The sequence below is a fragment of the Avibacterium endocarditidis genome, assembly GCF_965138825.1.
Lineage (GTDB): Bacteria > Pseudomonadota > Gammaproteobacteria > Enterobacterales > Pasteurellaceae > Avibacterium > Avibacterium endocarditidis.
The window spans coordinates 57,237-170,973 of the sequence record NZ_CBCSDH010000003.1; the positions used below are offsets into that span (position 1 = coordinate 57,237).

The window sequence follows — 113,737 nt, forward strand, 5'->3', positions numbered from 1 at the left end:
AGATGAATATTTGGTGGCGGTGAATAAGCCAGCGGGAATGTTGGTGCATCGTAGCTGGCTTGATCGCCACGAAACCCAATTTGTGATGCAAACTTTGCGTGATCAAATTGGGCAGCACGTTTTTCCTATTCATCGTTTAGATCGCCCCACCTCTGGCGTGTTGCTGTTTGCTTTAAATGGGGAAATTGCCAAATTGTTGTGCGAGCAATTTGAACAAAAGCAGGTGGAAAAAAGCTATTTGGCGGTGGTGCGAGGTTATGTAACGGGGCAGGGCAGGATTGATTATCCGCTGAAAGTTCAATTAGATAAAATCGCCGATAAATTTGCTCAGCAAGATAAAGCACCGCAAGAGGCGATCACGGATTATGAAGGCTTAAAAACAGTGGAAATGCTTTATGGGGTAGGGCGTTATCAAACCAGCCGTTATTCTTTGGTGAAGCTCATTCCACAAACGGGGAGAAAGCATCAGTTACGTCGTCACTTAAAGCATATTTTTCACCCGATTTTAGGCGATACGCAATATGGCGATTTACATCAAAACCGTGCCTTAACCGAACATACCGGTGTGCAACGGCTAATGTTACACGCAGAAACGCTTGCGTTTATTCATCCCATAACAAAAAATCGGTTAAAAATCACCGCACCTTTAGATGAACAATGGCAATGCTTATTCGATGCGTTTTCTTGGAATGGGGTAGCGTAAACGTGCAAAAAGAAAAGATGAAACATCAAATGCGTAAAAATACAAGAAATTTTCTAGGAATTTCAAAGTGCGGTGTTTTTTCGTTTGTTTTTTGGTTAAAGCTCTTGTATAATCGCCCGACCCTGTGAATGTGTTGGCTTTCCCACCGCACATTATTTTATCGAGATCACACTCGAAGGGGTGAAGATTGAGATTCATGGTTGTGTTCAAATTTGAACACTGGGTATTAATATTATTTTATTGGTAATTAATTAATGAAAACTTTTGTAGCAAAACCAGAAACGGTTAAACGCGACTGGTATGTAGTAGATGCGACAGGTAAAACTTTAGGTCGTTTAGCGACTGAATTAGCACGTCGCCTTCGTGGTAAACATAAAGCTGAATATACTCCACACGTTGATACAGGTGATTACATCATCGTTATCAATGCGGATAAAGTTGCCGTAACAGGTAAAAAAGAAAGCGATAAAATTTACTACTGGCACACTGGCTATGTAGGTGGTATCAAACAAGCGACATTTAAAGAAATGATTGCTCGCCGTCCAGAAGCTGTGATTGAAATTGCGGTTAAAGGTATGTTGCCAAAAGGCCCATTAGGTCGCGCAATGTATCGTAAATTGAAAGTGTACGCTGGTCCTAACCACGAACACGCAGCACAACAACCACAAGTTTTAGATATTTAATCACGAGGTGAGAAAAATGGCAGAGAATCAAAACTACGGCACAGGTCGCCGCAAAAGCTCTTCAGCTCGTGTATTTATCAAACCGGGCAGTGGTAAAATCACTATTAACCAACGCGAATTAGACGTTTATTTCGGTCGCGAAACTTCTCGTATGATCGTACGTCAGCCATTAGAGTTGGTTGAATTAACTGATAAATTAGACCTATACATCACAGTCAAAGGTGGTGGTATTTCAGGTCAAGCGGGTGCAATCCGTCACGGTATCACTCGTGCATTAATTGAATATGATGAAACATTACGTCCAGCATTACGCGCAGCAGGCTTTGTTACTCGTGATGCTCGTCGCGTTGAACGTAAAAAAGTGGGTTTACACAAAGCACGTCGTCGCCCACAATACTCAAAACGTTAATCGTTTCTTATTCAAATACAGTTCAAATGGCAAGTTTTTACTTGCCATTTTTCTTTTCTAAATTTCTTAAATTAATCATTTTCAAGAAAAAATTCAATTTATAATCAATAAGATAGCTTGGTGTATGATAAATTTACTTAGCTATTTCCCTATAAATTATGGTAAAATATTCGCCTTTAATTTTAAATGATCGATAAGTAAAAGGTTAGCGGAGGAATAAAATGAGTAGTGCAGCAAATAAACGTTCAATAATGACCCTTTTTTCCAATAAAGACGATATTTATTGCCATCAAGTTCGCATTGTTTTAGCGGAAAAAGGAGTTGCTTATGAAATGGAAGAAATTGAGCCAGGTTCTGTTTCAGAAGATTTAATGGAGTTAAACCCTTATGGCACATTGCCAACTTTGGTAGATCGTGATTTAGTGCTATTTAATTCTCGTATTATTATGGAATATCTTGATGAGCGCTTTCCACACCCGCCATTAATGCCTGTTTATCCTGTATCGCGCGGTAAAAGCCGTTTATTAATGCTAAGAATTGAGCAGGATTGGTATTCTTTATTAAACCAAATTGAGCAAGGTGATGACGCTGAAAAAGAGCAGGCTGTCAAACAATTAAAAGAAGAATTATTAGCCATTGCACCAATTTTCAACCAAACTCCTTATTTTATGAGCGAAGAGTTTAGCTTGGTAGATTGCTATATTGCGCCGTTATTATGGCGTATGCAGAAATTAGGAATTCAATTTACAGGCGCAGGAAGTAAAGCGATTAAAAATTATATGGAACGCGTGTACCAAAGAGATTCTTTCAAGCAATCCGTAGGCGAAGCAGCACCTAAAAACCTAATGGATGATAAATAAAAGAGAGTAGTTATGGAACGTAAATTCTCACCGAAACGCCCTTATGTTTTAAGAGCTTATTATGATTGGTTGATAGACAATGATTGCACGCCGTACTTGGCTGTTGATGCCACTTATGCTGGCGTGAAAGTGCCGGTTGAATATGTTAAAGATGGGCAAATTGTGCTGAATATTTCAATGAATGCAACAGGAAACTTGCAATTAACCAATGATTTTGTTCAATTTAATGCACGTTTTCAAGGAATACCGCAAGAAATCTTTATTCCTATGGGGGCGTTAATTGCGCTTTATGCAAGAGAAAGCGGTGATGGCATTATGTTTGAACCAGAAGAGTTTGAAGATGATCTCGCTATTCAACAAGATGAAATTAAAGATGAACAGCCGTTAAGCTTTGTTGAAGCTGTAGATAAACCTGAAACAACCGAAAAACCATCGAGTAAGAAATCTTCTCCAAAATTACGTTTTGTTGATTAATTCTTTGCTGCATTTAATTCCTTTTAAGCGCCTGTGCTAAACAAATAGTGCAGGCGTTTTTTATATTCCTTTATTTAAACAAAATCCTTATTTTTCTCATTTTTACCAATTTTTGCGATTTATTTTTGTAACGTTGTAACAAATTGTCAGATAGGCTTTTCCTATATTTTTTAAGACTCAAATCTTAAAGATTTCTTAAATCTCACTAATATTCATTTTATATTCATTGCGAAAATCAAATCTAAATGATCTCATCATCATAAATCCACTGAAAAGATATTTCATATAAAGAATAACCGAAGAAAAGATTCCAAGTCGAAACATTAAAAACGCCATAAAGATATGCTGTAGGATATGACAAAAAAGAGCGGTACAAAAAGTTACTTTTATATGTATATTATTTAACATAATATACATTATGCGAAATCAGTTATCAGGTTAGCAAAAACTACGGATCAACAAAATCACAGACTTATACACAGATTACTTTCACTAGTTAAACAAGGTAAAATTAAGGTTTTTGACCACGCTGTAACGCTTAGGTTTTATGAGTTACACACTGTCAATGATGAAATGTAAAGGAAAATTAAAGAATGATGTAGATAAATATGGCAGTCAAAATAAACGCTAGATAAAAAATCTAGCCTTGCTTAATTGAATTAAAAATCAATGTAACAAAATCTATAATCTTTACGATGATTTTACTTACCTGCTATTTTTGAGATCTTAAGAACAATAACTGGAATAAGATTAGTTAATCTATTTAATGATTTTCCGCTTTTTAGCCTTACTTTATTAATTCTAAATGATTGCGCTACGCGAAAAATAAAAAAATCGAGCAGTTAGATTACTCGATTTTTTATTCTACGCAATTTAGCAAAATTCAATCAGATTGTTACAGTATCACAAATCTAACCCAATAATTTTACCCCATATTCATAAACCTGCTGCAATAAGGCTAATTTTTCAGGATTATTTTGATATTCTTCCGCCAAGGCTTGTAATTCTTGCTCAAATTGCACCGCACTTTGTTCCAGCTTTCTACGGCGGTATTTATCCCAGCGTAATTGCTCTGCTCGGCTTAAAGTCTTGTAGAAATGGCGCGCGCGATAATGGAATAACAACGCATCAACACGTTTATCTTGGAAGGTTAAATTATGCTCGGCCAACTTTTCAGGGGATAAATCGCGTAAAATGGCCATATTATTCTTGTCATTTGGACTGAAAAATCCACTATACAATTCAGTTTCTACATTATCGCTTGGCTCAAAGACGTGTTCATCAGTGAAAATCTGTAATACTTTTTCACGAATGTTGAGATCTGCACGCAATTTAGCAAGGTTTGCTAAGCAACGCTGGCGGTCAATGCCTAAGCGTTGTGCATTTTCTGGTAGTAAGGTTTTGGCTGGAGCTAAAATTGGACATTTGTTGATATGCACTAATTTTAATGGTACAGGTAAAATACCTTGTTCTTCCAATTCCGCTTTTTTGGTATATAAATTTTGGCGTAATTCTTCCGCACTTTTATTGAGTAGATCATCAATATTGCTATCTAAATCACATACGATGACGGCATTTTTATTGGTTGGGTGCCAGGCTAAAGGGGCAATCCAAGTGGTGTTACCGCGATAATTCCCCAACATTCCTGAAACGTGCACCAATGGCGTCATTTCTGCAGTGTTAATCATTGCTTCAAGGGATTTTTTATCGCGATGCTCAAAGAAAAACTGGAATAATCTTGGCTGTTTTTCCTTGATTAATTTCGCCATTTCAATGGTTGCATACACATCAGCCATTGCATCGTGGGCATTGCTATGCTCTATTCCATTGGCTTTGGTTAAATTTTCTAAGCGGAAAGATGGCATTCCGTCATCATCATAAACCCAGTTTATGCCATCAGGCCGCAAGGCATAGCAGGCACGCACTAAATCCAGTAAATCCCAGCGAGAATTGCCATTTTTCCAGCTATATTCGTAAGGATCGATAAAATTCCGATAAAAGGTATAACGGGTCATTTCATCATCATAACGAATATTATTAAAGCCCATTACACAAGTGTTTGGTTGAGAGAACTCTTGCAAAATTCGCGCAGCAAATTCAGGTTCAGGCAAGCCTTGCTCATTGCATTGCTGTGGTGTAATGCCCGTTACCATTACCGCGGTTGGCGAGGGCAAGTAATCATTGGTTTGCTTGCAATAGAACATCACAGGCTCGCCAATAATATTAAAATCCTTATCCGTGCGAATCCCGGCGAATTGTGCAGGGCGATCGGTGGCTGGATTTACCCCAAAACTTTCGTAATCGTAAACAAAAAAACTGAAATTATCTTGCATTATCTTACCTTGTCAAAAAAGGTTCTAAATAAAATAGGCTAAGAATAGCAGAAATACCAAGCATCACGCCTACCCCATTGATTTTGCTTATTTTTTCTTTGAATACTATTGCACCAACAAGCGTGCCAAGACAAATTACGCCAATATTCATTCCAGCAAAAACAAGGGTTGGATTTTGGCTGAAACTTTGATGAGCGCGAATATAAAATAGAATATTCATAAAATTTAGCCCGCCGAGTACAATGCCAGCTAACAGACTCGCCCCATTCCACTGGGTTCGTTTAATCAATAAATACATAAACATCACGCACATTGCTAAGGCAAAGGCAATAAACAAGGTAGTTGGAAAGGCGCTGCCCATTTTGGCGGTCTGCTTGAATAAAATATCAATCACGCCATAACCAAACCACACAGCGAGCAAACTCAATCCTCCTTTAACCGAAAGCCCTTGCTCGCGCGGTTTATTGATTAAACAAAATAACGCTGAAAACGCCAAGATTAAGCTGATAATACGCGATTGACTGAGCTGTTCGCCAAATAATACAAACGCCGCCAAAATAGGCAAAAATAAAGATAAACGCTGCGCTGCATCAGAACGCACAATGCCTGCAAATTCAACGGCTTTTGACATAATGATAAACACGCTAGGCAGCAATAAGCCTAAACTCAGGAAAATCGCGCTATTTTCATTTTGTACGATAAAATCGGTAAAGCCTTGCCCTTGAAAGTTCGGCTGTAATAAAAAATAGCTGAGTAAAAGTGCGATAAGATAATTGAAGGCGATTGCTTGCTCGATCACCACGTTGAATTTGCGTGCGACTTTTAGTAATACAGAAACAGCAACACTGCAAGCAATGGCGAGAAATAAATAATGCATTTTATTTCCTTGGAAAAATCTACGTTAATCATCGACAGCAAAGAAACAAAAGTGCGGTCAAAAAATCTGGATTTTTACACCGCACTTTTACATTGCTTATTCTGTTGCGCCAAATCCACGCAAAGCAGAAACTTGAACCATTTCTTGGTTACCAAAAATCTTACGCACCAGTTTATAGGTTGTCCCTTTCTCTGGGCTGATATTTTCAGGGGCTGCAATGAGTAATTGCATATCCAAGCGAGAGCAAAGCTCAAATAAGGTGGAAATAGATTTTCCATCTAGACGTGCCGCTTCATCAAGGAATAATAAGCGACAAGGCACAATGTCTTTACCACGAATACGGCGGCTTTCTTCTTCCCAGCTTTGTACCACCATTAACAAGATTGACATACCAGTACCAATGGCTTCACCTGTTGATAATGCGCCACTTTCCGCACGCAACCAGCCGTCTGCGCCACGATAGACTTCCACTTCCAAATCAAGGTAATTGCGGTAATCCAACAATTCTTCGCCAATGGTTTGTGCCGTACGCTGCCCCATATCAATATGCGGATTTAAGCGCTGATACAATTTCGCAATGGCTTCGGAGAAGGTAATGCGGTTATCAGAGAATAAATCTTGATAATCCTCTTGGCGATCGGAAAGTGCGTCCAGCAACATTGCGTGAGTATCACGAATATTCACCACTAAGCGCACCGATTTCACCTGACCAAAGGCAATATTTTGTAGTCCTTGGTTAAGCATACGAATACGATTTTGCTCACGCTGAATAGTTTTACGCATAATGTTCGCCACACTTTCAGAACTAATCGCCAATTTTTTCTCACGATTGGTTAATTCTGCGGTAAGGCGAGATAATTCGATTTCCATTTGTTCAATCGCATCAATTGGATCGTCCGTTTTGATAATGTCTTGACGGATACGCTCACGCAAATGCTGATAAACCGCAATAAAGAACCGCACTTTATTTTCAGGCTTGCGATTATCTTCCGATGAACGCAAGGCATCACGCAGATATTCATTATCCGCCACCGCGGTTCGCAACGCACCAAGGGCTTTATCTGACATTGAACGCAATTCATCGGCAGAAAGATAAGCCAGTTCACGACGATTTAAGCGTTTTTCCACATCACTATTGCGTGATAAACGCAACACCACACACCAGCTGGCTTTCATCGCGACCACCAATTCACGCTGGGTTTTGTAATCACGCTCCGCTTTGCGAATACGGCGGTTCAGATTTTCACTTTCACTTTCGATGAGCGTTAATTGTTTTTCTAAATAGCGGCGGCGGTTACGCACGGTTGAAAGCTGTTGCGAAAGCTCATCACGGCGAGCTTGGGCGCGTTGCTCTGCCCCGTCATCTGCGCGTACACCAAGCTGGCTGATTTCTTCAAGTAGCTCGTTGAGCACTTTATTTTTTTCTTCATAAGAACTGCGCAGTTCAATATAAACTTGATTATATTGGGCAAAACGCACTTGTTTTTGACGCACTTGCTCGCGTTGCTGTTCGCGCTGTTGTTGCACTTGCTCTAAACGGTTACGCAGTTGCTCATTTAATTCGGAGGTTTCCGATTGCACGCTTTCTTTGTAATCAAAATGCGCTTTACGCTGCGCTACGTCCGCCAAGGCAAACACACGCAACTGTACTTGTTTTTGCTGATTAACCGCTTGTTCGTATTCCGCTTTTAAGCGTTCGTAATTTTCAGGATCGCTTTGTAGAGTGTTGGCAATCGGTTCAAGCTGTGACAATGTCACGCCATATTGACGGATAAAATGCTCATCTTGCTCGGCTAAATCAAGCTGTTCGCGACATTCTTCAATGCGATCCAATAAACTTTCATCATCAACTACAGAAAGCTGCGGAATCAGTTTATTTAATAACTGTAATTTTTCCTTAGCACTGTCTAATTTAAGACGAATTTGTTGTTCTGTGGTGCTAAACTGTCCTAATTCACGCTCAATTTCTCCTTGTTCACGGCGAATTTCTGCCATTAACTCTTCAGGATTTGGCTGGAATGCAAGGGCCAAGTGTAAACCAACAAATTGGCTGAAATGTTCGTGTAAACGTTGGCATTTTTGCACATCAAAGGCGCATTCTGCATATTGTTCCGACACCTCATCACGTTCAATTTGCAAGGCTTCTAAATGTTTTTCCCGCGCGGCACGGCCAAATAATGGAGTTTCAGGGAATTTTGAATAACGTAATTCACGGTTCGACACCTGAACCACAACCCCTAGCTCAAGCTCTTGAGCTGACAATACGCTGTCATCAAAAGAACTTGGATCCCCTTCAATAAGGTATAAATCATCAGGGCAATCTTCAAGCTGAGCTAATTGTGCTTTCACCGCCTCTAAATCGCGCACCACAATTGCGTGGCGAGCTGGGCCATATAGCGCAGAGAAATAAGGGGCATCTTCAATCGGCACATCATCATAAAGCTCAGAAAGTAACACGCCCCCAAAGCGTTCTGCTAACACATTTAGACGCGGATCTTCAGAACCATCTGGCTGACTTAAACGGGAAATTTGCTCATCAAGTTGCTGACGTTTTTGCTCTAACTGATCGCGTTTAATGGTTAATTCACGTTCTTTCACCAACAGTGATTGCATAAAATTCATCACATCTTGGCTGTCGCTAAACTGGCTATGGCTTTGTTCTTGCAAGCGCTCAAGTGCAGATTGGGCAGTGAGCCAGGCTGGCGCTTTATTGGCATTTTCATTGTAACGCGCGTTCAACTGTTCACGTTTTTGACGCAAGGTTGAGCGCTGTTCCACCTGCTCCGCCAATTCTTCATTTAGCTCATCAACAAGGCTTTCTTGCTCGGCATAATATTCTTCAATTTCATCGGCGGTTTCGAGTTCTAATTCTGCACGCTGATTAAATTCTTTCAATAAACGCACCGCACTTTGTTGTTGCTGATAACGCTGTTCCAATTCGTGTAATTTAGCGCGAAGTTGTGGCGTTTGTTGCGCTTGCACTTTTTGGCTTGGATATTCTCGCAACAAGGCTTTTGCACTTTCCCACGCGGCCGAACGCGGCATTTCCCCTGCAATTTGGCAAACGAGTTGATAGGCTTTATCAAACTGCGATTTCGCCATTTCGGAAATCGACATTTTTTGCTCTAAATCCAGCACTTTATTGGTGAGATCTTCGGCTTGCGCAGCAAATTCGGCGTGGTAATCTTCCACGTTTTTAGTGGAAAGATCCGCTAAACCACAAAGGGTTTTGGCTTTTTCCAGCGCTTGAATAGCTTGTTGATATTGCAACGCACGAGTTTGTTGCGCATCAAGGGCTTGTTGATAATCCGCTAATTGACCACGCAGTTGATCCACTTCTTGCTCATACTGTTCTAACTGCGCTTGGCTTTCTTCGTGCTGTTCAGAGGCTTCTTCTACGGCAAATTTTTGTTCTTCTAACTTTTCCCGTAGACTTTCTACATCATCTTGATAACGTGAGATTTTTTCTTGATGACGTAAGGCATTCAACACTAAATTCAGATGATCAACGGCACTTTGATGATCCACTTCAAGGGTTTGTTCACTTTCGTTGAGTTCCGCCAATTCACGGCTAAAATCCACCAAGCGATGTTGCGATAAATCGCGCTCCGATTTAGCTAAATACCATTCTTTACGGTGCGCTAACGCATTTTCCACATTGCCGCGGCGTTCGTTGGCATTACGCATATAATCTGACGCTACATAATTGGTGGTTTCAGTAATTAAATGCTTGAATAAATCACGATCTGATTGCGTTACTTTAATCGCTTCAAGGGTCATTCGGTTTTCGCGCAAGGCACTTTCCATATCTTGGAAAGCCTTACGCACCCCTAAGTTTTCTGGCAATAAATAATCACGCAAAGATCGGGTAATAGCGCTGGAAATCCCACCGTAAAGTGAGGCTTCGATTAATTTATAAAACTTGCTGCGATCAGAAGACGAACGCAGACGCTTAGAAATAATGCCTAAATCAAACATCATTCCGTGATAATCGGTGATTGAGTGATATTGCTTAAATTGCGCGCCAAGTGTTTCGATTTTTTCTTTTAATTCGTTTAAGGTCAGCACACGGGCTTGACGCTCACTTACCACTTCAGTTAGGACACTAATTGGCGCTAAAGATAAAGGGAGACCTTGAATAGAAAAGGTTTTAATATCCACTTTTTTATCGCGCCCAGCCACTTGTTGCAGACGTGCGCCCACTAAAACACGTTGATGACGAGAATTCACTGCATCTAACACGGCATAACAAACCCCTGGTTTGAGTTTACCGTGCAAACCTTTATCCCGTGAACCTGTGGTTGCCCCTGCTTCTGTGGTGTTACGGAAATGCAATAGAGTTAAATCAGGAATCAGTGCGGTAACAAAGCCGGCCATTGTGGTGGATTTCCCTGCCCCATTTCCCCCTGATAAGGTGGTAACTAATTCATCTAAATCAAAAGTGCGGGCAAAAAAACCGTTCCAGTTAATCAGTGTGAGTGAACGAAATTTCCCACGTTCTACATTTTGCCCAACAGGTGCGGCCGTATCTTGCGATTGCACCGATACGGTTTCCATAATATCTAATTCTTCCGTTTGATGATTTTCCATTTCTTCGCTTTCAAGGGTTAAATTATCGCTTTCTAATTCAAATTCTTTGGTCATTATTCTTCCCCTTCTTCATCAAATTCTTCAATTTCTTCACCATTTTGCACCGCACTTTTCTCATCTTGTAAGGATTGTGGTGTTGCGGCTTCCCCATCGCGGATTAAGCGTAATTGCGCTTCCATTGGATCATCACCAGCGCGCACTTCTGCACCAAAACGGAATACTGCTTCTGAAATCACAAATTTTCCACTATGCTGATCACCGACGGTTGAAATCATTCCTAAACGGCGTAAGCGATTTAATGCGGCGCGGACTTTTTCTGCCAGTTTTTGTTTATCTAAATCTGAACCTGAAGAACGCTGATTCACCACTTTTAACAGCTTGCTTTCATCGGCTAAATTGAGCAATTCATCATACACTTCTTGCGTGCTAAAAATGCCTTGTTGAGCAAGGCGCTCTGGGCTTAAATACAAATAACACAGCACTTTACCAACCAACATTTCTAATTCAGAAAGCACCGAACGTGCAATCAGCGTAGTGGCTTTAGGGCGCAAATAGAAAAAGCCTTCTGGCGCTCGGATTAGTTCCACATTATAACGGCGGTAAAATTGATCTAGTTCGGGTTGAAAATCCATCAAAAACGCGTGATTATCCAATTGCTCTATACTAATGTGTCGCCCTGCACGTAACTGACTATCCACCACAGGGAAAAGAGGGTTAGCAATAGCTTGGGCTTGTTTTATTGAAAGTATCTCTTGTAGCTGTTCTGTCATTATTTGGTTCTCTAAAAATTAGTTATATTCATCAATGAGATTGGCTTGTACTTCAGCGCCCTGCTCGTTAATTTTTTGCCATTGCGGATAAGCGCCAGTTAAATCACCACTTGCCATACCTAAGCGCATTGCCTGATCGACAATAATTCGTGCCACATCAAAATGGCGTGAAACTGGGTAATTTTCCAACTGTTCTTTTAGCACTAAACTCAAATCAATCGGACGGTTATGTTCACGGTAGGCAATTAAGAGGCTTTGCATATGTTCTACAATTTGATCGTGTAAATCAGCCAAACTTTCGTATTGTAATTCTTCTGGCAGTTCCCCGAGCGCATCTTCTTCACGCAGCACCAGTTCTTCATCACGCAAATCCACTAAACGCTCAGCCTGCGCTGTCCATAAATACCAAGGATTTTCAAAATATTGTTGAATAGACTGACGTAAACGCTGAGAAAAGACGCGATTTTTGTCCATATCAATGGCGGTACGGATAAATTTATGCACGTGGCGGTCATAGCCAATCCATAAGTCAATAGACTGTTGCCCCCAGCTGATAATGCGGTCTAATTTTGCTTGCAAATCAATGATAAGCTGATCGATAAAATAAAGATTTTCCTGACCGATCACACAATCTTGAATGCGTAATAATTGTGCTTGCAGTTTATCTCCGGCAGAATTGAGCGTATCTTGCAATTCACGCAAATTGCTTGATGTTTCATCTAACAAGCGTTCACAGCTTGAAATAGCGGCTTGCCAATCTTTGGTTAATAGCTCTGCGATTTCATCTTTAATGCTTTGCTGATTTTCGTCCATCACACGTTGAGAAAAATCAATGCTATCAAAAATCTCCGCCACAGAATATTTTAATGGCGCAAACACATTACGCCGCCAATGATGCTCATCGCCCCCTTCTTCCGCTGCTTCAGAAGCGCGTTGAATTTCATCTGCCACAATTGAAAGCTGAACAGAAAGGCGTAAGGCAGAAAATTCACGTTGGCGAATATAATAATCCGACACCCCAACGCCCAACGGCGTTAAACGATAAATCGCCAAGCCTTCGGTAAATTCACTACTAAAACGATTGAGAAAGCGCTGTTTCACTAATTCATTAATCGCATTATTGGCGCGGGTGGCAATATTATCGGGAGATTGCTCAAAGGCTGAGGCGATATGACGAAAAATATCCACTAAATCCGTTTCCAGCATTTCACCGTCTAAGCGCTCATTGTTATAAATGGCAATCGCCAATAAAAACGCCAAACGATCGGTAGGCAAATTCAGCGAAAACTCTCGCTCTCTCGCCCAAGAAACCAATTCAGGGATTGTTTGTGATGTTTCAAGCATTGTGTATTCTCACAAGCAAATAAAAATTAGACAAAAATTGTAGTTGATTATACAGGAATTTTTACGGATCTTGTAGATCGTTTTTTCTACTTATTGCTACCTAAAAAGACCTAATCCTGCACATTCCTATTGGAAAAAATCCCATTACCCCTTACTATACGCAAGTTTTTTAAATTGATATAACCGAATAATAAACCCAATGAGCGAAAATTTAACTTCTCAAAACGAAAAAACGAAGAAACAAATCTATAATTTCAATAAGTTACAAAAACGCCTACGCCGTAATGTGGGCGCGGCCATTGCTGATTTTAATATGATTGAAGATGGCGATAAGGTGATGGTGTGTTTATCTGGTGGTAAAGACAGCTACACGTTGCTGGATATTTTGCTTAATTTACGCCTTAACGCACCAATTCATTTTGACATTGTGGCGGTAAATTTAGATCAAAAACAACCGGGGTTTCCTGAACACGTCTTGCCTGAATATTTAGAAAGCATTGGCGTGGATTACAAAATCGTGGAAGAAAATACCTACGGCATTGTGAAAGAAAAAATTCCTGAGGGCAAAACCACCTGTTCCCTTTGTTCTCGTTTAAGACGTGGGATTTTATACCGCACAGCCACAGAACTTGGCGCAACCAAAATCGCCCTTGGGCATCATCGTGATGATATGTTGGAAACCTTATTTCTCAATATGTTCTACGGCGGCAAGCTGAAATCAATGCCACCAAAACTGATCAGTGATGACGGCAAGCAAATAGTGATTCGTCCACTGGCTTATTGTAAAGAAAAGGACATTGAAAAATATTCCATCGCCAAACAATTCCCGATCATTCCTTGTAATCTATGCGGTTCGCAACCTAACTTGCAACGCCAAGTGGTAAAAGAAATGTTGCAAACTTGGGATCGCCAATATCCGGGGCGCATCGAAACAATGTTCAGCGCAATGCAGAATATTGTACCTTCGCACCTATGCGATAAAAATTTGTTTAATTTCAAAGATATTCAACGCGGACAAAACTTAGATGGTGTGGAAGGAGATATTGCTTTTGATAAACAAGATCTGCCTACTACCCCATTATTCCAAGATGAAGATGAGCAAACAGATTTCAGCCAAAATGAAATGATTGCGTTTAAGGAAGTGAGTTAAACAAAGGCTGAATAAAAGAAGAGCAAAAAATAAAGTGCGGTGAAAAAATCAAAAATTTTCCACCGCACTTTTTATTTCTGTATTTTCTATAACTCGGTTTTACATTCTACGCGCTTGCCAATAAGTGCGTGTCCAGTAAGGGCTGTTGAGTGAAGAATAAATCACGCCGCCTTTAGTTGAAGCATGTAGGAATTGGCCGTCTTTCACATAAATACCAACGTGGTAGCCATTTGGCCCGCGCCCTGTTTTAAAGAAAACTAAATCACCCGTTTGAATGTCTTCTTTGGCTACTTTCGTGCCATATTTGGCTTGATCTTTTGTGGTGCGTGGAAGTTGAATATTAAAACGATCAAGAAACGTTTTTTGGACAAACCCAGAGCAATCAATACCACGGCGACTTTGCCCGCCTAAACGATAAGGCGTGCCAGCCCATTCTCGTTGATGTTTACTCAATAAGGTGATCGTCATAATCTGATCACCAAGTTGTCCTTGATAAGAAATTTTTTGATCTGAACCTGAATTTTTTACTGAATGGGGAGAGCCTGAGCAAGCCGCTAATACAGTAAGACCAAGGGAAACCAAAATAAATTTAGCTAAACGCATTTTTTACCTACAAAAATAAATAAAAGGAAAGCTATCCTAAAACAGGATAGCTTTCTCATCACATAAACTTTAAGCCTTTGGCTTAGATTTTTCTACACGAGAGCGTAATTTTTGACCGGGCTTGAATACCACCACTCGGCGCGCGGAAACAGGTACGCTTTCCCCAGTTTTAGGGTTACGTCCTGGGCGTGAGGCTTTATCGCGTAATTCAAAATTACCAAATCCAGATAATTTCACATCTTGCCCACTTTCCAATGCCACACGAATTTCCTCAAAAAAACTTTCCACCAATAATTTGGCATCACGTTTATTTAGATTATGCTTTTCAATTAAGCTGTCGGCTAATTCAACTTTGGTCAATGTCATAATATTAATCTCTTAAATAAGCATCAAATCGTTGTTTTAATGCGTCTAATACCGCTGAAATTACCGCATTAATCTCTTTCTCTTCAAGGGTTTTATCAGTGTCTTGAATGGTTAAGCTAATGGCTAAACTTTTCTTACCTTCTGGTAAATTCGCCCCTTGGTAAACATCAAATAAACTTACGTTTACAAGCTGTTTTCCACCTGCTTGACGACAAACCTCTAACACATCACCCGCTGGTGTTGCACTATCCACGACGATAGCAAGATCCCGTTTGTTCGCTGGGAAACGAGAAATCTCTTTGGCATTAGGCACAGTGCGTTCTGCAATTGGCGCCCATTCAATTTCAAAGACAATCGGTTTACCCGATAACCCTAATTGTTGCACCACTTTCGGGTGAACCGTACCGATATAGCCGATTTCTTTATCATCAAGGATAATGGCTGCAGATTGCCTTGGATGTAACGCTGGATATGATTTTGCTACAAAACGCAAACGATTTCCAGACTTTGTTAAGGATAAAATGCGTTCTAAATCCCCTTTTAGATCAAAGAAATCGACATTTTCGCCTTTTTGTTCCCAATGAACAGGGCGTTTATCCCCCACAATCGCTGCACCGATAACATATTCTTGACGCACGCCACTTTCCGCTTCCGCATCAGGAATAAAGCGTAGTCCGCTTTCGAAGATACGCACGCGACTTTGCTGACGGTTTTGGTTATAAGCAATCGTAGTTAATAATCCTGGGAGCAAGGAAACACGCATTGCTGACATTTCACGCGAAATCGGATTTGGTAAAATTAACGCTTCTTGCTCTGGGTGTAAAAGTTGTTGTACTTCAGGATCAACAAAGCTATAAGACACCACTTCTTGATAATCACTATCCACAAAAGCGGTACGCACACGCACCATTTCAAGCAAGCTTTCAGGGATTGGCTTCATTTTTAAATGGGCTAATGGGGCATTATTTGGAATATTGTTATAGCCATAAATGCGTGCCACTTCTTCAATAAGATCTTCTTCAATTTCAATGTCAAAACGCCAGCTTGGCGAAACCGCAGTCCAAAGCCCGTTGTCATAACTCACGGTTAAGCCTAAGCGTTGCAAAATATCCGTTACGGTTTCCGTTGGGATATGATGGCCGAGTAAATGATCCAATTTCTCACGGCGTAATTGCACTTGTTTCACTTTTGGTAAATCAGCTTCGCTGACCACTTCGCAAATTTCACCGGCTTCCCCACCGCAAATTTCTAACAATAACGCGGTTGCGCGTTCCATTGCTTTATGCTGAAGATTAAAATCCACACCTCTCTCAAAACGGTGTGAAGCATCGGTATGCAAGCCGTATTGTCTGGCTCGGCCAGTAATAGCTAATGGGGCGAAAAATGCCGCTTCAAGAATGACATCTTTGGTTTCGGCATTTACGCCACTTGCTTCACCGCCGAAAATACCTGCCATTGCTAATGGCCCATTTTGATCCGCAATGACAAGGGTATTTGGTTGTAATTTAGCCGTTGTGCCGTCTAATAACACCAGCTCTTCGCCCTCTTTCGCCATACGCACTTGCACAGGTTGCGCCACTTTGGCGGCATCAAAAGCGTGCATTGGCTGACCGAGTTCAAGCAAAATATAATTGGTAATATCCACCACAGGATCGATAGAGCGAATACCGCAACGACGTAATTTTTCTTTTAGCCAAATCGGGGTTTCCGCTTTTACGTTCACATTTTTAACCACACGCAATAAATAACGAGGGCAAGCTTCAGGGGCTAATACCTCAATTTGTGCTTTGTCCGCGATGGCCGCTGGCACGGCTTCAATCACAGGGGCATTCACTGCCGCTTGATTTACCACGCCCACTTCACGTGCAATCCCCGCAATGCTTAAACAGTCCGCACGATTTGGCGTTAAACTGATTTCAATGCTGTTGTCATTTAATTGCAAATATTCACGCAAATCTGTTCCCACTGGTGCGTCAGCAGGCAATTCAATAATGCCGTTATGATCGTCAGAAATACCGAGTTCGCTAAATGAACACAGCATTCCTTCAGAGGGTTGTCCACGCAATTTGGTTTTCTTAATTTTAAAGTTACCAGGTAACACTGCACCATCAACCGCACAAGCCACTTTTAATCCTTGACGGCAATTTGGTGCACCGCAAACGATGTCTAACAAACGATCACCGCCAACATTCACTTTGGTTACGCGTAATTTATCTGCGTCGGGGTGTTGGGCACATTCCACCACTTCCCCCACCACAACGCCTGAAAATGCTCCAGCCACTGGCTCAACGCCATCAACTTCCAAGCCGAGCATAGTAATTTGATCACATAATTGTTCAGTGCTAATGGCAGGATTTACCCATTCACGCACCCATAATTCACTAAATTTCATATTCTTTCTCTATCGTAAATTTTATTCGGTCAATCGGATTAATTATTTAAATTGTTTTAAGAAACGCAGATCGTTTTCAAAGAATGAACGCAAATCTGTTACATTGTAACGTAACATTGTTAAACGCTCTACGCCCATACCCACCGCAAAGCCAGAATATTCTTCTGGATCAATCCCCACATTGCGTAACACATTTGGGTGAACCATTCCACAACCTAACACTTCAAGCCATTTGCCATTTTTCCCCATTACATCAACCTCAGCAGAAGGCTCAGTGAATGGGAAATAAGACGGGCGGAAACGCACTTTTAAATCTTCTTCAAAGAATGCACGCAAGAAATCGTGTAACAAGCCTTTTAATTCGGTGAAATTGGCGTGCTTATCCACATAAAGCAATTCAATTTGGTGGAACATTGGGGTGTGGGTTTGGTCGTAATCATTACGATAAACACGCCCAGGGGCGATAATACGGATAGGTGGTTTGGCTTTTTCCATTGTACGAATTTGCACCCCAGAGGTTTGGGTACGCAATAAACGCTGTGCATCAAACCAGAAGGTATCGTGATCGGCACGGGCTGGGTGATGAGCGGGGATATTTAACGCATCAAAATTGTAATAATCCGTTTCAATTTCAGGCCCCACTTCCACCGTAAAACCTAAATTAGAGAAAAAGCTCACCACACGCCCAATAGTTACAGAAACAGGGTGCAAGCCACCAAGTTCCGTTTTACGCCCTGGCAAGCTCACGTCAATACTTTCTTTGGCAAGCTGAGCATCTAAGGCTTCTTGCTCCCATTCCGCTTTTTTGCTGTTTAATAAGTCTAAAACTTTCTGTTTTGCCTCATTAATTTTCGCCCCCATTGCAGGACGCTCTTCGGCGGCAATATCACGCAACCCTTGCATTAATTGGGTAAAATGCCCTTTTTTACCAAAATATTCTACGCGAATCGCATCTAGGGTTTCGAGGCTTTTATCGTGCAATTTCTCAATCGCGTCTTTTGCCTGTTCTGTAATGTCTTTAAGGTGTTGCATACCTATCCTCTATGAGTAAATAAATCTGATAAGAATTGAAAAAATGCCTTAATAATAATACTAACGCCTTAAAAAATCACGTTTTTATTGTGGCTTTTCACAATTATTCTCCCTTTCCCATTGCTGAATTTTTTCTTGCACGGAAAGTGCGGTGAAAAATTTGCCTGTTTTTGGCAGAGTTTTCACATTGATCCACTGGTCTTTGTAAGTAAATTTCAGCTGATAACAATGCAAATAAGTGCGGTCGGATTTTTGCTTATTTCCACCATAAAGTTCATCACCTAAAATCGGGCTGCCTAGGCTTTTCATTGCCACGCGTAATTGGTGCGTCTTGCCTGTTTGCGGAAACAAAATAAAAAGGCGTAAATTTGGCTCGCAGCTTACGGAAGAAAAACGCGTGATGGCAGGATTTTCCTTGCTTTGGCATAATTTCCAAGTGCCATTGCGAGATTTTTGCATATCCCCCACAATTCGCCCTTGCTTTTTCTTCGGCTTTTCGGTGGATAACGCCAGATAGGTTTTCTCAATGCAATGATCGGCAAATAGCCCTGACAAGGTTGCCGCCGCCTGCTTATTCAACGCTAAGATTAACAACCCAGAAGTTACCTTATCTAACCTATGTACCAGCCACACTTGGGGCAAATTTAATTGCTGCGCCACTAAGGTGGTTAGACCAAGCGCCTGATCATCTTTATGCACGGAAATGCCACAAGGCTTGTGAATAATGATAAAATCGGCGTGCTGAAAAACAATGTCGAACATTGGCGTTGTGATCTCTGGCATAATTAGATGTTTATAAAAGTGCGGTTAAAAATAAATGAATTTTACTTTTCAACAGATTATAGCATATCTCGTCCCTGTCCTGATTTGGATTTTGACCATTTCTATCACAATGCGATTAGTGATAAAAAAACAATCGGTTTCAGCCACCCTTTCTTGGTTGATGATTATTTATCTCGTGCCAGTGGTGGGCATTATCGCCTATTTAGTGTTTGGCGAAGTGAAATTAGGCACAAAACGAGCAAAAGCATTTCGTTTGCTTGCACCCAAATTTAACCAGTGGTTTGGCGATTTTTCGCAATGTCCGCAATTAATTAATCATCACAACACCCTACTTTATCGCCCCATTTTTGACTTAGCCAAAAGCCGCTTAAATATCCCTTGCGTGCTGGGTAACGAGCTGCATATTTTAGACACGCCAGAAAGCATCATTAAAAGCATTATTCAAGATATTCACCAAGCCCAACACAGCATTAATATGGTGTTTTATATTTGGTGGAATGGCGGCTTAGTGGAAGAGGTGCAGAACGCGCTAATTAGCGCACAACAGCGTGGTGTTACGGTGCGGATATTGGTGGATAGCGTGGGCAGCCGTCAATTTCTAAAAAGTAAAAATTACCGCCAAATGAAAGAAAGTGGCATTGAGATCACCGAAGCGCTACACGTTAATTTACTGCGTATGTTTTTTAGTCGTATTGATTTACGCCAGCACCGCAAAATTATTGTGATCGATAATCAAATTGCTTACACCGGCAGTATGAATATGGTTGATCCAAAATATTTCAAACAAAACAGCCACGTTGGCGAATGGGTGGATATTATGGTGCGTATTAATGGGCCTGTTTCTGCCGTGCTAAATGGGTTGTATGCGTGGGATTGGCAAATTGAAAGCGATAAAGAAATCCCCTTGCAGTTGCCAGATTGCCCTTTGCTACCTATTGATCAAAATAATTCGCACGCCGTGCAAATTCTTGCCACAGGGCCGGGCTTTCCTGATGATTTAATGGCGCAATCCCTTTCTATTGCGATTTTTTCCGCGCGCCAAAGCATTACCATTACTTCGCCTTATTTTGTGCCAAGCCATAGCATTGCTGAAGCCTTACGCATTGCCGCGTTGCGTGGTGTTGAGGTAACCCTCATTCTGCCGAAAAAAAATGATTCCTTAATGGTGAGCTGGGCTAGCCGCACTTTCTTTGAAGACTTGCTCGCTGCGGGGGTAAAAATTTATCAATTTGAGCAAGGCTTGTTGCATACTAAAAGCGTGTTGATTGATAACCGCCTCGCCTTAGTTGGCACGGTAAATATGGATATGCGCAGTTTTATGTTGAATTTTGAAGTAACAATGGTGGTGGAAGATCAAAGTTTTGCCAATGAAGTAACCCAATTGCAGCAACACTACCGCCAAAGTTCTTCTTTATTAACCTATGAAAACTGGGTAAAACGCCCTGTTTATCAACAGGTTATCGAACGTTTATTTTTCTTATTTAGCCCGCTTTTATAAACGATAAGTGCGGTATAAATTTTCCAACTTTTTAAGTATTTTAAGGATAGCAATGAAAAAACAGCTTACTTTTTATTTAGTTCGCCATGGACGCACTGTTTGGAACGAACAAGGTTTATTACAAGGACAAGGCGATTCTCCGCTGATCGCCGAAGGCATTGAGGGGACAATGAAAACAGGCGAACACTTAGCCAACGTGCCTTTTGTTGCTGCCTATTCAAGCGTGTTAAAAAGGGCAATGGATACCACGCAATACATTATTGGCGAGCGCAATATTCCTTTCTTTCAGCATAAAGGCTTAAACGAACATTTTTTGGGTAGCTGGGAGGGCGTGTTGGTAGATAGCATTCGCCAAAGCGAAGAATTTCAGCAAATGACCAAAGATCCTGCGAATTATCAAGCCAAAAGCAACGGCGGCGAAACCTTTGCTGAACTAGCTGAGCGAGCAATGCAGGCGGTTTATGACATTATCAATGTGCATAACGAAGGCAATATTCTACTGGTTTCCCACGGACATACGTTGCGTTTATTGCTTACCCTATTTAACGGCTCAACCTGGCAAAATCACCGTGAAAATCCACGAGTAATTCGTTTGGATAACACGTCCATTAGCATTGTTCACTATGGGCAAGCGGAAAACGAAAATGTGGGGCGTTTTGTGTTAGAAACGGTGAATAGCACGGCACATTTATAGTGTTTTTTTGTAAGGCGTTAGGTGAAAGTCGTATTTAATGGCGAAAAAAGTGCGGTAGAAAAATTTTGATTTTTTGCACCGCACTTTAATAATCATTTAGATTGAAACGAATGAATTTCGCTTACTTCATCTACTCTACTTCACCCATTCCGTTTGCAGATAAGTCAAGCGTTCAATATTGGTAATATAATGCCCTAGCTCTTGTTCCTCAGGGCGATGCACATAGGGAATTTGCCCGAGCAACGGTGCGTCAATTTTTTCACTCAGCATTTCAATAATTTCCGCATAATGGGCTAAGCCTGGGTTAATGCGATTGGCGATCCAACCCACTAAGGGCAAGCCCGATTGTTGAATGGATTGTGCGGTCAGCAATGCGTGATTAATGCAACCCTCTTTAATGCCAACCACCAGCACTACAGGCATTTTGTGCGAAATAGCCCAGCTGGCAAAGCTGTATTCCTTATTCATCGGCGTTAGCCAACCAAATGCTCCCTCCACTAACACAGATTGATAACGCTGCGTCAGCGCGCTGAGATCGGCATTAATTTTTTTTATATCAATACGTTGCCCGTCTTCACTTAACATAGGCAAACTGTGCGAAAAGCTATAACTATTCACATTTTGGTAGGTTACATTTTCTTTTGTGGCATCGATTAAGGTTAGCACATCAGAATTATTTTCTAGCCCATAATCACTATCTACTGTGCTTTCGCAATAAGACCAATCTTCTTGACAACAGGCTATGGGCTTATAGCCGACAATCTGAATACCTTGATTTTGCAACGCTTGGATAATGGCACGGCTGGATACGGTTTTCCCTACATTCGTATCTGTGCCGGTAACAAAAAAGCAGCTCATCATTTTTTTCCTTATGATCCAATTTGTGTTGAATTCTAAAGGAATTTCATCAGGAGAACATTGAGCTAACACAATTTTTCTTTATTTTTCAGTAGATCACCTAACAAACTGCCGTCATAAATCCCTTGTTTAATGGCGGCGGTTAATACTTCTGGGCTATTCCATTTATAACGGCTCGTTACCACTTCCACATCGCAATGATAAAGGGATAAGCGTTGATTTAAGCGGGCTAAGAAAATCTCTTTTGCTGCCAATAAACAGGTGTTTAACATCACTTTTTTAGAAGAAAACATATTCACTAAACACATTAAATGGTAAGCCGTTAAATCAGCAATATGATGAATAATATCAACGGCTTTCTCATCATTTTTTTGTGCCTGTTCACATAAAAAGTGGATTTTTTCAATATTATCAATTTGTTGATTGTTGGGATACGCCAAATCAATCAATTTATAAATGGCTTTATGTGTTAGCTGATTGATGATTTGATTGCGTTCAATTTCAGGTAACTGATTATTAAGTTTATCCTGAATTGGGTTTAATCTTGGGGTGATGAGTTTATCAATATTCATTTTCGGCTGTTTGTTACATCGTAACACATCACCTTGCGATAGCACGCTTAAATTTATCCGCTCATCAAGTTGTAAAAATAAAACGTGATCACAACCAATCACGCTGCCCACAGAGCTTTCAGCAAACAGCCAAGTTTGGAAATAATCCGTAACCATTACTGGCATTTTGAAATAAGGGTGAAATAAGGCTTTCAAATCTAAGGTGAGCTGACGATTGCCAAGCTGATAAACATAGCGTTCTTCACTGTCTAACTCCCCTGTTACCGCAATGGAAAAAGTGATCACCTTATAAGGTTCAAGTTTTGTTTTTTCTAAAAACGCTTGCACATAGCTAACTAAAACCCGATCTAATTGGGCAAATTCTTCACGGCGTAAAGGAAAGGAATGTTCTGCCAGCGGTGTGCCATCTAATTCACAAAGAAAAATATCAAAGCGATCTTCGCTCAACACCGCACATAAAGACTGCCAGAAAAAAGGCGATACACATAAACCAATAGCTGGACGACCACGGTTTTCTGTATTTCGCACGGCTTTTTCAATAATTAGCCGTTCGTTAATAAGCTGACGGGTTAAAGAAGTAATTGTCGCAGGGGCTAAGCGTGAGAGTTTTGAAAGGTCAATCCGCGAAATTTCTTCAAATTGCTCAATGAGTCGATACACTTTCCCTAGTTGCTGTAATTTTAAGACATACTTGTCTTGTTTTCTTTCCTTGATCATAACGCCTCATCGTTGATTAATTAGTCGATTAAATTTTTGAAATGAAATAATTGTTTTTTATATCAGGTTGCGATCTAAAAACAAGTTATTTACTTCAATTTTGTGGGCGACTTCACAAAAACAATCGCACAATTCATTTTGGCAAATTTTCTGACTTGCGGTAAACTAGGCACGTTTTTACGCTAATTTTTTTGATTGAGGTTTATATGACACAAATTGCCCCTATCGTAGATGTATTACAAGGCAAAATTCAAATCGGTGATCAAGTTACCGTGCGTGGCTGGGTGCGTACTCGCCGCGATTCTAAAGCAGGGCTTTCTTTCCTTGCGGTGTATGACGGCTCTTGCTTCGATCCTATCCAAGTGATCGTCAATAGCGACATTGCCAATTATCAAAATGAAATCCTACGCCTCACCACAGGCTGTTCGGTGATTGTAACAGGAACAGTGGTGGAATCCCCAGCACAAGGGCAAGCGGTGGAATTACAGGCGGAAAACGTGGAAGTAACAGGCTGGGTGGAAGATCCTGATACCTACCCTATGGCCGCCAAACGCCACAGTATCGAATACTTGCGTGAAGTAGCGCATTTACGTCCACGCACAAATATTATTGGTGCCGTGGCGCGTGTTCGTCATTGTTTAGCGCAAGCTATTCACCGTTTCTTCCACGAACAGGGTTTTTACTGGGTGGCAACGCCACTTATCACTGCATCTGATACCGAAGGCGCAGGCGAAATGTTCCGTGTTTCAACCCTTGATTTAGAAAATCTGCCACGCACAGAACAAGGTGCGGTGGATTTTTCGCAAGATTTTTTCGGTAAAGAAGCGTTCTTAACTGTATCTGGTCAATTAAACGGCGAAACTTACGCTTGTGCGTTAAGTAAAATCTACACCTTTGGCCCAACATTCCGTGCGGAAAATTCTAACACCACTCGCCACTTGGCAGAATTCTGGATGGTTGAGCCTGAAATGGCGTTTGCTGATTTAAACGATAACGCAAAACTTGCGGAAGATATGCTTAAATATGTGTTCCGTGCGGTATTAGATGAACGTAAAGATGACTTAAAATTCTTTGAAAAACACGTTGATAAAGACGTTATCAGCCGTTTAGAAAACTTCATTAATTCTGATTTTGCACAAATTGATTACACAGATGCCATTGAAATTTTACTGAAATCAGGCAAAAAATTTGAATTCCCAGTGTCTTGGGGCATTGATTTGTCCTCAGAACACGAACGCTATTTAGCGGAAGAATATTTCAAATCGCCAGTGGTGGTGAAAAATTATCCGAAAGACATCAAAGCCTTCTATATGCGTTTAAATGACGATGGCAAAACCGTTGCAGCAATGGACGTTCTCGCTCCTGGAATTGGCGAAATCATTGGTGGCTCACAACGTGAAGAACGCCTAGATGTGCTAGATAAACGTATGCTTGAAATGGGCTTAAACCCAGAAGATTACTGGTGGTATCGCGATCTCCGCCGTTACGGCACAGTGCCACATTCAGGCTTCGGTTTAGGTTTTGAACGTCTAATTGTTTATGTAACCGGCGTGCAAAATATCCGCGATGTGATCCCATTCCCACGCGCACCAAGAAATGCGAATTTCTAAATTTTATTAAATTGAAATAAAAACAAAGAGCGGTGAAAAATTTCTGATTTTTTCACCGCTCTTTTTGTCCTTGTTAGATAACCTTATTCTTAATTCATTCAACAATTTCTTGCAACAACAACGCCAATCCACTTTGTCGTTTGGTTGGTTTTCTTACCGAGCTTTTCCAGCTTTGCTCCGTGCTAAACACGGTGGCTTGGTTTTTGGCGCGAGTAATGCCGGTGTAAACCAACTCGCGGGATAAAATCGGGTTGGGTTCAGTGGGCAACACCATAAAAGCGTGATCAAATTCAGAACCTTGCGATTTATGTACGGTCATCACAAAAGCGGGTTCGTGGCTTGGAATGCGGCTAGCTAATTCGCGTTTGCCATTTTCAAAATAAAAATGCCCGCGTGCGTTGCCTTGCTCATCAACAGTCAATAAATACAGCCCTACATCACCATTATATAAGCCTACGTTGCTGTCATTTTGCGTAATCATAATAGGTTTGCCGAGATAATGCTCACGCGCTTGATTAAATTGCACTAAGCCCTTTGCGCGTAAGCCTTCCGCAATCAGTTGATTGAGTTTCTCACTGCCCAACTCCCCTACGCGTAATGCGGTGAGATAACGCACTTTGTTAAATGCGGTAAAAATTTGTTGAATTTTTTCTGAATCTAACGGCTGATTTTGCGCCGTAATTTGCTGAATTAAGGTTAAAAAATCAGCGTAATTTTGCACCGCACTTTTCACAACCATATTGGCACAATATTGCTGATACGCCAGTGTATTCACGTCCATCGCTTGTGCAAATTGCATAAAATTCACTAAGGTTAAGGGGGCATTTGTTACAACATCACTTTTTGCCAAATCCCCTGCTTGCAACAGCTGCCAGCTTTCTTCGGCTTTGCCTTGATTAATCAACTTCGCGAGCTGACCAATGGCGGAATGTTCATCAAAACGATGGCTTTGGGTTAAATGGCAAAGGTGATCGCGAATTGGATTTCCTTTCTCCATCGCAGGCAAATGTTGCCCTGTAGTTTGTTGTAAATAAGCCACAAAATCAGGGCTATATCCCTGCGCAAGAAATTTGCCTAACTCTGCCAAAATCGCCCCTGCCTCCACGGAAGCAAGCTGATCTTTATCACCTAACAAAATCAATTTAGTTTGCGGTTTTAGGGCTTGTAATAATTTCGCCATTAGGGATAAATCAATCATTGAAGATTCGTCCACCACCAGCACATCAATGAGCAAAGGGTTTTGTTTATTATGGCGTAGTGTTTCTTCATAAAAACGTACGCCAAGCAAACGGTGCAAGGTTTCAGGCTGGGTAGGAATGGCTGCAATTAAGGTTTCAGGCAAAGCTAGCTCTGCTTGCAGACGAGCTAAGGAATTGTCCATACTCTCTTTTAACCGCGCTGTGGCTTTGCCAGTCGGCGCAACCAGTTTGATGCGTAAACCTTGCTGATACAACTCCTGCAAAGCAAGTAACAAGCGTGTTACAGTGGTGGTTTTGCCTGTTCCCGGCCCACCACTGATTAAGGTGAAAGGCTGTTTCAGCGCCATTGCCACCGCAATTTCTTGCCAGTTAATTTGTGTTGGCTGTGGTGAAGCTGGAAAATATTTCTGCAAAATGGTAGCGATGGCTTGCGGATCAAAAGTGCGGTCAAAAATTGCGGAATTTTGCACCGCACTTTGTTTTTTACGTTGATTTTCTGAATGGTGTTCAGTGCGTTTAATGGCATTAGCAAAATATTCCGCCACACGATATTCATCTTGCCAAATGCGATAAAAATACAAGGCGTTAAACTGAAATACCAAAGGTGAAACCTTGCTTTTCGGCTCAGTGGTAAACGCAATATGATCCTGCAATTCTGCAATCCATTGGCTGGCTGGCAGAAAAGCGATTTGTTCATTAATACGGTTCGCGTATTCCCGTTCGCTGTAAGGCAACAAATTCTGTAGCAGATTTTCTTCAAGCAACAAACAGCTATGCCCTTGCAAATAAGAATAATTGCACAACGCAGCCAATAAAATCGCTAAATTTTGCTGATGTAAGGAATAGGGTTTGCCTTGTTGTTTTTCGGCGATCAGCCGTGCAAAATGGTAATCAGCCTCGCTAAACACGCCTTTTTCTTTCAGTTCTTTCATTAGCCCAAGCATTAAAACAATTCCTCCAAGGCTTGAATTAGCCGCCAATCTGGCTTATCAAAATAAATACCGTTTTGATCTTGCCCATTCATTCCACGCAAGAACGTGTAAATCACGCCACCAAAATCTCGCTCATATTGATAATGTGGATCGCGGCTTTGTAAATAACGGTGCAACGCCAAGGTATAAAGCAAATATTGCCAGTCATAAAAACCATGTTTCATCACTTCAGGCAACTGCGCAGGCTGATAATTTTCCAGCTGATGACCAAGCAAATTTGACTTGTAATCCAAGACATAATATTTGCCTTGATGACGAAACACGAGATCGATAAAGCCTCGCAACATTCCTTGCAAGCGCTCAAAAATCAGATTTTGCGAAGAATATGGGTGATAATCTTGCAAAGCTCGGTTAAACGCTGTGGCGTCAAAGGCTTTATTGAGTTTCAAATAAAACTGCATTTCTTTTAAGCAATCTTGTTGTTGAATTTGAGCAAGGGTTAGGTTTTCCCCTGCCAATAATGGGCTGTGATAAATGGCATTAAACCATTGTTGCAAGGTGGAAATCCATTGCTCATCAAGCTGTAACAGCTGGCATAATTTGGCAAGATTTTGCTCATCAAGGGCGGATTGTACGGTATTTTTTTCTAAATAACGGTGCAAAATCGTCCCCACGCGCACGCCACTTGGCAAATCAAAAGGGCTATAACCTTGCGGATAAGCATTTTCATTTTCTTGTGGTGGCGTATTTTCTTCGCTTAAATTTGCTGTTGGCAGCACGTTGAAATCGTAATCCTTACCTTGATCAAAAACTGACGAAATTTGCCCCGCACTTTCATTTTCTGCCTGTAATTTCAATTTATTACGCTGATGCTTATGCACCATATCAGTGAAGCTGGTTACTCCCCAATGATATTCAATGTTGCCGTTAAATATGGCAGGACTAAAGATTTGATTGTGAGAAGCGGAAACTAAAGGTGCGCTTGCTTCAAGATCTTCAACACGATGAATGGCAACATTTGGCTCGCCCACTTTTTGCTGTAGGGCTTGCAATAATGAGCGGGTGTCATAGGCTTCGGATAATGTTATCTTTTCGCCAATCGTCCCTTCACTTAGGGCATAAAGCAAGCCATTCCATTTTTTCTCAAAGGATTTCGGCAGACAACACGCTACTTGGTATTTGGCGCGGGTGAGCGCCACATAAAGCAAACGCATTTCTTCTGCCAAATTTTCTTTCAAAACCAGCGCCGACTGCTGATTTTCCATATCCCACAACACTTGATCTTTTGCGTAATAGGTGGTGATGGTATCTTTGACACCTTTCGCAGGGGAGGCAATAAAGGGCAGCCACACCAAATCGTAAGCCAATCCTTTTGATTTATGAATCGTCACGATTTTCACTAAATCTCGTTCGCTTTCTAAACGAATGCTTTCTTCTAGCCGATCTGTTCCTTGGATTTGCTTTTCAAACCAACGCAATAAAGCGGCTTCGCTTTCGTTTAAGCGACTGGCTTGCTGCAACAGCTCTGCCAAGTGCAAGAAGTCGGTTAAAATACGCTCCCCTTGGCTACGCACAAGCAAGCGTTGGGTGAGTGAATTTTCTTCATTTAACAATAATTGGTGTAACATCACCAAAATGCCTTTTTGTTGCCACGTTTTTTGATAGGCAAAAAAGGCTTCCACCCAATGTTCCCACAGATTTTCATCTTGCTTAATTTGATAAATTTCCGCACTGGTTAAGCCAAATAATCGGGTGGCAATGGCGTTGAGAATGTGGCGTTCATTCAATGGGTTTAAACAAGCCTGCAAAATTAACGCCAATTCCTGTGCGGTTTCGCTGTCAAACACATTGCTTTTATCCGACAAATACACCGAAGCAATGCCTAAATTTTGCAAGGCAGTTTTAACGCTCAGCGCTTCTTTCCAACTGCGCACTAACACCGCGATATTTTTGGCTTGCAATGGCTCATCACCAAATTTTGCGTGATTTTGCACCGCACTTTTTAACCATTGTTGAATGGAAATGGCACAGGTTTCGGCAAATTGCTCTTGATTATACGCATCGCCTAAATAGCAACTTAAGGCTGGCTCATCTTGTCCGTTAAGGTTAAAGTGCGGTAGATTTTTCCCGGCTTTTACGGGCTCAAACTGAATTTCATTAAATAAAAATGGCGCGGGCTGTTCAAAATCAAAAATCCCATTGACACATTGGATTAATGCGGTGGTGGAACGCCAGTTTTCTTTCAGTGTAAAACGCTGATTGGCTTGTTGTGAAGCCTTAAAATAAGTAAAAATATCTGCGCCACGGAATTTATAAATGGATTGCTTTGGATCACCAATCATTATAAAGCCTGATTGTGGTGTTTGATTTTCAATATAAATTTTAGAGAATATTTGGTATTGTTGGGCATCCGTATCCTGAAACTCATCAATCATTGCAAAGGGATATTGATTGCGAATCAGCGCGGCTAATTCTTGCCCATTCTCGCCACATAAGCCTTCTCGCACTAAACGCAACAAATCATCAAAGCTTTTTTGCGTGTGATGATTTTTGTAATCAAATAATTTTTGTCGAATAGTTTGAATGGAATGGTAAAGCACAATGGGCAACGTGAGGGAAATGCCTTCCGACTGTTCAATCAGTTTTTCCGCTTGGCTTAATAAAGAATGTTGCAACGGCTCAAAATCCGTTTTCATTTTTGCCGCAATATCTTTTTCCGTAAAATAAATGAGAATATCCGGTAAGCTATAATTATCGGGATCTTCCGCCCACGCACGCATTTTCTCAAAGCGTCCTAGCATATGATCTGCACGGTAATTTTTAATTTGTGCTTTATTCTTTTCTAGAAATTCTGCGAGTTTTTGCTCATTCGCCAACCATTCTTGCTTAAATTCCTCAATCGCCTGATAGCGAGCCAATAAATGTTGTTGGAGAAATTCATCAAGAGAAAGGTCAAGCAGGCTTGGATCAGAAAGTGCCACATCAAAGGCTTCTTTGCCTAAATAAGGCCTAATTGTTTTCAGTAATTCCTGTGGTGATTTTAAGGCTTTGTAAACCCATTTCGCCACGATGACGGGCTGATGATAAAATGCTTCGCGCCAAAATTCATTGGTGAGACGTTCAAGTAATTCACTCTCATCTCTCACCAATTCCAAATTAAAATGCACGCCTGAATTAAAGGCATATTGCATTAACATACGGCGACAAAAACTGTGGATCGTGTAAATGGCGGCGGTATCCATACTTTGCTCCGCCCAGTTAAGGCGTTGAATACTTTGCGACAAATCGGGCAAGGTTTTGACAAGCTCGCCTAATAGGGGATCACCACCCGCGATGAAAACCTGCGGATCACTACTGGCTTGATATTGAAGCAATAATTGCTTGCTTTGATAAATCCTTGCTCGAATACGCTCCCGCAATTCTTGAGTTGCCATATCGGTAAAGGTAACCACCAAAATTTTATCCACGGGCAACGGCTGGTCAAAGCAATTTTCGCCCGCTTGTAGCAATAAACGAATATACAATGAAGCCATTGTGTAAGTTTTACCCGTTCCCGCGGACGCTTCGATCAGGCTAACGCCCTGCAACGGCATTGTGGCTGGATTGAGTGTTTGCGTTTTTGTCGTCATCATAAATTAAAAATTCAGTACCTTATCTGCTTCCATTGTCCAATCTGCAAGCTCAATTAATGTGCCAATTTCTACCCCATCAGCAAGTGGTGCATTGTGAATGCCACGCGCATTGGCACAAGTTTTGCATAGTTTTACCATTACCCCTTGTGCAGTGAGAATTTCGATCATTTGTTGTAAATGATAGCCCTCCGCTGGCTGTTGTTGAGCTAAACCGCCCACCACGGCGTCAGACATAAAAAATAAGCGTAATTGCACCGCACTTTTATGTTGTTCTTGTAACTGCAAGGCAAGGCGTAAAGCGCTGAAAAAATGTTCATCGCCATAAGGGGGAGAATGCACAATAAATAAGATGTTTTGCATAAGAATGTCCTTTTGAGATCAGTTTGAGAGCGGATAATCGCTTGATTAAGCTGCATTAATCATACTGCCTATAATGCGTTATGCTCGCTTATTTTACACTGATAAGGATAATAAAAAAGTGGGCATTTGCGATTTGCCCACTTTTGTTAAGGTGTTTGCTCAAAAACTTAGTTTAATTTGAGCGGTTGGATTTTCCAGATTTTTTTCGCATATTCTTCAATGGTTCTGTCTGATGAGAAGAAGCTCATATTGACTATATTTTGTAACGCACTGTTTGTCCAAGCCTTTTGATCACGGTATTTTTCATCAACCCGTTTTTGTGCTTCCACATAGCTTTGGAAGTCGGCAAAGGATTGATAATAATCGTGATAACACAAGCCATTGAGGAAATCTTGATAACGGTGCGGGTCATTCGGGGAGAAGAAGCCTGACGTGATTTGGTCAATCACACGGCGTAACTGTTCATTGCTTTGGTAAATGTCGTAAGGGCGGTACCCGTTACGACGTAACGCTTCCACTTCCTCAACGGTATGACCAAAAATGAAAATGTTATTTTCGCCCACGTTTTCCAAGATTTCTACGTTTGCCCCGTCTAATGTGCCAAGGGTTAATGCACCATTAAGAGCGAACTTCATATTACTTGTGCCTGAGGCTTCCGTTCCTGCAAGGGAAATTTGCTCAGAAATATCGGCAGCTGGAATGATAATTTGCGCAAGGCTTACGCTGTAATTCGGGATAAACACCACTTTTAAGCGACCCTGCAAGCGTTCATCGTTATTGATGATTTTCGCCACATCATTGATTAAATTAATGGTTTGTTTCGCCGCATAATAGGCTGATGCCGCTTTCCCTGCAAGAATGAATACGCGTGGTGTCCAGTCTTTTTCTGGATTCTCTAGCATTTCATTATAACGTGCAACGATATGCAAGACGTTGAGAATTTGGCGTTTGTATTCGTGGATACGCTTCACTTGCACATCAAATAAGGCATCAGGGTTTAATTCAATCCCCAATTCTTTTTTCACATAGTCGGCTAAACGCTGTTTGTTCGCACGTTTAATCGCGGGAATGGCTTGTTGCACTTCTGCGTCATTGATATGGGCTTTGAGTTCCGTCAATAAGCTCAAATCACGTCGCCATTCTGTGCCGATATAACGGTCAAATAAGGCGGAAAGATCTGGGTTTGCCACCGCAATCCAACGGCGTGGCGTAATCCCATTGGTTACATTGGTAAAGCGTTCTGGGTAAATGTGGGCAAAGTCGGCAAAGGTAGAGGTTTTCATTAAATCCGAATGAATGGCAGCAACCCCATTAACTTTGTGTGATCCCACCACAGAAAGCCAGCCCATACGCACTTTACGCGTATCGCCCTCTTCGATCAGAGAAACACGGCGAATGAAATCATCGTCTGTAGTAACATAAGTGCGGACATATTCTAAGAAATAATCATTGATTTCAAAGATAATTTGCAAATGGCGAGGGAGGTTTTTCGCCATCATTTCCACTGGCCAAGTTTCCAAGGCCTCAGACATCAAGGTGTGGCAAGTGTAGGAGAAAATACGGCGGCACATATCCCACGCGGTTTTCCAATCATAGCCTTCTTTATCCACCAAAATATACATTAATTCAGGAATGGCAAGGGCTGGGTGAGTGTCATTGAGGTGAATAGCAACTTTATCGGCTAAATTTTTCACTGTGCCGTGGGTGCGTTTGTGGCGTTTGATAATGTCTTGCAATGAGGCTGACACTAAGAAATATTCTTGGCGTAATCGCAATTCACGCCCAGCCCAAGTGGAATCATCAGGGTATAACACACGAGAAACATTTTCGCTTGCGGCACGGGTTTCAATGGCACGGAAATAATCCCCACGGTTAAATTCTGCCAAATTGAAAGAATCCCCCGCGTGGGCACTCCATAAACGTAAGGTCGCTGCACTGTCGTTGTCATAGCCAGGGATCATTTGATCATAAGCAAGTGCGGTGATTTCTTCGCTTGAATCCCAAACGCATTTTTTACCTTCAAAATAAATGTGTCCACCAAATTGAATATTAAAGCGTTTGGACGGTCGCATAAATTCCCAAGGTGCGCCTTTTTCCAACCACGCATCAGGTTTTTCTACTTGTTTGCCCTCTTCAATGGCTTGTTGGAACATTCCATATTCGTAGCGGATACCATAGCCCATCGCGGGAATCGCAAGGGTGGCGATAGAATCCATAAAGCAGGCAGCTAAACGCCCCAAGCCCCCATTTCCTAAACCGGGATCGACCTCTTTTTCGATGATTTCTTCTAAATCCACATCAAGCTCTGCCAACGCGTCTTTAGCAAGGCTGTAAACGCCCTCTGCGATTAATGCGTTGGACAAGGTTCGTCCTATTAAATATTCCATTGATAAATAATAAACGCGACGAGTATCTTCACTGCGGGCTTCTTTCGCGGTGGAAATCCAGCCTTCGGTAACCAGATCACGCACGGCATAAAGGGTGGCATTTAGCCAATCACGCTGGCTTGCCTCTTGCGGGGAACGTCCAATTAAGAAAATCAATTTATACACAATCGCCTTTTTCAGCGATTCTGTGGTTTGCTCAGGTTGGTTATAAGAAAATGGAAAATCGGTATTATCCATTGTCATAGATGGCTCTCCTAATCTATTTCAATTTAAAATCGGCGTATTTTTACGCCTTTTGCATAAAAATACAACAAAAATTCACTAAAAAATGTGCGTTTTTATGACCGCACTTTGGTTTCGATAACCTTACGCCCGTTGAGGTCAAAATAATACGGCATTATCCATTTCTAAGTTGAACCTTGCCGTATTATTTGCCTCGCCTATGTTGAGCGTTTTAATCACACACCCAACAAGCGTTGATACAAGGTTTGGTAATGCTTCGCGGCAATTTGCCAGCTAAAATCTTGCTCCATTGCCACCGCTCTTACGCCTTGCCATAAACGCTGTTTTTGCCATAAGGCGAATGCGTTATTGATCGCCCAACAAAGCCCCTCTACATTGGCATCATTAAAAACGAACCCCGTGGCTCGGCGGGCTTTGATGTTTTCTGAATGGCTGTCCACCACCGTATCTGCCAATCCGCCTGTAGCACGCACGAGCGGTAATGTGCCGTATTTCAAGCCATAAAGCTGGGTTAAACCACAAGGTTCAAAGCGACTTGGCACGAAAATCACATCGCCCCCTGCGATAATGAGATGGGATAAGGCTTCATCATAGCCAATTTTCACCGCGATATTTTCAGGATAATAGGCGGCAAGTTGGCGTAACCCCTCTTCTAAATGGGCTGCTCCCGAGCCTAACACCACAAGCTGACCGCCTTGTTGTACCAAAGTTTCGGCACTTTGTAGCAATAAATCCACGCCTTTTTGTTCCGTGAGGCGGGTAACCATCACAAATAATAATGCCTCCGGATTTTGTGGTAAGTTGAAATAAGCCTGCAATTTTTCTTTGTTCTTCCGCTTGCCTGTCATTGCTTTTAATTTGTAATGATCTTCAATATAAGGATCACTATTTGGATTCCAAATGTATTCATCAACGCCGTTGAGAATGCCGACTAAACGCCCCTCGTGGCGTAAAGCACTTAATAAGCCTTGCAAGCCGTAACCAAATTCTGGCGTGGTAATTTCTTGGGCGTAGGTTGGGCTAACGGCGGTTACCACATCTGAATAATAAAGTCCTGATTTTAAATAGGAAATTTGTCCGTGTAGCTCTAAGCCATTAATATTGAACATTTCCCAAGGTAGCCCTAACTCAAATAAATGATGATAAGAAAATACCCCTTGATAAGCGAGATTGTGAATGGTAAACACCGATTTTGCGGGGCGGCCTTTCGCCGCCAAGTAGGCACTGGCTAAGCCTGCGTGCCAATCGTGGGCGTGTACCACTTCCGCTTGCCACCACGCATCTAAGCCCACCGCTAACTCAGCTCCCACCCAGCCGAGCAAGGCGAAGCGTTTATAGTTATCGGCATAATCGTTGTACCATTGATCGTGATAAGGGTTGCCCTCTCTGGCATACAAGTGCGGTGCGTCAATCAAATAAACGCCCAGCCCGTTGTATTCTCCATAACGCAGCACAATATGCCCTGCGAAATTATCAAATTCCGCCACCACAACGGTGTGAGGAATACCTGCTACAATAGCAGGATAGGCTGGTAATACAACACGGCTGTCAATGCCAATTTGCTGTTGTGCGAAAGGTAATGCCCCCATTACATCTGCTAATCCGCCTGTTTTCAGTAAGGGATAAAGTTCTGAACAAACGTGTAAAACTCTCATTATTTTTTTATCCTTAAAACAGAGAAATACGGTGAAAATTTCGCAAAATTTCACCGCACTTCTCTTTACGTCGTATTAATCTAAATGCGCTTCAAACGCAACTGTTTCACCATTTAACTTCTTTAACATTGATGCAGTAACTAACACTACCCCACCGCTACTTACTCTAAAGCGTTTGCTATCAAGTTCTAAATCAACACCAATTTGCATTCCGTCAGGAATCACCGAATGACGATCCACAATGCAACGTTTGAGTATGCAATTTTTGCCAATAGTAACTTGTGGCAACACCACACTATGATCGACGAGCGATCCCTCTTGCACCGTAACGCGATCAAACAGCACCGAATAGCTAATTGACGCATCGGTGATCACACAACCGCCCGAAATCAAGCAGTTATCGACGGGCTTAATGTCCGATTTACTATAAAAGAATTTTGATGGATAAGTTTGCGTTGGGTTACCGCGAATCGGCCAGCGTTGATCGTAAATATCCAACTGCGGATTTTCGGAGACTAAATCGATGTTGGATTGCCAAAAACTATCCAATGTTCCCACATCACGCCAGTAAATTTCGCCATCGGTGTTACGTCCCATACAAGAACGGCTAAATGGGTGGGCGTACAATGTGCCTTCTTCAAGGCATTTCGGTAAGATGTCTTTACCAAAATCGTGGGAGGTGTAAGGGGTGTTCACTTCACGCTCTAAAATATCGTAAAGATAATCGGCGTTAAATACATAAATTCCCATCGAAGCTAAGGATACGTTAGGTTTGCCTGCCATTGCTGGGGGATCTTTCGGTTTTTCCACAAAGGCTTTTACTTTAAGATTTTCGTCCACTGCCATTACACCAAATTCGCAGGCTTTTTCTCGCTCTACTTCAATACAGCCCACCGTACATTTTGCATTGCTAGAAACGTGATCGAGCAACATTTGGCTGTAATCTTGTTTGTAGATGTGATCGCCTGCCAAAATCAGAATGTATTTCGGGCAGTAATGATCGCGAATAATCGCCATATTTTGATACACTGCGTCCGCCGTGCCACGATACCAAGTGGAATCATCAATTTGCTGACGCGCTGGGAGCATATCAATGAACTCACCACGCTCTTGTGGCAAGAACGACCAGCCTTTTTGTAAATGGCGTAATAATGAATGTGCTGCATATTGGGTAACCACACCAATATGGTTTAGCCCTGAGTTAATACAGTTGGATAACGCAAAATCAATAATTCGTCTGTTGCCGCCAAAATAAAGTGCCGGTTTTGCGCGTTTATCTGTTAGCTCATAAAGTCTTGAACCACGTCCACCCGCAAGAATTAACACCAAGGTATCTTTCACAAGATCATATTTATTGGGTGATTTTGAAATACTGTTGCTCATTGCATTTTCCTCGCATTAATTTATTGATTGCTCAATAGTCATTTCCTTTTTTTCGTGCAACATACGAATGCGAGATCATTTACAGCCCATCGATTTCCTTGCATTTGTACTGACGCACCACAATATACAACTTCCCATTTCCCTTCAGGCAACAAGAATGTTTGTAATTCTGCTTTTGCATTGATTAAAAGTAACCAGTCTTCATCTAACTGGATTTGCATTGCTTTGCTGTGCGGATTATGCCAATCCGCCACTGTCATTATTTCCCCTTGCACATTTCGCCATTGCACATTTTTTTCACTCCACCATTCATCGCGTTGTAAACTCGGTATCGCTTTTCTCAAGGCAATGAACTGTTTTGTAGCTTCAAATAAGTGCGGTTGAAATTTTTGCCAATTTAGCCAAGTGATTTCATTATCTTGGCAATAGGCGTTATTGTTGCCTTGTTGGCTATGTCCAAATTCATCGCCCGCTAACAGCATTGGCGTACCGTTGGCAAGCAACAAACTGCCAAGCAAACCGCAACAAGTTAAAAAGCGTTGATATTTCACGTCATCGGGAATATTTTCCACGCCCTCTATACCGTGGTTATAACTGTAATTTTCATTGCGACCATCACGATTATCTTCCCCATTCGCGAGATTATGCTTTTGGTTATAGCTGGTGAGATCGCACAGGGTAAAGCCATCGTGAGCGGTGATAAAATTAATCGAATGATGGGGTTTTCGCCCGCTGTGTTGATAAATTTCACTTGAACCTGCAAAGCGTTGAGCAAAACCACCCAGCTCCCCACTTTTCCATAACCAAAAACGACACAGATCATCACGAAAGCGATCGTTCCATTCGGCAAAATAAGGCGGGAAATTGCCCACTTGATAGCCCCCCTCGCCAATGTCCCAAGGTTCTGCAATAAATTTACAGTGCTGTAAACGTGGCTCTTGTGCAATTTCTGCAAACAGCTGTGCTTGTGGGTTAAAAGCTGGGGTTTCTCTGCCTAGCACTGTGGCGAGATCAAAACGGAAACCGTCAATATGACATTCTTCCACCCAATAAATTAAGCAATCCAACACCCAGCGGCGAGTAATATCATTGGCTAAATTTAAGGTATTGCCGCAGCCTGTGGCGTTTAGATATTCACCCTGCTCGTTTTGCCAATAGTAAGTCCGATCATCAATTCCACGCTGGCTAAAGGTTGGAAAATGTTTTTCTGATTCCATACTGTGGTTGAATACCACATCTAAAATCACTTCAATGCCCGCTTGGTGAAGTGCGCGAACCATTGTTTTAAATTCGCTTAATGGCGTTGTACCAGCTTGCCCCGACCAATATTCCGACTCCACCGCAAACATCGCTAAAGGGCTATATCCCCAATAATTAGCTAAGCCTTTTTCCTGTAAATGGGGTTCATCAAGGTGATAATTTATTGGCAAAATTTCCACCGCACTTATGCCGAGTTCTTTTAAATAGGCAATCATTGTGGGGTGCGCTAAACCCGCATAAGTGCCACGAATGGCTTCGGGTAAATCTTGGCGAAGCTGGGTGAAACCTTTGATGTGCAATTCATAAATCAAGGTTTCCGCCCAAGGGGTAGCAAGTGGTTTATCCCCTTGCCAATCAAAGTGTTCATCAACTAACACCGCTTTCGGGGCGAGGCTGGCGTTATCTCGACGATCGCTTAACAAAAACCATTCACACTTTTCCGTACTGCTTAAATCTGGCTTACCGATCACCGCTTTGGCATAAGGATCGAGCATTAATTTTTGCGGGTTGCACAACGTCCCCGCTTTGCCCTCAAGCCGAAAGCCGTATTCTGTGCCATAAGGCAAATCCCCTACCCACAAATGCCAAATATCCCCCGTTTGATACATTTCTAAAGGCAACTCTTGCCCATCAAAAAATAAGCATAATCTGACATTTTCCGCACAGGCAGAAAAAATCGCGAAGTTCCACCCCGCCTCGCCTTGATGACTTCCCGTCTGCGGGCGACTAAAGGTACTTCCTAAGGGGTAAGGTTTGCCGATTGCCGTGTTGATCATTGCTTATCTTGCCTATTTTCTTTTATTTGTTCTTTGCCCTTTGGCAACTTTAACCCCTTTGTCTTTTGTGCTTTGAGGCTTGTGCGTTTTTTCCGCTTTTGCAGGTTTCTTCCATTTCAAATACAAGGTTGCCAGTGGCGGGATGGTGATGGAAATGGATTGGGCTTTATCGTGGCTCGCGATGGATTCACTCACCACCACGCCTTGATTACCTAAATTTGAGCCTTGATAAAATGCCGAATCAGAATTAAGAATTTCTTCATACTCCCCTGCTTCATTCACGCCAAAGCGATAATCATAACGTGGCACTGGCGTAAAGTTACTGATTACAATAATGCGCTCATCATCGCGGCTGCAACGCTCAAACACGAACACGGAATTTTGATAGTCGTCCACCACAAGCCAATTAAAGCCTGCAGGGTCATAATCCAACTCATATAAAGCGGGGTGCGTTTGATAAGTGCGGTTCAAATCTTGCACAAATTTTTGCACGCCTTTATGCCAGCCTCCGCCGATATTTTCATCGAGCAAGAACCAATCAAGGCTTTCTTGATAGTTCCATTCTCGCCCCTGAGCAAATTCATTACCCATAAAGAGCAATTTTTTCCCTGGATAGCCCCACATATAGCCATAATATGCCCGTAGGTTGGCAAATTTTTGCCACGCATCACCGGGCATTTTGCCGATAAGCGAGCCTTTGCCGTGTACCACTTCATCGTGCGAAAGAGGAAGCACGAAATTTTCGCTGTATTGATACATCATTCCAAAGGTCATTTGGCTGTGGTGATGTTGGCGATAAATGGGATCTTTTTGCATATAGGATAGCGTGTCGTTCATCCACCCCATATTCCATTTGAAGTGGAAACCTAGCCCGCCATCTTGCGGTGGGTGCGTAACGCCCGCAAAAGAAGTGGATTCTTCCGCAATGGTGATCGCCCCCGCATTTTCTGTTCCCAATACATAATTGGTGTGTTTTAAAAATTCGATCGCCTCTAAATTTTCCCGACCGCCATATTGATTTGGAATCCATTGTCCATCAGCACGGCTGTAATCACGGTAAATCATTGATGCCACCGCGTCCACACGCAAGCCGTCTAAACCAAAGCGTTCTAGCCAATATAACGCATTGCCAGATAAGAAGTTTTTAACTTCATAACGACCGTAGTTATAAATCAACGTGTTCCAATCTTGATGATAGCCCTCTTTCGGATCGGCATATTCATATAACGCCGTGCCGTCAAAGGCTGCCAAACCGTGGGTATCACTTGGGAAATGCCCTGGAACCCAATCTAAAATCACATTAATTCCCGCCTCGTGAGCTTTCTCGATTAAACGTTTAAAGCCCTCCGCCGTGCCGAAACGGCTAGTTGGGGAATAAAGCCCGATAGGTTGATAACCCCAAGAGCCGTCAAAAGGAAATTCTGACAACGGCAAAAATTCAATATGGGTGAAACCCATTTCTTTCACATAAGGGATCAGCTCATCAGCGATTTCATCGTAATCTAACCAAAAATTGTTCGCGAGATTTCGCCGCCAAGAGCCTAAATGCACTTCATAAATGGAAATCGGCTGATCAAACTGGTTGGCTTTGCGACGTTTTTCCGTCATTTCCACCACATTCGGCAATGGGCTAATTTGCGAAGCAGTATCAGGACGAAGCTGTGAGCTAAAGGCATAAGGGTCGGCTTTCAAACGGAGCTGATCGTTACAATCCAATAATTCAAATTTATACAATTGACCCAGTGCCACTTTAGGGATAAACAGCTCCCAAATACCACTTGAGGAATGAAAACGCATCGGGTGGCGGCGACCGTCCCAATAGTTGAAATCACCCACCACCGAAACCCGCTTCGCATTCGGTGCCCATAAGCGGAAATTCACACCTGATACGCCCTCGCATTGCATAAAGTGCGCACCTAAAATTTCATAAGGGCGTAAATGTGAGCCTTCCGCCAATAGCCAATTATCCAGCTCTTGAATCATTGGGTGAAAACGGTACGGATCTTCTACAATCTGTGGTTCATTACCCCAATAGACTTCTAATTGATAAGCAAAAAAACTGTGTGTGTTTGGAATGATACCCGCAAAAAAGCCACGTTCATCAAGGCAATCTAAGGGATAAACCTTGCTTGGATTGTCTTTATCCAGCACCTTAACCTGATTGGCATCAGGCAATAATACGCGAACTTCAATGCCCTTTTCTGTTTCGTGCATACCCAGCACAGAAAAGGGATCGGAATGCGTGCCGTTGAAAAAGGCATTAATGGCTTGTTGTGGAAGCAATGTATTCATATAAACCTCTTATCGCTGACGTGCTTGGTTAATTTCAGTTAAAAGTGCGGTGATATTTTTATCAGAAAAAATGTCCTCAATGGTTCGGGCTAATTTCATACGCCAATTTGGATATTCCATTGACGTGCCGGGCAGATTGAAGGAAATTTCCTGTTCAATTAAATTTTCCAGTTGAACGCCGATAAGCTTGGTTTGGCTTTCGGCTAAATAAAGGTGGATCACACGCATTAAATTTTGGTGCATTGCCATTGTGAGGGCATCGCCCCAGTAATCGTCAGGTAAATATTGATCGCGGTGCAAGCTGTTTAATAAGGCTTGTTTATCTAATAACCGCTGATCGTATTTTTGTTTTAGCCCCTCGCCTGCCAATATGCCGAGCTGAGCAAAATGGGCTAAATCACGGCAATGCCAAAAACTCGCGAGTGAGGGAACATCGTGCGTGCCGATAGTGGCAAAAGCATTTTGTGGAAAGGTCTTTTTATCAGGATAATGCAAACCCTGTTTTTCAAAATACAGCACAAAATAAGAAAAAATCTGAAATTCGTTCAATTTCCACCGCACTTCATCAGGCACAGTACCTAAATCCTCACCCACGATAAAGCATTGATTTCGTTGGCTTTCAATGGCTAAAATCGCCATTAATTCAGCAAAAGGATAATGCACATAAAGCCCATCGGCTGCGGTTTTTTCTGGCGGAATAAGCCATAAACGGAACAGCCCCATAATATGATCGATACGCAACACGCCAAAATGTTGCATATTGGCACGCAATAATTCAATAAACGGTTGGAAACCTCGAGCTTTCAACTCAGTCGGATTATAAGGCGGAATATTCCAATTTTGCCCCACGGGCCCTAAAGGATCGGGCGGTGCGCCGACAGAAGCCTGAATGCAATATAAATCAGGATCTGCCCACACATCGGCACTGCCCCTTGAGCTACTTACGGCTAAATCGCCATAAATACCTAAGCGCATTCCTTTCGCTTGGCATAAGGTTTGCAGATCATTAAGTTGTTCTTGCGCCAGCCATTGTAACCAGCAATAAAACATCACTTGGTCTTTATGCTGACGGATTAATTTATCCCGTTGTTTATCATTAAGCTGTTGATATTGTTGCCAACCCAGCCAACCAATTTGATCTTCTTGCTCAATGGCTTGATGGGAACTTTGGCAATCTAAGCATTCAAATAAGCCTTGATATAACAAGCCGTTGCCCTGTTGTTTAACAAAATCCGAAAAGGCTTTTTGTCGTTGTTGCATTTTTGCCGCACGGCTACGTTGGAAATAGGCATAAAGTTTCTCAAGTGCGGTGAATTTTAGCTGAGTTATTTCTGTATAATTCACTTGCTCCGCTTGACGTAACGCTGTGAGTTGCTGTTGAACATTATCTTGATTCAGCCAATTTTGCACAGATTTACACAATTTAAATTCAGGTAGCTGGTCAATGGCGAGGTAAAGCCAATTCAAATAGCGTCTTGATGCTGAACTATAAGGGCTTGCCCATTCAGGCACGGCAGAATACATTGCGTGTAACGGGTTAATGCCGATAAATTCCGCCCCATACAGCACGCCCTGTTCCACCAAATAAGCCAGATCAGCAAAATCCCCAATCCCCCAATTTCGTGCTGAACGTAAGCTATAAAGCTGAACATTCAAGCCCCACGCTTTTTGCTGTTGAAAAATTGCAGGTTGATAGGCGGTTTTCGGGCTAACCAAAAGGCGAACGTGGTAGTTTCTTTCGTGGCTGGAAAGCTGTAAAAGATAATAGCCAAAAGGCTTCGCAGGAAAAGAAAGTTGATGATTAGAAAAGGAAAGTGGTGTTACAGGCTGATGTTGTTCATTAAATAAGGTAACTTGAAGAATATGGCTGTCGAGATTTAACCGTGCAATATCATAAACAATGGTTTCTCCCTCCCGCGCCACAAAAACATCATCAAATTGCACCGCACTTTTATTTTCTATATCCTCTGGATTTTCTCTCTGTAAGGAAAGCAACTCAATAAAATACGCCAAACTCTCTGGATTGGCATAAATCAAATTGCCGTCAATATCATAATGAGAAATGGCAATGCCTAATTTCTCAGCCTTTGCTTGAAGTGTTGCGCTAATATCCATATGCTTTTCCAACAACCATAAATACTGGAGAATTAACTTCATTCTACAAATCAATGAGTTAAAAGCAAACGGTTTCCTTTAAATTCGTGATCTCCGTCAAATAAAGATTTTTTCTTTTAAAGACAAAAAATTGCTAATTGACAGAGATATTGCCAATTTCTAGAATAATTAAATTTTTCAAGGAAAATTAAAGGATAAAAATGAACTGGTATTTGTATGTACTAAAAAACTATGCGCAATTTAATGGGCGCGCAAGACGTAAAGAATTTTGGTGGTTTGTGGCGGTTGATTTTTTATTGTATGTAATTTTAGGTATGCTCGATTTTGTTTTACTTAATAACGATTTCGGATTTACTGGCGTTTATGGCCTTGCGACCTTAATCCCCTCTTTAGCGGTGAGAGTAAGACGATTACACGATACCGATCGCTCAGGCTGGTGGTTATTAATTGGCTTTATCCCTGTAATCGGTTTTATTGTGCTATTCATCTTTGCTTGTTTAGACGGAACACGGGGGAGAAATCGTTTTGGCGAAGATCCTAAAAATCCCGTAAATGAGCAACTCACTCACGCTAAATTCACTATCTAAAAATATATAGAAATATATAGAAAAAGTGCGGTAAAAATTACCGCTCTTTTTTATTCATCTTTATTCATCATCAATCACAAACTCAAACCAATCAATCACATCTTTTTCGTGAATGCCGTTTTCAATAGGAATATGCGCGAGCTTTACGCTATTGGGATCGCCAGAAATTAACGGATGCCAATCAAACAGCGGTTTATTTTCATATAATAACCGATAGGCACAGGTAGCTGGCAGCCAATGGAAATCAGGCAAATTCTTTTTGGTGAGCTTGGTACAATCTGGCTCAAGTTGAAACCGTTGCGCATAATTACCGCACTTCGCGCTGTCTAAATCAAGCAAATTGCAGGCAATGCGAGTGAAATACAGCTTTTTGCGCCGCCCACGGCCCTCAATAAATTTACGATAACAGCATTTGCCACAACCATCGCACAGGGCTTCCCATTCTGCTTCATTCATTTCTAACAGCGATTTATGCTGCCAAAAGTTTTTTTCTAATAGCATTGTTATTTGTTTTGTTGCTGATTTCTTAAAATTGTGTTGAATTATAACAATCCTCACGTTTTTTTCCTATGCAAGCCAATGTTAAACTGATAAAAATCCATCGACATTCATTGACTTTTCCCCCACTAGCCTATACTTTATAACCTTGATTTTTATATTAATAACAGGAGCGTTTATGCAATCTCGTTTAATCGTTGAAGACAGCCGTCAAGAATCGGTGTTGGCCACCAACAAGGTGTTACGCAACACTTATTTCTTATTGGCGTTAACCTTAACTTTTTCTGCGGTTGTTGCTTATGTGGCAATGACATTAAATGTTGCCCCATTACATTTTGGTGTGTTATTGGTGGGCTTTTATGGCTTATTATTTTTAAATAGCGCCTTAGAAAACAGTGCGTGGGGGATTCTTTCCACTTTCGCTTTAACTGGTTTTATTGGTTATTCTTTAGGGCCAGTATTAAATATGTATATTGGCGCAGGCTTAGGTGATTTAATCGCTCTTGCCCTTGGCGGCACCGCTGCGGTGTTCTTTGCCTGTTCTTTCTATGTCCTCAGCACGAAAAAAGATATGTCATTCCTTTCTGGTATGATGTTTACCTTGTTTATCGTGCTTGTGGTAGGAATGATCGCCAGCTTCTTCTTTAAAATGCCTGCATTCTATGTGGCGTTAAGCTCATTATTTATCGTGTTCTCTAGTATGGGCATTTTATATCAAACCAGCAGCATCATTCACGGCGGCGAAACTAACTATATTCGCGCAACAGTAAGCCTTTATGTGTCTATTTATAATATCTTTGTGAGTTTATTAAACTTGCTTGGTATTTTACGCAATGATTAATTATTGCTTTAATTGGTAAATTCAGCGCCCCTTTTTAGGGGCGTTTTTGTATAATTAAACAGATGAATAAGGAAACAACAATGCTCAATATTAACGATACGACTATTGAAACCGATAACGAAGGCTATTTGTTGGATTTAACACAATGGACGCCCGAAGTGGCACTAGCCATTGCAGAAAAAGAGGGGCTGAGCTTAACCGAAGCCCATTGGGAAGTGATTTATTTTGTGCGTGATTTTTATCAGGAATACAACACTTCACCAGCGATCAGAATGTTGGTGAAAGCAATGGCACAAAAACTAGGCGAAGATAAGGGTAACAGCCGTTATTTACAACGTTTATTCCCTGAAGGGCCAGCCAAGCAAGCCACAAAACTGGCAGGGTTACCAAAACCAGCAAAATGCCTATAATTTGAGAATCATTCGTATTTACTTGATGAGCTTTGTGTTTTATAATAGCGGAAAACGATTCATTAAAAGGAGAATTTATGTTGAAACAGTTCGCTACCATCGCGCTTTCTGCCGCAATGTTGTTTAGCCCCGCAAGCTATGCTAAATTCAAAGTGGTTACCACCTTTACCATTATTCAAGATATGGCGCAAAATATTGCTGGTGATGCCGCCAGCGTGGAATCCATCACCAAAGCAGGCGCAGAAATTCACGGCTATGAGCCAACGCCAAAAGATATCGTTAAAGCGCAGTCGGCAGATCTTGTGCTATGGAACGGGTTAAACTTAGAACGTTGGTTTGAGCGTTTTTTCCAAAATGTGCAAGATAAACCGGCGGTTGTGGTTACCTCAGGCATTCAGCCTATTTTTATTGCAGAAAATGGTGAGAAAAAAATCCCTAATCCCCACGCGTGGATGTCGCCAAGCAACGCATTAATTTATGTAGAAAATATCAAAAATGCTCTGATCAAATACGATCCACAAAATGCCGAAACTTACCGCCAAAATGCAGAAAATTACGCCAAAAAGATCCGCACTTTAGATAGCACACTTCGCCCTAAATTGGACAAAATTCCCCAAGCACAACGCTGGCTTGCCACTTCTGAAGGGGCATTTAGTTATTTAGCGCAAGATTATGGTTTTAATGAAGTTTATCTTTGGGCGGTGAATGCAGAACAACAAGGCACGCCACAGCAAGTGCGTAAAATGATTGATTTAATTCGCCAACATCAGATTCCGGTGATTTTCAGCGAAAGCACCATTTCGCCAAAGCCTGCGCAACAAGTGGCGAAAGAAAGCCAAATTCATTATGGCGGTGTACTTTATGTGGACTCCCTTTCCAACGCCAAAGGGCCAGTTCCCACCTATTTAGATTTGCTCAATACCACCATTTCCACCATTATTGAAGGATTTGAAAATGCCCAATAATCAGCCCACCATTGAAGTACAGGACGTAACTGTTCGTTATAACAACGGACATACCGCCATTCATAATGTGTCTTTTCAGCTACAAGGTGGCACAACCTGTGCTTTAGTGGGGGTGAATGGCAGTGGGAAATCCACTTTATTTAAAAGTTTAATGGGCTTGGTAAAACCGCAACAAGGGCAGGTGTTGCTGTGCGGTCAGCCGATTAAGAAGGCATTAAAGCAAAATTTAATCGCTTATGTGCCACAAAGTGAAGAAGTGGATTGGCAATTTCCCGTATCCGTTTACGATGTGGTAATGATGGGGCGTTATGGTTATATGAATTTTCTCAGAATTCCCACCGCACTTGATAAACAAGAAGTTCAGCTGGCAATGGAGCGCTTAAATATCGCGCATCTCGCACAGCGTCAAATTGGCGAGCTTTCTGGTGGGCAGAAAAAACGCGTTTTTCTGGCTCGTGCGCTGGCACAAAAAAGTAAAATTATTCTGCTTGATGAACCTTTCACCGGCGTTGATGTGCAAACGGAAGCAGCGATTATGGACTTGCTTGCCAACTTGCGTGAAGAAGGTTATTTAATTTTAGTTTCTACCCATAATTTAGGCGCAGTGCCAGATTATTGTGATCAAGTGATTATGATTAACCGCACCGTGCTTGCTCAGGGTAGCACCGCCACCACCTTTACTCAGCAAAATTTAGAGCAAGTATTCGGTGGCGTGCTGCGTAACGTGAAACTGAGTGGGCGTGATTTGCACGATGATGAAGACGAGCGCACCGTAACGGTGCTTACCGATGATGAACTGCCTGCTGTATTTTACGGACAAACGAAAAACGATCCGCCTGCGCCAATCGTGCGTGATTGTAATCTGGAAGATTGCCCCTGTCGCACTGACAAAGAGAACAGCCAATGATCGCCTTATTATTAGAACCTTTCCAGTATGATTATATGATTAACGCCTTTGTGTTAAGCGCAATGGTGGGCGGCATTTGTGCTTTTTTATCCGCTTATTTAATGCTGAAAGGCTGGTCATTGATTGGCGATGCGCTTTCTCATTCGGTTGTTCCTGGTGTTGCCATCGCCTATGCCTTTTCTTTTCCTTATGTGATTGGCGCATTTTTTTCAGGAATTTTAGCCGCACTTTCTATTCTCTGGGTGAAATCCTTGTCCAATTTACGTCAAGATGCGGTGATCGGTTTTATTTTTACCACCTTTTTTGCCCTCGGGTTATTTATCATTTCCCTTAATCCCACCGCTATTAATGTGCAAGATATTGTATTAGGCAACTTGTTAGGCATTTCAACGGAAGATATTTGGCAAGTGGCCATTATTATCAGCATTTGTTTTGTGCTATTGCTGATTTTTTGGAAAGATCTGCTGTTAGTCTTTTTTGATGAAATGCAAGCTTCCGCCGTGGGATTGTCGCCACTTCATTATAAAATATTATTTTTCACCTTATTAAGCGCTTGTGTGGTGGCGGCGTTGCAAACCGTTGGCGCAATTTTAGTGATCGCAATGGTTATCACACCAGGGGCAACGGCATATTTGCTTACGGATCGTTTTAAAACCTTAGTGATGATTGCGGTGAGCCTCGGCATAAGCAGTAGCGTACTCGGTGTGTACATCAGCTATTATTTAGACGGTGCAACAGGCGGATTAATTGTCTGTTTTCAGACCGCACTTTTCTTGAGCGCCTTTTTCCTTTCTCCAAAATACGGCATTTTACGCCATAAGCGCGCCGCCAATAAGGAGCAACATAATGAGCTGGGTTGATTTCGCGAATTGGTGGTTTGAGCCGCTCAGTTATCCCTTTATGCAAAATGCCTTGTTTATGGCGTTAATCATTGCGGTGATTTGTGCCGTGCTTTCTTGTTTCTTGATTTTAAAAGGCTGGTCGCTAATGGGTGATGCCATTTCCCATTCGGTTTTACCGGGCATCGTGTTAGCTTATGTGGCCAGCATTCCTTTAGCCATCGGTGCGCTAGTTTCAGGCTTGCTGTGCGCCTTTGGGATTGGCTATTTAAAATCCCACAGCCGAATTAAGGAAGACACCGTAATGGGGATTATGTTTTCCGGAATGTTCGCGCTAGGGCTTGTATTATTCAGCAAAGTAGAAACAGAACAGCACTTAACGCATATTTTATTCGGTAATTTATTAGGCATCACACCGCAAGAATTAATCCAAACACTGATTATCGCCGTCCTTGTTTTGCTGATTATCTTACTGAAAAGACAAGATTTTCTGCTTTTCTGTTTTGACCCAAATCACGCGCGCGTTATCGGGCTTGCGGTAACAACATTGCATTACGGCTTACTGTTTTTGCTCGCTCTAACCATTATCAGCACAATGCAAGTGGTGGGCATTATCTTAGTCACGGCAATGCTGATTTCTCCAGGGATTACCGCTTATGTGCTGAGTAAGAATTTCAACAAAATGCTCTTAATCGCCATAGCAACTGCTACAACCAGCAGTTTTTTGGGTATCATTCTGAGTTATCATCTTGATGCCGCCACTGGCCCAACGATTATTTTGTTGCAAGCGCTGTGTTTTGTGCTGGCTTTGGGCTATCGCAAATTTCGTCCCATCAAATAAGGTAGGCCACCGATGAAAATAACGCTAAGCACCAATGCACTATATATTTTGCTGATGGGGCTTGGCTTCCCGATTTTACGCGTGATGAGCCTGCATTTTGACACTTTCAATAACAATGCTGTGCGTTTTTTATCGGGCGGTATTCTGTTTATCCTGATCTGCGCATTCAAATTTAGACGCACCTTATTTGAGATTTTCAAACAGCCACGCTTGCTGTTCACCTTGCTGTTACTGGGCGTTTTTATGGCAGGGAATATGTATTTCTTTATTAACGGATTAAGGCTTACTTCCGCCCTTTCTGGCAGTATTTTTGGCATTCTGGCAATGCCTTTAGGGATTGCCATCGCAGCGATTTTTTTCGCTGATGAACGGCAAAAAGTGAAACAGCGTGGTTTTTATTTGGGATCGTTGCTTGCCATTATTGGCTCATTTATTTTTGTCTTGAATGGTAATCCGCAAGGTGATAATCACCAGTTTGTCCTTGGTACCGTGTTTTTATTTTTGGGCATTTTTATTCAATCCCTACAAAATTTACTGGTGAAAAGTGCGGTGCAAAAATTGCCCGTTTTTGTCATTAGTGCGTCCACCGCCACAATTGCGGGACTGATTTTCTTAGCGCTTGCCTTGTATTCTGGCAAAATTGCTGAACTTCAACACACACCAAAGCTAATGCTCAGCGCCCTTGCTTTGGCAGGTATTTATGGAATGGCAACGGGAATGTTGTTCGCTTTTTATATCGTACAAAAACAAGGCATTGTCACCTTTAATTTTCTCCAATTGCTCGTGCCGATTTCTACCGCCATCATTGGTTATTACACCTTAGGAGAACGGATCAACCTTGCCCAAGCCTTAGGGGCAAGTGTTGTGTTAATCGGCTGTCTGATTGCGTTAAATCGAAGCAAAGCCTAATCTTAAACAATAGATTAAGTACGGCGCACAGAAAAATCGTGGAAAATCTCATTATCAGGATAGTCTTCCATAATCACTTGTTTTACCACCGCACTGGGTGAGCCACGCTGCAACCATTGATAAAGCTGGGTTAATTGTTCTTCCGAGCCTTTGGCGATCACTAAAACGCTTCCGTCCGAAAGATTTTTTACCCAACCCGTTAGCCCAATTTTGCTGGCTTCTTTCCAAGTGAAATAGCGAAAACCCACGCCTTGCACACGCCCATAAACGGCAAATTTTTTGACTTTCATATTCCCTCCCAATGATCCAAATCATTCCAATGCCATTTAACCTTACAAATTTTAAGCAAAAATAAAATTTTTTATTTTCATTTTTGCCAAATTAGAATAGCATAGCCAAGTACACTTTAGATGATTAAAGTGAATCAAAATAAAACATTATCCCTTATATGAAAGGAGCGAATATGAAATTTCGTTTTGCTGCATTAGCTACCGCAGCTTTATTAACCAGCACTGCAAGTTTTGCCGGTATGGTAACCAGTTCATCTAATGTTGATTTTTTAGCCATTGACGGACAAAAAGCAAGTAAATCTCTTTTAAAATCAACCAATTCTTTTAAAGCCAATGACGCGCAAACTCACCAAGTTGTGGTGCGTGTAAGTGAAGTGGTGAGATCAGGCGGTTCTGACCGTACATTATTTGAATCAAATCCAATCATCGTTACTTTTCAAGGTACAGCAGAAGATGTGGTTATTTCTGCACCACACCTTGAAGATGAGCGTGAAACCGCAGCTTATAATAAAAACCCTGTTGTTAGTGTAAAAACTGTTTCAGGAAAAAATGTGCCATTTAAGCAAGATCTTTTAAAACAAGAAGGTTTCTTACCTGGCTTAAATCTCATTGACAATCTTTCTGAGTACAATGCATCAGGGGCGGTTGCTTCAGTATCATCTTTTGCTACTACAGCGATGCCAGCAGCACTTCCTTCTGCGGCAAAAGCACAAAAAGGCAAAATTACCGTACAAGGTGAAAATGTGGTGGAACAACAATTACAATATTGGTTCCAACAAGCCGACAAAGAAACGCAAGCACGTTTCTTGAACTGGGCGAAAAAACAAAAATAATCGCTAATGATTGATTAAGAAAAAGTGGGCTTTAGGCTCACTTTTTGCTATCTGGAGGAAAAATGCAAAATACCACTCGCCAGCTTGCAGAAAGCAAACATATTGCCTTGGTTGCTCACGATCACTGTAAACAAGATTTAATAAATTGGTGTAAAAAGCACCGCACTTTACTTTCTGCCCATATCCTTTATGGCACTGGCACAACAGGCAATTTAATCCAAGCGGAAACTGATTTACCCATCACCCCGTTGTTAAGTGGTCCAATGGGCGGCGATCAACAACTTGGTGCATTAATTGCGGAGCAAAAAATTGATGTGCTGATTTTCTTTTGGGATCCAATGAATGCCGTGCCACACGATCCTGATGTCAAAGCCTTAATGCGCATTGCTACGGTGTGGAATATTCCTGTGGCGATGAATATGGCCAGTGCGGATTTTCTGGTGCAAAGTCAATTATTTAATCAAAAGGTGGAAATTCGCGTACCAGATTATGCCAATTATTTAAAAGAGCGGTTAAAATAATGAAAATTTTTGCCTTTTAAGGATTACACAAAGAATGAATAACTGGCTGAACGCAAAGGTTATCGCCACCATTCCTGTTTTTATTGCTGTCAATATTGCGGCTTTTTCCGTGTGGTTATTGGATATTTCACAGCAAAGTATGCCATTGGTACTCGGCATTATCGCAGGTGGTTTGGCAGATTTAGATAACCGCTTAACTGGGCGGTTAAAAAATATTTTTTATACCCTACTGGCCTTTTCGGTGTCCACCCTTAGCGTTCAACTCACGCTCGGCAATGGCATTGCTTTCACTCTGTTAATGACGGTCATCACCTTTATTTTTACGATGATTGGCGCGGTGGGACAACGTTACAACACCATTTCTTTTGGCACGTTGGTGGTTGCCCTTTACACCACTCTAACCTATCAGCCCGAAACCCTGTGGTATCTCAATTCCCTATTAATTTTATTAGGCACATTGCTATATAGCATTACCGCCATTGTGGTTTATCTGTTTTTCCCAAACCGCCCCGTGCAAGATGCGGTGGCGAAATCTTTTGTGGCGTTGGCGGAATATTTAGAAGCAAAATCCTTGTTTTTTGATCCTGATGATATTGATCAACTAGAAAGCAAGCAAATTACCCTTGCAATGAAAAATAGCCAGCTTATTAATGCCTTTAATGCGTGCCGCACTGCCCTGTTTTATCGTATCCGTGGGCAATATCGCCACACTCGCACCACGCAAATGATTAACTATTATTTTGCCGCGCAAGATATTCACGAGCGTGCCAATTCGAGTTATTTTGATTATCAAGTTTTAACTCAACAACTTAAGAATACGGATTTAATTTTCCGTATCCAACGCCTTTTAGAATTACAGGCACAGGCTTGTCGCGATTTTGCGCAAAGTCTGCAACAAAACACCCATTACAGTTACAATGCTCGCTTAGAACGTGCCATCACAGGGGTAAATCAATCCTTTGAACACTATGCGCAAACTCATCAAGATGATACGCAAAACACGGCGATCAAAACCTTAATTAATAATTTACAAGGGGTGGATTGGCAATTACGCCATTTAGGGCAAACACCTGAAGCGTCTGAAACACACCACCGTTGGGTCAAAATTCACGATGATAGCGATGTGAAAGGTTTTAAAAACATTTGGCTCACTATTCGCAGCCATTTAAGTTTTGATTCGCAGCTTTTCCGCCACGCCGTAAGACTTTCTATTGTGGTTTTTGTCTGCTGTACCATCGTAGAATTTTTACAGCTTTCGCGTGGTTATTGGATTTTGCTCACCGCGGTTTTTGTTTGCCAGCCGAACTATGCCGCCACTAAATTACGTTTAAAACAGCGTATTGTCGGCACCATTTTAGGGGTGATTATTGGTTCATTATTGCCTTATGCACAGCCTACTCTGGAATTACAAATGGGCTTGGTGGTTGCCACTAGTACCTTGTTCTTCTTTTTCCGCAGTAATAATTACAGCTTTTCCACTTTTTTCATCACCTTACAGGTGCTAATTAGCTTTAATATTATCGGGATTGATATTCACTCGGCCCTTTATTCACGCTTAATTGATACCTTAGCTGGCTCATTTATTGCGTGGGTTGCCGTGTCTTATTTGTGGCCAGATTGGAAATATCTACAGCTCAACAAAGTCATTCATCAAGCCATTCAAAGTGACGGCAAATATTTGTTGTATATCATCAGCCAGTTACAATTTGGCAAATGCGATAGCTTGCAATATCGCATCGCACGGCGAAAAGCGCACGAATATGCCACCGCACTTAGCGCCACGATGTCAAATATGAATAGTGATCCAGAAAAATATAAAGATCACTTGCAAGAAGGCTTTGAAATGCTAAAACTGAATTATTCCTTGTTAAGCTACATTTCCGCCCTTGGTGCGTATCGCAAACACATTAAGCAAATTCAGCAAAATATTGATTTTATGGCAGAATATTACCCCATTGCGAAGAAATTGATTTACGCCTTAGAGCATATTGAATCCTTATCTCAGCCTGTATTTGACAAGCTACAAGAAAATATTCATCAATCCTTACAACAGCTCAATGAGCAACAAGGGGAAAGGCTAAGCCAATCTGAAGTGGGCATTCCTATTCAACAATTGAATATGATCAGCCAAATTCTCCCGCATATTTATGTGATTTTTCATAATAGAAAAATTGCACAAGAGAACTAAATTAGAAAGAAGCAAAGGAAAAGAGAAAAGGCAAAGCATTTCGCTTTGCCTTATTCTTAAAGGATATGAAATAATTTTGTCTATTCTACTACTGGGACAATTTTGGTTGCGTGAGAGCCTTTATCACCGTGTACAGCTTCAAAATTGACTTTTTGCCCCGCTTTTAACGAACGATAGCCTTCCATTTCAATCACAGAATAATGCGCAAAAATATCTGCGTCATTGCCTTCCGCTGAAATAAATCCAAACCCTTTTGCGTTATTGAACCATTTAACAACACCAACTTCCATAATAAACATTTAACCTCTAAATGGATTTTCTATCTCAGATAGAACTTTTCAAACCAATAAAGCACTCGCCTTATTCCCTAATTTTTCGAGTAAATATTCAAATAAATTTCACTTTTTCGCAATAACAAATCTTCTAAAATCAAACAGAGATCACAAAATTTCTTTATATATGCGTTGCTTACACAGTTCAGCAAATAAAAAATTACTCCAAAATTTTTTATTTAGCTATGAAATTATTACTTAACGTGAATGATTTTCTGCATTTTGTTGATGTTGTTCACGCAATGCTTTTGCTACCATAGCAATGGCTTCACCGCTGCTTACGCCTTGCTCCATTAATGCCTGAATTTTTTCCACTGCTTCTTGCTGTTGTTCGTGGGTTAAACTTAATAATGCTTGATCTAACATATTTTTACCTTTATTCACTGAAAAGAAATCAGTAATATACCAACAAAATTTGCAAACACAACATAAGAGGAAACTATTATGCCTTTCAATTTAAAAAATCGCCATTTACTTAGTCTTATGCACCACACGCCAGAAGAAATTAAGTTTTTGCTGCAACTTGCCAAAGACTTGAAACGCGCCAAATATGCAGGAACAGAACAACCTAAATTAAAGGGCAAAAACATCGCTTTAATTTTTGAAAAAACCTCCACCCGCACGCGTTGCGCCTTTGAAGTGGCGGCCTATGATCAAGGGGCAAATGTTACTTATATTGATCCTAATTCTTCCCAAATTGGACATAAAGAAAGCATGAAAGACACCGCACGCGTACTTGGAAGAATGTATGATGCCATTGAATATCGCGGCTTTAAACAAGCGGTGGTCAATGAACTCGCCGAATATGCCGGTGTTCCCGTTTTTAACGGCTTAACTGATGAATTCCACCCAACTCAAATGCTGGCAGATGTGCTTACAATGATGGAACATTGCGACAAACCGTTGTCAGAAATTAGCTATGTGTATATTGGTGATGCACGCAATAATATGGGCAATTCATTATTATTAATCGGGGCAAAATTAGGAATGGACGTTCGCATTTGCGCGCCAAAAGCCTTGCAGCCAGAAGCGGAATTAGTGGCAATGTGTCAAGAATTTGCGCAACAAACAGGGGCGAAAATCACCATTACAGAAGATGTGGATCTTGCCGTGAAAGGCGTTGATTTCGTGCATACAGACGTTTGGGTATCAATGGGCGAACCGCTTGAAAGCTGGGGCGAACGCATTGATTTACTGTTGCCTTATCAAGTAACCCCTGCTCTAATGCAACGCAGCGGCAATCCTAAAGTGAAGTTTATGCACTGCCTGCCTGCTTTCCATAATTGCGAAACCGAAATCGGCAAAAAAATTGCTGAAAAATACCCGCACTTAGCAAACGGTATTGAAGTCACGGAAGACGTATTTGAATCACCAATGAACATCGCCTTTGACCAAGCAGAAAACCGTATGCACACCATTAAAGCGGTAATGGTGGCGTCTTTGGCATAACAACTTCATTGATATTATAATTGCCACAAAAAATGCCCTTAGTCGGGCATTTTTTATGCTAATAATTCCAACAACTGCCCTACGGTATAAAACGAACCAAAAACGAGCAGGACATCATTTTCTCGCGAATTTTGCACTGCACTTTGTAGTGCTTGCTCCATTGAGGAAAATGAACTTGCTTTAAGCATTTTATTTCGTAATAACGCCAGCGCTTGCAGTTCGGCTAACAATTCTTCACCACGTTGTCCACGATAGCCAGACAAGCTAATACAATGCCATTCATCAATCACATCAAGCAGTGGAGAAAGCACACCTTGGGTATCTTTATCTTTCAAAATACCACAAACCGCCAGAATACGTTGTGTCGGTTGTTTAAGTGCGGTGAGTTTTTCTGCCAAATATTTTGCGGCGTGTGGATTATGCCCTACGTCAATAATCACTTGTGGTAAGGCTTTTTCGTTACAATGTAACAGTTCACTTAAACGCTGTCGTTGCAGGCTATCTAACGGCTGGAAACGTCCTGTAAGTTGGACGTTTTGCAGTGCGTCACGAATAGGCTGTTCTGCAATGTTAAACGGAAAATAAGGCAACACCGCTAAAGCCGTAGCCGCATTGGCTAGGGGAATATGTGGAAAAGGCAGATTTTCTAACCGCACTTTTTTGCTTTCATTTTCGCCATTCTGACTGTGTTCGCTTTGCCATTGCCAGCTTTGAGCGGTTTGGCTGAATGTCCACTCTACTCCACGGCGACTGAGCTGACAATGCAGCTTTTGCGCGTGTTCTAGCATTGTATTCGGCACATCAGGCTCGCCAATAATGGCCGGTTTATTCGCTCGGAAAATCCCTGCTTTCTCAAAGGCAATTTGCTCACGGGTATCACCAAGAAAATCCGTGTGATCAATATCAATGCTGGTAATCACCGCAATATCGCTATCCACAATATTGGTGGCATCTAAGCGTCCACCTAGCCCCACTTCCAAAATCACCACATCAAGCTTAGCCTGTTTAAACAAATACAACGCCGATAAGGTGCTGTATTCAAAATAGGTCAAAGATTGGGTTTTGTTCTGCTCAATAAAAGCAAAAGAGGCACTATGTTGCGCATCGGGCAATTCTTGATTTTGAATGCGAACACGTTCGTTATAGCGAATTAAATGAGGGGAACAATACACGCCCACGCGATAACCGGCATTGAGCAAGATCTGCTCCAACAAGCGACAGGTTGTGCCTTTGCCATTTGTCCCACCAACGGTGATCACAAAAGGCGCGGGCTTGAGCAAGTCAAGCTGTTCTGCCACTGATTTAATGCGCTCAAGACCTAAATCGATGGCTTTAAAATGGCTTTGTTCCAAATAAGAAAGCCACTGCGACAAAGGCGAAGTGGCTGTTAAAGAAGATTTAAGATTATTCATTCTCAGGGAGATTTTCTACTAACTCAGCTTGCACAAAAGGAGAAGGCTTATTAGAAAGTTTGCTTAACAAGCTCGCAAGGGTTTCACGCATATCACCGCGTTTTACGATCATATCAATCGCCCCTTTTTCTAATAAGAACTCACTGCGCTGGAAACCTTCTGGCAGTTTTTCACGCACGGTTTGCTCAATCACGCGTGGGCCAGCAAAGCCAATTAAGGCTTTTGGCTCGGCAATATTAATATCACCAAGCATTGCGAAACTGGCTGAAACGCCACCTAATGTTGGATCGGTCAACACCGAAATAAACGGCACGCCTCTTTCACGCATTCTTGCCAAAACTGCACTGGTTTTTGCCATTTGCATTAACGAAATCAATGCTTCTTGCATACGTGCGCCACCACTGGCTGAAAAACAGACAAAAGGACAATTGTCTTCAATGGCTTTTTCCGCTGCTTTAACAAATTTTGCCCCGACTACAGCGCCCATTGAACCGCCCATAAAACTAAAGTTAGACGCCGCAGCAACCACAGGCATTCCATATAATGTACCTGCCATTGCGATTAACGCATCTTTTTCGCCCGTTTCTTTTTGAGCTGCGGTTAAACGATCTTTATATTTTTTTAAGTCTTTGAATTTTAAGATGTCTTTTGGCTCAAGATCTGCAGCAATTTCCACCGCACTTTCTTTATCTAATAAAGCCAATAACCGTGTACGCGCATCAATACGCATATGATGTCCGCATTTTGGACAAACTTCTAAATTACGCGTTAATTCATCACGATATAATACTTGTCCGCAAGAAGTACATTTTGTCCAAACGCCTTCTGGCACGTTGGCCTTGCGTGTGTTTGATGCCGTATTCTTACTAAAAATTCGATCAATCCAGCTCATTTTAACCCTTTCTTATTCATAAAAAATTCTGCTTATTACACCATAATTTGCACCAAGATTCTAGCTTTTAAACGCTATAACTGATCGGACAAATAAAGTGGCCCAAGTGCATTTTGCGGAATGGCAAATTGTTCAGGATAATGCACTTGCACTAAATAAAGCCCTTCTGGTTTGGCGGTGGGTGCTGCCAACTTACGATCTTTTTGTGCAAGCAGCCAGCTTATCCATTCCACAGGCTGGCGCCCAGCCCCCACTTCCATTAAGCTGCCTACAATATTTCGCACCATATGATGAACAAAGGCATTGGCTTGAATATCCACAATAATGTATTTTCCTTGTCTAATCACGTTCAAATGATGCACATTTCGCCACGGTGTATTGGATTGACATTGTGCCGCACGAAAAGAAGAAAAATCATTTTCCCCCAATAACGCCTGCCCTGCTTGGTGCATTAATGCGTGATCTAACGGCTGATGATAATGAGTAACCCCTTCTGGCAAAATCGCCGAGCGCAATTTATTGTTATAAATTACATAGCGGTAACGGCGCGCAGTAGCGCTAAAACGTGCGTGAAAATCCTCATCAACCTGCTTTGCCCAAGATACTGCAATATCATCGGGCAAATTGGCATTCACCCCAAAGCTCCACGCCGTTTCTGCACGCACCGCATTGGTTTCAAAATGCACCACCTGCCCTGTCGCGTGTACGCCAGAATCCGTCCGCCCCGCACAGAAAATTTGACAATCTTCATTCGCCACAAAAGAAATGGCTTTTTCCAACCGCTCTTGCACGCTGGCAACACTCTCCTGCCGTTGCCAGCCAAAATAATGCTTGCCGTTATATTCAATGCCAAGCGCAATTTTCATTTTTCTACCCTAATTTCATCTAATGGGCTGGCATTATAAAGTAAATTTATTGCTTGATGAACCCTAACCAAGGGTTATCATCTAGCCTTTGAATTTCAAAGGGTGTGATGATGAAAGTTGGATTAGTGTTAGAAGGTGGTGCAATGCGCGGAATGTTCAGCGCTGGCGTGCTTGATGTATTTCTTAAAGAAAATGTGCATATTGACGGCATTGTGAGCGTATCGGCTGGTGCGCTATTTGGTGTGAATTATCCTTCTAAACAAGCAGGGCGTGTCATTCGTTATAACCTAAAATACTTGAATGATAAACGCTATCTCGGCTTTACTAGTCTATTTACCACGGGCAATATTGTGAATAAGGATTTCGCTTTTTATCAAGTGCCGTTCACCCTTGATCCCTTTGATAACGAAACTTTCAAACAAGCCAATACAGATTTCTACACCACGCTCACCAATATTGAAACGGGGGAAGCAGAATATGTAAAAATCACCGATCCTTTTGCCCAGATGGAAACCTTACGCGCCACTTCTGCAATGCCTTTTGTTTCGCAATATGTTGAAATTAATGGTAAAAAATATTTAGATGGAGGGATTGCCGACAGTATTCCATTGAATTTTTGTCAACACTTAGGTTACGAAAAAATTATCGTTATTTTGACCCGCACTTTAGATTATCGCAAAAAACCTTCAGCAAAATGGCTGATTAATTGGTTCTATCGCAAATATCCCCGCCTTGCCGAAAAGCTTATTCAACGTGCGGAAGACTATAATCAACAAATCGAGAAAATTATTAAGCTAGAACAGGAAGGAAAAATTTTCGTCATTCGTCCACCGCAAGATCTGCATATCAAACGTATTGAAAAAGATCCGCGAAAAATTCAGGCGATGTATGAATTAGGGCTAAATGAAGCAGAAAAACAAATGGATAGTCTTAAAAGCTATCTTAAAAAATAAAAAACATCGTTCTTGCTAGAAGAACGCTACACATCAAGCAAAATTAAAATTGCTGCTTCCCCGCCCCATTCTTTTGGTGCTTGATGTAAGGCTCGAACACGGGGGTGCTGCACAAGCCAACGAGGGATTTGGCGTTTCAACGTATAAGTTCCATAGCCTGTCATAATGCTTGCACAATAGATATGCTCTTTTTCACAAGCTTGAATTAGCGCCGCCAGCTCTAATTTCGCTTTCTCTCGGGTTAAACCGTGCAAATCCAAAAACAGCTCTGGAGAAAAATCACCACGGCGTAATTGCTTAAGCAGATAGGAATCCTCCCCCTCGCGCAAATATTTCACCGCCCCCTCTTCATTCAACAAAGGCTCATATTCGTCAGAAAAAAAGAACAAGGTATCTTCCCTTTCACGTTGCTCACGCTGCTCTTGTTTTTGCTTATTTTTTCTATAACCTGGCACAAATTCATTTTGCTTTAAAGGCGTAGCCCCTCGCACCGCATCACGAAACAATGCCATATCTTCATCGTTTAGCATATTTATTACTATAAACTTAGTTCCACAATACCTACAATTCTATCATAGAACTAGTTTCATTATTTCATTACGATAGAATCGCTTTACATTTGATTGAATTTCTACTCCCCCCAGCGTTGGAATAAATCCTGCTCTAGCTCAATGCCAAATTGATCGCATAGGCGGTTAATGCTTTGGTTAATAATATCATCAATGCTTTCAGGGCGATGGTAAAAGGCGGGCATTAGAGGCATTATGGTTGCGCCAATTTCAGCCGCTTGCGTCATTAAACGTAAATGGCCTAAATGTAGCGGGGTTTCGCGTACGCAAAGAAAAAGCGGTTTGCGCTCTTTTAAACACACGTCAGCGGCACGGGTGATGAGATCATCAGTGTAACTGTGCGCAATGCCTGATAAAGTTTTGATTGAACAAGGCAGAATCACCATTCCCAAAGTGCGGTAAGATCCTGAAGAAATTGCTGCGCCAATATCGCGTACATCGTAGGTCTGATCCGCCAAGGCGCGCACTTGTTGAACGCTGTAATCCGTTTCTGCGCCCAAGGTTTGTTTGGCGGCGTTGCTGATAATTAAGTGGGTTTCAAGATCAGGGACGTTTTTCAATACGTCCAATAAACGTATCGCATAAATCGCCCCTGAAGCGCCTGTGATGGCAATAATTAAACGTTGTTTGCTCATTAGCTCTCGTTGTGCATTTCAAGATTGGTCGCGTCTTTCTCACGCTTTTTCTTGGCACTATCATTGCGTAAATCAGCGATATGATCAAGATATTCTGGCGTAATGTCCCCTGTAACATATTTTCCAGTGAACACTGAGCAATCAAAATCTTTAATCGCAGGATTTTCTTGCTGAACAGATTGAGTAAGCGCATCAAGATCTTGGAAAATCAATTTATCCACGCCAATGAGTTTGGCAATTTCGTCCACTTCTCGTCCATAAGCAATGAGTTCGTGTTTTGTTGGCATATCAATGCCGTACACATTTGGATAACGAATTTCTGGTGCTGCTGAGGCAAAATAGATTTTTTTCGCCCCTGCAGCGCGCGCCATATCTACAATTTGCTCTGAGGTGGTACCGCGTACAATGGAATCGTCCACTAATAGCACATTTTTGCCTTTAAACTCAGAAGAAATGGTATTCAGTTTGCGGCGTACTGCACTTACGCGCTGCGTTTGCCCCGGCATAATGAAAGTGCGACCCACATAGCGATTTTTCACAAAACCTTGACGATAAGGTTTGTTTAAAATATGGGCTATGCGTAAGGCAATATCATTAGAAGTTTCAGGCACGGGGATCACCACATCAATGTCTAGATCTTGCCATTCACGGGCGATTTTTTCCCCTAGACGTTCCCCCATATGTACTCTTGCTCCATAAACGGATACGCCGTCAATGTAAGAATCTGGGCGGGCAAAATAAACATATTCAAAAATACAAGGGTTGAGCTTTGGATTGTCTGCACATTGCTGGGCATAAAGTTTGCCGTCAAAGGTGATATACACCGCTTCGCCCGGCTGAACATCACGCACAAATTCAAATCCCACCACATCTAATGCCACGCTTTCAGAGGCAAACATATATTCTGTTTTGCCTTTTTCCTCACGTTTGCCTAGCACCAATGGGCGAATACCATTCGGGTCGCGAAAAGCCACCATTCCGTGTCCGATAATCATTGCGATGCAAGCATAAGCCCCACGAATGTCATTATTCGTAGCTTTAATGGCGTGGAAAATGTCTTCGGCGGAAAGGTGTTGGGTGTAAATGTGGTCGAGGTGGTAAGCGAGAATATTAAGTAGCACTTCAGAATCTGAATTGGTATTAACGTGCCTTCTCGCCCGTTCAAATAAGGTTTTCTTCAGCTGTTCCGAATTGGTTAAATTGCCATTATGCACTAAGGTTAAGCCATAAGGCGAATTGACATAAAAGGGCTGAGCCTCTGAAACGCTTGAACTTCCCGCTGTCGGATAACGAACGTGTCCAATCCCTGCATTGCCTTGCAAACGCAACATATGCACTTGTTGGAAAACATCGCTCACCAGCCCATTGGCTTTGCGTAAGCGAAAACGATTTTCATCGTCAATGGTTACAATTCCTGCGGCATCTTGCCCGCGATGTTGCAACACGGTTAAGCCATCATAAATAGCTTGGTTTACTGGACTTTGACCGATAATACCGACAATACCACACATTTCGTGTTATCCCCTATTGAGTTAATGTTGAGTTTAATAAACTGGAATTTTCCTGAATTTTTTGGAAGAACCATTCCACAATAAAACCAAAGTGCGGGATTAATTTTGATTCTTTCCACACTTCACTTTGGCTAAAGTTGGTAAAGGTATCTACGAAAAATAATAAGGCAGCGACAATTAGCACGCCACGCAATAAACCGAAACAGCCACCTAAAACGCGATCAGTGCCTGATAAACCTGTTTTATCTACCAGTTGGCTAACTAAATAATTCACAATTGCGCCAATAATTAAGGTGGCAATAAATAAGATGGCAATGGCGGCGCCGTTACGAATATATCCTGATTCAATTTGAGTTAAAAAGTTGGCGACATAGGGATAAAAATGATTTGCCACCAGAAAGGCAACGACCCAGCTTGCAAGGGACATCACCTCACGCACGAAACCACGCAAAAGGCTGATAATAATAGAAAACGCAATAATTCCGATAATGATAAAATCTAAATAATTGTTCACGAAAATAATCTCTACAAAATATAGGATATTTATGACCGCCGTATTCTAGCAAAAAACGAAAACGTTTGCGTAGCATTATTTGCAGTTTTTTATCCTAAGGGTTAAAAAGTGGCGTACTATATCACCCGCCCTCAAGGGGATCAACACACACCATCACAGAGATTGCCAAAAATCGGCAGGTAAATGCTTCTGGGCTTTGTTTAATAATTGGGCTAAATCTTGATAAGTTGGCTGATCGACTTTAGCAAGCACACAACCCGCTTTTTCTAATTGTGAAAAAAGGGCTGAAAATTGCACCGCACTTTTCGCTGGCAATGGAGAGCTAGCCCGCTTGCCTAGCCAATATAATCCTTGCAAGGGTAAGCACAAGGCAAAAAGTGCGGTTAAAATCGCGGCGGCAAATGCCATTATCTCCCCTTTGGCATAAATCTGTTGCCAAACTAAAGCGAACACAGCGAGAAACGGCATTAGCTTCTGTGCAAATTTTGTCGCTTTAATCACACGGTTTTCAGGGAAAATCATTCCAAGTTTAGGGATTAACGGCCAAGTGTTTAAATAAATCTGTCCTTGTTTAAGTGCGGTGAAAAAATTCATTGTTTTTCCTTTGTTTATGGTTGTCATATTCCCATTATAGCCGATCTCGGTTTCGGACTTCTCGCTTAATTCTTTATAAAAATATTTTAATTTTTAATCATTTTTTTGATAAAAATCGTATTTTTTCTCGCTTGAGAATTTATTTTATCTGTTGAAAGGTGTATCCTATATAAGTTTAACGGCTTTATAAATGTCGCTCCGTTTAGGCTATTTAGACGGAATCCTTTTAACTTAATTAAAAATAGGTTACTTATGTCTCAAAAATTAGTTCTCGTACTGAACTGCGGTAGTTCATCACTTAAATTTTCTATTTTAGACCCTGTAACAGGTGAAGAAAAATTATCTGGTCTTGCAGAAGCTTTCCACCTGCCAGATGCGCGTATCAAATGGAAATTGCACGGTGAAAAAGGCAATGCGGAATTAGGTGCTGGTGCGGCACATAGCGAAGCGCTTGCATTTATTGTGAACAATATTTTCCCATTAGATCCATCATTAAAAGATAAGATTGTGGCAATTGGTCACCGTATTGTTCACGGTGGTGAGAAATTCACTTCTTCTGTAATCATCAATGATGAAGTTATTCAAGGGATTAAAGACGCGATCCAATTTGCGCCATTACACAACCCTGCGCACTTAATCGGTATTGAAGAAGCGTTCAAAATGTTCCCGCACTTAAAAGATAAAAACGTGGCGGTGTTTGATACAGCATTCCATACCACAATGCCTGAAGAAGCGTTCTTATACGCTATTCCTTATTCTTTATATAAAGATCACGGTGTTCGCCGCTACGGTGCGCACGGTACAAGCCATTTCTATGTAAGCCAACAAGCGGCTGAGCGTTTAAATGTGCCTGCGGATCAAGTAAATGTGATCACTTGTCACTTAGGTAACGGTGCATCAGTAGCTGCCGTTCGTCACGGTAAATGTATTGATACATCAATGGGCTTAACCCCATTAGAAGGCTTAGTGATGGGTACACGTTCTGGTGATTTAGACCCAGCAATCATTTTCTACCTACACGATAACCTAGGTATGAGCGTTGAAGAAATCAACACCCTATTAACCAAAAAATCAGGTTTATTAGGTTTAACAGAAGTAACCAGCGACTGTCGTTATGCAGAAGATAACTATGATGCAGAAGCCGCAGCAAAACGTGCATTAGATGTATTCTGCTACCGTTTAGCGAAATATATCGGTTCATATATGGCGGTTATCGGTGAGCGTTTAGACGCTATCGTGTTTACGGGTGGTATTGGTGAAAACTCAGGACTTGTTCGTGAAAAAACCTTAGAGCATTTAAAACTCTTCGGCTATAAACTAGATAACGACAAAAACCTTGCAGCACGCTTTGGTAACGAAGGCGTGATCACCGCAGATAACACCCCTGTGGCAATGGTTATCCCAACTAACGAAGAATTGGTGATTGCCCAAGATACTGCAAAACTTTGCATCTAATTTTGCAATAAACAGACTGCCGAGCACTTCGGCAGTTTCTTTTTAATCACTTAACCTAAAGGTTTATTATGTCTCGCACAATTATTCTTATTCCTGTAAGTGCTGGCGTTGGTTTAACCAGTGTTAGCCTTGGTTTAATTCGTGCCCTTGAAGAAAAAGGGGCAAAAATCGGCTTTATGAAGCCAATTTCACAGCCCAATACTGGTGAAGATAAACTTGACCGCAGCACTTCTATCGTTCGCACCAGCACTTCTATTGAAACCGCTGAGCCATTTATGCTTAGTGTCGCAGAAAGTTTAATCGGGCAAAATCAATCTGATGTTCTATTAGAAAAAATTGTTGAAAATCACCAACAGCTCACCAAAAATAATGAGATTATCATTGTTGAGGGCTTAATCCCAACACGTAAACATAGCTATGCTAACAGCATTAACTATGAAATTGCTCAAGCTTTAGATGCAGAAATCATTCTTGTTGCTGCGCCTTCAACAGAAACCCCAGCTCAACTTAAAGAGCGTGTAGAAGCAGCGGCTTCACAATTTGGTGGTAAAAATAACAAAAACTTACTCGGTGTGGTAATTAACAAATTCAACGCACCAATTGATGAATCTGGCCGCACTCGTCCTGATTTAAGTGAGATTTTTGACGCTTATCAACATAGCCATAGCAACGTGGCTGAAGTGTATAAATTATTTGAAAAAAGCCCAATCAAAGTGCTTGCTTGTATTCCTTGGAATGCAGAACTTATCGCAACTCGTGTGATTGATTTGGTTAAACACTTAGGCGCAGCGATTATCAATGAAGGCGATATTCAAACACGCCGTATTCGTAGCATTACGTTCTGTGCAAGAAGCTTGCCAAATATGGTGGAACACTTCCGCAACGGTAGCTTACTTGTTACTTCGGCAGATCGCCCTGATGTATTGGTTGCATCCGCACTAGCGGCAAGTAATGGCGTTGAATTAGGTGGCCTTCTACTTACAGGTGGCTACAAAATCGATAATCAAATCAAGAAACTTTGCCAACCAACATTTGAAAGCTCAGGGTTACCAATTTTCCGTATTGAAGGCAACACTTGGCAAACTGCCCTTGCATTACAAAGCTTCAACCTTGAAGTGCCAGTCGATGATAAAGAGCGTATTGAAAGCATTAAACAATATACTAGCCAGCAATTTGATACAAACTTTGTTAATTCAATCGTGGAAGAATCTTCTCGCCAACGTCGTTTATCACCACCAGCGTTCCGTTTCCAATTAACCGAATTAGCACGCCAAGCGAAAAAACGCATTGTGTTGCCTGAAGGAGACGAGCCGCGTACGATCAAAGCTGCCGCTCTTTGTGCAGAACGTGGTATTGCAGAATGTGTGCTTTTAGCTAACCCTGCTGATGTTCAACGTGTGGCAGAAGCGCAGGGCGTACAATTAGGCAAAGGCATCACTATTATTGATCCAGCAAGCGTGCGTGAAAACTATGTGGCACGTTTAGTCGAACTGCGTAAAAACAAAGGTATGACCGAAGCGCTTGCCCGTGAGCAACTAGAAGACGCCGTGGTACTTGGCACAATGATGTTAGAAGCCAACGAAGTTGATGGCTTGGTTTCAGGTGCGGTTCACACCACGGCGAACACCATTCGTCCGCCAATGCAAATTATCAAAACAGCACCGGGTAACTCCATTGTTTCTTCTATCTTCTTTATGTTATTGCCAGATCAAGTGCTTGTTTATGGTGACTGCGCGGTAAACCCAGATCCAACAGCAGAACAGCTTGCAGAAATCGCAATTCAATCGGCAGATTCTGCGAAAGCCTTTGGTATTGATCCGAAAGTGGCAATGATTTCCTACTCTACGGGTACATCAGGTAGCGGTGCGGACGTTGAAAAAGTGAAAGAAGCAACGCGCCTTGCGCAAGAAAAACGCCCAGATCTTATCATTGACGGCCCATTACAATATGATGCGGCAATTATGGAAGATGTGGCACGTTCTAAAGCGCCAAATTCACCAGTTGCAGGTAAAGCCACCGTATTCGTGTTCCCAGATCTGAATACAGGTAACACCACTTATAAAGCGGTACAACGCTCTGCGGATCTCGTTTCTATTGGCCCTATGCTACAAGGTATGCGTAAGCCAGTGAACGACCTTTCTCGCGGTGCATTAGTCGATGATATTGTGTACACCATTGCATTAACAGCAATCCAAGCAACACAATAACAAAAATTCAGAAAAAACCGACCGCACTTTAAATCTGCGCTTTTCCCTTAAAAATAGCGGTTAAGCGCAGATTTTTTTACATCAAAATTTTCTATGAAAAAATGCATAATGATGACAAAATCACCGCATTAAGCTATAAAATTCACCACTTACAAAAGTTTCACTCTTTACATAAAATGACAATTCATTACTCAAAAAACATCTTTTCATTTAATTTCAATGAGTTAAATCTATCCACTTAAATTTTTTCAAAATTAATACGTAAAAAAATGTAAATAGTAGTTTATTTTTCCACATTTTTGTTACAGACTATGCACCGCAAACGTGGGGTTTGTATCTCATTATTGAATTATTTATTTAGGAGTAAAAATGAAAAAATCATTATTAGCCGCATTAGTATTAGGCGCAACCTTAACTGTAACTGGCTGTTTCGATAAAGAAAGCAAAGTTTCAGCACAAGTTGAAAATGCAAAATCAAGCGTTTCTGAAGCGAAAGACGCTGTAACTCAAGCAGCATCAGATGTTAAAGATGCAGCAGTTGAAGCAGCAAAAGATGTGAAAGACACTGCAGTATCAAAAATTACTGAAGCTAAAGATGCAATCACTGAAAAAGCAAGCTCAATGGCTGATGCAGCTACTCAAAAAGCAGCTGAAATGAAAGACGCAGCAGTAGAAAAAGTAACTGACGCTAAAGATGCAGTAGCAGAAAAAGCAGCAGATGTAAAAGACGCGGCAATGGATAAAGTTGCTGATGTTAAAGATGCTGCCATAGAAGCAAAAGATGCCGCAGTTGAAAAAGCGAGCTCAGCGGTTGATTCAGCAGCACAAAAAGCGGCTGAAGTGAAAGACGCGGCAATGGACAAAGCCGCAGCTGTTAAAGATGCAGCTGTAGAAGCAAAAGATGCTGCAGTTGAAAAAGTCACTGAAGCAAAAGACGCAGCAGTTGAAAAAGTTGAAAGTTTAACTAAATAATTTAGTCATCGAGTTATGATTAAAAAAGGCTAGAAATATTCTAGCCTTTTTACTGTATTTCTCTTTAAATTCAATCAATTCCTTGATAGAATTACCGAGTTTTTGGGGCTGATTCTGGATTCGACGGGATTAGCGAAGCCCAAGGTGCACGTCGAGGTGCGGTTGGCCTCGTAAATAAACCGCAAAAAAATAGTCGCAAACGACGAACAATACGCTTTAGCAGCTTAATAACCTGCTCATAGCCTTCTCTCCCCAGCTTCCGCTCGTAAGACGGGGATAAAGAGGAGTCAAACCCAAACGAGATCGCGTGGACGCCTCCGCTTGAGGATCGAAACGTTAAATTGAATCAAGCTAGCTTAACTATCGCGTGTCTGTCCGCAGTGGTTAAGTGAAATTAAAGACTAGACTAAACGTGTAGTGCTGAAGGTAGAGTAATTTCGGACGGGGGTTCAACTCCCCCCAGCTCCACCAAATTTGATATAGTCCAAGCGCAGTATTAATTTATATTTGTAGAACTTTATAGCTTGGCTCTCCCCTTAAAGTTATCCAATTAATCTAACTCTCCGCTACTATTAAACCTTTTTATTTCTCCTCTTTTTCTTAGATTAAGAATGGTATTAATTTCATCAAAAGCACAACATCATAACTACTTCTAACCAAGGAAAATTCTCAATAAAAAACGGTAGAAATTCTTATCAAATTCCTACCGCACTTATGTTTTCAATGAAAATGAAAAATTAGAACCCTTCTTTCAAACTCACTGTTAAGTTAAAAATCAGGTGTTCTGGGTGGCTGTCTTTGCTATCAGCACAGAAATAACCTTCGCGTTCAAACTGATACGCTTGTTCTTCTTTGGCATTGGCAAGACTTTTTTCTGCGAAGCCGTGTTTTACCACCAAAGAATTTGGATTTAACACTTCATAAAGCTCTTCTGCCGCACTAGGGTTTGGCACGGTGAATAATTTATCGTATAAACGAAACTCCGCAGGCACGTTGTCCGTTGCCGATACCCAGTGGATTACGCCTTTCACTTTGCGTCCGTCCGCAGGATTTTTGCCTAAGGTTTCAGGATCATAAGTACAATAAACGGTGGTGATGTTGCCCTCAGCATCTTTTTCCACACGCTCCGCCTTGATCACATAAGCATTACGCAAACGCACTTCTTTGCCTAATACTAAGCGTTTATATTGTTTATTCGCCTCTTCACGGAAATCCGCTTGATCAATATAAATTTCTTTGGTGAATGGCAATTGGCGATGACCTAATTCTTCGCGATTTGGGTGATTTGGCGCAGAAAGCATTTCTTGTCCGTCAAAGTTTTCAATCACGATTTTTAATGGATTAATCACCGCCATTGCGCGTGGTGCATTTTGGTTAAGATCATCACGAATACAAGATTCTAACGCACTAAATTCCACCACGTTATCTTGCTTGGTTACTCCAATACGGCGGCAAAATTCACGGATTGACGCTGGCGTGTAACCACGGCGGCGTAAACCTGAAATGGTCGGCATACGCGGATCGTTCCAACCATCAACCACTTCATCTTCCACTAATTTCAACAACTTACGTTTAGACGTGAGCGTATATTCCAAGTTCAAACGTGAAAATTCATACTGATGTGGCAATGGGCGTTTAATGGAAATATGCTCAAGCACCCAATCGTATAAACGGCGGTTATCTTGGAATTCCAAGGTACATAATGAATGCGTAATGCCCTCAATAGCATCGGAAATACAATGGGTGAAATCGTACATTGGATAAATGCACCATTTATCCCCTGTATTGTGATGTTCGGCAAATTTAATGCGGTATAACACCGGATCACGCATTACCATAAACGGCGATGCCATATCAATTTTGGCGCGCAAACTGGCTTTCCCTTCGGCAAACTCGCCATTTTTCATTTTTTCAAATAAGGCTAAGTTTTCTTCCACGCTACGATCGCGGTAAGGGCTGTTTTTTCCTGGTTCGGTCAATGTGCCTCGATATTCACGCATTTGTTCAGGTGAAAGTTCATCAACGTAAGCCAAACCTTTCTCAATTAATTCAATGGCATAGCCATAAAGCGCATCGAAATAATCAGATGCATAACGTGCCTTTCCTTCCCAATGGAAACCAAGCCATTCCACATCTTGTTTAATGGAATCGACATATTCCACATCTTCTTTAACAGGGTTGGTGTCGTCAAAACGCAAGTTACACAAGCCTTTGTAATCTTCTGCAATACCAAAGTTTAAGCAGATCGATTTTGCGTGGCCAATATGTAAATAGCCATTTGGCTCAGGTGGAAAACGGGTGTAAACGAGGTTTACTTTCCCTGTTTCCAAATCTTCATCAATAATATGACGAATAAAGTTGGTAGGTTGATGTTCGTTCTCTATAATATGGCTCATTTTGACCTCAAAATATTCTCGATTTTTGTAAAAAAATTGTTGTTCATTCTACTATGTTTAACAGCAGAATTCAAAAGTGCGGTTGATTTTCCTTAGATAAATGATACAATTCACGCCCTAAAATGAACGAACGTTCATTCAGTGTAAATTTATTTTTCTTAAGGTCTTCTTAAGAAAGGTTTTCTACTATAATCATCGAATAAAACAATTGTTATTTTTCTCGGAGTTTTTATGCGTAAAAAAACGATTTTTTCCCTACTTGCCGTCGGGTTAGTGGCATTTGGTGCTTATAGTTATTTCACCCATTCTAATCAACAAGAAACCACCTATTTAACAGAAAATGTACGCCGTGGCGAAATCAAAAAATCCGTCATCACCGCAGGCACCGTTCGTGCTTATAACCGTGTGGAAGTGGGCGCGCAAGCCTCGGGTAAAATTGAAAAAATTCACGTTGTATTGGGGCAACATATCAAACAAGGGGATTTAATCGCAGAAATTGACTCTAAAAATCAAGTGAATGCGTTAAATTCAGCACAAGCGGAATTAAAAGCCTACCAAGCTCAGCTCAATGCAAAACAAGTAGCTTATAATGTGGCGAAATCTGCCTATGATCGCCTTGCGAAATTATATGCGAGCAAATCCACTTCTCTAGATGAACTGAATGCGGCGAAAAATAATTTATCTGCTGCCAAAGCGGCGATTTCTGAAGTGGAAGCTGCCATTCAGCGTGCGGAAATTCAAGTAGATACAGCGAAAACCAATTTACAATATACCCAAATTCTTTCGCCTTTAGACGGAACAGTGCTGTCCATTCCCGTATCCGAAGGGCAAACGGTGAACGCCAACCAAACTACCCCAACCATTGTACAAGTGGCGGATTTAACGAAGATTTTAATTAAGCCAGAAATTTCTGAAGGCGACATTACCAAAGTGAAAGCAGGAATGGCTGTCGAATTTACCACCCTTTCTGAACCAGACAAAGTCTATTATTCAACCATTCATTCTGTTGATCCCGCCATCACCACGCTCACGGATAACGAATATAAAGAAAGTGCCTCAAATACCAGTGCGGTTTATTACTATGCCAATGTTTTAATAGATAATCCTGATAACCAATTGCGTATTGGAATGACTACGCAAAATACCATTATCATTGCCGATGTACAAAATACCCTACTGGTTCCTACCATCACGTTACACAAGGAAGGAAAAGAAACCTTTGTTAATATATTGAAAGACAATAATAAAGTAGAAAAACGCACCGTTGTTACAGGGTTAAGCGATGATATGAATACGCAAATTTTAAATGGCTTGGAAGAAGGGGAAAAAGTGATTTCCTCGCAAGTAACCAGCGATGAAAAAGTGGGAAATACTTTCCGCGGCCCTCGAATTTTATAAAGTGCGGTGGTTTTTTTATGAATATTATTGAATTAAGCCACATCAACAAATTTTTCGGTGAAGGCGAAAATCGCACTCAGGTGTTAAAAGACATCAATTTAAACATCAAAAAAGGCGATTTTATTGCCATTATTGGCCAATCAGGCTCAGGCAAATCTACCTTAATGAATATTATTGGCTGCTTGGATACAGCGACATCAGGCTCTTATAAAGTAGATGGTTTAGAAGTCAGCCAGCTCAATCGTGATCAGCTTTCTGATTTACGGCAGAAAAAATTTGGCTTTATTTTTCAACGCTATAACCTGCTTTCAACCCTAAGTGCGGTGGAAAATGTGGCACTTCCTGCCATTTATGCAGGCATCGATCAACCTACTCGCCTACAACGAGCCAAACAATTATTAGAAAAATTAGGCTTAGGTGATCGCTTAGAAAACAAGCCAAATCAGCTTTCTGGTGGCCAACAACAACGTGTGAGTATTGCGCGTGCCTTGATGAACGGGGGCGAAATTATTCTAGCCGATGAACCTACTGGCGCATTAGATAGCAAAAGTGGCGAAACGGTGATGGATATTCTCACTCAGCTACACACCGAGGGCCACACCATTATTTTGGTCACGCACGATAAAAACGTAGCAAATTTTGCTAATCGTATTATTGAGATCAAAGACGGCAAAATTATTGAAGATCGCCGCAAATCGGAACAAATTACACAAAAACAAGACATCGCACCACAAAGCAATAAAAGCCGATTACAATTTTATAAAGATCAATTTGTTGAATCTTTCAAAATGTCTATTAAAGCCATTGTGGCGCATAAACTGCGTTCCTTGCTGACAATGTTAGGGATTATTATTGGTATTACTTCAGTAGTTTGCGTGGTTGCCTTGGGTAACGGCTCGCAAAAAAAAATTCTTAGCAACATCAATGCAATAGGAACAAATACAATGGATATTTATAACGGTACAGGCTTTGGTGATCGGCGCGCAGCGAAAAATCAAAATCTTACCGTAGCAGATGCCGATATCCTTGCCAAACAAAGCTATATTGCCAGCGTTACACCAAATAGTTCGGTAAACGGCACACTCACTTACGGTAACCAAAGTTTCACCGCCCAAGTGCGTGGTGTGGGCGAGCAATATTTTAATGTCCGCGGTTTAAGCAAAGCTGAAGGCATATTTTTCAGCGCAGAAGCCGTAAAACACAGCGAACAAGTAGCCGTGATTGATGAAAACACGTTACGCGAAGTATTCAACAATCAAAATCCCCTTGGCAAAATTTTGATGATCAATAAAAAACCATTGCGCATCATAGGGGTAGCAGCCAGCAATAATATGGTAACGAATAATTCTAGCCTGAATATTTATATACCTTACACAACAGCAATGAACAAAATTTCGGGCAATCAAAAAATTAGCTCAATTACGGTAAAAATTCGTGATGAAATTAGTTCTAAAGTAGCAGAAAAAGATCTCACTCGCCTGCTCACCGTGCGCCACGGCAAAAAAGATTTTTTCGTGTTTAACACCGATACAATCAAGCAAACCATTGAAAGCACCACAAATACAATGAAGTTGCTGATTTCTTCCATTGCCATTATTTCTCTTGTGGTAGGCGGCATTGGGGTGATGAATATTATGCTGGTTTCGGTAACCGAGCGAACCAAAGAAATTGGCGTGCGAATGGCCATTGGCGCAAGACAATTTAATATCTTGCAACAATTTTTAATTGAAGCGGTGCTGATTTGCTTAATTGGTGGTATCACTGGCGTGGTGCTATCAATGGTGCTAGGCACAGTGTTTAATTGGCTGGTGAAAGATTTTACGATGATCTTTTCCACCTTCTCGATTATCGCCGCGCTGCTCTGCTCAAGCTTAATTGGGGTGATTTTTGGCTATATGCCAGCAAAAAATGCTTCGCAATTAAATCCAATTACCGCTTTAGCTCAGGAATAGTTTTTTGATAAAATTTCAACCATCAGGCAATAAAAAATCGGCAAAATTACACCGCACTTTATTTGCTTACGATTTTATTTAATAAGGAAAAAATGATGTTAAAACAATCCAAACTCTCACTTGCTATTGGCTTGTCTGTGTTGTTAGCTGGCTGTGCGAATCTTGATGATTCCTACAAAGCGTCACAACAAGATTTCCAACAATATGAAGAATTAACCAAACAATACAACATTCAAGAAAATTGGTGGACGCTGTATAAAGATCCACAGCTTAATCAATTAGTTGAGCAAGCCTTGGAAAATAACAAAGATTTAGCCAAAGCTGCCATTGCTGTAAATACGGCACTTTATAACGCGAATTTAATCGGCGCAAATTTAGTACCGAATTTCAGTGGTTCGGTTTCTTCTTCAGCTAATAAAAATATCCACGATGGTGGCTCTTCAGTGATTAGCCACGGTGGTGCATTAAACGTGAGTTACACCCTAGATTTATGGCGTCGTTTAGCTGATTCTGCTTCTGCAGCAGAATGGCGACACGCTGCTAGCGAACAAGATCTTGAAGCAGCGCGCATTTCATTAATCAACTCCGTAATCTTAACCTACTATCAACTTGGTTACTTAAATGATGCGATTAACACCGTGAATAAAACTATTAATTACTATTCCGAAATTAACCGCATTATGCAAAATAAATTCCGCCAAGGCGTGGCAGATCGCGCAAGTTCCGATCAAGCACAACAAGCGGTTTTAACAGCGCGCAACAGCTTAATCAATTACCAAACGCAAAAGAAAACAGCAGAAGCCACCTTGCGTAACTTATTGAATTTAAAACCAAGTGATCCATTAAAAGTGAACTACCCGCATATTCTTAAAGTGAAAAATGTGGGGGTAAACCTTAATGTGCCTCTTTCTGCCATTGCTAATCGTCCAGACGTAAAAGGTTATCAATATCGCTTAAACAGCGCTTTCAAAGATGCCAAAGCAATGCAAAAAAGCTGGTTCCCAACCATTACCTTGGGCGGAAGTTTAGGCTCTAGTGGCAATAAAATTGATAACGCATTCAACACCCCTATCGCAGGAGGAACAGTAGGAATTAGCTTGCCATTCTTGAGCTGGAACACCGTGAAATGGAACGTAAAAATTTCAGAATCGGCTTATGATCTTGCACTTGTCAACTTTGAACAAAGCATCACCAAAGCCTTAAATGATATTGACACCAACTATTTTGCTTACAACCAAGCGCGTCAAAACTTCGCCAACTTGCAGCAAACCTACAACTACAACAAACGCATCACGCAATATTACAAAAACCGCTATGATGCAGGCATTGCAGAACTAAGAGAATGGTTAAACGCCGCAAGCACCGAACGCAACTCCGAGCTTTCCATTTTGAATGCAAAATACAACCTCATTCAAAGCGAAAACGCCGTATATAGCGCAATGGGCGGTTATTACTCTGCAAAATAATTGTTATTGAGTAAACGTTAAAACAAAAGTGCGGTGAAAAAATCAGAAATTTTTTACCGCACTTTTTCTTTTGGTTCTTATTTAGAAGAATTAGATCTCATTAATAATACGATATGCCCAGTTTTCTAATGGATCCTTATACTTCAGCATTTCTGCCCGCATTTCTTCTAACATTTCTTTTTTCACTTGCTGATATTCTGGGTCATAAAACAAATTATGTAACTCCTCAGGATCATTACGAATATCGTACAACTCCCCTACATCACTTGCATTGAAGACCAATTTATAATCTTTCCTACGCCACATTCTCTGTTCAAAATAAACAAAATGCCCTGCAAGTTGAGCTAATACTCCCTTACGATCATTGGATTTATGTTCTCGCAAAATAGGCAATAGGCTTTCGCCTTGGAAAGTTTCTGGAACGGCTTGCCCAATAACATCAAACACAGTTGAAGTCAAATCGTGCAGATAAACTAAATTATCGTCCACTTCATTGATACGCGGAGATTCAGGATCTTTAATAATCAATGGAATATTGTAGGTAGTATCAAACATAAACTCACCTTTTTCAATCATTCTATGTGCGCCCATTGCATCGCCGTGATCTGCGGTGGCGACAATAAAACAATCCTGATAAAGATTGTGTTTTTCAAGGAAATTAAATAGTTCACCAATCGCATCATCAATTAAAGTGATATATCCCCAGAATTTGGTGATCACTTCCTTCCAGCGTTCTTCACTTGCTTCCCACATTCCCCACATTTTAGAAATGGTACGATAATGGCCAGGTTTACCTTCTAAAGGTTTAAAGAAACTTTCATCGAGGACAACATCTTTTGGATCATACATTGAATAATAAGGCTCAGGAACAATGCAAGGCGTATGCGGCCCCCAGAAATTAATCCAAGTAAAGAAAGGCTTATGCTCAGCAAGAGATTCCAAAATAAAGCTTTTCGCTTCATCAATAATAAAATAGGGAATCGTTTGTTCTTTTGTTCCTGAAAGTAAACCGCACAATTCTTGTACTCTTAAATGTGGGTTATCACCAAAATAAGCTAGGCTGACTTCTGGCGTAGGGAAGCCTTTTTCTACAAGCCATTCAGGGTAACGATTTGACTGGGTAGGCGCTTGATCAAACACTAAATTTTTATAAACGTGACTGCCTGGGTAGCCATATCCATCAAAATTATGCCCTTTAATACCGTAATCTCTTGGAACAGATCTCGTGCCAACGTGCCATTTTCCTGCAACATAGCAATTATAGCCGTCCAGTTTTCCGATATGTGGTTGCTCTGCCGGAATTTCTCCTGTTCCACCTTTTTCACCATTTCGAATAATGCCATGGGTAGAAGGCATTTGCCCTGTAAAAAGTGATGTTCTAGCAGGGCCACAAACTGAAGCTGGCGTGAAGGCATTATCAAAACGAACACCTTCTCTCGCTAAACGATCTAAATTCGGCGTTTTTACAATCTTATGTCCATAAGTACCAAGCATATCTTTTCTAACTTGATCTAAAAGAATATAAATTACATTTTTCATTGGTTACACCTTTTTCTTATTTCGACCAATTACCACAAATAAAATCACTTGAAGAATTGCATAAGCAGCAAGTACCCAAAGTGGTTTACCATTTTCTGAAGCAAGCCCAATTGAAGAAAGCAACGCATAAAGAGAAACTAAACCTAATGCAAGAGATGCCACAGTGATATTAACATATTCCCAGTTGCTTAAATCTACATTACTTTGGTTTGACACGTTATCAACATAAGGTGTTTTTCTGCGTAAGAACGAACCTAATACTAGCATTAATACGACATCAAAAACGAATAGTGCAGCCATTACATACACAAAATTCACTTTTACATTAAATACCCAAACAATAAGGAAATATAAAATAACATGTACCAATAAGGCAATACGCGCAGCTAGTCCCGATACAGTTTTATTGAATAATCCCACTGCAAATAGAGCAACAATAGGAATATTCACAAAACCTGCAAAACGTTTAGTCAGTAAGAAAATGCCATCTGTACCAAACATAAGCAATGGTCCAATAATGATGGTGATAACTGCCATGACTGCCGAGACTTTTTTCGCATAAACAATTAATTCAGTTTCACTAAAGGTTCTTTTGGTTAGTGAAGGCAATAAGTCTTTACAATAAATTGTTGCTGCTGAATTTAAGAATGAATTGAATGTACTTAAAATTGCCCCAAATAAAGCCGCAATAAAGAAACCTTGTAGGACTGTTGGCAAAACGCGATTAACTAATTCAGGATAAGATAAATCAATTGGATTTAGTCCTTCACCTAAAATATGGAAACTCAGCAAACCTGGTAAATTAAGAATAATCGGCAATAAGAGCAAGAAAAGCGCAGCAATTAAAATCCCTTTTTGCCCTGCTTTTAAATCTTTCGCACCTAATGCACGTTGCACAATCGCTTGATTAGTTGTCCAATAGAAAAAGTTTACGATCAAAATCCCCGTAAACATTGCTGGCCAAGGTACAGCATCTGTCGCACTACCAATAGCATTAAATTTTTCAACGTGCGTTGTACCAATAATATGCAAGCCTTTCATAAAACTGCCATTGCCTAAATAAATTAAGGCAAAAATTGGTACTAGAATAGCCCCAATTATAAGGATAATTGCATTCGCTGTATCTGATACTGCCACCGCTTTTAAGCCACCAAAAATAGCGTAAATCGCACCAATAAAACCTATCGCCATTACGGTATAAACAATAGATTCACCATAGCTAATTCCAAATACGGTTTCTAAATTGAAGATTTTATTAAAGGCAATTGCCCCTGTATAAAGTGCGGTGGGAATAACGATAAATAAATAGAATACTAAAAATAACCCAGACATTATTAAGCGTGTTTGACGATCAAAACGGCTTTCAAAGAATTCTGGAATTGTCGTGTAGCCATTGCGAATATATTTCGGTAATAAATACAAAGCCAAAAAACAAAGCGGAATGACTGATTGAACCGTCCAAGCAATAATAGAAAAATTGCCTTTATAGGAATTGGCATTGACACCAATTAATTGTTCAGTAGAAAGTGAAGTTAATACCATTGAACAACCAATGACAACTGCACTCAACCCTCGTCCAGCAAGAAAATATCCTTTAGCTGTTGATAAATCATCATTTCTGGTTTTCCGCCAAGAAATCCAAGCCACAAAGCCAGTGACAATAATAAAACTGAAAACTGTCAGAAACATCACTTCCTCCCTATTAGCAGATTAAACTCATAATGAGATTAGTCTATTTACAATAAAGTGCCTATGACAGTAGTCATACTTTGGCTGTGATATTGATCACAAATCTTTCAGTTTAATTAGAATTAAATAAACATTCCTTTTCGCATAAAAAAGCCTTTCATCAGAAAGGCTTTTGAGAAGAAGTTAGAAAACTATTTTTTCTTTTTCGCTTTTGGATTTGGTAAGTCGGTGATTGAACCTTCAAACACTTCTGCCGCTAAGCCTACAGATTCGTGTAAGGTTGGGTGAGCGTGGATAGTTAATGCAAGATCTTCTGCATCACAACCCATTTCAATCGCAAGACCGATTTCACCTAGCAATTCACCACCGTTTGTTCCAACAATTGCACCACCGATAATGCGGTGAGTGTCTTTATCGAAGATCAATTTGGTTAAACCATCTGCACAGTCAGAGGCAATCGCACGACCTGAGGCTGCCCAAGGGAATTTCGCCACTTCGTAGTTAATGCCTTCGGCTTTACATTCTTTCTCGGTTTTACCTACCCAAGCCACTTCTGGCTCAGTGTATGCGATAGATGGGATCACTTTCGGGTCGAAGTAGTGTTTTTGTCCTGCGATGACTTCTGCTGCAACGTGGCCTTCGTGTACGCCTTTGTGAGCAAGCATTGGTTGTCCCACAATATCACCAATCGCGAAGATGTGTGGTACGTTGGTACGCATTTGTTTATCTGTATGGATAAAGCCACGCTCATCCACTTCTACGCCTGCGACATTAGCATCGATCAATTTACCATTTGGTGTACGACCGATCGCCACTAATACGGCATCATAACGGCGTGTTTCGTTCGCAGCTTTGCCTTCCATTGAGACATAAATACCGTCTTCTTTCGCTTCAACTGCGGTTACTTTGGTTTCAAGTAATAAGTTGAATTTCTTCTCGATACGTTTTGTGTAGATTTGAACAATATCTTTATCCGCTGCTGGGATCACTTGATCAAACATTTCTACTACGTCAATGTTAGAACCGAGTGCGTGATATACCGTACCCATTTCAAGACCGATAATACCACCGCCCATAATTAATAGGTTTTTCGGCACTTCTTTTAATTTAAGTGCGTCTGTTGAATCCCAAATGCGTGGATCTTCGTGTGGGATAAATGGCAATTGAATTGGGCGTGAACCTGCTGCGATAATAGCATTATCAAAATGAATGGTGGTTTCGCCTTCATCGCCTGCAACGATAATGGTGTTAGGGCCTGAGAATTTACCGTAACCGTTTACCACTTGCACTTTACGCATTTTAGCCATTCCAGCTAAGCCACCTGTTAATTGGTTGATTACTTTTTCTTTCCAACCACGGATTTTGTCAATGTCAGTTTGTGGCTCGCCAAATACGATACCGTGTTCTGCTAAAGATTTTGCTTCTTCAATCACTTTAGCAACGTGTAATAAGGCTTTAGATGGGATACAACCCACGTTTAAGCACACCCCTCCAAGGGTTGAATAACGTTCAACGATCACCGTATCTAAACCTAAATCCGCACAACGGAATGCCGCCGAATAACCTGCGGGGCCTGCACCAAGTACAACAACTTGTGTTTTAATCTCTTTATTCATTTTCTACCTCGTTAAATTCTTGCGGTTTTTACACCGCACTTTAACTAAACAGCGTTTCCCATTTTAATGAGAAACGCTAAGGAATTACATTACTAAACGGCGAAGGTCGCTTAATACGCCATTGATGAAGGTGATAAATCTTGCACCGTCTGCCCCATCAATCACGCGGTGATCGTAAGAGAGCGATAATGGTAACATCAAGCGTGGAGTAAATTCTTTGCCGTTCCATACTGGTGTCATTTCAGATTTAGATACACCTAAAATCGCCACTTCTGGCGCATTCACGATTGGGGTAAATTGTGTACCACCAATACCGCCTAGGCTTGAAATGGTAAAACAACCACCTTGCATATCAGATGCGGTTAATTTACCTGCACGCGCCTTTTTCGAGATTTCTGCTAATTCACGTGAAAGCTCGATAATGCCTTTTTTGTTTACATCTTTAAATACAGGCACAACTAAGCCATTTGGTGTATCTACCGCTACGCCAATGTTGATGTATTTTTTCAAGATCAAGCTTTGTGCATCTTCAGATAAGGAGCTATTAAAGCGTGGGTAAGCTTCTAAGGCTTTCGCTACCGCTTTCATAATGAACACAAGTGGGGTGATTTTTACATCAAGTTTTTGTTTTTCCGCAAGCACATTTTGCTCTTTACGGAATTGCTCTAAATCTGTGATGTCTGCTTTATCCCATTGTGTTACGTGTGGAATCATTACCCAGTTACGGTGTAAGTTCGCACCAGAGATTTTTTGGATACGGCCTAATTCAACTTGTTCTACTTCACCGAATTTGCTGAAGTCCACTTTCGGCCAAGGGAGTAAGCCTAAACCTGCACCATTCGCGGCACCTGTTGATGCTGCGGATACAGAACCGCTTTCTACCGCTTTCACCGCGGCTTTCACATAGGCTTGAACGTCTTCTTTCAGGATACGACCTTTACGGCCTGTTCCTTTCACTTTATCTAGGTTTACCCCAAACTCACGAGCTAAACGGCGAACCACAGGGGTTGCGTGAGCAAAACTTGCACTTGCTGTAACTTCTGCTTGGTTAGCAGGCTGCGCTGATTGTGCTGGCGCTGCAGGGGCAGCCGCTTGAGTTTGTGCTGGTGCCGCTGCTGGTTGAGCTGCTGGGGCTGCTGCAGGCGCTGAACCCGCTACTTCAAAACGCATAATTAATGAACCAGTTGAAACTTTATCCCCTGATTTCACTAAGATTTCTTTCACTACACCGGCAAATGGTGCAGGGACTTCCATTGAAGCTTTGTCGCCCTCAACAGTGATTAATGATTGCTCTTCAGAAACGCTATCACCCACAGCAACCATAATTTCAGTCACGTTTACTTCATCACCGCCAATATCTGGAACGTGAACATCTTGTACACCACCAGATACTGCAGCAGGTGCTGCTGGTGCTTCAGCCGCTGGTTGAGCAGCTGGCGCTGCGGCAGTGGTTTCAAATTTCATTACTAATGAACCGGTTGAAACTTTATCACCTACTTTGATAAGAATTTCTTTTACCACACCAGCCACAGGTGCTGGCACTTCCATAGAAGCTTTATCACCTTCTACGTTTAAGATAGATTGCTCTTCTGCAACGCTATCGCCTACGTTTACTAAAATTTCAGTTACGTTTACTTCATCACCACCAATATCTGGAACGTGAATTTCAATCACAGAACCACCCGCACTTTGCGGTGCTGCTGGTGCTGCTTTTTCTTCAGCGGCAGGCGCTGGTGCAGCTGCTGCTCCTTCTAAAATAAACATTGGTGTACCAGTTGAAACTTTATCGCCAACTTTTACTAATACTTCTTTAATTACACCAGCTTCAGGTGAAGGCACTTCCATTGATGCTTTATCGCCTTCAACATTAATTACGGATTGATCAACTTCAACCGTATCGCCAGCTTTTACCATCACTTCGGTAACGGTTACTTCATCGCCACCAATATCTGGAATTTGAATTTCTTTAGCCATTTTCTTTTTTCCTCAAAACTCCCCCTGCTAAAGCAAGGGGAGCGATGTTAATTATGCGTAAAGTGGGTTAATTTTATCTGCATCAATGCCATATTTTGTAATCGCATCTGCAACCACTTTCTTGTCAAAGATACCTTGTTTAACAAGCTCAGTTAATGCTGCGATTACCACATAATGTGCATTCACTTCAAAATGCTCGCGTAAGTTTTCACGGCTATCTGAACGACCAAAACCGTCTGTACCTAATACACGATAGCTTTGCGCTGGAACAAATGCACGCACTTGCTCTGCATAAAGTTTGATGTAGTCTGTTGCAGCCACCGCTGGTGCATCATTCATCACTTGAGCAATGTATGCTGTTCTTGGCTCTGCTTCAGGGTGTAATAAGTTCCAACGCTCTACATCTGCACCATCACGTGCTACTTCAGTAAATGAAGTTACACTATATACATCAGAAGTTACGCCGAAATCATCTGCAAGTAATTTCGCTGCTTCACGAACGTGGCGTAAAATCGCACCAGAACCTAATAATTGAACTTTGCCTTTACCTTGGCCAGTTACCGTTTCGAATTTATAGATACCTTTACGGATACCTTCTTCTGCGCCTTTTGGCATTGCTGGTTGGTCGTAAGTTTCATTTAAGGTTGTGATGTAGTAGTACACATCTTCTTGTTCTGGCCCGTACATACGGCGAACACCGTCTTGGATAATTACAGGTACTTCAAAGGCGAAAGCAGGATCATAAGAGATACAGTTTGGAATTACCGCTGATTGAATATGGCTTTGACCATCTTCGTGTTGTAAACCTTCACCGTTCAATGTTGTACGGCCTGATGTACCACCGATCATAAAGCCACGCGCACGTTGGTCGCCTGCTAACCACATTAAATCACCTACACGTTGGAAACCAAACATTGAGTAATACACAAAGAATGGAATCATTGGTACGTTGTTTGTGCTGTAAGAAGTTGCTGCGGCAATCCAAGACGCAGTTGCACCTTGTTCGTTAATCCCTTCTTGTAACACTTGACCATCAATGGCTTCACGATAATAAGAAACTTGCTCGCGATCTTGTGGAGTGTAGTTCTGTCCGTGTGGGTTATAAATACCGATTTGACGGAATAAACCTTCCATACCGAAAGTACGCGCTTCATCTGCGATAATTGGTACAATGTGTTTACCCACAGATTTGTTTTTCAACAATACGTTTAATGAACGAACAAATGCCATTGTGGTTGAAATTGGACGAGATTGTGCTTCAAATAATTGTGCAAACTCTTCTAACGCTGGCACTTCAAGTTCGTGAGTAAAGCGTGGCGCACGGGTTGGTAAATAACCGTTCAATGCTTGACGGCGCTCGTGAAGATATTTGTACTCTTCTGAACCTTCTTCAAACTTGATGTATGGTAATTTCTCAATATCTTCATCAGATACTGCAATATTGAAACGATCACGAACGTGTTTAACGCCCGACATATCCATTTTCTTAACTTGGTGTGCGATATTTTTACCTTCAGCGGCATCACCCATACCATAACCTTTGATGGTTTTCACAAGCAATACAACTGGTTTGTCTTTAACTTGTTTTGCTTTATTGAATGCAGCGAAAACTTTTAATGGATCGTGACCACCACGGTTTAATGCCCAGATTTCATCATCTGTCATTTCTGCCACTAAGGCTTCAGTTTCAGGGTAACGACCAAAGAAGTGTTTGCGTACATAAGCACCATCTTTTGCTTTGAAGGTTTGATAGTCGCCATCAACCACTTCCATCATTAATTGTAATAATTTGCCTGACGTATCACGTTGTAATAAACGATCCCAACGACGCCCCCAAACAACTTTAATCACTTCCCAGCCACAACCGTTAAATTGTGCTTCTAATTCTTGAATAATTTTACCATTACCTGTTACTGGGCCATCTAAACGTTGTAAGTTACAGTTGATCACGAAAACAAGGTTATCTAATTTTTCACGTGCTGCGAAAGCAAGACCACCGCGAGATTCTACTTCGTCCATTTCGCCATCACCTAAGAATGCGTAAACGGTTTGATCTGCTGTGTCTTTCAAGCCACGGTTATGTAAGTATTTTAAGAAACGTGCTTGATAAATGGCATTCAACGGCCCAAGACCCATTGATACTGTAGGGAATTGCCAGAATTCAGGCATTAATTTAGGGTGCGGGTAAGAAGAAAGGCCTTTTCCGTGAACTTCTTGACGGAAATTATCTAATTGCTCTTCAGTTAAACGGCCTTCAACAAAAGCACGCGCATAAATTCCTGGAGAAATATGACCTTGGAAGAAAACTAAGTCGCCACCATTTTTTTCGGTACGCGCTTTAAAGAAATGGTTGAAACAAACTTCATAGATTGTCGCAGAAGATTGGAAAGATGACATATGGCCGCCAAGCTCTAAATCTTTTTTAGACGCTCTTAATACCATCATAATTGCATTCCAACGAATCGCACTACGAATACGGCGCTCAAGATCTAAATTACCTGGATAGTTCGGCTCTTCTTCAACAGGGATAGTATTAATATAGTCTGTGGTAACACCTGTTGGTAAAGATACTGAATTTGCACGAGCGTGCTGCATTAATTGCTCAATAATAAACTGTGCTCTTTCAACACCTTCTTCACGAATTACTGAATCGATCGCCAATAACCAATCATTGGTTTCGACTGGATCTACGTCATTTCTTAACATTTCTGACATAGTCTTTTCCTTATTTGTTAAGTTGAAGTTAAGTTCAATTTCTAGACGAAACTGAACAACGAATGGATAACTAATACCTATATCTAGGCTATTTTACAACTATTAAAACCCGTTTACAAATCTTTAACAAAGATTATAAAAAATATAAGATTTGTTGAAATTAGAAAATTTTTTGATAAGTCTTAGGAAAGGCAAAAAATTTATTAAAAAATTCCACCGCACTTTAAATAATCGGTAAAAATAGCAGATGACTGATAATTTTTACTTAAAGCGCTTTAATCTTTATCAATCCTACTCCTCAGCTGATTGACGGATAAATCTTATCAGCGATGAAGATTTCCCTTATAAGAAAAAGCCCATTCTCTCAATGGAATGGGCTTTGTTATATTGCATTTTTTATTTTTTCACTACAAGAACCACAGACTCACCAGCAACAACTTCGCCTGTTTTTTTCTCAATATGGCTAACTTCATCCATATTAGAAATCACTACAGGGGTAAGCACTGATTTTGCTTTAGCTTCAAGTAATTCTAAATCTAATTCAATAATGGTATCACCACGTTTAACGGTTTGGCCTTCTTCAGCAACACGTCTAAAACCTTCACCTTTTAATTCAACGGTATCAATACCAAAGTGAACGAATAATTCCACACCATCGGTAGATTCCATTGAGAAAGCGTGGTTGGTTTCAAAAATTTTACCTACAACACCATCAACAGGGGCTACAAGTTTGTTACCTGTTGGGCGAATTGCAATACCATCACCAACAATTTTTTCTGAGAAAACAACATCTGGTACATCTTCAATGTTCACAATATCACCTGAAAGCGGTGCATAAATCTCTACTTCAACGGTTTTATTGCTTTTTGAACCAAATAACTTATCAAAAAAACCCATTTTTAGTCTCCTACTAAGTGAATGTTTGGGCTATTCTAGCCCAAAATTTGAATAATTGGTATCTAGTTTAATGCATTTTCTGCTAAAAAGTCTGCAACCAATTTTTCAATATCTGCTGCTGTTGGCTGTTCAAGCGCTTTATTAGCGAGCAATTTTGCATCTTGATAGTTTACATTGCGGATTAATTTTTTAATTCTTGGCACTGAAATTGCGCTCATACTAAACTCGTCTAAGCCCATACCAAGTAGCAATAACGTTGCTCTTTCATCACCCGCTAGCTCACCACACATACCTGTCCATTTACCTTCAGCGTGGGAAGCATCAATCACCTGTTTAATTAAGCTCAATACAGATGGGGTCATTGGGTTATATAAATGAGAAATTAATTCGTTACCACGATCCACCGCAAGGGTATATTGAGTTAAATCGTTTGTACCAATACTGAAGAAATCCACTTCTTTCGCTAAAAATTTCGCATTCACTGCTGCTGATGGAGTTTCTACCATCACGCCAATTTGAATATTCTCATCAAAAGCCTTGCCTTCATTGCGTAGCTGCGCTTTTAATACGTCAATTTCTGCTTTTAATGTACGAATTTCTTCCACAGAAATAATCATTGGGAACATAACAGCCAATTTACCGAAAGCTGATGCTCTTAATACTGCTCTTAATTGCGCGTGTAAAATTTCTTTACGATCTAGGGCAATACGAATAGCACGCCAGCCTAAGAATGGATTCATTTCTTTTGGTAGATTTAAGTAAGGTAACTCTTTATCACCACCAATATCCATTGTTCTTAATACCACTAAACGGCCATTCATCGCTTCAACGACTTCTTTATAAGCGATAAATTGTTCTTCTTCCGTTGGCAGCTGATCGCGATCCATAAATAAGAATTCTGTACGATATAGGCCTACGCCTTCCGCACCGTTACGATCTGCCCCTTCCACATCGCGAATTGTACCAATGTTTGCTACCACATCAACGCGATGACCGTCTAAAGTGAGTGCTGGTAAATCTTTCAATTTCGCTAATTCTGCTTTTTCTTCGGCTAATTGTGCTTCTAAGGCTTTTAAGCGATCAATTTCTTCCTGACTTGGGTTTACATAAACACAGTTATTCACCGCATCAAGAATTAAGAAATCACCGGTATTAACTTGTTGAGTAACCGTGTTTGTCCCCACAATCGCTGGCAATTCTAATGAACGTGCCATAATTGAAGTATGAGAAGTTCTGCCACCAATATCAGTAATAAAACCAAGCACTTTATCAAGGTTAAGCTGTGCGGTTTCTGATGGCGTTAAGTCATAAGCAACAAGAATAGCCTCTTCGTTGATCTCACCAAGATCAACAATGTGCATACCTAAAATATTTTTAATTAAGCGATTACCAATATCACGAATATCCCCTGCACGCTCTTTTAAATATTCGTCATCAATTTCTGACAACATCGCCACTTGCTGATCAATAATTGTGCTTGCAGCAACCCCTGCATTCACTTTATTAGAACGTAAATAATCAATGATTTCTTCTTCTAATTCCTCATCTTCCAAAATCATTAAATGGCCTTCAAAGATTGCCGCTTTCTCTTCACCTAATGAAGCATAAGCACGATCTTTAATTGCAGTTAATTGCTCAACGGCTGCATTACGTCCTTCATAAAAACTTGCAACCTCAGCTTCAACTTGATCGTCTTGAATTTTTTGCGTATCAAGTACGATTTTTTCTTCTTTTAAAACAAGTGCTTTACCGAAAACAATGCCGGGGGATGCTGGAATACCTGAAATCATAGTGACCTTCCGAACTAATAATTAAATCTGGCTATAAATAGAACAATAGCCACAAACAGACTTTCTCTTGAAAGTGAAATTTGTGGCTAATGGTATGATTACTCTAATGTAGGAATTAAAGCGACTAAATGATCTACTGCTTTTTGCTCATCTTCGCCTTCAGCAGAAATGGTGATCACAGTTCCTTGTGTTAAACCTAAAGTTTGTAATTTAAAAAGGCTTTTTGCACTTGCACTTTTGCCACCAGAAGTTACAGTAATGTCAGAAGCAAAGGCTTTCGCTTCTTTTACAAACTGAGCCGCAGGGCGAGTATGTAAACCATTTGGAGCAATAATTTCAACATCTTTTGAGTACATAGTAAAATCCTCTTAGTAAATTGTTTAAGTATAAATGTTATCCTAACATCAAACAGTAACCATAAAGCTTACCATTCAATCGTTGTATTTATTTCATCTTTAAAAATAAATCTGAAGCTAGTATTCAACTTAACACAACAATAATCAACCCTAATCAACGCAAAATTTGAAGTACATCACAAAAAAATGCTTGAAACGGCGTTTTTTTATGCGTTTATTAACCTTTATTTAACCATTGTCCTGAGTGAAGAAATGTCTATGCCCCTTTGTTTCAGATAAACTTTCAATTAAATTATGATAATTTTTAAATCTTACGGGATCGATTTTTCCTCGCTCAACGGCTTCACGCAATGCACAACCAGGGTCATTCAAATGTTTGCAATCCCTAAATTTGCAAGTGCCTAGCACATACTGAAATTCACGGTATCCTTTCGTAATTTGATCGGCGTCCAAATGCCATAAACCGAACTCACGGATCCCTGGTGAGTCAATCAGATCGCCTCCTTGCGGTAAATGATAAAGACGAGAAGATGTAGTGGTGTGGCGACCTAATCCTGTTCCCTCACTCACCGCACCAACCTGTGCATTCACATCAGGTAAAATGCTGTTGATTAAACTGGATTTGCCAACCCCTGATTGCCCCACAAAAATAGACGTACCTTCCGATAAAAGTGCGGTAAGATTTTGCATATTTTCGCCTGTTTTGGCAGAAATCATCAACGTCTGATAGCCAATTTTTTCATAAACCTTAAGCTGTTTTTCCACTGCTTCACGCTGACTTTCCGATAATAAATCAGCTTTATTAATCACAATCACAGCAGGAATTTTAGCGTTCTCACATACCACCAAATAGCGATCGATAATATTCCAAGACAACTCAGGCACAACCGCCGATACAATAATAATGCGATCGATATTGGCAGCAATGACTTTCAAGCCATCATAATAATCAGGGCGTGTAATTTCATTTTTACGTGGATGAATGGCTTCAATCACACCGCTCACGCCTTGCAACTGTTCACTACCTTGACGCCACAGCACTTTGTCGCCAACCACTAAATTAGCCAAGGTGCGGCGTAAATTACAGCGAAAAATTTCACCTTGTGCATTTTCCACATCGGCGTGCAAAGAATAACGAGTTACCACTGTGCCTTCTTGCGTTGGGCCAAGCATTTCATCTTGCCACTGAATATCCTCATTTCTTGATTTGTGACGTTGTAATGTTTTCGCATTATTAGAGCGAATTCTGCGTTGCTGATTGTAAGTTAATTTTTGTTTGCTCAAAGATAAATCCTTAAAGTGCGGTTGGTTTTCGGTTAGAATATTTACCATTTATTAAAAATAATAACAGACATAGGATACCCTAATGCAATTAGATAAACAAAACCTTATTTGGATTGACTTAGAAATGACGGGCTTAGATCCCGAAAAAGAACGCATCATTGAAATTGCTACCATTGTAACCGATAAAGATCTCAATATTCTTGCAGAAGGCCCTGTGCTTGCCATTCATCAACCAGATAGTTTACTGGCCAAAATGAATGCTTGGTGTCAGAAAACCCATAGCGAAAATGGTTTAATTGAACGCGTAAAGCAAAGCAAACTCACCGAACGTGCCGCAGAATTACAAACTTTAGATTTCCTAAAAAAATGGGTGCCTAAAGGTGCATCACCCATTTGTGGCAACAGCGTTGCGCAAGATAAACGCTTTTTATTCAAATATATGCCTGAGCTCGCCGACTATTTTCATTATCGCCACCTTGATGTCAGCACCTTAAAAGAACTTGGATCGCGTTGGAATCCTGAAATGTTAAAAGGCTTTAGTAAGAAAAATACCCACCTTGCTTTAGATGATATTCGTGAATCTATTGCTGAGCTGGCTTATTATCGTGAGCATTTTATCAAAATGCCTTAGCTTATTTATTGCTAGGAAATAGGAAAAACCTCGCTTTCTGATCAATAACTAAACAAGCAATCAAATTTTTTATAATTTTACTTGCGGGCGTAAAAATTTTTCGTATAATACGCCCCGTTCCTTACGGAATATGCGGGAATAGCTCAGTTGGTAGAGCACGACCTTGCCAAGGTCGGGGTCGCGAGTTCGAGCCTCGTTTCCCGCTCCAATCTCCTTATCTCTTGCGGGAATAGCTCAGTTGGTAGAGCACAACCTTGCCAAGGTTGGGGTCGCGAGTTCGAGTCTCGTTTCCCGCTCCAAATTTTTTCTAATATTTTATTAACAAACGTTTTCTGTTTATCTTTTTTATTCTTTCCTATTATCTGCTTTTTCCTAATGAAAAAAAGCGATAGCCAAAACTGAACATTTCAAATTAAAATAGAAAAATATTTTTCTAGAGAAACAAACAAAAAAGAGAATAAAAGCAGAAAAAGAAAAGTGCGGTAGAAAAAACGCCAAATTTTCCACCGCACTTTCTAGCTGATTAATATCGCCTTTTCACAAAATAACTTCTATATCAAAGGGTTATTTACCATTCTCAACCCATTTTCCGTCAATATAGTCAGCACGCCATTTGGTGGCTTTACCATTTTTTTCAGAAGTAATATATTGACGTTTTTCCTTACGGCTAAAGCGAACAATGGCTTCATTACCTTCAGGATCTTTCTGTGGTGCATCGGCTAAATATTGCAATTTTTCAGGCAGACGATCACGATATTGCGCCAATTCAGCTACTTTAGCTGCGCGAGTTTCACGAGATTTCGGGAAATTATGCGCAGACATAAACACGCCACTTGCGCCATCACGCAATACAAAATACGCATCAGAATTTTCACATTTTAGCTCTGGGAAATGTACTGGCTCTTCTTTTGGTGGTGCAACTTCGCCATTTTTTAAGATTTTGCGCGTGTTATCACATTGGGTACAAGCCATATATTTGCCAAAACGCCCCAATTTTAAGTGCATATCTGCGCCGCACTTATCACATTCCACCACTGGGCCGTCATAACCTTTAATCTTAAACTCGCCTTGCTCCACCACATAGCCATCACAATTTGGATTATTTCCGCATACATAAAGTTTTCTTTGTGGATCAATAATATAACTATCCATTGCCGTACCACATTTCGGGCAGCGCTTACGATCCATTAGGGCTTTGGTTTCAGAAGCTTCGTCCAACACATTTAATAATTCCGCTTCTGGAATTAAATTTATTGTCGTTTTGCACCGCTCTTTTGGTGGTAAGGCATAGCCTGAACAGCCTAAGAATACGCCTGTACTTGCAGTACGAATCGCCATTGGACGGCCACAAGTTGGGCATTTAATATCGGTTAGCACAAGGCTATTTGGCTTCATTCCGCCCTCTAGCTCATCTAATTCGGCTTGGCTAAGCTGTGCAGAAAAATCTTTAAAGAATTGATTTAATTCCGCTTTCCAATTTTTTTCACCGTTGGCAATTTGGTCTAGCACATCTTCCATATTGGCGGTGAAATCATAATTCATTAAATCGGTGAAAGATTGGTTAAGGCGATCGGTAACAATCTCCCCCATTTTTTCCGCATAAAAACGGCGATTTTCCACCCGCACATAACCACGATCTTGAATGGTGGAAATGATCGCGGCATAAGTAGAAGGGCGACCAATTCCGCGTTTTTCCAGCTCTTTTACCAGTGCCGCTTCAGTAAAGCGCGCAGGTGGTTTAGTGAAATGTTGCTGTGGGATTACTTCTTTTAAATTTAGCTGATCGTTCACCACAACGGCTGGAAGCACTTGATCTTCTGCACTTTTACTCATTGGCGGTAACACTTTTGTCCAACCGTCAAAACGCAAAATACGCCCTTTGGCTTTCAGACTATAATCGCCTGCCGTTACCGTGAGCGTTGAGCTGTCATATTGGGCTGCCGGCATTTGGCAAGCCACAAATTGACGCCAAATGAGATCATATAAACGCACCGCATCTTTTTCCATTCCTTGTAGATCTGCAGCCAATACACGCACATCAGAAGGACGAATAGCTTCGTGCGCCTCTTGCGCATTTTCTTTACTGGAATAAAAATTCGGTTTGCTCGGTAAATAACTGTCGCCATAATGTGAACCGATATAATCACGCACCATATTTAAGGCATCTTGACTTAAGTTGGTGCTATCAGTACGCATATAGGTGATATAGCCCGCTTCGTAGAGGCGTTGAGCAAGCATCATTGTTTTTTTCACGCCAAAATTTAACCTTGTGCTTGCTGTTTGTTGCAAGGTTGAGGTGATAAAAGGCGCTTTCGGTTTTGAGCTAGTCGGTTTGGTTTCTAAATCAGAAACGATATAATCGGATTTTTGTAAAAAATCCACCGCACTTTGCGCTTGTTGCGCATTCTTCGGCTCAAATTTTTTCCCTTTAAAACTGGTTACATCAAGACGCAAGCCGATTTTCTGTGCGGTTTCCGTTTGCACCGCCACTTCCCAATATTCTTCAGGTTGGAAAGCTTTGATCTCACGCTCGCGTTCTACTAATAATTTCACCGCAACCGATTGCACACGCCCTGCTGATAGACCGCGCGCCACTTTCTTCCATAATAATGGCGATACCATAAAGCCCACCACGCGATCAAGAAAACGGCGTGTTTGTTGGGCATTAACACGATCCATATTGAGATGTTCTGGGTGTTCAAAGGCTTGAGTGATGGCATTTTTGGTGATCTCGTTGAATACCACGCGGCTAAAGCGATCATCATCACCACCAATCACTTCACGCAAATGCCAAGCAATGGCTTCCCCTTCTCTATCCAAATCGGTAGCGAGATAAATATGATCCGCTTTTTTCGCCAGCGATTTGAGTTCCGCCACCACTTTTTCTTTACCCGGTAAAATTTGGTAATTGGCTTTCCAATCGTGATAAGGATCGATCCCCATACGCTTCACCAAGGCATTACGTTCTTTTTCTTGCTTAATGGCTTGCTTTTCTTCGGGGCTTAATCCTTTGGTAGAAATTGCCTTGGCTTTTTCACCAGTACTCATTCCAGCGGTAGGTAAATCGCAAATATGCCCTACGCTGGATTTCACTATATAATCCTTTCCTAAATACTTATTAATGGTTTTCGCCTTGGCTGGCGACTCCACAATCACTAAAGATTTACTCATCTTTTTCTTTACCTAATTTCTGCTAACTTGTGTAAAATTGCCCGATATATTGCGGACTATCTGTGGATTGGTCAATCATTTTTTTAAAAAAGGAAGAATAAATGGATAAACTCAATGCAATTTCTGTCTTTTGTAAAGTGGTGGAAACGCAAAGTTTTACCCAAACCGCTATACAGCAAAATATCTCCGTAGCAATGGCGAGTAAGCTAGTTTCACAACTGGAAGAACAGCTGAAAACCCGCTTGTTGCAGCGCACCACTAGAAAGATTGTGCCAACTGAAGCGGGGCTGCTTTATTACCAACGTTGCCAGCCTATTCTGGCAGAATTACAAGATGCCGAAGCCAGTATCAGCAATCTTGCTAGTGCATTACAAGGCAAGCTACATATTTCCGTGCCGCGTGATTTTGGCTTGCGTTTTATTGCGCCTAATTTGGGCTTATTCTTACACGCCAATCCTGATCTTGAAGTGGACATTGAATTTAACGATCGTTTAGTGGATTTAATCACCGAAGGCTTTGATCTCGCTTTACGCATTGGCAATTTGCAGGACAGTTCGCTGGTGGCGAAAAAAATTGCAAGTTCAACAATGCACATTGTGGGATCGCCCGATTATTTCGCTAAAAAGGGTATTCCACAAACGCCAGAAGAACTCTATCAACACAAAATAATGCTGTATAAATCCAATAATAATCAAGTATTTTGGGAATTTATCAACGGTACAAGAATTGAGCGCTTGCGTGTACAGGCTGATGTTATGTGCAACAGTGGCTTGGCTTTGGCAGAACTGGCAAAATCAGGGCTTGGCATTGTGAATTTACCACGTTTTCTGATCGAAAATGAATTAGCTTCAGGGGAATTAGTGGAAGTGCTGGCTGACTATCCGCAACATCAAATTGATATGAATATTGTCTATCCCCACCGCCGTCATTTGGCGGCGAAAGTGAAAGCCTTTGTGGACTTTTTAAGCCAGCTTGGGTTATGCCAAGAAACCGCTAGCAATAAATAGAAAAAATAATAGAAATAAAAAGAAACAAAAAGTGCGGTGCAATTTTTAAAAATTTTCCCCTTCTATTTACATAAAAGGGGAAAATAATTTTTAGCGTAACGTTCCGCAGTTAATACAGTATAAATACTGCCCTTTTGGATCGTTAAATTGGCTCAGTTGGTTGAGCTGTTGTTTTACTTCATTAAATGGTTTTGCCAAGCCAAGCGCACTGAATAATTGCTGTTGCGCGCCTTTGCCAAAGCTTTTCACTAAGGCATCAAGCATAGAATCATTGCGTTCAATTAACCATTCCACACTAAATTCTTCCGCACTTTGCTCGTTTTGTTTTGCTTTAGCTAATTCCTTTGCTTTTTCCACCGCACGATCAAAATCGCCTAGCTCGTCCACCAATTTATTTTGCAAGGCTTCCGATCCCAACCATACTTGACCTTGTGCGATTTTATCCACGTCTGTTTTAGCTAGCTGACGGCCTTTGCTGACAAGCGAAAGGAATTTATCGTAACCATGTTCAATTTCCAGTTGATAAAGATCACTTTTTACTTTTGAGATGCCACCAAAAGAAGACTGCTGACTTAATGGTGAAGTAGCCACGCCATCAGCATTCACGCCAATTTCTGCTACGGCTTTCTCAAAGGTTGGGAACATTGCAAAAATACCGATAGATCCCGTAATGGTATCCGCATCAGCTAAAATATAATCTGCCGTGCTAGAAATCCAATAACCACCTGAAGCGGCCATTGCCCCCATTGACACCACCACTGGCTTGCCTGCTTGCTGTAAATGCACAATTTCCTGACGGATAATTTCTGACGCAAAGGCACTGCCACCGGGGCTATTTACACGCAAAATCACGGCTTTGATTTTTTCATCTTCATAAGCCTGACGCAGCAATGTAGCAATCGTATCACCGCCAACACCATTGTCATCGGTTTCACCGTCAATAATTGCACCCTCGACATTGACCACCGCAATGCGTGTTTTACCTTCCCCTTCAATGCGATCAGGTAAATCTGCCAAATAGCGATCAAATGGCAACAATTTTGCTTTTCCCTCTGCATTTTTGCCAAAAAGTGCGGTGAGTTTTTGTTCTAAAGTAAAACGATCGGCAAGTTGCGTCACAAATTTTTGCTGTTGGGCATAAGCCGTCAAATCGCCATTTAATGCTTTCAAATTCGCAAAATATTGCTCCGCTTCAGGCAATACATTATCAACAGGGATTTGGCGATTGTTTGCGATCAGCGTTTTATAATCCGTCCACATTGTGCTTAACCAACGTTGCATATTGGCTCTGGCTTCTGCCGACATATCATTACGCAAAAACGGCTCAACGGCAGATTTATACGTGCCTACACGGAAAATATGTGGCGTGATTTTTAGCTTGTCGAGCAAATCTTTGTAATACAGGTTTTCCAATGCCAAGCCTTGAATTTCCACCGCACCAATCGGGTTGAGATAAATTTCATCGGCATAGCTCGCGAGTACATATTGTTTTTGCGTATAGCTATCCGCATAAGCAATCACCGGCTTACCACTTTGCTTAAACTGATTAATCGCCTTGCCCACATATTTAATCGCAGGCAAATCAGCGCCTTCAAAACGATTCAGATCTAACACCAAGCCTTTTATGCGTGGGTCATTCACCGCAGATCGAATGCTATACACCAAATCAAAGGTAGAAATTTGACGCGGCACATACTGAGAATCCACTTCTTTCAACAAATCTTGCAAAGAGTGAATTTCTTCACGATTATCCGCTAAATATCCATCTAAATTGAGCAATAACGCGCCTTCATCTGCGCCCAGTGGCGCTTGGGTTTCTTTATTTGCATTTGTGAACAAACTCACCACCGTAAAAAGAAACAACACAAAAACAAGAAAGACTAAATTCATCACAACATTGCGCACAAAATTTAATCCTCGCCACAGCATAGAGCCTAGTTTCATCAGCGATTTCATAGATTTCCTTATTTTTTGATTTTATTTGAGAGGCGTATCATAAACAGATTAATACCCAAATGCGAATAATTCTTTCCAGAATGACTGTTTTTATCCGCTTTGAGCTGTTTTCTCGATCTGGATCGCAAAACTCACCAAAAAATCACCGCACTTCAAAAGGTTTTGCTATGGTTTCTCTCACCACAAGGAGAATCCAATGTTAAATTTATTCAAACGCCCGATCGAAGTCGAAACCTTAGAAGCTTGGGCAAAATGGTAGAAGATATTGCCAAAGTTGCGATACTTGCAGTCCCCGTGATAATATTTGGTCAGAATGGAATACTATTTAAAATTATGAGTAGTCTTACATTAATGTTTGTTATTTATGCCACTCTCGTTGCTGGAAAGTTGCTTAGAAAACACAAATCCCAGCTATCAAAGGAGGATTAAATGGAACTCACCATTGGATTACTTGTTCTTTTAGGGATTGTTCTGGCTTTTTTAGCTGCCATTAACCACACCATAAAACAAGCTGAAAAAGAAGATAAAAAAAAACTAATTCCAGATACGAAGGAGGGCTAAATGGAGCTTACTATTGGATTATTAGTTTTATTGGCTGTAGTTTTAGCTTTTGGTGCTGGCATTAATCACGCAGCAAAAGAAGCCGATAAAGAGAGTAAAAAGAACTAATTACATAAGCCCCCGATATAAGGGGCTTTTCTATATCATCTATAAGACCAAAAACTATGCTATAATCCACCGCACTTTTCATAACAAAAATGATCACAAAAGGACTGATTATGGACGCTTTAACCCTACTCACTTCACGCCGTTCTAACAAGAAACTCTTTGCGCCTGCGCCAAACCAAGCACAACTTGAACAGATTTTCCAAGCCGCATTGCACGTCCCTGATCACGGTAGATTGCAACCTTATCGCTTTGTAGTGATTGAAAAAGACGGTTTAAACAAACTTGGCGGCTTATTAAAAAGTGCCGTACAAGAACTTAACCTTGGTGAAGAGCGGTTGAAAAAAGCGGAAAATTTACCGAATCGCGCGCCAATGATCATTGCCGTGATTGCAAAAATCCAAAAAGATATTGCTAAAGTCCCTGCTTGGGAACAAATGCTTACCGCAGGTTGCGCCACTTACGCAATGCAACTTGCCGCCAATGCACAAGGCTTTGACAATGTATGGGTAACTGGCCCTTGGGTTGATGGCTCTGAGTTACGCCAAGCGCTACAATGTGATCAAAACGATAAAGTGGTCGCTTTTATTATGCTAGGCACAGGGAAAGAAAAAGCCAGCCGTGAGCCTAAGCAAATCGATCTAGCAAATTTTGTGAGTTATTTATAATGTATTAGAAAAAATGACAAAAAAATCACCGCACTTATAAATTGATAAAATGCGGTGATTCCATTTACTTCCTAAACACTCTCACATTCCCAAACCCATTTTCTTTTAAATAAAGGGCTTGGAGTTTGCTCATTACGCCGCGTTCGCAGTAAAGGACGTAATTTTTGCTTTGGTCTAAGTCTGGGAATACAGTAGAAAGTTTATAGAATGGGATTAAACGCACTTCCTGCCCTGCCAGTTCTAACGGATTTTCGTCTGTTTCTTCGGGGCTACGGATGTCGATGACGATGTCATTTTCGCCTAATACGGAAATGGTGTCCACTTCCACCACGTCTTTTTCCGTTTGTTCTGCAATTTGGCGAATGTCTAAATATTGCGCATTTTGCACCGCACTTTCTAATACGCTGAAATCAAAATGATTTTCTTCGCTAAGAATTTTTTCTCGCACTGCTTTAACCGTTGGATTTTTTGAAATCACGCCACAAAATTCTGGCATTGATTTCGCAATATCGTCTGTGCCAATTTCTTTTGCCATTGCAATAATTTGTTCTTTATCGTGGGTGATAAGTGGACGCAACACAAGGGCATTGGCAGCTTCATCAATCAGGCGTAAATTGGTGAGGGTTTGGCTGGAAACTTGACCGAGTGCTTCGCCCGTAACAATGGCTTGAATGCCAAAACGTTCTGCCACTTTGCTTGCAGCGCGCACCATCATTCGTTTTAACACTACGCCCATTTGGCCATTGTCAATTTTTTCTAAAATCTCTGCCACCACAGGCTCAAAATTAATCGCCACAAAACGTACTTTGTGCGAGCCACTAAAGCGATTCCAAATGTGATACGCCATTTGTTTTACGCCGATTTCGTGTGCCGCACCACCTAGATTAAAGAAGCAATAATGCACGCGCGAGCCGCGGCGAATCAGCATATAACTGGATACGCCCGAATCAAAGCCACCCGAGATAAGCGAAAGCACATCTTCTTGCGTGCCAATAGGATAACCACCCAGCCCTGTATGACGTGCTTTCACCAACATCATTTTGTCGTCTTCAATATCAATGCGAACAGTAACATCAGGTTTGCTGAGCTTCACTTTCGCGCTGGCGATATGTTGATTTAAGCCACCGCCGACATAGCGTTCCACATCAAGAGAAGAGAAATCGTGCTTGCCTTTACGTTTTACACGCACACAAAAGGTTTTGTTTTCAAGGAGATGTGCCACATCTTGCAAGGTTTGTTGGAAAATATCTTGCACGCTGTTGAACGGTTTTTCTTCCACTTCAAGAAAATGATGAATACCAGGGATTCGTCCTAATAATTCAATTAATAAGGCACGATTTTCCGCATTTTTTGACCGCACTTCGATATAATCCCAGTGCTTCACCACGGCCACTGTGTCGTCATATTTATTCAAAATATTGCGAATATTCCCTGTCAAAATTTTAATAAAGCGCGTACGCACGCTTTCGCTTTTAATCATAATTTCAGGGAAAAGTTTAATAATAAATTTCATTGGAATACTTCTGTTTTAAGCAAAAAAATTGGGCGGTATTGTACAACATCTTTTGCAAATCCCCAATTTTTCTCGTCCACTGCTCTCGCCTGTTTTGGGGCTAAATAAGGGAAACAAAAGTGCGGTGCTTTTTTCTGAGATTTTTTGCGTAACAATCTTGCTATAGGCTTTAACAAGTCCATAAAAATACAGTACAATGTGGCATTTATTTAGCTTGAACTTAGGAAAAACAATGGCACGCAAACCTACCACAGACGAAAACAGCTTAGATTTTGAAACCACCTTAACCCAATTAGAAAGCATTGTTGCTCGTTTAGAAAGTGGCGAATTGCCTTTAGAACAGGCGTTAAAGGATTTTGAAAGCGGAATTAAGCTGGCGCAATTAGGTCAAGCGCGTTTACAACAAGCGGAACAGCGCATTCAAATTTTGCTTTCTAAAAGCGATAAAGCAGAATTAAGCGACTATCAAAACAACGAATAAGCAACCCAATAACTAAGCCACTGCTATGTACCAATTTGCACAGGATTTACAACAATTTCAACAGCGGATTAATCAATTTCTCGAACACCAATTTGAGCAAATTGACACGCAACCCTCTTCCCTAGCGGAAGCGATGAAATATGCGCTTTTATTGGGTGGAAAGCGTGTTCGTCCGTTTTTGGTTTATGCCACAGGCAGAATGTTAGGGGCAGAACTCGTGCATTTGGATTATGCCGCCGCAGGCATTGAAGCGATTCACGCTTATTCTTTAGTTCACGATGATTTGCCTGCAATGGATAACGATGCTCTACGCCGTGGACACCCCACTTGCCATATTGCCTTTGATGAAGCCACCGCCATTTTGGCTGGTGATGCGCTGCAAGCCTTTGCTTTTGAATTACTGAGCCAAACGCCAAATTTATCTGCCGAACAACGCCTTGCTTTGGTAGCGGAATTGGCAAAAGCCTCTGGCGTGCAAGGAATGTGTTTGGGGCAAAGCCTTGATTTGCAAGCTGAGCATCAACAAGTCAGCCTTGCGGAATTGGAAAGAATTCATCGCAACAAAACAGGCGCGTTGCTACGCTGTGCATTAAAAATGGGCTTTCTTTGTTCACCGCATTTTGCCGACAAACAACTTTGCCAACAGCTTGAACGCTATGCCGATGCCATTGGGCTGGCGTTCCAAGTGCAAGATGATATTTTAGATATTGAAGGCGAAAGTGCTGTGATCGGTAAAACCGTGGGTGCGGATTTAGCCGCAGATAAAAGCACTTACCCAAAATTGCTCGGCTTGCAAGGGGCGAAAGAAAAAGCGCAAGAACTTCATCAACAAGCCCTTGATGCTTTGGCCAAATTACCTTTTGATAGCTCGCCATTAAAGGCATTGAGCGAGTTTATTGTAACAAGAAAAAATTAATATATTGGACACCGCCTAAGCCTTTTATTATTAAAGTGCGGTCGAAATTTAACCCTTTTTTGGATTTGATTAACAATGGAAAAATATCCTCTTTTATCACTGATTAATTCACCGGACGATTTGCGTCTTTTAAATAAAGATCAACTTCCCCAACTTTGTAATGAATTACGCGGATATTTGTTGGAGAGTGTTAGTCAAAGTAGCGGCCATTTGGCTTCTGGCTTAGGCACGGTAGAACTCACCGTTGCCTTGCATTATGTGTTCAACACGCCATTCGATCAGCTCATTTGGGACGTGGGGCATCAAGCCTATCCGCATAAAATTCTCACTGGACGCCGTGATAAAATGTCTACCATTCGCCAAAAAAACGGGCTTCACCCTTTCCCGTGGCGTGATGAAAGCGAATTTGATGTATTAAGTGTGGGACATTCTTCCACTTCTATTAGTGCTGGGCTTGGCATTGCCGTGGCAGCCGAAAAAGAGAACGCAGGGCGCAAAACGGTTTGTGTGATTGGCGATGGCGCAATCACCGCGGGAATGGCCTTTGAAGCGCTCAATCACGCTGGCGCATTGCACACCGATATGCTGGTGATTCTCAATGATAACGAAATGTCTATTTCAGAAAATGTGGGCGCGCTGAACAACTATCTGGCCCGCTTGTTTTCTGGTTCTTTCTATTCCACCTTGCGCGAGGGCGGCAAAAAAATTCTCTCCGGCGTGCCACCGATTAAAGAATTTGTGAAAAAGACTGAAGAACACGTTAAAGGCTTCGTTTCACCAATTGGCACAATGTTTGAAGAACTAGGCTTTAACTATATCGGCCCTATTGATGGCCATAACGTGGACGAATTAATTAGCACGTTAAAAAATATGAGCAGTCTGAAAGGGCCACAATTCTTGCATATTAAAACCAAAAAAGGCAAAGGCTATGCCCCTGCGGAACAAGATCCAATCGGCTTCCACGGTGTGCCGAAATTCGATCCCACAAGCGGAAAATTGCCAAAATCCACCACCCCAACCTATTCGCAAATTTTTGGCAACTGGCTATGTGAAATGGCAGAGCAAGATCCGAAATTAATCGGCATCACCCCTGCGATGCGTGAAGGTTCAGGAATGGTTGAATTTTCCAACCGCTTTCCACAACAATATTTTGATGTTGCCATTGCCGAACAGCACGCTGTTACCTTTGCCGCAGGCTTAGCAATTGCCGAGTTTAAACCTGTGGTAGCCATTTATTCCACCTTCTTACAGCGTGCCTACGATCAAGTGATTCACGATGTCGCCATTCAAAATCTGCCTGTACTATTTGCCATCGACCGTGCTGGCGTGGTGGGGACAGACGGACAAACCCACCAAGGTGCGTTCGACATTAGCTTTATGCGCTGTATTCCAAATTTAGTGATTATGACCCCAAGCGATGAAAATGAATGTCGCCAAATGCTTTATACCGGCTATCAATGCGGTAAACCTGCCGCCGTGCGCTATCCGCGTGGCAATGCCATTGGTGTAGAGCTTGAACCATTAGCAATGCTACCTCTCGGCAAGGGGAAAGTACTGCGCGAAGGGGAAAAGATCGCCATTTTAAATTTCGGCACACTATTACCAAACGCCAAAGCCGTAGCCGAAAAATTAAACGCCACCCTTGTGGATATGCGATTTGTTAAACCGATTGATGAAGCGTTAATTTTGCAACTGGCTGAAAACCATTCATTATTAGTTACACTCGAAGAAAACGCTATTCAAGGCGGTGCAGGCAGTGCCGTGGCAGAAGTGCTAAATTCTCAGCCAAAAACCACCGCACTTTTACAATTAGGTCTGCCAGATTTCTTCATTCCACAAGGCACACAACAAGAAATTTTGGCAGATTTAAAACTAGACGCACAAGGTATTGAAGAGCAAATCACTACTTTTTTGCAAAAAAGTAAAAAAATTTAAAATTTTTGTGAACTATTTCCTGCCTCGCTAGTCTTAGTAAATGCTAGTGCACTGCAAATTGCAGTTGTCTTTTTCAAACTAATTTCTTATTTAAGACCTCTCCGCCACTTGTTTTTAATGTGGCGGTTTTTTTATGGATAAAATTTGCTAAAAAAACCACCGCACTTATCTTTATAGCAAGTTATCAACTTGCCATATTTTTCTTTTCTTCCAATTCTTCCCAACGGGCAAAAGCTTGTTCTAACGCTTGTTCCGCATCGGCAAGCTGTTGCAGTTTGTCCGCTGTATATTGATGATCTTGCTGAAAGAAATTCGGATCGGACACCTCCGCTTGAAGTGCGGTGATTTTTTCTTCCAAATCTTCCAATTTTTGTGGCAATTGCTCTAGCTCTCGTTGCTCATTATAAGAAAGTTTCACAGGGCGATTTTTCACGGGTTTGTGAGAAACTTTGCTCATTTCCACCGCACTTTCCGCTTGTTTTTCTTTCGCTTTTTTCTCTTTGGCTTGCTCCGCTTCTTTCAAAGCAAACACATTGGCTTGTTGCTGTTTCGCATCGTGGAAACCGCCCACATATTTATTGATCACGCCATTGCCTTCAAAGATGTAGCATTCAGTCGCCGTGTTATCAATAAATTGACGATCGTGGCTCACAATCAGCAACGTGCCTTGATAATCTGCCAGCAATTCTTCCAATAATTCTAGGGTTTCCACATCAAGATCATTGGTCGGTTCGTCCAAAATCAGCAAATTATTGGGTTTGAGCAATAATTTTGCCAATAATAAGCGATTGCGCTCACCGCCAGAAAGGGCTTTGACTGGTACCATTGCGCGCTTAGGTGGAAATAAGAAATCTTGCAAATAGCCTAAAACGTGGCGTTTTACGCCATTGACTTCAATATCCTGCTTACCGTCCGCCACGTTATCCATCACAGTTTTTTCAGGATCGAGATCAGCACGATATTGATCGAAATAAGCAATTTCTAATTTTGTACCGCATTTAATGCGTCCTGATGTAGGCTGAATTTCGCCTAACAGCAATTTTATCAAGGTGGTTTTACCGATCCCATTTGCCCCGACTAAGGCAATTTTATCGCCACGCAAAATGGTGGTTGAAAAATGCGAAATCAGTTTTTTCCCAACAATTTCATAGCTTACATCTTCCACTTCAAAGACGATTTTGCCTGAACGGGTGGAATTATCCACTTGCAACTTGGCGCTACCCTGCACATCTCTACGCTGACGGCGTTCTTCACGCAAAGCTTTCAAGGCTCGCACTCGCCCTTCATTACGGGTTCTCCGCGCTTTAATCCCTTGGCGAATCCACACTTCTTCTTGCGCTAATTTTTTATCGAACAGCTCGTTTTGTAGGGCTTCTACACGCAGATTTTCTTCTTTTTCAATGAGATATTTCGCATAATCACCGGGGTACGACACCAATTTGCCCCGATCGAGATCAACGATACGGGTGGCCATTTTGCTGATAAAAGCACGATCGTGAGAAATAAAGATGATCGAACCAGCAAAACTCAGCAGGAAATTTTCTAGCCATTCAATTGCATCAACATCAAGGTGGTTAGTGGGTTCATCAAGCAACAATACGTCTGGATCGCATACCAAAGCGCGTGCCAATGCTGCCTTACGCAGCCAGCCGCCTGATAAATCCGCCAATTGCATATTTGGCTCAAGCCCTAATTTCATTAGGGTTTCACGGATTTTATTTTCAAACCGCCAACCATCAGCGTGTTCAAGTTGGGCTTGAATTTCCGCCAAACGATTTAGCATGCTTTCGCTATATTCTTGTTCGAGCAAATCCGAAGTGCGGTGATATTCTTTTAATAAATCGGCCAAATGGGCAATGCCTTCCGCCACATAATCAAATACATTGCCTTGTGCATTGCGTGGAGGATCTTGTTCGAGGCGCGAGATCACCAGATCACGCTCAAATTGCAGGCGACCATCGTCCATCACCATTTCACCTGCTAAAATTTTCATTAAGGTAGATTTGCCTACCCCATTACGCCCCACCAAGCAAACGCGCTCGCCAGCTTCAATGTATAAATCCGTGTGATCTAACAAGGGGTGATCACTAAAAGAAAGATAACCGTTAGTTAAACTAATTAACGCCACACTTTGTCCTTATCTCAAAAAAATTTTGTGGATTTTAACAGGTTTATGAAAGGGTTTATAGAGGGGTAAAAAAGAGAAATCCCCTATTAATTAGGGGATCAAATTAGAGAGAGACAATTTCTTCAAAGGTTTGTGGCGAGCGCTCAATCATCTTCAAGAGTAATGCGGCTTGTTTATTTGGCGTGGTTTTGCCTTGTTCCCAACCTTGATAAGTGCGTACGCTCATTCTCAATTTCTTAGCAAAAACCGATTGTGATAGATTAAGTTTTTCACGGATAGACTTCACTTCATTCGCGCTTATTTCGCCCATTTCCGCTGGAAAGTCACGCTCAATGGTTTTGAGGGTGGTTTTACCTTGTTGATAATCAAGGTAAGCATTCAATCCCTCAATAATTTCATTTGCAATGTTCCGTTCCATTATTCCTCCTTAATATGCTTAATAAGTTGCGAAATCGCTTTTATTTCTTCCGGAGCTAAATCATCTTTCTGTTTCTTACTATAAGCAGTAATCATCAAAAAATGACATTGGCGACTAAGCCAGTAATAAATCACTCTTGCACCGCCTCTTTTTCCTTTGTTACGCTTTTCATCCGAAATACGGATTTTTCTTACACCGCCCGAACCTTGAATCAAATCCCCCTTTTCTGGATTTGCCAATAATTCATTTTGCAAAACAAAATATTCATCATCAGTCATTAACGCTTTTCGATAGCGTTCAAAAGGAGGCAATTCAATAAAAACCGCTTTCATAGTTTCTCCAATAAAACTCAGAAAATTATACGCGAGAAGCGTATAGGAAGTAAAGTTTTCCTAAAATATCCATATTTATTCCAAAAACGGTTTTAACGCCACCACACAACGTTCTACCACCTCGTCAAATGTTCCTTCAATATCAATATGAATGACATCTGGCTCATCAGCTTGTGGGGTTTCTAAGGTATCGAATTGGCTTTTGAGCATTTCTGTTTTCATATAATGCCCTTTGCGATTTTTCATTCGCTCTAATACCAAATCAAAGCTGCCTTCTAAAAACAGAAATTTCACGCTTTCGTTGCCATCGCGAATTTGATCGCGGTATTTTTTCTTCAATGCAGAACAAACAATAATCCCTTGTTCGCTTTTTTGTTCTAGACTGAATGCCGCATCACGGATACGCTCAAGCCAAGGGGCGCGATCTTCATCATTAAGTGGCTGCCCATTGCCCATTTTAATGATATTAGCTCTCGGGTGGAGATCGTCCCCATCAATTAATTTTAACCCTAAACGGCGACAAACCTCCGTACCTACCGAAGTTTTTCCTGTGCTAGAAACGCCCATTAAGATAAAACTTTTGCCTTTTGTTTTTTCCATTTTCTTTTCCTTACCGCTAAATTTTATTTCTACTGCACTAACCATAACAAAAAATTGCTGATTTTAGTTACTGGTAACATTTCATTTTGTGATCATTCTCACAAATTTTTAACAAAAATCGCCATTTTCGTCCTAATCATTTGAACTTTGGTTAGAATTTCCCTAATAATATGCCTATCTATTTTACCTTGCTAGTTAATTTTAATGTTACGGGTAAATTAGCAATCCGTTCTTGGTCGTTGGCTAAAAAATTAATCATCAAATACTAAGGATCTTATATGTTGATTTTCACTTTGATAGCTTCAGTCTTGATGTTGCTTTTATTAATTATGAAATTCAGAGTTCACGCCTTTGTCGCATTAATTATCGTGAGCTTGCTCACGGCACTAGCCACCGGCGTGCCATTCAATGAAATTCTGCCAACTTTAACTAAAGGCTTCGGCGGCACATTAGCGTCTGTGGCGTTATTAGTTGGTTTGGGCGCGATGATCGGTCGCTTGCTTGAAATCACTAGCGGCGCAAAAGTGCTTGCTGATACACTCATCAATAAATTTGGTGAAAAAAAAGCACCTTTCGCTTTAGGGGTCGCCTCTTTATTGTTCGGCTTCCCAATTTTCTTTGATGCAGGATTAGTCGTGATGCTGCCAATTATCTTTAGTGTCGCAAAACGCTTTGGCGGTTCAGTATTGCGCTATGCCTTCCCAGCAGCAGGAGCATTTGCTGTAATGCACGCCTTTGTGCCTCCGCACCCTGGCCCTGTTGCTTCAGGCGATTTATTAGGAGCAAACATTGGCTTATTAGTCATCGTTGGTTTAGTCTGCGGTATTCCAACTTGGTACATCGCAAGCTACTTATTTAGCCAATACTTAGGTAAAAAAGTGATGGTAGATTTACCAAAAGCGTTCTTAAACGTAAACGCCATCAATGAAACTGCGGTGCTAAATCCACCAAGTTTTGGTAAAGTGTTAACCATTCTATTATTACCATTAGTGCTGATTTTATGTGATACCGGCTTGAATACCCTTTCTGTCGCAGGCGTGGTTGATGGCTCACAGGCTTGGGTGCAAGGCTTACGCTTACTCGGCAAAACCCCTGTGGCATTATTGATTACCTTAATCGTAACCATTTTATTGCTAAAAGATCAGCGCAGTAATGAACAAATCGAAAAAATCTGTGATAACGCACTCGGTCCAATCTGTTCTATCGTTCTAGTAACGGGAGCTGGTGGTATGTTCGGTGGCGTATTGCGCGCAAGTGGCATTGGCAACGAACTCTCCGCAATGTTTGCTGATACAGGAATGCCTGTGATTGTGGCCGCCTTCATTATTTCAATGGCATTGCGTGTAGCACAAGGTTCTGCCACCGTGGCACTCACCACCACATCAGCCTTAATTGCGCCAACGGTGGCGGCAACGGTTGGATTAAGCCAATTCGATCTTTGCTTTATCGTGATCGCTATCGCCTCAGGTGCAACGGTATTCTCTCACGTTAATGACAGCGGTTTCTGGTTAGTCAGCCGTTTCCTAGAAATGGACACCAAAACCACATTAAAAACTTGGACAGTGCTAGAAACCCTCATCGGCTTTACCGGATTTGCTTTTGCCTTAGTGGGAAGTATTTTGTTCTAAGCAAGATTTTTATTAAATCATTAAGTGCGGTGGTTTTTTGGGAAGTTTTTTTCCAAAAACCACCGCACTTTTGTTACAATCGATGGCAATTTTTGTAACTCAAATTAGCGTGAAACGTGGAGTGAAAATGTCAGCTTATATTATTGATGTTACCGAACAAAATCTCACCGAGATCTTACAACAAACCCAACAAAAACCTGTTGCTTTAGTGTTTTATGCGCCAAGCCACGAGGAATCTAATACGTTTGTAAGCGTGCTAGAACGCTATGCAGAAAAATACCAAGGGCAATTTTTATTAGGCAAAATTAACTGTGAAGCCGAACAAATGGTCGCGGCGCAGTTTCGTATTCAAGCCTTGCCAACCACCTATTTATTTAAAGATGGGCAAGCCCTTGATGCATTCCAAGGGGCATTAGATGACGCCACCCTTGAACAACATTTAAGCCTGATCTTGCCAAAAGAAGAAGAGATTAAATTTACCCAAGCATTAGATTTTCTAGCGAATGAAAACTATGAGCAAGCCTTGCCACTGCTAAAAGACGCGTGGGAGCTTTCCGATCACAAAAACAGCGATATTGCCCTGCTTTATGCAGAAACCTATATTGCAATGAAACGCGTTGAACCAGCGCAGGAAATTTTAAACCGCATTCCATTGCAAGATCGCGATAGCCGTTGGCAAGGATTGCAAGCGCAAATCGAATTATTAATTAAAGCGGCAGACACGCCAGAAATTCAGCAATTACAAGCCGAATACACCAATAATCCAAGCCCTGAAGTGGCCTTAAAACTGGCATTACAGTTACACCAAGCACACCGCAATGAAGATGCCTTGGAATTATTATTCAGCTTATTAAAACAAGATTTAGGCGTGCTGAATGGTGAAGTGAAACAAGAGTTTTTATCTATTCTGGCTGCTATTGGCAATAACGATCCGGTTACCAATAAATACCGCCGATTGCTCTATTCACTACTCTATTAATGAATTTAACGGCGTAAGCCTCTATAATAGCGAAGATTTTTTACGATTTATAAACTAGGAATTTTTATGTCAGAAATGAAACATTGCAAACTGTTAATTTTAGGTTCAGGCCCTGCGGGCTACACCGCGGCTATTTATGCGGCGCGTGCTAATTTAAGCCCAGTATTAGTTACAGGTTTACAACAAGGCGGACAGCTCACTACCACCACAGAAATCGAAAACTGGCCGGGGGATTTTGGTGATACCACCGGCCCTGAGTTAATGCAAAGAATGTTGCAACACGCGGAGAAATTCGATACAGAGATTATTTTCGATCACATTAATCGCGTGGATCTTTCTTCTCGTCCATTCAAACTTTATGGCGATGTTCAAAGTTTTAGCTGTGATGCATTAATTATTGCCACAGGGGCCTCTGCACGCTACATCGGCTTGCCGTCTGAAGAAGCTTTCAAAGGCCGTGGCGTTTCTGCTTGCGCTACTTGTGATGGTTTTTTCTATCGCAATAAACCTGTTGCGGTGATTGGCGGTGGAAACACCGCGGTGGAAGAAGCTCTTTATTTAGCCAATATTGCTTCTGAAGTGCATTTAGTGCATCGCCGTGATAGCTTCCGCGCAGAAAAAATCTTAGTGGATCGCCTATACAAAAAAGTGGAAGAAGGAAAAATTATCCTACATACCCACCGTACTTTAGATGAAGTGCTAGGCGACAATATGGGCGTAACCGGAATTCGTTTAAAAGATACCCAAACAGGCGAAACGGAAGAACTCAAATTAGACGGAATGTTCGTGGCAATTGGCCACGCGCCAAATACAGAGATTTTCGCCGATCAGCTTGAACTCAATAATGGCTACATCGTGGTGAAATCAGGTTTAGAGGGCAACGCCACCGCCACATCAGTAGAGGGCGTCTTTGCCGCAGGTGACGTAATGGATCACAATTACCGCCAAGCCATTACCTCTGCTGGCACAGGTTGTATGGCAGCCTTAGATGCAGAACGCTTCTTAGATAGCCAAGAATAAGCCTAAGCGGTGCATTATTGCCGTAATGCACCGCTTTTCTTTTTTCCTTATTATCTAACTTAACCCTTTTACGCAGAATTATGGATAAAGCTCGCCAACGACACTTACAAAAATGGCTACGCGCCCAACAAAAACCCATAAAAAAGTTACTTAGCCTTAATATTTTATTGGCTAGCCTTTCATCTCTGATCTTAGTTGCACAAACCTACTTGCTCGCCACCCTATTACATCAGCTCATTATGGTGCAAACCGCAAGGGAAAATTTAATCGGTTATTTTATCGCCTTAGTAATCGGCTTTGGCTTGCGTGCGATCATTTTGTATTGGCGCGAACGCCTTGGTTTCAAGTGCGGTCAAAAATTACGACATTTTATTCGCCAACAAATTTTCACCAAATTACATCAAGTTGGCCCAGCAATGATTAACCAAAAACCCGCTGGCAGTTGGGCAAGCATAATGTTAGAACAAGTGGAAAATCTACATAATTTCTACGCACGCTATTTACCTCAACAAGCCCTTTCGGTGATCGTTCCGTTTATTATTTTAATTGCCGTCTTTCCGCTAAATTGGGCGGCGGGGCTCATTTTGCTCGTTACCGCTCCCCTTGTGCCAATTTTTATGATCTTAGTTGGGATCGCCGCCGCAGACAGCAGTCAGAAAAATATGCAAACCTTAGCAAAATTAAGTGGTCAATTTTTAGATCGCCTACGCGGACTGGAAACCTTACGCTTATTCAATAAAACGGAAGAACAAACCGCGCATATTGAACAAGCCACGGAAGATTTCCGCGAAACCACAATGGACGTGCTGAAAATGGCGTTTTTGTCTTCTGCTGTGTTGGAGTTTTTTACCTCGATTTCCATTGCGCTAATGGCCGTCTATTTTGGTTTTAGTTATTTGGGCGAGCTTGATTTCGGCACTTATGGCACGCCAATCACCTTATTTATCGGCTTTTTCTGCTTAATTCTAGCCCCAGAGTTTTATCAGCCTTTGCGTGATCTTGGCACTTATTATCACGACCGCGCGGCGGCCATTGGTGCGGCTGATGCTATTGTTGAATTTTTAGAACAGCCTATTTTGAATGAAGCGAAAGCAAGCCAAGATTTCACGTTAAATGAAACGGTTGAAATCCACGCGCAAGATCTGGTGGTGCTCTCGCCACAAGGCAAACCGCTCACCCAAGCTCTTAATTTTCATCTGCCGGCTAAAAGTCATACCGCGTTAGTCGGGCAAAGTGGCGCAGGGAAAACCTCATTAATCAATACCCTACTTGGCTTTTTAGATTATCAAGGCAGCCTGAAAATTAATGGCATTGAACTCAATCAAATTAATAAAACCCAATGGCGCAGTGCGATTGCGTGGGTGGGGCAAAATCCCTTGCTATTACAAGGCACGATTCGCGAAAACCTACTCTTAGGCGGAATCCAAGCTAGCGATGAACAAATTCAACACGCTTTGGTACAAGCACAGGCTACCGTATTTACCGATAAATTAGGGCTAGATGCCGAAATTAAAGAAGGGGGCATTGGACTTTCCGTGGGGCAAGCACAGCGTTTAGCCATTGCCCGCGCCTTATTGCGTCATCGTCATTTATTGCTCCTTGATGAACCTACCGCCAGCCTTGATGCACAATCAGAAAATCTGGTACTTTCCGCCTTGCAAAAAATTAGCCGTGAACAAACCACCTTGATGATTACGCACCGCATTGAAGATCTGAAACAATGCGATTGCATTTTTGTGATGCAACAAGGACAAATCGTTCAACAAGGCAATTTTGCCGAATTACAAAATAACGGATTTTTCGCAGAACTTCTTGCACAACGTAAACAGGATATTAATTAATGCGTACACTTTTACCATTTTTACGTTTATTTAAGCACGCCAAATTCGTGTTATTTTTAGGCTTAATCCTGATGATCACAGGGCTTGCCGCCAGTATTGGTTTATTAACGGTATCAGGCTGGTTCTTGGCTGCCACCGCCTTGGCGGGCATTGGCACGTTATTCAATTTTTTCTATCCCTCAGCCACCGTGCGCGGATTGGCGATTGGACGCACCGTAGCCCGTTATTTTGAAAAAATCGTTACTCACGATGCCACCTTTAGAATCCTTGCCAAATTGCGTGTGCAAGTGTTCCAAAAGATCATTCCCCTAAGCCCAGCCGTGCTAAATCGCTATCGTAACAGTGATTTATTAAACCGCTTAGTGGCAGATGTGGATACGCTCGATAGCCTTTATCTTCGCCTGCTCGCGCCCTTTATCACCGCTTTGCTAGTGATTGGTTTTCTCACCCTAGGCTTGAGCTTTTTTAACCTTCCGCTCGCACTCTTTTTTGGTGCAATGTTGACCGCACTTGTCTTGATTGTGCCAACAATTTTTTATCATTTAGGGCAAAAGTTCGGGCATAAACTCACCCAAGCGCGCGCGGCTTACCGCACGAGATTTGTAGAATATATCCAATCTCAAGCAGAATTATTGCTGTTTAATGCTGAAAAACCGCTCAAACAAAAACTGGACGAAACAGAACAACAATGGCAACACTTTCAACAAAAAGAAGCCAATTTAAGCGGATTTTCCACCGCACTTGTGCTTTTTGCCAATGGCATTTTGCTTGCGCTCACCTTATGGTTTGCCGCCAATGCTGATTTTGGCAGTGATCGATACAGCCCTGCGATTATCGCCCTATTTGCCCTTGCTGCACTGGCAGCCTTTGAGATTTTAATGCCTTTGGGTTCGGCATTTTTGCATATTGGGCAAGTGATTGCTTCTGCCGAGCGGGTTACCGAAATCACCGAACAAACGCCACTCGTGCAATTTAACGGACAAAAAACTATCGAAAAAAACACCGCACTTGATCTTTCCATTCAGCAAGTGAGTTTCACTTATCCTGAACGTCAAGATGTTGCACTACAGAACATCAACCTTGAAATTCCGCAAGGGCAAAAAGTTGCCATTCTAGGCAAAACTGGCAGTGGCAAATCCACCCTGTTACAGCTTTTAGTACGCAACTATAATCCCGCACAAGGGAAAATTTTCCTTGCCAATCAACTAATTGAAAGCTACAGCGAAAAAAGTTTACGTAACCAAATGTGCTTTTTAACCCAGCGCGTGCATATTTTTAGCGATACCTTGCGTAATAATTTACAGCTGGCAAATCAGCAACCTATTTCTGATGAGGCAATGATTGACGTGCTAAACCAAGTGGGTTTAGGCAAATTGCTAGACCAAGAACAGGGCTTAGATCAATGGCTTGGCGATGGCGGCCGCCCGCTTTCAGGCGGTGAACAGCGCCGTTTAGGTTTAGCGCGCGTATTACTCAATCAAGCACCTATTTTACTGCTTGATGAACCTACCGAAGGTTTAGATCGCGAAACAGAACGCCAGATTCTGCGTTTAATTCTCGCCCATTGCCAAAACAAAACCTTAATTATGGTAACGCACCGCCTTACCGCGATTGAACAATTTGATAACCTTTGCATTATTGATGATGGCAAATTAATCGAACAAGGCAATTATCAAACCTTAATGGCAAAAGAAAACGGCTTTTTCAAACAATTAGTGGAAAGAATTTAGTTGAGTTGAAAAAGTGAAAGATTGATTTAAGAGAAGTTGAAAAAAGAAAAGCTGGGCGGAAACCTTCCCAGCTTGATCTCGGCACACGAAAAATCTGACTTTGGCTGCTTTCTTCCGAACCTGACCGAGTAAACCAGACCTCGTTGCGAGGAACCGAGAAGGTTTCCATAACATCTGCCACCAAATCTAGCAACAGAACGCCCGCATTATGCCCCAAGCCCCAGGGAATTGCAAATCTTTCATTGTGATTTCGCTTTAACTGATTAAATAAACAACTTTCAGTATTTTTCTAATCAATTCGCGTTTCTTACTTTTAGGGGCTGTAGTAGATTAGCCCTAAATTTCACACCATTTTCGCAATATTTTTAACTGCTCTTTTGGTGGCCCAAAGTTAAACCGAAATTCACATTCCTTCAAGAATAAAGGAAAGTTTTTTCGGTTAATTCCATTATATTTTCGCAGTATCCGCTTCGCCTGATTCCAAAAATTTTCAATGCCATTAA

89 protein-coding genes, 2 tRNA genes, 2 other RNA genes and 2 pseudogenes (1 of these 95 running past the window's edge) are annotated in these 113,737 nt (G+C 41.4%); 43 read left to right on the forward strand and 52 right to left on the reverse strand.

Going from position 1 to position 113,737, the window contains the following annotated elements; genetic code table 11:
• The 5 genes from truC to ACNAV8_RS02535 form a co-directional block, all read left to right on the forward strand.
• On the forward strand, positions 1 to 703 hold the 3' portion of the coding sequence (gene truC / locus ACNAV8_RS02515; RefSeq protein WP_415777152.1) for a tRNA pseudouridine(65) synthase TruC. The gene continues 26 nt to the left of window position 1, outside the view; only the last 703 of its 729 coding nucleotides appear in the window; the start codon falls outside the window, past its left edge; it ends in the stop codon at positions 701 to 703.
• A gap of 254 nt (positions 704 to 957) precedes the next feature.
• Positions 958 to 1,386, forward strand: a complete 429-nt coding sequence (gene rplM / locus ACNAV8_RS02520; protein ID WP_017806616.1) for a 50S ribosomal protein L13 — start codon at positions 958 to 960, stop codon at positions 1,384 to 1,386.
• A gap of 16 nt (positions 1,387 to 1,402) precedes the next feature.
• Entirely contained in the window at positions 1,403 to 1,795 is a 393-nt protein-coding gene (rpsI, locus tag ACNAV8_RS02525; protein WP_017806615.1) for a 30S ribosomal protein S9, read from the forward strand.
• 221 nt (positions 1,796 to 2,016) lie between these two features.
• Positions 2,017 to 2,655 carry a stringent starvation protein SspA gene (gene sspA / locus ACNAV8_RS02530; RefSeq protein WP_415777153.1) on the forward strand — a complete coding sequence of 213 codons (639 nt, stop codon included), beginning with the start codon at positions 2,017 to 2,019 and terminating at the stop codon, positions 2,653 to 2,655.
• A 12-nt stretch (positions 2,656 to 2,667) separates the two neighbouring features.
• Positions 2,668 to 3,129 carry a ClpXP protease specificity-enhancing factor gene (locus tag ACNAV8_RS02535; RefSeq protein WP_415777154.1) on the forward strand — a complete coding sequence of 154 codons (462 nt, stop codon included), beginning with the start codon at positions 2,668 to 2,670 and terminating at the stop codon, positions 3,127 to 3,129.
• 911 nt (positions 3,130 to 4,040) lie between these two features.
• Here ACNAV8_RS02535 and sbcB read toward each other — a convergent pair.
• From sbcB to mukF, 5 genes and pseudogenes are all read right to left on the reverse strand, one after another.
• Positions 4,041 to 5,462 (reverse strand): exodeoxyribonuclease I, encoded by a 1,422-nt coding sequence (sbcB, locus tag ACNAV8_RS02540; RefSeq protein ID WP_415777155.1) that lies wholly within the window; start codon positions 5,460 to 5,462, stop codon positions 4,041 to 4,043.
• A 4-nt stretch (positions 5,463 to 5,466) separates the two neighbouring features.
• Positions 5,467 to 6,339 (reverse strand): EamA/RhaT family transporter, encoded by an 873-nt coding sequence (locus ACNAV8_RS02545; RefSeq protein ID WP_415777156.1) that lies wholly within the window; start codon positions 6,337 to 6,339, stop codon positions 5,467 to 5,469.
• A 96-nt stretch (positions 6,340 to 6,435) separates the two neighbouring features.
• Positions 6,436 to 10,845: pseudogene (gene mukB / locus ACNAV8_RS02550) on the reverse strand (chromosome partition protein MukB); the annotation flags it as partial.
• A 137-nt stretch (positions 10,846 to 10,982) separates the two neighbouring features.
• Entirely contained in the window at positions 10,983 to 11,699 is a 717-nt protein-coding gene (mukE, locus tag ACNAV8_RS02555) for a chromosome partition protein MukE (protein WP_103855871.1), read from the reverse strand.
• 18 nt (positions 11,700 to 11,717) lie between these two features.
• Positions 11,718 to 13,043, reverse strand: a complete 1,326-nt coding sequence (gene mukF, locus ACNAV8_RS02560) for a chromosome partition protein MukF (RefSeq protein WP_103855872.1) — start codon at positions 13,041 to 13,043, stop codon at positions 11,718 to 11,720.
• A gap of 199 nt (positions 13,044 to 13,242) precedes the next feature.
• On the opposite strand from mukF, the gene ttcA reads away from it, so the two are divergent.
• Positions 13,243 to 14,193 carry a tRNA 2-thiocytidine(32) synthetase TtcA gene (ttcA, locus tag ACNAV8_RS02565; protein WP_103855873.1) on the forward strand — a complete coding sequence of 317 codons (951 nt, stop codon included), beginning with the start codon at positions 13,243 to 13,245 and terminating at the stop codon, positions 14,191 to 14,193.
• Between the two features lie 99 nt (positions 14,194 to 14,292).
• Here ttcA and ACNAV8_RS02570 read toward each other — a convergent pair whose 3' ends face one another.
• From ACNAV8_RS02570 to ACNAV8_RS02590, 5 genes are all read right to left on the reverse strand, one after another.
• On the reverse strand, positions 14,293 to 14,796 hold the full coding sequence (locus tag ACNAV8_RS02570) for a C40 family peptidase (protein WP_103855874.1): 504 nt from the start codon (positions 14,794 to 14,796) through the stop codon (positions 14,293 to 14,295).
• Positions 14,797 to 14,865: 69 nt separating this feature from the next.
• Complete coding sequence (locus tag ACNAV8_RS02575) at positions 14,866 to 15,162, reverse strand: integration host factor subunit alpha (protein ID WP_103855875.1); 297 nt, start codon at positions 15,160 to 15,162, stop codon at positions 14,866 to 14,868.
• Positions 15,163 to 15,166: 4 nt separating this feature from the next.
• Positions 15,167 to 17,554: a phenylalanine--tRNA ligase subunit beta gene (gene pheT / locus ACNAV8_RS02580; RefSeq protein ID WP_103855876.1), complete on the reverse strand. Its 2,388-nt coding sequence runs from the start codon at positions 17,552 to 17,554 to the stop codon at positions 15,167 to 15,169.
• A gap of 42 nt (positions 17,555 to 17,596) precedes the next feature.
• Positions 17,597 to 18,586 (reverse strand): phenylalanine--tRNA ligase subunit alpha, encoded by a 990-nt coding sequence (gene pheS, locus ACNAV8_RS02585; RefSeq protein ID WP_103852849.1) that lies wholly within the window; start codon positions 18,584 to 18,586, stop codon positions 17,597 to 17,599.
• Between the two features lie 84 nt (positions 18,587 to 18,670).
• Complete coding sequence (locus tag ACNAV8_RS02590) at positions 18,671 to 19,369, reverse strand: TIGR01621 family pseudouridine synthase (RefSeq protein WP_415777157.1); 699 nt, start codon at positions 19,367 to 19,369, stop codon at positions 18,671 to 18,673.
• Positions 19,370 to 19,403: 34 nt separating this feature from the next.
• Between ACNAV8_RS02590 and cls the strand changes: the two genes are divergently transcribed.
• Positions 19,404 to 20,867 carry a cardiolipin synthase gene (gene cls / locus ACNAV8_RS02595; RefSeq protein WP_103855877.1) on the forward strand — a complete coding sequence of 488 codons (1,464 nt, stop codon included), beginning with the start codon at positions 19,404 to 19,406 and terminating at the stop codon, positions 20,865 to 20,867.
• Positions 20,868 to 20,919: 52 nt separating this feature from the next.
• Entirely contained in the window at positions 20,920 to 21,561 is a 642-nt protein-coding gene (locus ACNAV8_RS02600; RefSeq protein WP_103855878.1) for a histidine phosphatase family protein, read from the forward strand.
• 135 nt (positions 21,562 to 21,696) lie between these two features.
• Here ACNAV8_RS02600 and bioD read toward each other — a convergent pair whose 3' ends face one another.
• Both bioD and ACNAV8_RS02610 read right to left on the reverse strand, forming a co-directional pair.
• Complete coding sequence (gene bioD / locus ACNAV8_RS02605; RefSeq protein ID WP_103852853.1) at positions 21,697 to 22,419, reverse strand: dethiobiotin synthase; 723 nt, start codon at positions 22,417 to 22,419, stop codon at positions 21,697 to 21,699.
• Between the two features lie 65 nt (positions 22,420 to 22,484).
• Positions 22,485 to 23,708: an ROK family protein gene (locus ACNAV8_RS02610; RefSeq protein ID WP_103855879.1), complete on the reverse strand. Its 1,224-nt coding sequence runs from the start codon at positions 23,706 to 23,708 to the stop codon at positions 22,485 to 22,487.
• A gap of 206 nt (positions 23,709 to 23,914) precedes the next feature.
• Between ACNAV8_RS02610 and asnS the strand changes: the two genes are divergently transcribed.
• Positions 23,915 to 25,318, forward strand: coding sequence for an asparagine--tRNA ligase (asnS, locus tag ACNAV8_RS02615; protein WP_103855880.1), 1,404 nt, complete (start codon positions 23,915 to 23,917; stop codon positions 25,316 to 25,318).
• Between the two features lie 94 nt (positions 25,319 to 25,412).
• On the opposite strand, the gene recD is transcribed toward asnS, so the two are convergent.
• The 9 genes from recD to malQ all read right to left on the reverse strand — a co-directional run bounded on the left by recD (position 25,413) and on the right by malQ (position 43,552).
• Positions 25,413 to 27,461, reverse strand: a complete 2,049-nt coding sequence (gene recD, locus ACNAV8_RS02620; protein WP_415777158.1) for an exodeoxyribonuclease V subunit alpha — start codon at positions 27,459 to 27,461, stop codon at positions 25,413 to 25,415.
• Positions 27,461 to 31,078, reverse strand: a complete 3,618-nt coding sequence (recB, locus tag ACNAV8_RS02625) for an exodeoxyribonuclease V subunit beta (protein WP_415777184.1) — start codon at positions 31,076 to 31,078, stop codon at positions 27,461 to 27,463. The genes recD and recB overlap by 1 nt, the downstream gene beginning before the upstream one ends.
• A gap of 6 nt (positions 31,079 to 31,084) precedes the next feature.
• Entirely contained in the window at positions 31,085 to 31,441 is a 357-nt protein-coding gene (locus ACNAV8_RS02630) for a DsrE/DsrF/TusD sulfur relay family protein (protein ID WP_415777159.1), read from the reverse strand.
• A 167-nt stretch (positions 31,442 to 31,608) separates the two neighbouring features.
• A complete protein-coding gene (locus tag ACNAV8_RS02635) occupies positions 31,609 to 34,071 on the reverse strand; it encodes a glycogen/starch/alpha-glucan phosphorylase (protein ID WP_103855137.1) in 2,463 nt (820 codons plus the stop codon).
• Positions 34,072 to 34,286: 215 nt separating this feature from the next.
• Entirely contained in the window at positions 34,287 to 35,726 is a 1,440-nt protein-coding gene (gene glgA, locus ACNAV8_RS02640) for a glycogen synthase GlgA (RefSeq protein WP_103855138.1), read from the reverse strand.
• 75 nt (positions 35,727 to 35,801) lie between these two features.
• On the reverse strand, positions 35,802 to 37,109 hold the full coding sequence (gene glgC, locus ACNAV8_RS02645) for a glucose-1-phosphate adenylyltransferase (protein ID WP_103855921.1): 1,308 nt from the start codon (positions 37,107 to 37,109) through the stop codon (positions 35,802 to 35,804).
• Positions 37,110 to 37,147: 38 nt separating this feature from the next.
• A complete protein-coding gene (glgX, locus tag ACNAV8_RS02650) occupies positions 37,148 to 39,145 on the reverse strand; it encodes a glycogen debranching protein GlgX (protein ID WP_415777160.1) in 1,998 nt (665 codons plus the stop codon).
• Between the two features lie 12 nt (positions 39,146 to 39,157).
• Positions 39,158 to 41,437, reverse strand: coding sequence for a 1,4-alpha-glucan branching protein GlgB (gene glgB, locus ACNAV8_RS02655; RefSeq protein WP_103855923.1), 2,280 nt, complete (start codon positions 41,435 to 41,437; stop codon positions 39,158 to 39,160).
• 9 nt (positions 41,438 to 41,446) lie between these two features.
• On the reverse strand, positions 41,447 to 43,552 hold the full coding sequence (gene malQ / locus ACNAV8_RS02660; protein ID WP_415777185.1) for a 4-alpha-glucanotransferase: 2,106 nt from the start codon (positions 43,550 to 43,552) through the stop codon (positions 41,447 to 41,449).
• Between the two features lie 200 nt (positions 43,553 to 43,752).
• Between malQ and ACNAV8_RS02665 the strand changes: the two genes are divergently transcribed.
• On the forward strand, positions 43,753 to 44,139 hold the full coding sequence (locus ACNAV8_RS02665) for a DUF805 domain-containing protein (RefSeq protein ID WP_415777161.1): 387 nt from the start codon (positions 43,753 to 43,755) through the stop codon (positions 44,137 to 44,139).
• A gap of 60 nt (positions 44,140 to 44,199) precedes the next feature.
• On the opposite strand, the gene ACNAV8_RS02670 is transcribed toward ACNAV8_RS02665, so the two are convergent.
• Positions 44,200 to 44,640, reverse strand: a complete 441-nt coding sequence (locus ACNAV8_RS02670; RefSeq protein WP_415777162.1) for a YcgN family cysteine cluster protein — start codon at positions 44,638 to 44,640, stop codon at positions 44,200 to 44,202.
• Between the two features lie 175 nt (positions 44,641 to 44,815).
• Between ACNAV8_RS02670 and ACNAV8_RS02675 the strand changes: the two genes are divergently transcribed.
• From ACNAV8_RS02675 to ACNAV8_RS02705, 7 genes are all read left to right on the forward strand, one after another.
• Positions 44,816 to 45,478, forward strand: a complete 663-nt coding sequence (locus ACNAV8_RS02675) for a Bax inhibitor-1/YccA family protein (protein WP_103852869.1) — start codon at positions 44,816 to 44,818, stop codon at positions 45,476 to 45,478.
• 80 nt (positions 45,479 to 45,558) lie between these two features.
• Complete coding sequence (locus tag ACNAV8_RS02680) at positions 45,559 to 45,888, forward strand: TusE/DsrC/DsvC family sulfur relay protein (RefSeq protein ID WP_103855924.1); 330 nt, start codon at positions 45,559 to 45,561, stop codon at positions 45,886 to 45,888.
• A 77-nt stretch (positions 45,889 to 45,965) separates the two neighbouring features.
• Complete coding sequence (locus ACNAV8_RS02685; RefSeq protein ID WP_103855925.1) at positions 45,966 to 46,853, forward strand: metal ABC transporter substrate-binding protein; 888 nt, start codon at positions 45,966 to 45,968, stop codon at positions 46,851 to 46,853.
• Positions 46,843 to 47,760: an ATP-binding cassette domain-containing protein gene (locus tag ACNAV8_RS02690; protein ID WP_103855926.1), complete on the forward strand. Its 918-nt coding sequence runs from the start codon at positions 46,843 to 46,845 to the stop codon at positions 47,758 to 47,760. Before ACNAV8_RS02685 ends, ACNAV8_RS02690 begins: the two co-directional genes overlap by 11 nt.
• Positions 47,757 to 48,620 (forward strand): metal ABC transporter permease, encoded by an 864-nt coding sequence (locus ACNAV8_RS02695; RefSeq protein ID WP_103852873.1) that lies wholly within the window; start codon positions 47,757 to 47,759, stop codon positions 48,618 to 48,620. Before ACNAV8_RS02690 ends, ACNAV8_RS02695 begins: the two co-directional genes overlap by 4 nt.
• Entirely contained in the window at positions 48,607 to 49,440 is an 834-nt protein-coding gene (locus ACNAV8_RS02700) for a metal ABC transporter permease (protein WP_415777163.1), read from the forward strand. The genes ACNAV8_RS02695 and ACNAV8_RS02700 overlap by 14 nt, the downstream gene beginning before the upstream one ends.
• 12 nt (positions 49,441 to 49,452) lie before the next feature.
• Positions 49,453 to 50,349: a DMT family transporter gene (locus ACNAV8_RS02705; RefSeq protein WP_415777164.1), complete on the forward strand. Its 897-nt coding sequence runs from the start codon at positions 49,453 to 49,455 to the stop codon at positions 50,347 to 50,349.
• A gap of 14 nt (positions 50,350 to 50,363) precedes the next feature.
• On the opposite strand, the gene ACNAV8_RS02710 is transcribed toward ACNAV8_RS02705, so the two are convergent.
• Complete coding sequence (locus ACNAV8_RS02710; protein WP_415777165.1) at positions 50,364 to 50,639, reverse strand: acylphosphatase; 276 nt, start codon at positions 50,637 to 50,639, stop codon at positions 50,364 to 50,366.
• Between the two features lie 173 nt (positions 50,640 to 50,812).
• On the opposite strand from ACNAV8_RS02710, the gene ACNAV8_RS02715 reads away from it, so the two are divergent.
• The 3 genes from ACNAV8_RS02715 (at position 50,813) to yccS (ending at position 54,181) form a co-directional block, all read left to right on the forward strand.
• Entirely contained in the window at positions 50,813 to 51,472 is a 660-nt protein-coding gene (locus tag ACNAV8_RS02715; protein ID WP_103855338.1) for a curli polymerization inhibitor CsgI-related protein, read from the forward strand.
• A 62-nt stretch (positions 51,473 to 51,534) separates the two neighbouring features.
• A complete protein-coding gene (gene mgsA / locus ACNAV8_RS02720) occupies positions 51,535 to 51,993 on the forward strand; it encodes a methylglyoxal synthase (RefSeq protein WP_103855339.1) in 459 nt (152 codons plus the stop codon).
• A 34-nt stretch (positions 51,994 to 52,027) separates the two neighbouring features.
• Positions 52,028 to 54,181, forward strand: coding sequence for a YccS family putative transporter (gene yccS / locus ACNAV8_RS02725; protein WP_415777166.1), 2,154 nt, complete (start codon positions 52,028 to 52,030; stop codon positions 54,179 to 54,181).
• A gap of 80 nt (positions 54,182 to 54,261) precedes the next feature.
• Here the strand turns inward: yccS and cspD are convergent, their stop codons facing one another.
• Both cspD and ACNAV8_RS02735 read right to left on the reverse strand, forming a co-directional pair.
• On the reverse strand, positions 54,262 to 54,471 hold the full coding sequence (cspD, locus tag ACNAV8_RS02730; protein ID WP_103852945.1) for a cold shock domain-containing protein CspD: 210 nt from the start codon (positions 54,469 to 54,471) through the stop codon (positions 54,262 to 54,264).
• Between the two features lie 240 nt (positions 54,472 to 54,711).
• Positions 54,712 to 54,879 carry a YoaH family protein gene (locus ACNAV8_RS02735; protein ID WP_103852880.1) on the reverse strand — a complete coding sequence of 56 codons (168 nt, stop codon included), beginning with the start codon at positions 54,877 to 54,879 and terminating at the stop codon, positions 54,712 to 54,714.
• A gap of 78 nt (positions 54,880 to 54,957) precedes the next feature.
• On the opposite strand from ACNAV8_RS02735, the gene ACNAV8_RS02740 reads away from it, so the two are divergent.
• A complete protein-coding gene (locus ACNAV8_RS02740; RefSeq protein WP_415777167.1) occupies positions 54,958 to 55,962 on the forward strand; it encodes an ornithine carbamoyltransferase in 1,005 nt (334 codons plus the stop codon).
• Positions 55,963 to 56,015: 53 nt separating this feature from the next.
• Here ACNAV8_RS02740 and folC read toward each other — a convergent pair whose 3' ends face one another.
• The 3 genes from folC to truA all read right to left on the reverse strand — a co-directional run bounded on the left by folC (position 56,016) and on the right by truA (position 59,132).
• The gene (folC, locus tag ACNAV8_RS02745) at positions 56,016 to 57,374 is read right to left on the reverse strand and encodes a bifunctional tetrahydrofolate synthase/dihydrofolate synthase (RefSeq protein WP_103855340.1); all 1,359 of its coding nucleotides are present in this window, start codon (positions 57,372 to 57,374) and stop codon (positions 56,016 to 56,018) included.
• Complete coding sequence (accD, locus tag ACNAV8_RS02750; protein WP_103855341.1) at positions 57,367 to 58,266, reverse strand: acetyl-CoA carboxylase, carboxyltransferase subunit beta; 900 nt, start codon at positions 58,264 to 58,266, stop codon at positions 57,367 to 57,369. Before accD ends, folC begins: the two co-directional genes overlap by 8 nt.
• Positions 58,267 to 58,340: 74 nt before the next feature.
• Positions 58,341 to 59,132 carry a tRNA pseudouridine(38-40) synthase TruA gene (truA, locus tag ACNAV8_RS02755; RefSeq protein WP_103855342.1) on the reverse strand — a complete coding sequence of 264 codons (792 nt, stop codon included), beginning with the start codon at positions 59,130 to 59,132 and terminating at the stop codon, positions 58,341 to 58,343.
• Positions 59,133 to 59,242: 110 nt separating this feature from the next.
• Between truA and ACNAV8_RS02760 the strand changes: the two genes are divergently transcribed.
• The gene (locus tag ACNAV8_RS02760) at positions 59,243 to 60,085 is read left to right on the forward strand and encodes a patatin-like phospholipase family protein (protein WP_415777186.1); all 843 of its coding nucleotides are present in this window, start codon (positions 59,243 to 59,245) and stop codon (positions 60,083 to 60,085) included.
• 26 nt (positions 60,086 to 60,111) lie between these two features.
• Here ACNAV8_RS02760 and smrB read toward each other — a convergent pair whose 3' ends face one another.
• The 5 genes from smrB to yfbV all read right to left on the reverse strand — a co-directional run bounded on the left by smrB (position 60,112) and on the right by yfbV (position 63,908).
• A complete protein-coding gene (smrB, locus tag ACNAV8_RS02765) occupies positions 60,112 to 60,615 on the reverse strand; it encodes an endonuclease SmrB (RefSeq protein WP_415777168.1) in 504 nt (167 codons plus the stop codon).
• A gap of 101 nt (positions 60,616 to 60,716) precedes the next feature.
• Positions 60,717 to 61,289: a UbiX family flavin prenyltransferase gene (locus ACNAV8_RS02770; protein ID WP_103855343.1), complete on the reverse strand. Its 573-nt coding sequence runs from the start codon at positions 61,287 to 61,289 to the stop codon at positions 60,717 to 60,719.
• A complete protein-coding gene (purF, locus tag ACNAV8_RS02775; protein WP_103855344.1) occupies positions 61,289 to 62,800 on the reverse strand; it encodes an amidophosphoribosyltransferase in 1,512 nt (503 codons plus the stop codon). The genes ACNAV8_RS02770 and purF overlap by 1 nt, the downstream gene beginning before the upstream one ends.
• Positions 62,801 to 62,813: 13 nt before the next feature.
• A complete protein-coding gene (locus ACNAV8_RS02780; protein WP_103855345.1) occupies positions 62,814 to 63,314 on the reverse strand; it encodes a CvpA family protein in 501 nt (166 codons plus the stop codon).
• Between the two features lie 153 nt (positions 63,315 to 63,467).
• Entirely contained in the window at positions 63,468 to 63,908 is a 441-nt protein-coding gene (gene yfbV, locus ACNAV8_RS02785) for a terminus macrodomain insulation protein YfbV (RefSeq protein ID WP_103855346.1), read from the reverse strand.
• 252 nt (positions 63,909 to 64,160) lie between these two features.
• On the opposite strand from yfbV, the gene ACNAV8_RS02790 reads away from it, so the two are divergent.
• From ACNAV8_RS02790 to ssrA, 4 genes are all read left to right on the forward strand, one after another.
• A complete protein-coding gene (locus tag ACNAV8_RS02790; RefSeq protein WP_103855347.1) occupies positions 64,161 to 65,363 on the forward strand; it encodes an acetate kinase in 1,203 nt (400 codons plus the stop codon).
• Between the two features lie 68 nt (positions 65,364 to 65,431).
• Complete coding sequence (pta, locus tag ACNAV8_RS02795) at positions 65,432 to 67,570, forward strand: phosphate acetyltransferase (protein ID WP_415777169.1); 2,139 nt, start codon at positions 65,432 to 65,434, stop codon at positions 67,568 to 67,570.
• A 369-nt stretch (positions 67,571 to 67,939) separates the two neighbouring features.
• Positions 67,940 to 68,542, forward strand: coding sequence for a hypothetical protein (locus ACNAV8_RS02800; protein WP_103855348.1), 603 nt, complete (start codon positions 67,940 to 67,942; stop codon positions 68,540 to 68,542).
• A 104-nt stretch (positions 68,543 to 68,646) separates the two neighbouring features.
• Positions 68,647 to 69,013, forward strand: a transfer-messenger RNA (tmRNA) gene (ssrA, locus tag ACNAV8_RS02805).
• 266 nt (positions 69,014 to 69,279) lie between these two features.
• Here ssrA and glnS read toward each other — a convergent pair.
• Positions 69,280 to 70,938, reverse strand: a complete 1,659-nt coding sequence (gene glnS / locus ACNAV8_RS02810) for a glutamine--tRNA ligase (protein WP_103855349.1) — start codon at positions 70,936 to 70,938, stop codon at positions 69,280 to 69,282.
• A 231-nt stretch (positions 70,939 to 71,169) separates the two neighbouring features.
• Here glnS and ACNAV8_RS02815 point away from each other — a divergent pair, with 231 nt between their 5' ends.
• From ACNAV8_RS02815 to tdeA, 3 genes are all read left to right on the forward strand, one after another.
• Positions 71,170 to 72,336, forward strand: coding sequence for an efflux RND transporter periplasmic adaptor subunit (locus tag ACNAV8_RS02815; protein WP_415777170.1), 1,167 nt, complete (start codon positions 71,170 to 71,172; stop codon positions 72,334 to 72,336).
• A gap of 17 nt (positions 72,337 to 72,353) precedes the next feature.
• On the forward strand, positions 72,354 to 74,288 hold the full coding sequence (locus tag ACNAV8_RS02820; protein WP_415777171.1) for a MacB family efflux pump subunit: 1,935 nt from the start codon (positions 72,354 to 72,356) through the stop codon (positions 74,286 to 74,288).
• Positions 74,289 to 74,383: 95 nt separating this feature from the next.
• The gene (tdeA, locus tag ACNAV8_RS02825; RefSeq protein WP_415777187.1) at positions 74,384 to 75,754 is read left to right on the forward strand and encodes a toxin/drug exporter TdeA; all 1,371 of its coding nucleotides are present in this window, start codon (positions 74,384 to 74,386) and stop codon (positions 75,752 to 75,754) included.
• A 90-nt stretch (positions 75,755 to 75,844) separates the two neighbouring features.
• Here tdeA and ACNAV8_RS02830 read toward each other — a convergent pair whose 3' ends face one another.
• The 9 genes from ACNAV8_RS02830 to rsgA all read right to left on the reverse strand — a co-directional run bounded on the left by ACNAV8_RS02830 (position 75,845) and on the right by rsgA (position 89,614).
• Positions 75,845 to 77,293: a sulfatase-like hydrolase/transferase gene (locus tag ACNAV8_RS02830; protein WP_415777172.1), complete on the reverse strand. Its 1,449-nt coding sequence runs from the start codon at positions 77,291 to 77,293 to the stop codon at positions 75,845 to 75,847.
• Between the two features lie 3 nt (positions 77,294 to 77,296).
• Positions 77,297 to 78,982: a solute:sodium symporter family transporter gene (locus ACNAV8_RS02835; RefSeq protein ID WP_415777173.1), complete on the reverse strand. Its 1,686-nt coding sequence runs from the start codon at positions 78,980 to 78,982 to the stop codon at positions 77,297 to 77,299.
• A 191-nt stretch (positions 78,983 to 79,173) separates the two neighbouring features.
• Positions 79,174 to 80,598 (reverse strand): dihydrolipoyl dehydrogenase, encoded by a 1,425-nt coding sequence (gene lpdA, locus ACNAV8_RS02840; protein ID WP_103855350.1) that lies wholly within the window; start codon positions 80,596 to 80,598, stop codon positions 79,174 to 79,176.
• Positions 80,599 to 80,682: 84 nt separating this feature from the next.
• Entirely contained in the window at positions 80,683 to 82,572 is a 1,890-nt protein-coding gene (gene aceF, locus ACNAV8_RS02845; RefSeq protein WP_103855351.1) for a pyruvate dehydrogenase complex dihydrolipoyllysine-residue acetyltransferase, read from the reverse strand.
• A 51-nt stretch (positions 82,573 to 82,623) separates the two neighbouring features.
• On the reverse strand, positions 82,624 to 85,287 hold the full coding sequence (aceE, locus tag ACNAV8_RS02850; protein WP_103855352.1) for a pyruvate dehydrogenase (acetyl-transferring), homodimeric type: 2,664 nt from the start codon (positions 85,285 to 85,287) through the stop codon (positions 82,624 to 82,626).
• Between the two features lie 396 nt (positions 85,288 to 85,683).
• A complete protein-coding gene (gene crr / locus ACNAV8_RS02855) occupies positions 85,684 to 86,184 on the reverse strand; it encodes a PTS glucose transporter subunit IIA (protein ID WP_103852902.1) in 501 nt (166 codons plus the stop codon).
• Between the two features lie 62 nt (positions 86,185 to 86,246).
• Positions 86,247 to 87,974 carry a phosphoenolpyruvate-protein phosphotransferase PtsI gene (gene ptsI / locus ACNAV8_RS02860; protein ID WP_415777174.1) on the reverse strand — a complete coding sequence of 576 codons (1,728 nt, stop codon included), beginning with the start codon at positions 87,972 to 87,974 and terminating at the stop codon, positions 86,247 to 86,249.
• Positions 87,975 to 88,072: 98 nt separating this feature from the next.
• Positions 88,073 to 88,330 (reverse strand): phosphocarrier protein Hpr, encoded by a 258-nt coding sequence (gene ptsH, locus ACNAV8_RS02865; RefSeq protein ID WP_100295592.1) that lies wholly within the window; start codon positions 88,328 to 88,330, stop codon positions 88,073 to 88,075.
• 228 nt (positions 88,331 to 88,558) lie between these two features.
• Positions 88,559 to 89,614 carry a small ribosomal subunit biogenesis GTPase RsgA gene (gene rsgA, locus ACNAV8_RS02870; protein WP_103855354.1) on the reverse strand — a complete coding sequence of 352 codons (1,056 nt, stop codon included), beginning with the start codon at positions 89,612 to 89,614 and terminating at the stop codon, positions 88,559 to 88,561.
• 82 nt (positions 89,615 to 89,696) lie between these two features.
• On the opposite strand from rsgA, the gene orn reads away from it, so the two are divergent.
• From orn to ACNAV8_RS02885, 3 genes are all read left to right on the forward strand, one after another.
• Complete coding sequence (orn, locus tag ACNAV8_RS02875) at positions 89,697 to 90,245, forward strand: oligoribonuclease (protein WP_103855353.1); 549 nt, start codon at positions 89,697 to 89,699, stop codon at positions 90,243 to 90,245.
• Between the two features lie 132 nt (positions 90,246 to 90,377).
• Positions 90,378 to 90,453, forward strand: a tRNA-Gly gene (locus ACNAV8_RS02880).
• A 15-nt stretch (positions 90,454 to 90,468) separates the two neighbouring features.
• Positions 90,469 to 90,544: transfer RNA gene (locus ACNAV8_RS02885), tRNA-Gly, on the forward strand.
• Positions 90,545 to 90,809: 265 nt separating this feature from the next.
• Here ACNAV8_RS02885 and topA read toward each other — a convergent pair.
• Entirely contained in the window at positions 90,810 to 93,416 is a 2,607-nt protein-coding gene (gene topA, locus ACNAV8_RS02890; protein ID WP_103854905.1) for a type I DNA topoisomerase, read from the reverse strand.
• Between the two features lie 101 nt (positions 93,417 to 93,517).
• Between topA and ACNAV8_RS02895 the strand changes: the two genes are divergently transcribed.
• Positions 93,518 to 94,423, forward strand: coding sequence for a LysR family transcriptional regulator (locus tag ACNAV8_RS02895; RefSeq protein ID WP_103854906.1), 906 nt, complete (start codon positions 93,518 to 93,520; stop codon positions 94,421 to 94,423).
• A 90-nt stretch (positions 94,424 to 94,513) separates the two neighbouring features.
• Here the strand turns inward: ACNAV8_RS02895 and sppA are convergent, their stop codons facing one another.
• Entirely contained in the window at positions 94,514 to 96,370 is a 1,857-nt protein-coding gene (gene sppA / locus ACNAV8_RS02900; protein ID WP_415777188.1) for a signal peptide peptidase SppA, read from the reverse strand.
• Positions 96,371 to 96,808: 438 nt separating this feature from the next.
• On the opposite strand from sppA, the gene ACNAV8_RS02905 reads away from it, so the two are divergent.
• Together ACNAV8_RS02905 and ACNAV8_RS02910 are read left to right on the forward strand one after the other, a co-directional pair.
• On the forward strand, positions 96,809 to 96,940 hold the full coding sequence (locus ACNAV8_RS02905; protein WP_415777175.1) for a hypothetical protein: 132 nt from the start codon (positions 96,809 to 96,811) through the stop codon (positions 96,938 to 96,940).
• Positions 96,941 to 97,158: 218 nt separating this feature from the next.
• The gene (locus ACNAV8_RS02910; RefSeq protein WP_103854907.1) at positions 97,159 to 97,713 is read left to right on the forward strand and encodes an NAD(P)H nitroreductase; all 555 of its coding nucleotides are present in this window, start codon (positions 97,159 to 97,161) and stop codon (positions 97,711 to 97,713) included.
• Positions 97,714 to 97,777: 64 nt separating this feature from the next.
• Here the strand turns inward: ACNAV8_RS02910 and thiI are convergent, their stop codons facing one another.
• Positions 97,778 to 99,226: a tRNA uracil 4-sulfurtransferase ThiI gene (gene thiI / locus ACNAV8_RS02915; RefSeq protein ID WP_415777176.1), complete on the reverse strand. Its 1,449-nt coding sequence runs from the start codon at positions 99,224 to 99,226 to the stop codon at positions 97,778 to 97,780.
• Positions 99,227 to 99,458: 232 nt separating this feature from the next.
• Here thiI and xseB point away from each other — a divergent pair, with 232 nt between their 5' ends.
• The 3 genes from xseB to dxs all read left to right on the forward strand — a co-directional run bounded on the left by xseB (position 99,459) and on the right by dxs (position 102,558).
• The gene (gene xseB / locus ACNAV8_RS02920; protein WP_103852912.1) at positions 99,459 to 99,707 is read left to right on the forward strand and encodes an exodeoxyribonuclease VII small subunit; all 249 of its coding nucleotides are present in this window, start codon (positions 99,459 to 99,461) and stop codon (positions 99,705 to 99,707) included.
• Between the two features lie 25 nt (positions 99,708 to 99,732).
• Complete coding sequence (gene ispA, locus ACNAV8_RS02925) at positions 99,733 to 100,623, forward strand: (2E,6E)-farnesyl diphosphate synthase (RefSeq protein ID WP_103854909.1); 891 nt, start codon at positions 99,733 to 99,735, stop codon at positions 100,621 to 100,623.
• Between the two features lie 75 nt (positions 100,624 to 100,698).
• Complete coding sequence (gene dxs, locus ACNAV8_RS02930) at positions 100,699 to 102,558, forward strand: 1-deoxy-D-xylulose-5-phosphate synthase (protein WP_415777177.1); 1,860 nt, start codon at positions 100,699 to 100,701, stop codon at positions 102,556 to 102,558.
• Between the two features lie 184 nt (positions 102,559 to 102,742).
• Here dxs and ACNAV8_RS02935 read toward each other — a convergent pair whose 3' ends face one another.
• The 4 genes from ACNAV8_RS02935 to ACNAV8_RS02950 form a co-directional block, all read right to left on the reverse strand.
• A complete protein-coding gene (locus tag ACNAV8_RS02935; RefSeq protein ID WP_415777178.1) occupies positions 102,743 to 104,686 on the reverse strand; it encodes an ABC transporter ATP-binding protein in 1,944 nt (647 codons plus the stop codon).
• A gap of 103 nt (positions 104,687 to 104,789) precedes the next feature.
• Positions 104,790 to 105,104, reverse strand: coding sequence for a helix-turn-helix domain-containing protein (locus tag ACNAV8_RS02940; protein WP_415777179.1), 315 nt, complete (start codon positions 105,102 to 105,104; stop codon positions 104,790 to 104,792).
• Complete coding sequence (locus tag ACNAV8_RS02945; protein ID WP_103852917.1) at positions 105,104 to 105,436, reverse strand: type II toxin-antitoxin system RelE/ParE family toxin; 333 nt, start codon at positions 105,434 to 105,436, stop codon at positions 105,104 to 105,106. Before ACNAV8_RS02945 ends, ACNAV8_RS02940 begins: the two co-directional genes overlap by 1 nt.
• 75 nt (positions 105,437 to 105,511) lie before the next feature.
• Entirely contained in the window at positions 105,512 to 106,036 is a 525-nt protein-coding gene (locus ACNAV8_RS02950) for a gluconokinase (protein WP_415777180.1), read from the reverse strand.
• A 278-nt stretch (positions 106,037 to 106,314) separates the two neighbouring features.
• Between ACNAV8_RS02950 and ACNAV8_RS02955 the strand changes: the two genes are divergently transcribed.
• From ACNAV8_RS02955 to cydC, 5 genes are all read left to right on the forward strand, one after another.
• Positions 106,315 to 107,664 (forward strand): GntP family permease, encoded by a 1,350-nt coding sequence (locus ACNAV8_RS02955; protein WP_103855985.1) that lies wholly within the window; start codon positions 106,315 to 106,317, stop codon positions 107,662 to 107,664.
• 127 nt (positions 107,665 to 107,791) lie between these two features.
• Positions 107,792 to 108,643, forward strand: coding sequence for a co-chaperone YbbN (locus tag ACNAV8_RS02960; RefSeq protein WP_103855988.1), 852 nt, complete (start codon positions 107,792 to 107,794; stop codon positions 108,641 to 108,643).
• A 66-nt stretch (positions 108,644 to 108,709) separates the two neighbouring features.
• A complete protein-coding gene (gene trxB / locus ACNAV8_RS02965) occupies positions 108,710 to 109,663 on the forward strand; it encodes a thioredoxin-disulfide reductase (RefSeq protein WP_103855986.1) in 954 nt (317 codons plus the stop codon).
• An 80-nt stretch (positions 109,664 to 109,743) separates the two neighbouring features.
• Complete coding sequence (gene cydD / locus ACNAV8_RS02970; RefSeq protein WP_415777181.1) at positions 109,744 to 111,504, forward strand: heme ABC transporter permease/ATP-binding protein CydD; 1,761 nt, start codon at positions 109,744 to 109,746, stop codon at positions 111,502 to 111,504.
• Complete coding sequence (gene cydC, locus ACNAV8_RS02975) at positions 111,504 to 113,234, forward strand: heme ABC transporter ATP-binding protein/permease CydC (protein ID WP_415777182.1); 1,731 nt, start codon at positions 111,504 to 111,506, stop codon at positions 113,232 to 113,234. The genes cydD and cydC overlap by 1 nt, the downstream gene beginning before the upstream one ends.
• A gap of 61 nt (positions 113,235 to 113,295) precedes the next feature.
• Here cydC and ffs read toward each other — a convergent pair.
• Together ffs and ACNAV8_RS02985 are read right to left on the reverse strand one after the other, a co-directional pair.
• An RNA gene (ffs, locus tag ACNAV8_RS02980) (signal recognition particle sRNA small type) lies at positions 113,296 to 113,394 on the reverse strand.
• 176 nt (positions 113,395 to 113,570) lie between these two features.
• Positions 113,571 to 113,737 (reverse strand): annotated as a pseudogene (locus ACNAV8_RS02985) (IS1595 family transposase); the annotation flags it as partial.

Bases quoted from the DNA above. Each gene is read 5' to 3' on its own strand.
- ACNAV8_RS02940 (WP_415777179.1), bottom strand. From the start codon at position 105,104: ATGGAACGGAACATTGCAAATGAAATTATTGAGGGATTGAATGCTTAC.
- pheT (WP_103855876.1), bottom strand. From the start codon at position 17,554: ATGAAATTTAGTGAATTATGGGTGCGTGAATGGGTAAATCCTGCCATT.
- ptsH (WP_100295592.1), bottom strand. From the start codon at position 88,330: ATGTACTCAAAAGATGTTGAAATTATTGCTCCAAATGGTTTACATACT.
- cls (WP_103855877.1), top strand. From the start codon at position 19,404: ATGAATTTTACTTTTCAACAGATTATAGCATATCTCGTCCCTGTCCTG.
- thiI (WP_415777176.1), bottom strand. From the start codon at position 99,226: ATGAAATTTATTATTAAACTTTTCCCTGAAATTATGATTAAAAGCGAA.
- orn (WP_103855353.1), top strand. From the start codon at position 89,697: ATGCAATTAGATAAACAAAACCTTATTTGGATTGACTTAGAAATGACG.
- cydC (WP_415777182.1), top strand. From the start codon at position 111,504: ATGCGTACACTTTTACCATTTTTACGTTTATTTAAGCACGCCAAATTC.
- yccS (WP_415777166.1), top strand. From the start codon at position 52,028: ATGAATAACTGGCTGAACGCAAAGGTTATCGCCACCATTCCTGTTTTT.
- ACNAV8_RS02715 (WP_103855338.1), top strand. From the start codon at position 50,813: ATGAAATTTCGTTTTGCTGCATTAGCTACCGCAGCTTTATTAACCAGC.
- lpdA (WP_103855350.1), bottom strand. From the start codon at position 80,598: ATGAATAAAGAGATTAAAACACAAGTTGTTGTACTTGGTGCAGGCCCC.
- folC (WP_103855340.1), bottom strand. From the start codon at position 57,374: ATGAATAATCTTAAATCTTCTTTAACAGCCACTTCGCCTTTGTCGCAG.
- dxs (WP_415777177.1), top strand. From the start codon at position 100,699: ATGGAAAAATATCCTCTTTTATCACTGATTAATTCACCGGACGATTTG.
- recB (WP_415777184.1), bottom strand. From the start codon at position 31,078: ATGACGACAAAAACGCAAACACTCAATCCAGCCACAATGCCGTTGCAG.
- mgsA (WP_103855339.1), top strand. From the start codon at position 51,535: ATGCAAAATACCACTCGCCAGCTTGCAGAAAGCAAACATATTGCCTTG.
- ttcA (WP_103855873.1), top strand. From the start codon at position 13,243: ATGAGCGAAAATTTAACTTCTCAAAACGAAAAAACGAAGAAACAAATC.
- ACNAV8_RS02675 (WP_103852869.1), top strand. From the start codon at position 44,816: ATGCAATCTCGTTTAATCGTTGAAGACAGCCGTCAAGAATCGGTGTTG.
- glgX (WP_415777160.1), bottom strand. From the start codon at position 39,145: ATGATCAACACGGCAATCGGCAAACCTTACCCCTTAGGAAGTACCTTT.
- ispA (WP_103854909.1), top strand. From the start codon at position 99,733: ATGTACCAATTTGCACAGGATTTACAACAATTTCAACAGCGGATTAAT.
- crr (WP_103852902.1), bottom strand. From the start codon at position 86,184: ATGGGTTTTTTTGATAAGTTATTTGGTTCAAAAAGCAATAAAACCGTT.
- sbcB (WP_415777155.1), bottom strand. From the start codon at position 5,462: ATGCAAGATAATTTCAGTTTTTTTGTTTACGATTACGAAAGTTTTGGG.
- ACNAV8_RS02690 (WP_103855926.1), top strand. From the start codon at position 46,843: ATGCCCAATAATCAGCCCACCATTGAAGTACAGGACGTAACTGTTCGT.
- ACNAV8_RS02820 (WP_415777171.1), top strand. From the start codon at position 72,354: ATGAATATTATTGAATTAAGCCACATCAACAAATTTTTCGGTGAAGGC.
- glgB (WP_103855923.1), bottom strand. From the start codon at position 41,437: ATGAATACATTGCTTCCACAACAAGCCATTAATGCCTTTTTCAACGGC.
- ACNAV8_RS02685 (WP_103855925.1), top strand. From the start codon at position 45,966: ATGTTGAAACAGTTCGCTACCATCGCGCTTTCTGCCGCAATGTTGTTT.
- ACNAV8_RS02665 (WP_415777161.1), top strand. From the start codon at position 43,753: ATGAACTGGTATTTGTATGTACTAAAAAACTATGCGCAATTTAATGGG.
- cydD (WP_415777181.1), top strand. From the start codon at position 109,744: ATGGATAAAGCTCGCCAACGACACTTACAAAAATGGCTACGCGCCCAA.
- ACNAV8_RS02830 (WP_415777172.1), bottom strand. From the start codon at position 77,293: ATGAAAAATGTAATTTATATTCTTTTAGATCAAGTTAGAAAAGATATG.
- ACNAV8_RS02610 (WP_103855879.1), bottom strand. From the start codon at position 23,708: ATGATCAAGGAAAGAAAACAAGACAAGTATGTCTTAAAATTACAGCAA.
- ACNAV8_RS02740 (WP_415777167.1), top strand. From the start codon at position 54,958: ATGCCTTTCAATTTAAAAAATCGCCATTTACTTAGTCTTATGCACCAC.
- mukF (WP_103855872.1), bottom strand. From the start codon at position 13,043: ATGCTTGAAACATCACAAACAATCCCTGAATTGGTTTCTTGGGCGAGA.
- ACNAV8_RS02710 (WP_415777165.1), bottom strand. From the start codon at position 50,639: ATGAAAGTCAAAAAATTTGCCGTTTATGGGCGTGTGCAAGGCGTGGGT.
- ACNAV8_RS02950 (WP_415777180.1), bottom strand. From the start codon at position 106,036: ATGGAAAAAACAAAAGGCAAAAGTTTTATCTTAATGGGCGTTTCTAGC.
- ACNAV8_RS02680 (WP_103855924.1), top strand. From the start codon at position 45,559: ATGCTCAATATTAACGATACGACTATTGAAACCGATAACGAAGGCTAT.
- malQ (WP_415777185.1), bottom strand. From the start codon at position 43,552: ATGGATATTAGCGCAACACTTCAAGCAAAGGCTGAGAAATTAGGCATT.
- tdeA (WP_415777187.1), top strand. From the start codon at position 74,384: ATGTTAAAACAATCCAAACTCTCACTTGCTATTGGCTTGTCTGTGTTG.
- ACNAV8_RS02590 (WP_415777157.1), bottom strand. From the start codon at position 19,369: ATGCCAGAGATCACAACGCCAATGTTCGACATTGTTTTTCAGCACGCC.
- glnS (WP_103855349.1), bottom strand. From the start codon at position 70,938: ATGAGCCATATTATAGAGAACGAACATCAACCTACCAACTTTATTCGT.
- ACNAV8_RS02700 (WP_415777163.1), top strand. From the start codon at position 48,607: ATGAGCTGGGTTGATTTCGCGAATTGGTGGTTTGAGCCGCTCAGTTAT.
- yfbV (WP_103855346.1), bottom strand. From the start codon at position 63,908: ATGAATTTTTTCACCGCACTTAAACAAGGACAGATTTATTTAAACACT.
- ACNAV8_RS02760 (WP_415777186.1), top strand. From the start codon at position 59,243: ATGAAAGTTGGATTAGTGTTAGAAGGTGGTGCAATGCGCGGAATGTTC.
- ACNAV8_RS02670 (WP_415777162.1), bottom strand. From the start codon at position 44,640: ATGCTATTAGAAAAAAACTTTTGGCAGCATAAATCGCTGTTAGAAATG.
- rplM (WP_017806616.1), top strand. From the start codon at position 958: ATGAAAACTTTTGTAGCAAAACCAGAAACGGTTAAACGCGACTGGTAT.
- ACNAV8_RS02955 (WP_103855985.1), top strand. From the start codon at position 106,315: ATGTTGATTTTCACTTTGATAGCTTCAGTCTTGATGTTGCTTTTATTA.
- bioD (WP_103852853.1), bottom strand. From the start codon at position 22,419: ATGAGCTGCTTTTTTGTTACCGGCACAGATACGAATGTAGGGAAAACC.
- accD (WP_103855341.1), bottom strand. From the start codon at position 58,266: ATGAGCTGGATTGATCGAATTTTTAGTAAGAATACGGCATCAAACACA.
- pheS (WP_103852849.1), bottom strand. From the start codon at position 18,586: ATGCAACACCTTAAAGACATTACAGAACAGGCAAAAGACGCGATTGAG.
- xseB (WP_103852912.1), top strand. From the start codon at position 99,459: ATGGCACGCAAACCTACCACAGACGAAAACAGCTTAGATTTTGAAACC.
- ACNAV8_RS02705 (WP_415777164.1), top strand. From the start codon at position 49,453: ATGAAAATAACGCTAAGCACCAATGCACTATATATTTTGCTGATGGGG.
- recD (WP_415777158.1), bottom strand. From the start codon at position 27,461: ATGCTTGGGCTAATGAAAGAACTGAAAGAAAAAGGCGTGTTTAGCGAG.
- ACNAV8_RS02960 (WP_103855988.1), top strand. From the start codon at position 107,792: ATGTCAGCTTATATTATTGATGTTACCGAACAAAATCTCACCGAGATC.
- cspD (WP_103852945.1), bottom strand. From the start codon at position 54,471: ATGGAAGTTGGTGTTGTTAAATGGTTCAATAACGCAAAAGGGTTTGGA.
- ACNAV8_RS02945 (WP_103852917.1), bottom strand. From the start codon at position 105,436: ATGAAAGCGGTTTTTATTGAATTGCCTCCTTTTGAACGCTATCGAAAA.
- purF (WP_103855344.1), bottom strand. From the start codon at position 62,800: ATGTGTGGTATTGTCGGTATTATCGGTCAAAGTCCAGTAAACCAAGCT.
- ACNAV8_RS02635 (WP_103855137.1), bottom strand. From the start codon at position 34,071: ATGACAATGGATAATACCGATTTTCCATTTTCTTATAACCAACCTGAG.
- glgA (WP_103855138.1), bottom strand. From the start codon at position 35,726: ATGAGAGTTTTACACGTTTGTTCAGAACTTTATCCCTTACTGAAAACA.
- asnS (WP_103855880.1), top strand. From the start codon at position 23,915: ATGACACAAATTGCCCCTATCGTAGATGTATTACAAGGCAAAATTCAA.
- ACNAV8_RS02910 (WP_103854907.1), top strand. From the start codon at position 97,159: ATGGACGCTTTAACCCTACTCACTTCACGCCGTTCTAACAAGAAACTC.
- ACNAV8_RS02570 (WP_103855874.1), bottom strand. From the start codon at position 14,796: ATGCGTTTAGCTAAATTTATTTTGGTTTCCCTTGGTCTTACTGTATTA.
- rpsI (WP_017806615.1), top strand. From the start codon at position 1,403: ATGGCAGAGAATCAAAACTACGGCACAGGTCGCCGCAAAAGCTCTTCA.
- ACNAV8_RS02815 (WP_415777170.1), top strand. From the start codon at position 71,170: ATGCGTAAAAAAACGATTTTTTCCCTACTTGCCGTCGGGTTAGTGGCA.
- mukE (WP_103855871.1), bottom strand. From the start codon at position 11,699: ATGACAGAACAGCTACAAGAGATACTTTCAATAAAACAAGCCCAAGCT.
- aceE (WP_103855352.1), bottom strand. From the start codon at position 85,287: ATGTCAGAAATGTTAAGAAATGACGTAGATCCAGTCGAAACCAATGAT.
- sspA (WP_415777153.1), top strand. From the start codon at position 2,017: ATGAGTAGTGCAGCAAATAAACGTTCAATAATGACCCTTTTTTCCAAT.
- ACNAV8_RS02695 (WP_103852873.1), top strand. From the start codon at position 47,757: ATGATCGCCTTATTATTAGAACCTTTCCAGTATGATTATATGATTAAC.
- ACNAV8_RS02575 (WP_103855875.1), bottom strand. From the start codon at position 15,162: ATGACATTGACCAAAGTTGAATTAGCCGACAGCTTAATTGAAAAGCAT.
- ACNAV8_RS02835 (WP_415777173.1), bottom strand. From the start codon at position 78,982: ATGTTTCTGACAGTTTTCAGTTTTATTATTGTCACTGGCTTTGTGGCT.
- ACNAV8_RS02600 (WP_103855878.1), top strand. From the start codon at position 20,920: ATGAAAAAACAGCTTACTTTTTATTTAGTTCGCCATGGACGCACTGTT.
- ACNAV8_RS02735 (WP_103852880.1), bottom strand. From the start codon at position 54,879: ATGTTAGATCAAGCATTATTAAGTTTAACCCACGAACAACAGCAAGAA.
- ACNAV8_RS02895 (WP_103854906.1), top strand. From the start codon at position 93,518: ATGGATAAACTCAATGCAATTTCTGTCTTTTGTAAAGTGGTGGAAACG.
- aceF (WP_103855351.1), bottom strand. From the start codon at position 82,572: ATGGCTAAAGAAATTCAAATTCCAGATATTGGTGGCGATGAAGTAACC.
- ptsI (WP_415777174.1), bottom strand. From the start codon at position 87,974: ATGATTTCAGGTATTCCAGCATCCCCCGGCATTGTTTTCGGTAAAGCA.
- ACNAV8_RS02630 (WP_415777159.1), bottom strand. From the start codon at position 31,441: ATGCAAAACATCTTATTTATTGTGCATTCTCCCCCTTATGGCGATGAA.
- ACNAV8_RS02545 (WP_415777156.1), bottom strand. From the start codon at position 6,339: ATGCATTATTTATTTCTCGCCATTGCTTGCAGTGTTGCTGTTTCTGTA.
- ACNAV8_RS02790 (WP_103855347.1), top strand. From the start codon at position 64,161: ATGTCTCAAAAATTAGTTCTCGTACTGAACTGCGGTAGTTCATCACTT.
- ACNAV8_RS02800 (WP_103855348.1), top strand. From the start codon at position 67,940: ATGAAAAAATCATTATTAGCCGCATTAGTATTAGGCGCAACCTTAACT.
- pta (WP_415777169.1), top strand. From the start codon at position 65,432: ATGTCTCGCACAATTATTCTTATTCCTGTAAGTGCTGGCGTTGGTTTA.
- smrB (WP_415777168.1), bottom strand. From the start codon at position 60,615: ATGCTAAACGATGAAGATATGGCATTGTTTCGTGATGCGGTGCGAGGG.
- trxB (WP_103855986.1), top strand. From the start codon at position 108,710: ATGTCAGAAATGAAACATTGCAAACTGTTAATTTTAGGTTCAGGCCCT.
- ACNAV8_RS02535 (WP_415777154.1), top strand. From the start codon at position 2,668: ATGGAACGTAAATTCTCACCGAAACGCCCTTATGTTTTAAGAGCTTAT.
- truA (WP_103855342.1), bottom strand. From the start codon at position 59,132: ATGAAAATTGCGCTTGGCATTGAATATAACGGCAAGCATTATTTTGGC.
- ACNAV8_RS02770 (WP_103855343.1), bottom strand. From the start codon at position 61,289: ATGAGCAAACAACGTTTAATTATTGCCATCACAGGCGCTTCAGGGGCG.
- glgC (WP_103855921.1), bottom strand. From the start codon at position 37,109: ATGAGCAACAGTATTTCAAAATCACCCAATAAATATGATCTTGTGAAA.
- topA (WP_103854905.1), bottom strand. From the start codon at position 93,416: ATGAGTAAATCTTTAGTGATTGTGGAGTCGCCAGCCAAGGCGAAAACC.
- ACNAV8_RS02905 (WP_415777175.1), top strand. From the start codon at position 96,809: ATGGAACTCACCATTGGATTACTTGTTCTTTTAGGGATTGTTCTGGCT.